The 110503-nt window shown below is 66.4% G+C and carries 112 protein-coding genes, 1 tRNA gene and 1 other RNA gene (2 of these 114 cut by a window edge); 63 read left to right on the top strand and 51 right to left on the bottom strand.

What is annotated here, in order from left to right; genetic code table 11:
* The 6 genes from IP91_RS06475 to IP91_RS06450 form a co-directional block, all read left to right on the top strand.
* A protein-coding gene (locus tag IP91_RS06475; protein WP_229473931.1) for a type IV pilin protein crosses the window boundary here: on the top strand, nt 1-173 show its final stretch. Its footprint begins 304 nt before the window's first position; the window shows 173 of its 477 coding nt (coding positions 305-477); its start codon lies off the left edge, out of view; it ends in the stop codon at nt 171-173.
* Entirely contained in the window at nt 86-715 is a 630-nt protein-coding gene (locus IP91_RS06470) for a GspH/FimT family protein (RefSeq protein ID WP_145647888.1), read from the top strand. The genes IP91_RS06475 and IP91_RS06470 overlap by 88 nt, the downstream gene beginning before the upstream one ends.
* 99 nt (nt 716-814) lie before the next feature.
* A complete protein-coding gene (gene ribD, locus IP91_RS06465; RefSeq protein WP_199754522.1) occupies nt 815-1894 on the top strand; it encodes a bifunctional diaminohydroxyphosphoribosylaminopyrimidine deaminase/5-amino-6-(5-phosphoribosylamino)uracil reductase RibD in 1080 nt (359 codons plus the stop codon).
* 14 nt (nt 1895-1908) lie between these two features.
* Nucleotides 1909-2538, top strand: coding sequence for a riboflavin synthase (locus tag IP91_RS06460; RefSeq protein ID WP_145647887.1), 630 nt, complete (start codon nt 1909-1911; stop codon nt 2536-2538).
* 2 nt (nt 2539-2540) lie between these two features.
* Nucleotides 2541-2864: a hypothetical protein gene (locus IP91_RS06455; protein WP_145647886.1), complete on the top strand. Its 324-nt coding sequence runs from the start codon at nt 2541-2543 to the stop codon at nt 2862-2864.
* 47 nt (nt 2865-2911) lie between these two features.
* The gene (locus tag IP91_RS06450; RefSeq protein ID WP_145647885.1) at nt 2912-3898 is read left to right on the top strand and encodes a hypothetical protein; all 987 of its coding nucleotides are present in this window, start codon (nt 2912-2914) and stop codon (nt 3896-3898) included.
* Here IP91_RS06450 and IP91_RS06445 read toward each other — a convergent pair.
* The 3 genes from IP91_RS06445 to IP91_RS06435 all read right to left on the bottom strand — a co-directional run bounded on the left by IP91_RS06445 (nt 3861) and on the right by IP91_RS06435 (nt 7135).
* The gene (locus IP91_RS06445) at nt 3861-5651 is read right to left on the bottom strand and encodes a DUF885 domain-containing protein (protein WP_145647884.1); all 1791 of its coding nucleotides are present in this window, start codon (nt 5649-5651) and stop codon (nt 3861-3863) included. The genes IP91_RS06450 and IP91_RS06445 overlap by 38 nt on opposite strands.
* Nucleotides 5652-5746: 95 nt before the next feature.
* On the bottom strand, nt 5747-6169 hold the full coding sequence (locus IP91_RS06440; RefSeq protein WP_145647883.1) for an OsmC family protein: 423 nt from the start codon (nt 6167-6169) through the stop codon (nt 5747-5749).
* 96 nt (nt 6170-6265) lie between these two features.
* On the bottom strand, nt 6266-7135 hold the full coding sequence (locus IP91_RS06435) for an SMP-30/gluconolactonase/LRE family protein (protein ID WP_145647882.1): 870 nt from the start codon (nt 7133-7135) through the stop codon (nt 6266-6268).
* Nucleotides 7136-7371: 236 nt separating this feature from the next.
* Here IP91_RS06435 and IP91_RS06430 point away from each other — a divergent pair, with 236 nt between their 5' ends.
* Complete coding sequence (locus IP91_RS06430) at nt 7372-7917, top strand: DUF4256 domain-containing protein (protein WP_145647881.1); 546 nt, start codon at nt 7372-7374, stop codon at nt 7915-7917.
* A 35-nt stretch (nt 7918-7952) separates the two neighbouring features.
* Here the strand turns inward: IP91_RS06430 and IP91_RS06425 are convergent, their stop codons facing one another.
* Nucleotides 7953-8411, bottom strand: coding sequence for a hypothetical protein (locus IP91_RS06425; protein WP_145647880.1), 459 nt, complete (start codon nt 8409-8411; stop codon nt 7953-7955).
* Between the two features lie 309 nt (nt 8412-8720).
* Between IP91_RS06425 and IP91_RS25975 the strand changes: the two genes are divergently transcribed.
* Both IP91_RS25975 and IP91_RS06415 read left to right on the top strand, forming a co-directional pair.
* Entirely contained in the window at nt 8721-9239 is a 519-nt protein-coding gene (locus tag IP91_RS25975) for a GNAT family N-acetyltransferase (protein ID WP_158643099.1), read from the top strand.
* A gap of 236 nt (nt 9240-9475) precedes the next feature.
* On the top strand, nt 9476-9865 hold the full coding sequence (locus tag IP91_RS06415) for a hypothetical protein (RefSeq protein WP_145647878.1): 390 nt from the start codon (nt 9476-9478) through the stop codon (nt 9863-9865).
* A gap of 525 nt (nt 9866-10390) precedes the next feature.
* Here IP91_RS06415 and IP91_RS06405 read toward each other — a convergent pair.
* Together IP91_RS06405 and IP91_RS06400 are read right to left on the bottom strand one after the other, a co-directional pair.
* Nucleotides 10391-11527 carry a PQQ-dependent sugar dehydrogenase gene (locus tag IP91_RS06405; protein WP_145647876.1) on the bottom strand — a complete coding sequence of 379 codons (1137 nt, stop codon included), beginning with the start codon at nt 11525-11527 and terminating at the stop codon, nt 10391-10393.
* 288 nt (nt 11528-11815) lie between these two features.
* Entirely contained in the window at nt 11816-15283 is a 3468-nt protein-coding gene (locus IP91_RS06400; RefSeq protein WP_158643098.1) for an EAL domain-containing protein, read from the bottom strand.
* A gap of 259 nt (nt 15284-15542) precedes the next feature.
* Between IP91_RS06400 and ribBA the strand changes: the two genes are divergently transcribed.
* Genes ribBA through nusB form a run of 3 tightly spaced genes read left to right on the top strand, consistent with a single transcriptional unit; the run spans nt 15543 to nt 17706 of the window.
* Complete coding sequence (gene ribBA, locus IP91_RS06395) at nt 15543-16652, top strand: bifunctional 3,4-dihydroxy-2-butanone-4-phosphate synthase/GTP cyclohydrolase II (protein WP_145647874.1); 1110 nt, start codon at nt 15543-15545, stop codon at nt 16650-16652.
* A 42-nt stretch (nt 16653-16694) separates the two neighbouring features.
* Complete coding sequence (ribH, locus tag IP91_RS06390; RefSeq protein ID WP_145647873.1) at nt 16695-17183, top strand: 6,7-dimethyl-8-ribityllumazine synthase; 489 nt, start codon at nt 16695-16697, stop codon at nt 17181-17183.
* Between the two features lie 52 nt (nt 17184-17235).
* Nucleotides 17236-17706, top strand: a complete 471-nt coding sequence (gene nusB, locus IP91_RS06385) for a transcription antitermination factor NusB (protein ID WP_145647872.1) — start codon at nt 17236-17238, stop codon at nt 17704-17706.
* A 461-nt stretch (nt 17707-18167) separates the two neighbouring features.
* Here nusB and IP91_RS06380 read toward each other — a convergent pair whose 3' ends face one another.
* The gene (locus tag IP91_RS06380; protein ID WP_145647871.1) at nt 18168-19085 is read right to left on the bottom strand and encodes a transglycosylase SLT domain-containing protein; all 918 of its coding nucleotides are present in this window, start codon (nt 19083-19085) and stop codon (nt 18168-18170) included.
* 495 nt (nt 19086-19580) lie between these two features.
* Between IP91_RS06380 and ubiD the strand changes: the two genes are divergently transcribed.
* Nucleotides 19581-21065, top strand: coding sequence for a 4-hydroxy-3-polyprenylbenzoate decarboxylase (gene ubiD / locus IP91_RS06375; protein ID WP_145647870.1), 1485 nt, complete (start codon nt 19581-19583; stop codon nt 21063-21065).
* Between the two features lie 57 nt (nt 21066-21122).
* An RNA gene (ffs, locus tag IP91_RS06370) (signal recognition particle sRNA small type) lies at nt 21123-21221 on the top strand.
* Between the two features lie 280 nt (nt 21222-21501).
* Here the strand turns inward: ffs and IP91_RS06365 are convergent.
* Nucleotides 21502-22182: a hypothetical protein gene (locus tag IP91_RS06365; protein WP_145647869.1), complete on the bottom strand. Its 681-nt coding sequence runs from the start codon at nt 22180-22182 to the stop codon at nt 21502-21504.
* A 108-nt stretch (nt 22183-22290) separates the two neighbouring features.
* Between IP91_RS06365 and IP91_RS06360 the strand changes: the two genes are divergently transcribed.
* From IP91_RS06360 to recR, 4 genes are all read left to right on the top strand, one after another.
* Complete coding sequence (locus IP91_RS06360) at nt 22291-24567, top strand: DNA polymerase III subunit gamma/tau (RefSeq protein WP_145647868.1); 2277 nt, start codon at nt 22291-22293, stop codon at nt 24565-24567.
* A 64-nt stretch (nt 24568-24631) separates the two neighbouring features.
* Nucleotides 24632-24958 (top strand): YbaB/EbfC family nucleoid-associated protein, encoded by a 327-nt coding sequence (locus IP91_RS06355; protein WP_145647867.1) that lies wholly within the window; start codon nt 24632-24634, stop codon nt 24956-24958.
* A 22-nt stretch (nt 24959-24980) separates the two neighbouring features.
* Entirely contained in the window at nt 24981-25280 is a 300-nt protein-coding gene (locus IP91_RS06350) for a YciI family protein (RefSeq protein ID WP_145647866.1), read from the top strand.
* A gap of 18 nt (nt 25281-25298) precedes the next feature.
* Nucleotides 25299-25889: a recombination mediator RecR gene (gene recR / locus IP91_RS06345; RefSeq protein ID WP_145647865.1), complete on the top strand. Its 591-nt coding sequence runs from the start codon at nt 25299-25301 to the stop codon at nt 25887-25889.
* 42 nt (nt 25890-25931) lie between these two features.
* Here recR and IP91_RS06340 read toward each other — a convergent pair whose 3' ends face one another.
* The 4 genes from IP91_RS06340 to IP91_RS06325 all read right to left on the bottom strand — a co-directional run bounded on the left by IP91_RS06340 (nt 25932) and on the right by IP91_RS06325 (nt 33591).
* The gene (locus IP91_RS06340; RefSeq protein ID WP_145647864.1) at nt 25932-28073 is read right to left on the bottom strand and encodes a putative bifunctional diguanylate cyclase/phosphodiesterase; all 2142 of its coding nucleotides are present in this window, start codon (nt 28071-28073) and stop codon (nt 25932-25934) included.
* A 2-nt stretch (nt 28074-28075) separates the two neighbouring features.
* Nucleotides 28076-31078: a response regulator gene (locus IP91_RS06335; RefSeq protein ID WP_145647863.1), complete on the bottom strand. Its 3003-nt coding sequence runs from the start codon at nt 31076-31078 to the stop codon at nt 28076-28078.
* 243 nt (nt 31079-31321) lie between these two features.
* Nucleotides 31322-31522, bottom strand: a complete 201-nt coding sequence (locus IP91_RS06330; RefSeq protein ID WP_145647862.1) for a YbdD/YjiX family protein — start codon at nt 31520-31522, stop codon at nt 31322-31324.
* A gap of 11 nt (nt 31523-31533) precedes the next feature.
* Nucleotides 31534-33591: a carbon starvation CstA family protein gene (locus IP91_RS06325; protein ID WP_145647861.1), complete on the bottom strand. Its 2058-nt coding sequence runs from the start codon at nt 33589-33591 to the stop codon at nt 31534-31536.
* A gap of 181 nt (nt 33592-33772) precedes the next feature.
* Here IP91_RS06325 and IP91_RS06320 point away from each other — a divergent pair, with 181 nt between their 5' ends.
* The 6 genes from IP91_RS06320 (at nt 33773) to IP91_RS06295 (ending at nt 40745) form a co-directional block, all read left to right on the top strand.
* Nucleotides 33773-35140 (top strand): cache domain-containing protein, encoded by a 1368-nt coding sequence (locus IP91_RS06320; RefSeq protein WP_145647860.1) that lies wholly within the window; start codon nt 33773-33775, stop codon nt 35138-35140.
* Between the two features lies 1 nt (nt 35141).
* Nucleotides 35142-35777 carry a response regulator gene (locus IP91_RS06315; protein ID WP_229473928.1) on the top strand — a complete coding sequence of 212 codons (636 nt, stop codon included), beginning with the start codon at nt 35142-35144 and terminating at the stop codon, nt 35775-35777.
* Between the two features lie 228 nt (nt 35778-36005).
* On the top strand, nt 36006-37175 hold the full coding sequence (locus tag IP91_RS06310) for an HDOD domain-containing protein (RefSeq protein ID WP_145647858.1): 1170 nt from the start codon (nt 36006-36008) through the stop codon (nt 37173-37175).
* Nucleotides 37175-39214, top strand: coding sequence for a putative bifunctional diguanylate cyclase/phosphodiesterase (locus IP91_RS06305; protein WP_145647857.1), 2040 nt, complete (start codon nt 37175-37177; stop codon nt 39212-39214). Before IP91_RS06310 ends, IP91_RS06305 begins: the two co-directional genes overlap by 1 nt.
* A gap of 126 nt (nt 39215-39340) precedes the next feature.
* Nucleotides 39341-39430: transfer RNA gene (locus IP91_RS06300), tRNA-Ser, on the top strand.
* A 391-nt stretch (nt 39431-39821) separates the two neighbouring features.
* Complete coding sequence (locus tag IP91_RS06295) at nt 39822-40745, top strand: PEP-CTERM sorting domain-containing protein (protein WP_145647856.1); 924 nt, start codon at nt 39822-39824, stop codon at nt 40743-40745.
* Here IP91_RS06295 and IP91_RS06290 read toward each other — a convergent pair.
* The 4 genes from IP91_RS06290 to IP91_RS06275 all read right to left on the bottom strand — a co-directional run bounded on the left by IP91_RS06290 (nt 40742) and on the right by IP91_RS06275 (nt 44316).
* The gene (locus tag IP91_RS06290; protein WP_145647855.1) at nt 40742-41665 is read right to left on the bottom strand and encodes a hypothetical protein; all 924 of its coding nucleotides are present in this window, start codon (nt 41663-41665) and stop codon (nt 40742-40744) included. The two genes, IP91_RS06295 and IP91_RS06290, sit on opposite strands and share 4 nt — an antisense overlap.
* A gap of 336 nt (nt 41666-42001) precedes the next feature.
* The gene (locus IP91_RS26185) at nt 42002-42394 is read right to left on the bottom strand and encodes a hypothetical protein (protein ID WP_199754499.1); all 393 of its coding nucleotides are present in this window, start codon (nt 42392-42394) and stop codon (nt 42002-42004) included.
* A gap of 17 nt (nt 42395-42411) precedes the next feature.
* Entirely contained in the window at nt 42412-42819 is a 408-nt protein-coding gene (locus tag IP91_RS06280) for an EF-hand domain-containing protein (protein WP_145647854.1), read from the bottom strand.
* Between the two features lie 132 nt (nt 42820-42951).
* Entirely contained in the window at nt 42952-44316 is a 1365-nt protein-coding gene (locus IP91_RS06275; protein WP_145647853.1) for an MgtC/SapB family protein, read from the bottom strand.
* Nucleotides 44317-44465: 149 nt separating this feature from the next.
* On the opposite strand from IP91_RS06275, the gene IP91_RS06270 reads away from it, so the two are divergent.
* Nucleotides 44466-45146 carry a hypothetical protein gene (locus tag IP91_RS06270; protein WP_145647852.1) on the top strand — a complete coding sequence of 227 codons (681 nt, stop codon included), beginning with the start codon at nt 44466-44468 and terminating at the stop codon, nt 45144-45146.
* A gap of 235 nt (nt 45147-45381) precedes the next feature.
* On the opposite strand, the gene IP91_RS06265 is transcribed toward IP91_RS06270, so the two are convergent.
* Complete coding sequence (locus IP91_RS06265) at nt 45382-46446, bottom strand: cation diffusion facilitator family transporter (protein WP_145647851.1); 1065 nt, start codon at nt 46444-46446, stop codon at nt 45382-45384.
* Nucleotides 46447-46639: 193 nt separating this feature from the next.
* Here IP91_RS06265 and IP91_RS06260 point away from each other — a divergent pair, with 193 nt between their 5' ends.
* Complete coding sequence (locus IP91_RS06260; RefSeq protein ID WP_145647850.1) at nt 46640-47284, top strand: hypothetical protein; 645 nt, start codon at nt 46640-46642, stop codon at nt 47282-47284.
* A 316-nt stretch (nt 47285-47600) separates the two neighbouring features.
* On the opposite strand, the gene IP91_RS06255 is transcribed toward IP91_RS06260, so the two are convergent.
* The gene (locus IP91_RS06255) at nt 47601-47846 is read right to left on the bottom strand and encodes a hypothetical protein (RefSeq protein ID WP_145647849.1); all 246 of its coding nucleotides are present in this window, start codon (nt 47844-47846) and stop codon (nt 47601-47603) included.
* 154 nt (nt 47847-48000) lie between these two features.
* On the opposite strand from IP91_RS06255, the gene IP91_RS06250 reads away from it, so the two are divergent.
* From IP91_RS06250 to IP91_RS06240, 3 genes are read left to right on the top strand one after another with little or no spacing between them, the layout of a single operon-like run.
* On the top strand, nt 48001-48717 hold the full coding sequence (locus tag IP91_RS06250; RefSeq protein WP_145647848.1) for a phosphatase PAP2 family protein: 717 nt from the start codon (nt 48001-48003) through the stop codon (nt 48715-48717).
* Nucleotides 48717-49616, top strand: a complete 900-nt coding sequence (locus IP91_RS06245) for a diacylglycerol/lipid kinase family protein (protein ID WP_145647847.1) — start codon at nt 48717-48719, stop codon at nt 49614-49616. The genes IP91_RS06250 and IP91_RS06245 overlap by 1 nt, the downstream gene beginning before the upstream one ends.
* Nucleotides 49616-50491, top strand: a complete 876-nt coding sequence (locus IP91_RS06240) for a metallophosphoesterase family protein (protein ID WP_145647846.1) — start codon at nt 49616-49618, stop codon at nt 50489-50491. The genes IP91_RS06245 and IP91_RS06240 overlap by 1 nt, the downstream gene beginning before the upstream one ends.
* A gap of 214 nt (nt 50492-50705) precedes the next feature.
* Here the strand turns inward: IP91_RS06240 and cls are convergent, their stop codons facing one another.
* Together cls and IP91_RS06230 are read right to left on the bottom strand one after the other, a co-directional pair.
* Nucleotides 50706-52100 carry a cardiolipin synthase gene (cls, locus tag IP91_RS06235; RefSeq protein WP_145647845.1) on the bottom strand — a complete coding sequence of 465 codons (1395 nt, stop codon included), beginning with the start codon at nt 52098-52100 and terminating at the stop codon, nt 50706-50708.
* Nucleotides 52097-54118 (bottom strand): site-specific recombinase, encoded by a 2022-nt coding sequence (locus IP91_RS06230; protein WP_145647844.1) that lies wholly within the window; start codon nt 54116-54118, stop codon nt 52097-52099. The genes cls and IP91_RS06230 overlap by 4 nt, the downstream gene beginning before the upstream one ends.
* 337 nt (nt 54119-54455) lie before the next feature.
* On the opposite strand from IP91_RS06230, the gene IP91_RS06225 reads away from it, so the two are divergent.
* Nucleotides 54456-55553 carry a porin gene (locus IP91_RS06225; RefSeq protein ID WP_145647843.1) on the top strand — a complete coding sequence of 366 codons (1098 nt, stop codon included), beginning with the start codon at nt 54456-54458 and terminating at the stop codon, nt 55551-55553.
* 163 nt (nt 55554-55716) lie between these two features.
* Here the strand turns inward: IP91_RS06225 and IP91_RS06220 are convergent, their stop codons facing one another.
* The 5 genes from IP91_RS06220 to IP91_RS06200 form a co-directional block, all read right to left on the bottom strand.
* Entirely contained in the window at nt 55717-56280 is a 564-nt protein-coding gene (locus IP91_RS06220) for a DUF3617 domain-containing protein (RefSeq protein WP_145647842.1), read from the bottom strand.
* Between the two features lie 9 nt (nt 56281-56289).
* Nucleotides 56290-56976, bottom strand: coding sequence for a YiaD family glycine zipper/OmpA-like lipoprotein (locus IP91_RS06215; RefSeq protein ID WP_145647841.1), 687 nt, complete (start codon nt 56974-56976; stop codon nt 56290-56292).
* 118 nt (nt 56977-57094) lie between these two features.
* On the bottom strand, nt 57095-57241 hold the full coding sequence (locus tag IP91_RS06210; protein ID WP_107141518.1) for a lmo0937 family membrane protein: 147 nt from the start codon (nt 57239-57241) through the stop codon (nt 57095-57097).
* Nucleotides 57242-57377: 136 nt separating this feature from the next.
* Nucleotides 57378-57584, bottom strand: coding sequence for a hypothetical protein (locus IP91_RS06205; RefSeq protein WP_145647840.1), 207 nt, complete (start codon nt 57582-57584; stop codon nt 57378-57380).
* Nucleotides 57585-57740: 156 nt separating this feature from the next.
* Nucleotides 57741-58526, bottom strand: a complete 786-nt coding sequence (locus IP91_RS06200) for a glycine zipper 2TM domain-containing protein (RefSeq protein WP_229473925.1) — start codon at nt 58524-58526, stop codon at nt 57741-57743.
* 147 nt (nt 58527-58673) lie between these two features.
* Here IP91_RS06200 and IP91_RS06195 point away from each other — a divergent pair, with 147 nt between their 5' ends.
* Complete coding sequence (locus tag IP91_RS06195; RefSeq protein ID WP_145647839.1) at nt 58674-59420, top strand: Crp/Fnr family transcriptional regulator; 747 nt, start codon at nt 58674-58676, stop codon at nt 59418-59420.
* 102 nt (nt 59421-59522) lie between these two features.
* Here IP91_RS06195 and IP91_RS06190 read toward each other — a convergent pair whose 3' ends face one another.
* Both IP91_RS06190 and IP91_RS25965 read right to left on the bottom strand, forming a co-directional pair.
* Nucleotides 59523-59744, bottom strand: coding sequence for a YMGG-like glycine zipper-containing protein (locus IP91_RS06190; RefSeq protein ID WP_145647838.1), 222 nt, complete (start codon nt 59742-59744; stop codon nt 59523-59525).
* Nucleotides 59745-59811: 67 nt separating this feature from the next.
* Entirely contained in the window at nt 59812-60123 is a 312-nt protein-coding gene (locus IP91_RS25965; protein WP_158643096.1) for a BON domain-containing protein, read from the bottom strand.
* A 370-nt stretch (nt 60124-60493) separates the two neighbouring features.
* Between IP91_RS25965 and IP91_RS06180 the strand changes: the two genes are divergently transcribed.
* The 7 genes from IP91_RS06180 to IP91_RS06150 all read left to right on the top strand — a co-directional run bounded on the left by IP91_RS06180 (nt 60494) and on the right by IP91_RS06150 (nt 65060).
* Nucleotides 60494-60871: a DUF4398 domain-containing protein gene (locus IP91_RS06180; RefSeq protein WP_145647836.1), complete on the top strand. Its 378-nt coding sequence runs from the start codon at nt 60494-60496 to the stop codon at nt 60869-60871.
* A 12-nt stretch (nt 60872-60883) separates the two neighbouring features.
* Nucleotides 60884-61774: an OmpA family protein gene (locus tag IP91_RS06175; protein ID WP_145647835.1), complete on the top strand. Its 891-nt coding sequence runs from the start codon at nt 60884-60886 to the stop codon at nt 61772-61774.
* A gap of 36 nt (nt 61775-61810) precedes the next feature.
* Entirely contained in the window at nt 61811-62347 is a 537-nt protein-coding gene (locus IP91_RS06170; RefSeq protein ID WP_145647834.1) for a ferritin-like domain-containing protein, read from the top strand.
* 79 nt (nt 62348-62426) lie between these two features.
* Nucleotides 62427-62729: an ElaB/YgaM/YqjD family protein gene (locus IP91_RS06165; RefSeq protein WP_145647833.1), complete on the top strand. Its 303-nt coding sequence runs from the start codon at nt 62427-62429 to the stop codon at nt 62727-62729.
* A 21-nt stretch (nt 62730-62750) separates the two neighbouring features.
* Complete coding sequence (locus tag IP91_RS06160; protein ID WP_145647832.1) at nt 62751-63131, top strand: phage holin family protein; 381 nt, start codon at nt 62751-62753, stop codon at nt 63129-63131.
* A gap of 10 nt (nt 63132-63141) precedes the next feature.
* Nucleotides 63142-63570 carry a hypothetical protein gene (locus IP91_RS06155; protein WP_145647831.1) on the top strand — a complete coding sequence of 143 codons (429 nt, stop codon included), beginning with the start codon at nt 63142-63144 and terminating at the stop codon, nt 63568-63570.
* Between the two features lie 311 nt (nt 63571-63881).
* Nucleotides 63882-65060, top strand: a complete 1179-nt coding sequence (locus IP91_RS06150) for a patatin-like phospholipase family protein (protein ID WP_229473914.1) — start codon at nt 63882-63884, stop codon at nt 65058-65060.
* 24 nt (nt 65061-65084) lie between these two features.
* On the opposite strand, the gene IP91_RS06145 is transcribed toward IP91_RS06150, so the two are convergent.
* The 3 genes from IP91_RS06145 to IP91_RS06135 form a co-directional block, all read right to left on the bottom strand.
* Nucleotides 65085-65441, bottom strand: a complete 357-nt coding sequence (locus IP91_RS06145; protein WP_145647830.1) for a hypothetical protein — start codon at nt 65439-65441, stop codon at nt 65085-65087.
* Between the two features lie 48 nt (nt 65442-65489).
* A complete protein-coding gene (locus IP91_RS06140; protein ID WP_145647829.1) occupies nt 65490-65642 on the bottom strand; it encodes a DUF3309 domain-containing protein in 153 nt (50 codons plus the stop codon).
* An 87-nt stretch (nt 65643-65729) separates the two neighbouring features.
* The gene (locus IP91_RS06135) at nt 65730-66173 is read right to left on the bottom strand and encodes an outer membrane lipoprotein (protein WP_145647828.1); all 444 of its coding nucleotides are present in this window, start codon (nt 66171-66173) and stop codon (nt 65730-65732) included.
* Nucleotides 66174-66398: 225 nt separating this feature from the next.
* Between IP91_RS06135 and IP91_RS06130 the strand changes: the two genes are divergently transcribed.
* The 3 genes from IP91_RS06130 to IP91_RS06120 all read left to right on the top strand — a co-directional run bounded on the left by IP91_RS06130 (nt 66399) and on the right by IP91_RS06120 (nt 68617).
* Nucleotides 66399-66941, top strand: coding sequence for a hypothetical protein (locus IP91_RS06130; protein ID WP_229473912.1), 543 nt, complete (start codon nt 66399-66401; stop codon nt 66939-66941).
* Nucleotides 66942-67008: 67 nt separating this feature from the next.
* Nucleotides 67009-67323, top strand: a complete 315-nt coding sequence (locus IP91_RS06125; RefSeq protein WP_145647827.1) for a BON domain-containing protein — start codon at nt 67009-67011, stop codon at nt 67321-67323.
* A 52-nt stretch (nt 67324-67375) separates the two neighbouring features.
* Nucleotides 67376-68617, top strand: coding sequence for an AI-2E family transporter (locus tag IP91_RS06120; protein WP_145647826.1), 1242 nt, complete (start codon nt 67376-67378; stop codon nt 68615-68617).
* Nucleotides 68618-69040: 423 nt separating this feature from the next.
* Here the strand turns inward: IP91_RS06120 and IP91_RS06115 are convergent, their stop codons facing one another.
* From IP91_RS06115 to IP91_RS25960, 3 genes are all read right to left on the bottom strand, one after another.
* A complete protein-coding gene (locus tag IP91_RS06115; protein ID WP_145647825.1) occupies nt 69041-69946 on the bottom strand; it encodes a YihY/virulence factor BrkB family protein in 906 nt (301 codons plus the stop codon).
* 87 nt (nt 69947-70033) lie between these two features.
* Nucleotides 70034-71074, bottom strand: a complete 1041-nt coding sequence (locus IP91_RS06110) for an OmpA family protein (RefSeq protein ID WP_145647824.1) — start codon at nt 71072-71074, stop codon at nt 70034-70036.
* A 371-nt stretch (nt 71075-71445) separates the two neighbouring features.
* On the bottom strand, nt 71446-71796 hold the full coding sequence (locus IP91_RS25960) for a collagen-like protein (RefSeq protein WP_158643095.1): 351 nt from the start codon (nt 71794-71796) through the stop codon (nt 71446-71448).
* A 364-nt stretch (nt 71797-72160) separates the two neighbouring features.
* On the opposite strand from IP91_RS25960, the gene IP91_RS06100 reads away from it, so the two are divergent.
* From IP91_RS06100 to IP91_RS06080, 5 genes are all read left to right on the top strand, one after another.
* Nucleotides 72161-72736 (top strand): winged helix-turn-helix domain-containing protein, encoded by a 576-nt coding sequence (locus tag IP91_RS06100; protein ID WP_145648050.1) that lies wholly within the window; start codon nt 72161-72163, stop codon nt 72734-72736.
* A 183-nt stretch (nt 72737-72919) separates the two neighbouring features.
* Nucleotides 72920-73849: a M90 family metallopeptidase gene (locus IP91_RS06095; RefSeq protein ID WP_145647822.1), complete on the top strand. Its 930-nt coding sequence runs from the start codon at nt 72920-72922 to the stop codon at nt 73847-73849.
* Nucleotides 73849-75150 (top strand): ATP-binding protein, encoded by a 1302-nt coding sequence (locus tag IP91_RS06090; protein ID WP_145647821.1) that lies wholly within the window; start codon nt 73849-73851, stop codon nt 75148-75150. The genes IP91_RS06095 and IP91_RS06090 overlap by 1 nt, the downstream gene beginning before the upstream one ends.
* A 101-nt stretch (nt 75151-75251) precedes the next feature.
* Entirely contained in the window at nt 75252-75803 is a 552-nt protein-coding gene (locus IP91_RS06085; RefSeq protein WP_145647820.1) for a glycine zipper domain-containing protein, read from the top strand.
* A 54-nt stretch (nt 75804-75857) separates the two neighbouring features.
* Nucleotides 75858-76211, top strand: coding sequence for a hypothetical protein (locus IP91_RS06080; protein WP_145647819.1), 354 nt, complete (start codon nt 75858-75860; stop codon nt 76209-76211).
* Between the two features lie 190 nt (nt 76212-76401).
* On the opposite strand, the gene IP91_RS06075 is transcribed toward IP91_RS06080, so the two are convergent.
* From IP91_RS06075 to IP91_RS06045, 7 genes are all read right to left on the bottom strand, one after another.
* Nucleotides 76402-77316, bottom strand: coding sequence for a universal stress protein (locus tag IP91_RS06075; RefSeq protein ID WP_145647818.1), 915 nt, complete (start codon nt 77314-77316; stop codon nt 76402-76404).
* 80 nt (nt 77317-77396) lie between these two features.
* The gene (locus tag IP91_RS06070; protein WP_145647817.1) at nt 77397-77768 is read right to left on the bottom strand and encodes a TraR/DksA family transcriptional regulator; all 372 of its coding nucleotides are present in this window, start codon (nt 77766-77768) and stop codon (nt 77397-77399) included.
* A gap of 57 nt (nt 77769-77825) precedes the next feature.
* A complete protein-coding gene (locus tag IP91_RS06065; protein WP_145647816.1) occupies nt 77826-78269 on the bottom strand; it encodes a hypothetical protein in 444 nt (147 codons plus the stop codon).
* Complete coding sequence (locus IP91_RS06060; protein ID WP_199754498.1) at nt 78266-79147, bottom strand: hypothetical protein; 882 nt, start codon at nt 79145-79147, stop codon at nt 78266-78268. Before IP91_RS06060 ends, IP91_RS06065 begins: the two co-directional genes overlap by 4 nt.
* A gap of 94 nt (nt 79148-79241) precedes the next feature.
* Entirely contained in the window at nt 79242-80021 is a 780-nt protein-coding gene (otnI, locus tag IP91_RS06055; RefSeq protein ID WP_145647815.1) for a 2-oxo-tetronate isomerase, read from the bottom strand.
* Between the two features lie 119 nt (nt 80022-80140).
* The gene (locus tag IP91_RS06050) at nt 80141-81589 is read right to left on the bottom strand and encodes a DEAD/DEAH box helicase (protein ID WP_145647814.1); all 1449 of its coding nucleotides are present in this window, start codon (nt 81587-81589) and stop codon (nt 80141-80143) included.
* Between the two features lie 180 nt (nt 81590-81769).
* A complete protein-coding gene (locus tag IP91_RS06045) occupies nt 81770-82552 on the bottom strand; it encodes an inositol monophosphatase family protein (RefSeq protein WP_145648049.1) in 783 nt (260 codons plus the stop codon).
* 154 nt (nt 82553-82706) lie between these two features.
* On the opposite strand from IP91_RS06045, the gene IP91_RS06040 reads away from it, so the two are divergent.
* The 7 genes from IP91_RS06040 (at nt 82707) to IP91_RS06010 (ending at nt 90487) form a co-directional block, all read left to right on the top strand.
* Nucleotides 82707-83471 (top strand): RNA methyltransferase, encoded by a 765-nt coding sequence (locus IP91_RS06040; RefSeq protein ID WP_145647813.1) that lies wholly within the window; start codon nt 82707-82709, stop codon nt 83469-83471.
* A gap of 13 nt (nt 83472-83484) precedes the next feature.
* Complete coding sequence (locus IP91_RS06035) at nt 83485-84417, top strand: esterase/lipase family protein (protein ID WP_145647812.1); 933 nt, start codon at nt 83485-83487, stop codon at nt 84415-84417.
* Nucleotides 84418-84606: 189 nt separating this feature from the next.
* Entirely contained in the window at nt 84607-88221 is a 3615-nt protein-coding gene (locus tag IP91_RS06030) for an EAL domain-containing protein (protein WP_145647811.1), read from the top strand.
* A gap of 10 nt (nt 88222-88231) precedes the next feature.
* Nucleotides 88232-88570 carry a hypothetical protein gene (locus tag IP91_RS06025; RefSeq protein WP_145647810.1) on the top strand — a complete coding sequence of 113 codons (339 nt, stop codon included), beginning with the start codon at nt 88232-88234 and terminating at the stop codon, nt 88568-88570.
* 84 nt (nt 88571-88654) lie between these two features.
* The gene (locus tag IP91_RS06020; protein WP_145647809.1) at nt 88655-89323 is read left to right on the top strand and encodes a TetR/AcrR family transcriptional regulator; all 669 of its coding nucleotides are present in this window, start codon (nt 88655-88657) and stop codon (nt 89321-89323) included.
* A 65-nt stretch (nt 89324-89388) separates the two neighbouring features.
* Nucleotides 89389-89934 carry an LOG family protein gene (locus tag IP91_RS06015; protein WP_145647808.1) on the top strand — a complete coding sequence of 182 codons (546 nt, stop codon included), beginning with the start codon at nt 89389-89391 and terminating at the stop codon, nt 89932-89934.
* Nucleotides 89935-89959: 25 nt separating this feature from the next.
* A complete protein-coding gene (locus tag IP91_RS06010; RefSeq protein ID WP_145647807.1) occupies nt 89960-90487 on the top strand; it encodes a GNAT family N-acetyltransferase in 528 nt (175 codons plus the stop codon).
* Between the two features lie 7 nt (nt 90488-90494).
* Here IP91_RS06010 and IP91_RS06005 read toward each other — a convergent pair whose 3' ends face one another.
* On the bottom strand, nt 90495-91004 hold the full coding sequence (locus IP91_RS06005) for a YgjP-like metallopeptidase domain-containing protein (protein ID WP_145647806.1): 510 nt from the start codon (nt 91002-91004) through the stop codon (nt 90495-90497).
* A gap of 46 nt (nt 91005-91050) precedes the next feature.
* Here IP91_RS06005 and IP91_RS06000 point away from each other — a divergent pair, with 46 nt between their 5' ends.
* From IP91_RS06000 to IP91_RS05985, 4 genes are all read left to right on the top strand, one after another.
* A complete protein-coding gene (locus tag IP91_RS06000; protein ID WP_145647805.1) occupies nt 91051-91914 on the top strand; it encodes an endonuclease in 864 nt (287 codons plus the stop codon).
* Nucleotides 91915-92177: 263 nt separating this feature from the next.
* On the top strand, nt 92178-92849 hold the full coding sequence (modB, locus tag IP91_RS05995) for a molybdate ABC transporter permease subunit (protein WP_145647804.1): 672 nt from the start codon (nt 92178-92180) through the stop codon (nt 92847-92849).
* Nucleotides 92846-93514 carry an ATP-binding cassette domain-containing protein gene (locus tag IP91_RS05990; protein ID WP_145647803.1) on the top strand — a complete coding sequence of 223 codons (669 nt, stop codon included), beginning with the start codon at nt 92846-92848 and terminating at the stop codon, nt 93512-93514. The genes modB and IP91_RS05990 overlap by 4 nt, the downstream gene beginning before the upstream one ends.
* Nucleotides 93515-93525: 11 nt before the next feature.
* The gene (locus IP91_RS05985) at nt 93526-94341 is read left to right on the top strand and encodes a TOBE domain-containing protein (protein ID WP_145647802.1); all 816 of its coding nucleotides are present in this window, start codon (nt 93526-93528) and stop codon (nt 94339-94341) included.
* Between the two features lie 16 nt (nt 94342-94357).
* Here IP91_RS05985 and IP91_RS05980 read toward each other — a convergent pair whose 3' ends face one another.
* The 3 genes from IP91_RS05980 to IP91_RS05970 form a co-directional block, all read right to left on the bottom strand.
* Nucleotides 94358-94861 (bottom strand): Dps family protein, encoded by a 504-nt coding sequence (locus tag IP91_RS05980; protein ID WP_145647801.1) that lies wholly within the window; start codon nt 94859-94861, stop codon nt 94358-94360.
* 686 nt (nt 94862-95547) lie between these two features.
* Nucleotides 95548-95925, bottom strand: a complete 378-nt coding sequence (locus IP91_RS26180; protein ID WP_199754497.1) for a KGG domain-containing protein — start codon at nt 95923-95925, stop codon at nt 95548-95550.
* A 117-nt stretch (nt 95926-96042) separates the two neighbouring features.
* A complete protein-coding gene (locus IP91_RS05970; RefSeq protein ID WP_158643094.1) occupies nt 96043-96654 on the bottom strand; it encodes a hemerythrin domain-containing protein in 612 nt (203 codons plus the stop codon).
* A 171-nt stretch (nt 96655-96825) separates the two neighbouring features.
* On the opposite strand from IP91_RS05970, the gene purU reads away from it, so the two are divergent.
* Both purU and IP91_RS05960 read left to right on the top strand, forming a co-directional pair.
* Nucleotides 96826-97695 (top strand): formyltetrahydrofolate deformylase, encoded by an 870-nt coding sequence (gene purU / locus IP91_RS05965; RefSeq protein ID WP_145647799.1) that lies wholly within the window; start codon nt 96826-96828, stop codon nt 97693-97695.
* A 14-nt stretch (nt 97696-97709) separates the two neighbouring features.
* A complete protein-coding gene (locus tag IP91_RS05960) occupies nt 97710-98252 on the top strand; it encodes a YaeQ family protein (protein ID WP_145647798.1) in 543 nt (180 codons plus the stop codon).
* Nucleotides 98253-98388: 136 nt separating this feature from the next.
* Here IP91_RS05960 and IP91_RS05955 read toward each other — a convergent pair whose 3' ends face one another.
* Nucleotides 98389-99519 carry a serine hydrolase domain-containing protein gene (locus IP91_RS05955; RefSeq protein ID WP_145647797.1) on the bottom strand — a complete coding sequence of 377 codons (1131 nt, stop codon included), beginning with the start codon at nt 99517-99519 and terminating at the stop codon, nt 98389-98391.
* Nucleotides 99520-99643: 124 nt separating this feature from the next.
* Here IP91_RS05955 and IP91_RS05950 point away from each other — a divergent pair, with 124 nt between their 5' ends.
* Genes IP91_RS05950 through IP91_RS05940 form a run of 3 tightly spaced genes read left to right on the top strand, consistent with a single transcriptional unit; the run spans nt 99644 to nt 102871 of the window.
* Nucleotides 99644-100108, top strand: a complete 465-nt coding sequence (locus tag IP91_RS05950; protein ID WP_145647796.1) for a DUF2946 domain-containing protein — start codon at nt 99644-99646, stop codon at nt 100106-100108.
* Between the two features lie 41 nt (nt 100109-100149).
* Complete coding sequence (locus tag IP91_RS05945; RefSeq protein ID WP_145647795.1) at nt 100150-100611, top strand: copper chaperone PCu(A)C; 462 nt, start codon at nt 100150-100152, stop codon at nt 100609-100611.
* Between the two features lie 4 nt (nt 100612-100615).
* Entirely contained in the window at nt 100616-102871 is a 2256-nt protein-coding gene (locus IP91_RS05940) for a TonB-dependent receptor (protein ID WP_199754496.1), read from the top strand.
* 68 nt (nt 102872-102939) lie between these two features.
* Here the strand turns inward: IP91_RS05940 and IP91_RS05935 are convergent, their stop codons facing one another.
* The 5 genes from IP91_RS05935 to IP91_RS05915 form a co-directional block, all read right to left on the bottom strand.
* Nucleotides 102940-103686: a head GIN domain-containing protein gene (locus tag IP91_RS05935; protein ID WP_145647794.1), complete on the bottom strand. Its 747-nt coding sequence runs from the start codon at nt 103684-103686 to the stop codon at nt 102940-102942.
* Between the two features lie 165 nt (nt 103687-103851).
* Entirely contained in the window at nt 103852-105147 is a 1296-nt protein-coding gene (locus IP91_RS05930; RefSeq protein ID WP_145647793.1) for a cytochrome c, read from the bottom strand.
* On the bottom strand, nt 105144-105917 hold the full coding sequence (locus tag IP91_RS05925) for a c-type cytochrome (protein WP_145647792.1): 774 nt from the start codon (nt 105915-105917) through the stop codon (nt 105144-105146). Before IP91_RS05925 ends, IP91_RS05930 begins: the two co-directional genes overlap by 4 nt.
* Nucleotides 105918-105996: 79 nt before the next feature.
* On the bottom strand, nt 105997-106659 hold the full coding sequence (locus tag IP91_RS05920; RefSeq protein ID WP_145647791.1) for a 3'-5' exonuclease: 663 nt from the start codon (nt 106657-106659) through the stop codon (nt 105997-105999).
* Nucleotides 106659-107213: a ProQ/FINO family protein gene (locus IP91_RS05915; RefSeq protein ID WP_145647790.1), complete on the bottom strand. Its 555-nt coding sequence runs from the start codon at nt 107211-107213 to the stop codon at nt 106659-106661. The genes IP91_RS05920 and IP91_RS05915 overlap by 1 nt, the downstream gene beginning before the upstream one ends.
* Nucleotides 107214-107672: 459 nt before the next feature.
* On the opposite strand from IP91_RS05915, the gene rpoD reads away from it, so the two are divergent.
* On the top strand, nt 107673-110138 hold the full coding sequence (rpoD, locus tag IP91_RS05910) for an RNA polymerase sigma factor RpoD (RefSeq protein WP_145647789.1): 2466 nt from the start codon (nt 107673-107675) through the stop codon (nt 110136-110138).
* Nucleotides 110139-110204: 66 nt separating this feature from the next.
* Here the strand turns inward: rpoD and IP91_RS05905 are convergent, their stop codons facing one another.
* Nucleotides 110205-110503 carry the 3' portion of a hypothetical protein gene (locus tag IP91_RS05905; protein WP_145647788.1) on the bottom strand. 697 nt of this gene lie beyond the right edge of the window, so the window shows 299 of its 996 coding nt (coding positions 698-996); its start codon lies beyond the right edge, outside the window; it ends in the stop codon at nt 110205-110207.

Here is a 110503-nt window from a genome sequence, read left to right as displayed (position 1 = left end):
GCGAAGGCGACACCATCGACAACTGCATCGAGCTGACAGCCACGCCCGGCACATCGCGCGTGGACAGCCGCTTCCGGGACGATACATGCCAACGTCTGACTCTCACCAGCCGCGGCGAACGGCGCGCCAGCGCAACCCAGGATACTGCCGCCACGGTGCGCTGCTGGCGCTGAAACGGCCGCACGCCTTCACACTGGTGGAGATGCTGGTCGGCGTGGCCCTCGCCGCCATCCTGCTGGGCCTCGCCGTCCCGGATTTTCGCGCCACGCTCGAGCGCCATGCGGTGCGCGCCGCGGCGGCGGATTTGCTGGCGGCCCTGCACCTGGCACGCTCGCAGGCCATCGGCCGGGGCGAGATCGTGGCCGTGGCACCGCTCGATGCGGCCGGTGCGGACTGGCGCCAAGGCTGGCTCGTGTTTGCCGACCGCGATGGCGACGGCCGGCCCGGCGCGGCCGACGAAGTGCTGTTCCGGCGTGCCGCCCCGGCTGCCGGCATGCGCATCTGGTCCGGGCTGACCCTCGCTGCGCCGCCGTTCTATGTCGCCTATAATAGTGCCGGCCGTACCTGCCGTACGGACAATGCGCTGGCCGCCAACTGGGGCACGCTGTCGCTGCAGTCCGGCAGCGCGCGGCGCAACATCAAGATCAACATGCTGGGCCGCGCACGGCTGTGCGACCCGGCAACGGAGTCCGGCTGCACGGCGGCGGGCGAATAGGGCTGCTACGGTATGGAACTGGACAATGACGCGGCGCGCGACGGCCTGCACGATCCCGTGCGCGACGCCGACCTGCGGATCGACGACGACGTGGCCGGCATGCGCCTGGCGCTGCAGTGGGCTGCGCGCGGCCTGTACACCACGTCGCCCAATCCGCATATCGGCTGCGTCATCGTGCGCGATGGCGTCGTCATCGGCGCCGGCGTCACCCAGCCGGCGGGCCAGGACCATGCGGAAATCCAGGCCCTGAAGGATGCGGCGCGCCGCGGCATCGACGTGCGCGGCGCCACCGCCTATGTCACCCTCGAGCCGTGCAGCCACTACGGCCGCACGCCGCCGTGCTGCGATGCGCTGGTGCGCGCCGGCCTGGGGCGCGTGGTCGCGGCGATGGAAGACCCGAACCCGCTGGTGGCTGGCCAGGGCCTGGCACGGCTGGCGGCGGCCGGCATCGAAGCATCGTCCGGCGTGCTGGCGGACGAGGCGTATGAACTGAACATCGGCTTCTTCTCGCGCATGACGCGCCAGCTGCCGTGGGTGCGCATGAAGACGGCGGCCAGCCTGGATGGCATGACGGCGCTGCACAACGGCCGCAGCCAGTGGATCACCGGCGCGCCGGCGCGCGCCGACGGCCATGCCTGGCGCGCGCGGGCCTGCGCGATCCTGACCGGCATCGGCACCGTCAAGGCGGACGATCCGCAACTGAACGTGCGTGCCGTCGCCACGCCGCGCCAGCCGCGCCGCATCGTCGTCGACAGCCGGCTCGAGATCGACCCGCGCGCGAAGGTGCTGCAGGGCGGCGGCACGTGGATCGTGGCCGCCATCGACGATCATGAGAAGGAAGCGCCGCTGCGCGATGCCGGTGCCGAGATCATCGTGCTGCCGAACGCGCACGGCAAGGTGGACCTGGCGGAGCTGATGCGCGAGCTGGGGCGTCGCCAGATCAACGAGCTGCATGTCGAGGCGGGCACCAAGCTCAATGGCTCGCTGGTGCGCGAACGCTGCGTCGACGAGCTGCTGGCCTACCTGGCGCCCACGCTGCTGGGCGATGCGCAGGGCATGTTCGGCCTGCCGGCGCTAACGGACCTGAACGACCAATACCGGTTGCGCTTCCACGATGTGAGCCGGGTCGGCGACGACCTGCGCATCCTGGCGCGCTTCAATCCACCCTCCACCATTTGACGAGAATACTACCCATGTTCACAGGAATCGTTGCCGCTGTCGGCCAGATCAACACCGTGACCCCGCTGCCCGGCGGCCATGACGCCGGCGTGCGCCTCGTCATCGGCGCCGGCGGCCTGCCGCTGGCCGATGTGGGCCTGGGCGATTCCATCGCCATCAACGGCGCCTGCATGACGGTCGTCGAAAAGACGGCGGACAGCTTCACGGTCGACGTCTCGCGCGAAAGCCTGAACTGCACGGCGGGCCTGGACCAGCCGGGCGAAGTGAACCTGGAAAAGGCGCTGACGCTGGCCGAGCGCCTGGGCGGCCACCTCGTCTCCGGCCACGTCGATGGTCTCGGTACCGTGCGCAAGTTCGAACCGGTCGGCGAGTCGTATGAGCTGGTGATCGAAGCGCCGGCCGGGCTGGCAAAATACCTGGCGTTCAAGGGCTCCATCGTCGTCAACGGCGTGTCGCTGACGGTCAACCGCGTGGAAGACGTGGCCGATGGCTGCCGGTTCTCCATCAACCTGATCCCGCACACGATCGAGGTCACCACGCTGAAGCACCTCACGGTCGGCGGCAAGGTCAACCTGGAGATCGACCTGATCGCCCGCTATGTCGAGCGCATGCTGTCGGTCGAACAGAGCGGCCGGCAGGGTTGAGCGTGCCGGGCGCGCCGGCGCGCAAACCCAATATCGCGGCCGCCGTCAGCGTGGCCATCGCCGCCATCACGTATTTCGTGGCGTCGCTGGCCTGGACCGGCACGTTCTCGCACGGCCGGTGCGGCGACTTCGGCATGCAGTGCATCGGCCTGAGCTTCATCCTGCTCGGCAGCGGCTGCGTGGCCGGTTTCATCTCGGCCCTGTTCGGCTTCCGGCACGCCGGCGCATGGCGGCGCGTGATCGTGTGGATCGGCGTGCTGGCCAATGGCATTCCGCTGCTGCTGGTGCTGTACGGCCTGGCGATGGTGCTGCTGATGCGGCATTGAATACGGGACAAGCCCCTTTTTTCGCCCCGCTGCGGCATCATGGAGCCATGCAAACAAACGCCCGTTCCCTGATGTCCCGATGGCTGGCCGTGTTCCTGATGGGGGCGGGTGCGGCTTGTGCCCAGCCGGCCTTCGAACCGGCCGGCCCGCAAGCCATGCCGGGCAAGGAAGTCTGCGCCGGCAATCCCAAAGCCGCCTCGGGCAGCGACACGGCGGCGCTGGCGGCCCTGATCGCCGCGCCGGAATTCGCGTCGGTACGGCCGCTGTTCGGGGCCGCGCAGCCGCAGGTGATGTGGTGGGTGCGCAAGGCCCGCTCGCTGGACCTGCAGGCGCTGCTGACGGCCTTCCACGAAGCGAACCACATGCTGGACTTTGCGCTCTCCGCCTGCCATGGCAACCGCGCGGTGTTCCACTATCGCGGCGAAGTGATCGTCACGGACTACGTGCGCGGCCAGGCGCCTGCCTTCGCTATCGCGGCGAAAGAGATTCCCGATGAACTGAAGGCGCAGCCGAACGGCCGCTACGCCGTCTACTTCGGCAACCGCAACGTGTACCGGGGCGACTTCTACCCGCTGATCGATGAGCTGAACGCGCACGTGGCAGGCGCGGAATTCGAGGTGGCGGTGGCGGGCACGCCGCTGTACCGCGACATGGCGGCGCGGGCCCGTTCCATCAACGGCAATATCGGCGGCATGGCCGACTTCATGCTGTACACCGTCGCGTACCTGAAGGCGCTGCGTGCACAGGATCCGGCCGCATGGCGCAAGCTGGTGGCGCGCAAGGCGATGATGGCGCACGTGCAGCGGCTGTGGACGGCCGCCGAGAACGTGCTGGCGCTGGCCGCGCCGCTGGCGCCGGAGCAGGGCGGCCTGTACCAGTATCCGACGGCGGCGCTGGACGCCGTGTATGCGCCGGCGCTGCTGGCCGAGCTGGACGCGGCGGGCCTGCGCCATGGCAGCCCGCCCCGTCCGGCCGCGGCGTCATCGGGTGGCGGTTTCACGACGCCGGCTGCGTCGTTTTCCGTGCCGCGATGAAGTCCTTCTCCACCGCCTGGCGCAGCAGGTCGGGCGGCAGGATGCCCTGAGCGACGACGAAATCGTTGAACGCCTTCAGGTCGAAGCGCTCGCCCAGTTCCACCTCGGCCAGCGCGCGCAGCACGCGCAGCTTCACGTAGCCGTAGTAGTACGACGTGGCCTGGCCCGGCGAGCGGTACGAATAGCGGTCCACTTCCGATTGCGCGAACGGTTCGGACAGGCCCACTTCCTTCATCAGGAAGGCCTTGGCCTGTTCCGGCGTCATGCGGCCCAGGTTGATCGACGGGTCGAGCATCGCGCGGGCCATGCGCAGCAGGCGCATCTGCAGCGACACGAGCTGGCCTTCGGCCGGCATGTAGGGCAGCAGCACGGCCTCCGAATACAGGCCCCAGCCTTCCACGTTGGTGCTGTTGAACGCGAACGTGGCGCGGGCGATCGACATGCCCTGTTCCACCATCGACGCGAACTGCAGCTCATGGCCGGGCCGCGCTTCGTGCGCCGCCAGGGTCCACGTCATGGCCTCGTAGTCGAAGTCGTCCATCTTCGCGGCGGACTTGGCGTTCGGGTTCGACAGCGGGATCACGAACTCGCCATATTCGCCCGTATTGCCGATCAGGCGCGGCGGGTTCATGAACGGCACCGGCGTGCGGGCTGCTTCGGCGGTGGTCGCAGTGCGGATGCTGGCATCGCGCGCCGGCAGCGTGACGAGGTTGCGGTCGCGGATGATCTTCTCGATCTCCTTCAGGCGCGCGCGGTAATACGGCAGCAGCTGGTCGGCAGGGATCGACGTCTTCTTCAGCTCGCGCATCACGTCGCGGTAGTCGCTCGACGGGAACTTGCGCTGGGCGGCCAGGGTGTTGGCGACCACCTGCATCTGGTCGCGCGTTTCCTGGAAGTCGAAGCTGGCGCGCTCGATCATCTGCTCGGGCGAGATGTCGACGCCCACGTTCAGCAGGCGGTTCGCGTACACCGCTTCCGGCAGGCGCACTTCCTTGCGGGCGCGCGGCAGGATCTGGGCGCGCACCCAGTCATCGTAGGCCTTCACTTGCGACTTCAGCGTCGCCAGGTCCGCTTCCCAGCCCGTCAGTTTTGCCTTCGTGAACAGCTCGGCAATGCCGTCCAGGTAGGTGGCGTTGTTCTTCAGGCCTTCCTCGACCTCGCCCACGTAGGGGCCGACCAGGCCCTTCACCGCGAAGCGCTCCTCGGTGCGGGCGCGCGCCAGCGTGGCGATCGGCGTGTAGCCGCTTTCCGCGCCGATGTAGCGCTTCAGGCGCAGCAGCGCGGCGCGCTGGCGTGCCGGCTTGTTGCGGGCATCGAGCAGCGCATCCAGGCCGCCGTAGGTCAGCTCGCCCACGTTCACGTAGTTCAGCAGGTGGCGCCGTTCCAGCTTCAGCGAGTCGATGCGCTTGACGCGCGAGTCGATCAGGATGTCCAGGTCCTGCCCGACCTTCGGGTCCTTCTCGGCCTTGCGCTGGGCACGCAGGGCGGCCAGGCGCTGCTCGGTGTCCGCCAGTTCGCGCTCGTAGGCACGCGGCTTGAGGTCGGTCACCATCGTATCGAACTCTTCGCTGCCCAGCGACGAGGCTTCCTCCGGGCTGTAGCGGCCGGCATCCTTCAGGACGGGTTGCGAGTAGGCGTCGCTGCGGGCCACCCACGCGGGTGCGGCAGAAACGGGATGGACGGCGACGAGATTGGCGGAGACGAGGAGGGCGGTGACGGCGAGGAGGCGCAGGGCGGGGCCGGCTCTAGACATGGAGGCTTCCTTTTGGTTCGATACCCGGATGGGCGAGGAAGCGATTGTATGCCGAAGCCGGCCGGGCGGGAATGCGGCGAATTCGCCCGCGGCCGTTACAACAGCGTGGCGGTCAGCGAAATGTCGGCCTTCAGCAGTTTCGACACGGGGCAGCCGGCCTTCGCCTTGGCGGCCAGTTCCTGGAACTTCGCATCGTCGGCGCCGGGGATCTTCGCCTGCAGCGTCAAGTGCACGGCCGTGATGGCATAGCCGTCCTCCTGCTTTTCCAGTGTGACTTCCGCCTTGGTGTCCATCTTCTCGGCGGTCAGGCCCGCTTCGCCGAGGATCAGCGACAGCGCCATCGTGAAGCAGCCCGCATGCGCGGCGCCGATCAGTTCTTCCGGGTTGGTGCCCGGCTTGCCTTCGAAGCGGCTGGCGAAGCCGTACGGGTATGCCTGCAATGCGCCGCTGGCGCTGCTGATGGCGCCCTTGCCATCCTTGATGCCGCCGGACCAGACGGCCGAGCCATGCGTCTTCATCGTTGTTCTCCTTGCTGGGTTGACGGGTGTAGCCCGCCTATCTTAAGCGCTTCGGCGCTTCGGTGACGCCCTCTTATGGCAGAGGGGCCGGCCTGCTCATCCGTAGCGCTGCACGGGCACGCCCGGCACATCGACCTGCACCGCGAACAGCGCTCCGGCCAGTGGATCGGCGGCGCGCTGCGCTGCGTCCAGGCTTTGCCAGGCGCTGGTGATGTACAGCGTCCTGAGGTCCGCGCCGCCGAAAGCGACCGACGAAGGCTGCGTCACCGGCATCGCGATGGTGGCCAGCAGCTCGCCGGCCGGGCTGTAGCGGCACACGCGGCTGCCGCCCCACTGGGCGATCCACACGCAGTCCTCGCTGTCGACGGTCATGCCGTCCGGCGCGCCTTCCTCGGCCGTGAACTGGCGCCACACGCGCGGCGTGCCGAGGCTGCCGTCGTCCGCTACCGAGTGGGTGTAAGTGCGGGCGAGCAGGCTGTCGTTGTGGTACATGGTGCGGCCATCCAGGCTGAAGGCCGGGCCGTTGCAGATGTGGTGTTCATCGGCTGCCACATGCAGGCTGCCGTCCGCATCGAGGCGGAACAGCGTGCCGTCCGGGCGGTGCACATCGTGCGCGTTCATCGAACCGATCCACAGGCGGCCCTGCGCATCGGCCTTGGCGTCGTTCAGGCGGATGCCATCCGCGGCGCCCGGCAACTGGTGCAGGTACTCGATGCGCACGTCCGGTGCCAGCCACAGGCGCACGATGCCGTCACGCAGGCCGGCCATGAAGCCGTCGCCATCGCGGCGGGGGACCAGCCAGCAGATGAAGTCCGGCAGCTGCCAGGCATGCCGGGTGCCGCCGGCATCGAGCGCATGCAGCGTCCTGCCGGTGAGGTTCACGAAATACAGGCGGTTCTGTTCGGGGATCCAGACCGGGCCTTCGCCCAGTTCGGCGGCCAGGGGCCACAGGCATGCGGGAGTCATGGGTGCTTGAAATGTGCGGGAGTAAAAGGTGCGCACACCTTACGCGAATTTGTTTTTGGCCGGTAGCGCTTGGGCGCATGCGATCGGAAATGTGATCGGTGGCGAGGGATTGGTTATCGCCGGAGCACACCGTGGCCAGCGCGGTGCTCGATACGAATCGCCACGGTGTGACAATGCACGCATTTTCCACATCGCCCCGTGCGCTAAGCTGGCGGTTCCCTGAAGGAGCCTGTGACATGAAAGCAGCAGAGTGCGACGTCCTCATCGATATGCTCGAGAAGCGCTTCACGAGGCACCTACAACGGCATCCCGGCGTCGACTGGCAGGCCGTCCAGCAGCGGCTGCTGGCCGACCCGAAGAAACTGGCAGTGCTGCATGCGATGGAACGGTCCGGCGGCGAACCCGATGTCGTCGGCGGACCCGATGGCAGCGGCGCATATCTCTTCTGCGATTGCGCGGCGGAGAGTCCGCCAGGGCGGCGCAGCCTGTGCTACGACGCGGCGGCGCTGGCCTCCCGCAAGCTCAACAAGCCGCAGGACGATGCCATGACCATGGCGGCGGCGATGGGCATCGGCATGCTCACCGAGGCGCAATACCGCGCGCTCCAGGAAGTGGGGGAGTTCGACCTGAAGACGTCGAGCTGGATCGCCACGCCGCCCGGCATCAGGAAACTGGGCGGCGCGCTGTTCTGCGACCGGCGCTATGGCCAGGTGTTCGTGTATCACAACGGCGCCGAGTCGTACTATGCGGCGCGGGGATTCCGGGGAGCGGTCAGCGTCTGATGCCGGCGGCTGAGCGTCCAGCCCGATACGCCGAATCAGTCGCCCTGCCGCTCCAGCCGCTCGGCGACCAGCGCCGTGAAGACGGCCTGCAGCACGTGCACGGCCCAGCGCTCGCCGGCCTTGCGCGGCCCTGCCTCCACTTCGCCCTCCGTGATGCCAAGCAGCGGCGCGATGCCGGCGATATTGACGGCGTACAGCGCGGTCCCGTACAGCGTGCCCAGTGCCACGGGGGACAGGCCGGGTGCCAGCTCGCGGATCGCCGGCAGTGCCGCCCCGAAGGCTGCCGACGCGCCCAGGTGGTTGACGAATTCCACGACGCTGGTGCCGGTATCGCCGATGACGTCGCGCGACCCGGTCGTGCGGTCGATCCAGTCGACCGCGTCGCGGTCCAGCGTCTTGGTCAGGAGGCCGGTCTTGCGGCCCGCGACCATGAATGCGGTCGTGACGACGCCTGCGACCAGTCCTCCCAGTATGGCGGCTTTGTGCTTTTGCATGAGGTTCCTATCGTAAAAGTGATGACGGATGGGCCGCCCTGGAGCGCGTGCCCGGTTGTGTCTTCAATGTACGCGGGAACCTGGATCGGATCGGTACGATGCTGCACGTACAGCGCCGCGCGGAGTCGAGATCGAACGTCATGCCGGGATGGCAGGCAAGGCATGGAAAATGGCAGTTTCGGGCGACGATGGCCGGTCGTGACAGTCTGTGGATTTGCGGCCGGCCACCCTGTTATGCTTGATCAAGCGGATGAGTTCGGCCGAAAGCGGACAGTGAACTCGATTCGAACATATAAGGATGCGCTTCTCATGAACCACGCTTTCACGATTTCGGTGCCTTGCCTTGCCACGGAGCGGCTTACGCTTCGGGAATATCGTGCCGAAGACTTCGACCTGTTCGCGGAGCATTTGTCGAATGCTGATAGCGCGGCGCATCTGGGTTCGGCGGACCGTCAAACCGCCTGGCGCATCTTCAGTTCACAGGCTGGATTATGGCTCCTGAACGGCGCTGGCTGGTGGTCGATCGAGGACCGGCAGACAGGGCAGCTGGTCGGCAGCGTGGGAGCTTTCTTCCGCCATGAGTCCACCGTAATGGAGCTGGGCTGGAACACTTATCAGCCATTCTGGGGGAGAGGCATTGCGAACGAAGCGGCTGCGGCGGTCCTGGCTTATGCATTCGAGGTGCGACGCGAGCCGAAGGTACGCGCGCTCATCGCTTCCGGCAATAAGTCGTCTCGTCGTGTTGCTGAACGGCTGGGAATGACGTATGAGATGGAAACTGCGCTGAACGGCAAGACGATCAATAGCTATTGCCGCGAGCATACGTGAGTCGAGTTGGAGCGAAGCTAAATTCGTGCGTGACATGCCCGGTATGGAGTTTTCAAGGTCTGCCTGGGGCGAAAGCAGTCGGCGGTGATAGTCCGTGATTTCGATTTCGGCAACCTGCTATGCTGACGCGCACGGCCGAGGCCGGCCATAAGCAGTCGTTGCCGATGCCGACTCCCCCGGCCGTGTCTGCATAACTCTTGTACCAGGCACACCAAGCTTTCTAAGAGACGACGTACATGCCAATTAAAGCGAGGCCATTCGGGTGCCAAGAGCAATTTGACTGGGGCGCAGACATCCACTCTGTTTCCTACGACGGCCGCTTGTCGATACGCGTCCTTCGAAACCGCAACAGGGATGACGGCATCGAAGTCACGTTTTCCCAGATTGATGGCTTCAGGCTTCTGGACGAAGTCCCGCTGGCGGAGTACTGGATCGCAGAGGACTTTCCTTCAGGTTATCCCGTTCTTGAGGTCTTCGATGGTGGCTGGGCGAAGGAAGAAACTGCGCGCCTGGGCTATACCGAGCAGCAACGTGAGTGGATGATCGTGACCGCTGGTGCGTGCGTCAGCGTTTTTTCGAAGCATGAGCCAGAGATTCATGACGCAGTCTGGCCCGCCAAGGTTTAGGCATTGAAACGCGGGGGGCAAAGACTGCTTTGGGTCGACAGCAGCCGGTCATCACGGGCTGCAATCGGCCAGGAGCAGACATCCAGGTGGTCTCAACCTCATTTACCTTTCCATGAACCTTTGTGATCTTGAAGAATCCGAAGTCCTGTCGATCACTCTTGATCAACAACATCTCTACTTCGAGATGGTGGTCCGTGCAGAGGATGGAGCCAGGTACAAGCTTTCGGCGTGGAACACGGCCGGCGCTTCTCTAGATTTCACGTTCGGCGCGCTTAATTTGCTAGGGCCGCGTACGGACTCAAGCAACCGTCACACCTTTGGCGAGCTTGAAGGCGCCTCTATGGTGGGAAGCGTGTTGACTCTCGAAGGTGATTTTGGGGACCTAGTTATTCGCAACGCTACGACGTCGATTGAACAGTTGAGATAGGCATCGGCGAATGGCCGCAATGGGTCGAATCCGGCCTGACAGCGACTGGCCGATTTCGACCTAAAGCGGCAATGCCCGCGCCGCGCAGTTCCGCTGGCCTACCTCTTCGGTGTCAGCTTCAGGAGCCGGCCGCTCGCACCGTCCTCCAGCAGCCATAGCGCGCCGTCCGGCCCGGTGCGAACAGCGCGGATGCGTTCGCCCATGTCCCAATGGTCCACCTTGCTGGCGTTCTCGCCGTCGAGGGCGATGCGGTCCAGCGACTTGCCCGAGAGACCGGTGATGAAGAGGGAATTTTTCCACTTCGGGAACAGGTCGGCATCGTAGTAGGCGAGGCCGCCTGGTGAAATGGCCGGATTCCAGGACACTTTCGGGGCTTCGAAGCCGTCGCCAGGCGCGTGGTCGGGGATATCCCGGCCGTCATAGTGGTTGCCATTCGATGCTTTCGGCCAGCCATAGTTGAGGCCTGGTTTGATCAGGTTGATCTCGTCGCCATGGCGCGGTCCCATTTCCATTTCCCACAACCGCCCCTGCCTGTCGAAGGCCGTGCCCAGCAGGTTGCGGTGGCCATACGACCAGACGGATGCATGAAAGCCCCTGGCCGCGAGCGGGTTGCCGGCAGCCGGCGTGCCGTCGAGGTTCAGGCGCAGCACCTTGCCGAGCGTCGACCTGGGGTCTTGCGCCGGATCGAAAAGCTGGCGGTCGCCACTGGTGAAGAAGAGATACTTGCCATCCGGCGACAAGGCAATACGGCCCGAATAGTGCCCGCCAGTCGACGCATCCTGGCCGCGGAAAATGACCTTTGGATTCTTGAGCGTGCCGCCGGCCTGATCCAGGGTCGCCGTGGCGAGCACGACCCGGCTGTCGGCACCGGGACCCGCCTCCGAGTAGCTGAAGTAGATCAGCTTGCTGGACGCGAAATCGGCAGCGGGCACGATGTCCATGAGCGCGCCCTGGCCTTTGCTGCTGACGGCGGGTGCGCCGGACACGGTGCGCCTGGTACCGGTGGCGGGATCGAACAGGATCATCGTCCCCTCTTTCTGCGTCACCAGCATGCTGCCGTCGGGCAGGAATGCCATGGCCCAGGGGCTCCTGAATGTGCCGACCGGCCTGACCTGGAAAGGCAGGCCGCCGGTCGCGGTTGCACTGGCCTGCGCGTTCGCGGCCACCGGGGTAGCGGCGAACGCGATCAGGGTGAGCGAGAAGGTGGTGGCAAGGCCGAGCATGCTCAAATTCATGTTGTCCAGATCTCCATTCGGGGATTGATATCCGGTTGTTGGGGCGAAAGGTATGCCAATGGGCGCCGGGGCAGGCATGCGGATGCCTTCAGCACGGACGCTTCGACGGCACCGAACCTTCGAATTGGCAGCGCGCCCGGCATGTACGCGACGACCGTGTGCGCAGCCGTCACTCCAGCGCCGCGGAGTTTGCGTCGGCGCTGTCGATCAGGCTTCCACCATGGCTGAGTCCATCGCGATCATGCCCGATGTTTGCTCACCATGCGCGCGCGCTTCGTGCGCGTCGCGTCATACCACCCGTCGCGGCGCGGCGTGATGGCAGGCCTGCGCGAAGGCGGCGCGCACGACCTGGCGCAGTTCCTCGTCGTCCCATGGCTTGCTGAGGAACTGGTAGATGGCGCCGCGGTTGATGGCGTCCTTGATCGACGCGTGGTCCGCGTAGCCGGAGAGGATGATGCGCACCGTGTCCGGATACAGTTCCCTGGCGCGCGCCAGGAAGTCGGTGCCGCTCATTTCCGGCATGCGCTGGTCCGAGACGACCACCTGCACATCGTGCAGGGCCAGCAGCTCCAGCGCTTCCGCGGCGCTGTGCGCCAGCAGCACCTGGTAGCTCTCGCGGCGGAAGGCCCGCTCCAGCGCGCGCAGCACGCCCGGTTCGTCGTCGACGAGCAGCAGGGTCGGCGTGGCCGCCGGCGCTGGCGTGATGTGGGCCAGCGCGCGGTGCTCGCGCAGCATGGTCCCCAGTTCGTCCGCCGGGATCGGGCGGCTGAACAGGTAGCCCTGGATCTTGTCGCAGCCCATGTCGCGCAGGAACGCCAGCTGGCCTTCCGTCTCCACGCCCTCGGCCACCACCACCAGGTTCAGGCCATGCGCCAGCGCCGTGGTGGCGCGCGCGATCGCGGCGCTGCGCGGCTCGGTGGTGATGTTGCGCACGAACGTCTGGTCGATCTTCAGTTTGTCGAGCCGGAAGCGCGACAGGTAGCCCAGCGACGAATAGCCGGTGCCGAAATCGTCCAGCGACACGGAGACGCCCATCGCTGCCAGCTCGTTCAGCTGCATCTGCACGTGTTCGCTGTCGTGCATCATCACCGTTTCCGTCAGCTCCACTTCCAGCCAGCGCGGCGATAGGCCGCTGGCATTGAGGGCATTGCGCACGACGGCCGGGAGGTTCCCCACGGCGAACTGGCGGGCCGAGACGTTCACCGCCACCGTCAGCGGCGGCAGGCCGGCCGTCTGCCAGGCCCTGTTCTGCCGGCACGCTTCCTCGATCACCCAGTTGCCGATCGGGAGGATCAGGCCGCTGTCCTCGGCCAGCGGGATGAAGTCGCCCGGTGGCACATTGCCCAGTTCAGCGCTGTTCCAGCGCAGCAGCGCCTCCACGCCGGAGATGCGGCCGTCCGTCAGCGAGACCTGCGGCTGGTAGAACAGCTGCAGCTCGCGGCGCTCCAGCGCATGGCGCAGGTGGATCTCCAGCGACATCCAGCGCAGCGCATGCGCGTTCATCTCGCCCGTGTAGAAGTGGAAGTTGTTGCGGCCATCGTCCTTCACGTGCGACAGCGCCACGTCGGCCCCGGTCAGCAGCGCACCCGGGGTGGCGCCGTCACGCGGGTAGATGCTGATGCCCACCGAGGCCGTCACGTACAGGTCCTGGCCGGCCAGGTGCACGGGCTGCGCCACCTGGTCCATCAGCTTGCGCACGGTGACGATGATGTCGTCGACCGTCTGGCAGCGCGTCAGCACCACGGCGAATTCGTCCGCGCCCAGGTGCGCCAGCGTGTCGCCCGGCGGCACGATGCGCGACACGCGGGCCGCCAGTTCGCGCAGCAGTTCGTCGCCGGTGGCGTGGCCCAGCGCGTCGTTGATGCGCTGCAGGCGGTCGATGTCGAACAGCAGCAGTGCCACCTGGCTGCCGGTGTGCTGGGCGGAGGTCAGGGCCAGCTGCAGGCGGTCGTTCAGCAGGTTCCGGTTCGGCAGCAGGGTCAGCGGATCGTGGTTGCTCAGGAAGTCCACCTGCGTATGGGCTTCCTTCAATGCGCTGATGTCGCTGGAGACGGAGACATAGGCCACCACCTGTTCGCGCTGGTCCTTCACCACGTTGATGCGGATCCGCTCCGGATACACCTGGCCGTTCCTGCGGCGGTTCCAGATCTCGCCGGCCCACTGGCCCGTGGTGTCCAGGCTGTGCCAGATGGCGCGGTAGAACGCGCTGTCGTGGCGGCCGGAACGCAGCAGGCGCGGGTTCTGGCCCACCACCTCGCGCTCGCTGTAGCCCGTTACCTGCTCGAACGCGGGATTGACGGCGATGATATTGGCCTGCGCATCGGTCATGGTGATGCTGTCCTGCGTGCTGTCGAACACCTGGGCCGAGAGGCGCAGCCGTTCTTCCAGCGCGCGCCGCGCCGTGGTGTCGCGCAGGATGGTGGTGAAGATCGTCTCGCCCTCCACGGTGACGGCGGACAGCGCCATCTCGGCCGTGAACTGCTCGCCGTTCTTGCGCTTCAGGGTCAGTTCGACGATGCGGTTGCTGTAGTAGCGTTCCCGGTTGCTGCGAAAGCGCGCCACCCGTTCGCGGTGCTCGGCCAGCGACACATCGGCGATCAGGCGCACGATCGGCTGGCCCGCCATCTCCTGCTCGGTGTAGCCGAACATCGTCTCGGCCGCGCGGTTGAAGTGCAGCACGTATTCCTGGTCGGAGCCGATGATCGCGTCCGGCGCGGATTGCGTCATGGCGCGGTAGCGTGCCTCGCTGGCGCGCAGTGCGGTGTCGGCGCTGCGGCGGGCCGAGATCTCCATCTGCAGCTGGGCGGCGTGGCGCTGCACGACCTCGTACAGGTTCATGTTTTCGTACGCCACCGCCAGCTGGGCGGACAGCATGCGCAGGAACTGCTCGTCCGTGCCGTCGAAGCACGACGCGCCGCGGCGGTTGGCCACGTACACCCAGCCATACAGGTGGAACTGGTCGCGCACGGCGATGGCCATCAGGTTGTCCACCTGCGGATGGCCGCCGGGGAGGGCCGGCACGTCGCCGTCGGCGCGGCAGCTGCGCAGCACGTCGCGGCGGTTCATCATCACGGCCGGGAAGGCGGCGCGGTCGGTCAGGACGGGCTGCAGCAGGCCGGCATCGATGCCGGTCGCCTGCACGTGCTGCACGCTCTGTTCATGCGCATCCAGAAGGCAGAGGACGACGATATCGGCATGCAGGATCGCGCCGGCCACCGCGCAGAAGCCGGTGGCCATGGCGCCGGCATCGCGTTCGCCGTTCAGCTGCAGCGACAGTTCGTGCAGCGCCGCCATGCGGTCGGCCAGCGTTTCCGGCGGCTGTGCGGACGGTGCGGGCGGCGGTGGCGCCACGGCATCCGCGACGCCCGCCGGCAGCGCGTAGCCTTCCTCCGCCGCCAGTTCGGCGTTCACGGCATCCATGATCGCTTCCGGTTCGGCGGGCTTGGCCAGCACGGTGCGCACGCCGCAGGCGGCGGCCATCGCGCGCATTTCCGGCAGCGAGTAGGTGGCGGAGAAGAAGATGACCGGGGTGCCGGCCAGTGCGGGAATGTCGCGCAGGCGCTGCACGAATTCGTAGCCGTCCATCGTGGGCATCAGGATGTCGGTGATCACCAGGTCCGGCCGGTGCCGCTCGCACAGCTCGAGGGCCTGCGCACCGTCGGCGGCCTCGAACAACGTGTGCGGCGTGAAGCCGAGCAGCGTCATCAGGTAGTCGCGGTTGGTCGGGCGGTCGTCGACGATCAGGATGGTGGCCATGGGTCCTTTTGGAGTGGGCCATTGGTCGATGGATGCTACTCCGGCACCTGCACACCGGGCGCACGGCTGTGGCTTCCCTACGTGCCGATCATATGCCACCACTGCAGGGGCCGCCATTTGTTTCTTGGTTTCCAAAAAGGCATGACGGCTTGTTCCGCCGTTGCCACGTGTTTGCGGTGGCAAAGGGCCGGATAGTCGGGTGAAAGCCCGCCAAATCCATTAAAATAGCGGGTTAGGAAACACGCAAAGGATTCTGTACATGACTATCTCCAGCACCGAAGAAATCGTCGCCGAGCTGCGCGCCGGCCGCATGGTGATCCTGGTCGACGAGGAAGACCGCGAAAACGAGGGCGACCTGGTGCTGGCGGCGGACTTCGTCACGCCCGAAGCGATCAACTTCATGATCCGCCACGCGCGCGGACTGGTCTGCCTCACACTGGCCGAGGAAATCGTCGACCGCCTGGAACTGCCGCTGATGGCCACCCGCAACGGCACTTCGTTCGGCACCAACTTCACGGTGTCGATCGAGGCCGCCGAAGGCGTCACCACCGGCATCTCGGCCGCCGACCGTGCCCGCACCATCCAGGTGGCCGTGGCCAAGGGCGCCAAAGCCGAAGACCTGGTGCAGCCGGGCCACATCTTCCCGCTGCGCGCCGTGAAGGGCGGGGTGCTGATGCGCGCCGGCCACACGGAAGCTGGCTGCGACCTCACCGCGATGGCAGGCCTGACGCCGGCTTCCGTGATCTGCGAGATCGTCAAGGACGACGGCACGATGGCGCGCCTGCCGGACCTGCTGGAATTCGGCAAGGAGCACGGCATCAAGATCGGCACGATCGCCGACCTGATCCATTACCGCAGTGCCAAGGAATGCATGGTCGAGCGCGTGGCCGAGCGCACGCTGCGCACGGCGCATGGCGACTTCCGCATGATCGCCTTCCGCGACACGCCGAGCGGTGCGGCCCACCTGGCGCTGGTGCATGGCGACATCCAGGCCGACCGCGAGGCGCTGGTGCGCGTGCACCAGCCGGTGTCGATCCTGGACGTGCTGGAAACGGAAGCCACCACGCACTCGTGGAACGTGTCGGCGTCGCTGAAGGCCATCAAGGCGTCCGAGCAGGGCGTGATGGTGCTGCTGAACTGTGGCGAAACGGCCGACGAGCTGTTCGGCCAGCTGGCCGCGCTGGACCAGGATGCCAAGCCGCGCGGCCGCGCCGCCAGCATGGACCTGCGCACCTACGGCATCGGCGCCCAGATCCTGCGCGCCGTGGGCGTGCAGCGCATGAAGCTGCTCGCCAGCCCGCGCAAGATGCCGTCGATGGTCGGCTTCGACCTGGAAGTGACCGGCTACGTGGCCAGGCCCGAAGCCTGAGTGCCAGCACCATCCACCATCTACTATATATAAGAGGCTGATATGACCGTAGGAACCTACGAAACCAACCTGAACGGCGAAGGCCTGCGCATCGGCATCGTCCAGGCGCGCTTCAACGAAGACGTATGCCATGGCCTGCTGTCGTCCTGCCTGGCCGAACTGAAGCAGCTGGGCGTGGCCGACGAGGACGTGCTGCACGTGACCGTCCCCGGCGCGCTGGAAATCCCGCTGGTGCTGCAGAAGATGGCAGAATCCGGCCAGTTCGATGCGCTGGTGGCGCTGGGCGCCGTGATCCGTGGCGAAACCTACCACTTCGAGCTGGTGTCGAACGAATCGGGCGCCGGCATCACGCGCATCGGCCTGGACCACAGCATTCCCATCGCCAACGCCGTGCTGACCACCGAGAACGACGAGCAGGCCGAAGTGCGCATGGCCAGCAAGGGCGCCGATGCAGCCCGCGTGGCCGTCGAGATGGCCAACCTGGCGATCGCGCTGGACGAGCTGTACCAGGATGCCGGCGACGACGAGTAAATCGTCGGCCCGCTAGCCGTCCGCCCGTAACGAGAAATACTGAAAGAACAATATGAACGAAAAAGCCCCCCACGCCAATCCGAGCAAGAGCCGCACGCCGCGTCACCGCGCGCGCGAGTTCGCGCTGCAGGGTCTGTACCAGTGGCTGCTGAACAATGAGCCGGCAAAAACCATCGTCAACAACATCCGCGGTGCGCACGGTTTCGACAAGGCCGATGGCGACTACTTCGCGGCCTTGCTGTACGGTGCGATCGAGCAGTCCGTCGAGCTGCGCGAAGGCTTCGGCCCGCTGGTGGACCGCGGCATCGGCGAGCTGTCGCCGGTGGAGCACGCCGTGCTGCTGCTGGGCGCCTACGAGCTGAAGAACCAGCCGGACATTCCTTACCGCGTCGTCATCAACGAGGCGGTCGAGCTGACCAAGTCGTTTGGCGGCATCGACGGCCACAAGTATGTCAACGGCGTGCTCGACAAGCTCGCGCCGCGGCTGCGCGCCGATGAAGTAGCGGCTGACAAGAAGCGCTGACCTGCCTGCGCTGCCGTATCAAGCCACCTTCGGGTGGCTTTTTTGTTGCCCGCGGTGTGTCGGGGTCTGACCGGTGAGCGGCCATGCTGCAGGTCGCACAAAGCGGCGTGCCGGGTCCGGCACCGGTGATGCGGCCATGGTGGAGGTCGCACATGGCGGCGGCTTACCGGGGTCTGGCACCGCCGGTGATATGGCCGGAAGCACTGGCGGCGCCGGCAGCGGTGCCTGACCCCGGCCTTTTGCCGGCATGGTGTCAAAGCTGCCTCGGCTTTTTGCCGGCATGGTGTAAAGGCTGGCCTCGGCTTTTGTCGGCATTGCCCGGAAAATCCGGAACCTCTCAGGGACCGCAGGAATCGTCGACGTTGGATCGCATGCCCCGGGACAGCAGTGCCCGACCCGATACGCAACCGCCCAAAAAAAAAAGCCACCGTCAGGTGGCTTGATGCGCAGAGCAGGGCGGGTCACAGGCCGGCCAGCTCGGGCTCCGGTTTCGGCGGTTCGACTTCCACCGGCTTGGCGCTGGCCGTCACGGTGGCCGGCGCGGCGATCGATGGCGGCGTGAACGTCGGCACCTTCTTGCCGGCGGAGACCTGCTTCAGGCGGCGCCATTCGGCCAGTACGCGGGAGCCGTAGCCGTCGTCCGTTTCGAAGGCTGCGGCGCCCACGTAGGTTTTCAAGCCCGCTTCGACGGAACCGCCACGCGTCACGTAATCCTTCAGGATCAGCGAGCCGACGCGGATGTTGGCCACCGGGTTCAGCGCCGCCTGCACGCCGCCCATTTCCTGGAACTTGTCGTGGTGGACCTTCGACATCACCTGCATCAGGCCCTGGGCGCCCATCGGGCTTTCCGCGAACGGGTTCAGTCCCGATTCGATGGCCATCACGGCCAGGATCAGCAGCGGGTCGATCTTGATCTCGCGTGCCGTCATGTAGGCCGTGGAGACCAGCATGTTGGTGGCGTCATTGGCCACGCGGTAGCGCTTGGCCAGCCAGGAGGTGACCCATTGCTGCTGCTTGCGGGTGCCGACCAGGGCTTTTTCTTCGTCCGCATTCAGCGTCTTTGCATCGGTCGCGACCACGGCCGGTGCGGGGGCATCCATCAGTTCGTGCATGCGGGGCGCCGCGGCTTGCGGCGCGGCGGCCAGCGGCGCCGTGATGGTGGCCGTGTCGTCGCCCAGCGATTTGCTGAGCATGCGTGCCAGGTCCGGACGGGCGTACAGGACGACGAGGGTGACGATGGCCGTGATGCCGAAGATCGTGAACGCGTGCTGCGCCGTGGTAAACAGGCTGCGCACGGTGATGCGCTGCGCGCCGAAGCGTGCAACCGGCCCGCAGGCCGTACGGGCGGCCAGAGCCAGCCCAGTGAAACGATTATCCATAGAACTCCCTGCAATGTCGGAAAAAAGCATGCCCCCGCCGCGCGCTATGGGCGCGACACCGTTGCTGTGCAATTGCCGTGCATCAGATTTGTTATCGTCCTGCGCCGCCGGGAAGCGCGCATCAGGACGCCTAATTGCTTGCTAGAGCTGATCCAAGTGAACGGATAACCGAACTGACTCGTGAAACCAGTCGCAAAACAACTTCGTTCGGGGAGGTTAAGGCAGACGCCTTGGGAAACACTCCTTAAAATGTCCGTGGAGCCCCGACTCCGTGAATGAAAGAGAGACAATGATAGTTGGCATAATGGCCATGTCCTCTTCAAGTAGGTCGAATTGTAGAAGCCGTTTTATATCCAGTCAATACTAACACACGCGTTCTATATAACTTCTGGATCTAGCTTTGTGCGACGTGTATTGGCAAAAACCCATAGAATCAAGCACTTGCCCGGCTGAGTTCACGCCGGTCGTCGCGAACGAAAAAAACGTAAAAATTGTATGAAATATTCAGATCTGAGAGATTTTATTGCTCAATTGCAAAAAATGGGCGAATTGAAGCCCATTTCCTTGCAAATTTCACCACATTTGGAGATGACGGAGGTCTGTGACCGTACTTTGCGGGCGGGCGGACCCGCACTCCTGTTCCAGAATCCCACCGGTTTCGACATGCCCGTGCTGGGCAATCTGTTCGGCACGACGCGCCGCGTGGCGCTCGGCATGGGCGCCAACGACGTGAGCGAACTGCGCCGCATCGGCCACGTGCTGGCGCGCCTCAAGGAGCCGGAGCCGCCGAAGGGTTTCAAGGACATCATGGATATGGGCTCGCTGGTGAAAGCCGTGTGGGACATGGCGCCGAAGGAGCTGCGCGGCGCACCGTGCCAGGAGATCGTCTGGGAAGGCAACGACGTCGACCTGGGCCGCCTGCCGATCCAGCACTGCTGGCCGGGCGACGTGGCACCGCTGATCACCTGGGGGCTCGTCATCACGAAGGGCCCGAACAAGAAGCGCCAGAACCTGGGCATCTACCGGCAGCAGGTCCTGGGCCGCAATAAAGTCATCATGCGCTGGCTGGCGCACCGGGGCGGGGCACTGGACTTCCGCGAGCACTGCATCCGCCATCCCGGCCAGCCGTATCCGGTGGCGGTGGCGCTGGGCGCGGACCCGGCCACGATCCTGGGCGCCGTGACGCCGGTGCCGGACACGCTGTCCGAATACCAGTTCGCCGGCCTGCTGCGCGGCAGCCGCACGGAACTCGTCAAGGCGATCGGCAGCGAGCTGCGCGTGCCGGCTTCCGCGGAGATCGTGCTGGAAGGGCATATCTACCCGGACGAAAACCATCCATCGGGTTACGAACACGCGCTGGAAGGGCCGTATGGCGACCACACCGGTTACTACAATGAGCAGGACTGGTTCCCGGTGTTCACGATCGACCGCATCACGATGCGCCGCGACCCGATCTACCACTCCACCTATACGGGCAAACCGCCCGACGAGCCGGCCGTGCTGGGCCTGGCGCTGAACGAGGTGTTCGTGCCGCTGCTGCAGAAGCAGTTCACCGAGATCACGGACTTCTACCTGCCGCCGGAAGGGTGCAGCTACCGGATGGCCGTCGTGCAGATCCGCAAGCAGTACGCCGGCCACGCCAAGCGCGTGATGTTCGGCGTATGGAGCTTCCTGCGGCAGTTCATGTATACGAAGTTCATCGTGGTGGTCGACGAGGATGTCGATATCCGCGACTGGAAAGAGGTGATCTGGGCGATCACGACGCGTGTCGACCCCACGCGCGACACGACCCTGGTCGACAACACGCCGATCGACTACCTGGACTTCGCCTCGCCCGTGAGCGGCCTGGGCAGCAAGATGGGCATCGACGCCACCAACAAGTGGCCGGGGGAGACAAACCGCGAGTGGGGCACGACGATCCAGATGACGCCGGACGTGAAGCGCAAGGTGGACGATATCTGGCAGCAGCTGGGCCTGTAATCCGGCGCGTCCGGACGGAATTTCCCCTAATCCGCGGGACCGGTTATAATGATGTCTGGCGGGCCCCTGCGCATTGCGGCATGGCTAACCTGGTCAGGTCGGGAACGAAGCAGCCACAGCTGTTCACCGCAAGTGCCGCAGATCAGGCTCGCCTCCTTATCTCAAAAGAAGCTGCTCCGGCAGCTTTTTTTACGTCCCGATATTGCCTTGCTGCGCCCCTTACTGCTCAGTTCGTGTCCACCATGGGGTCTGACCCCGACATGGACACGAGCTCGGCAATAGGCGATGTACTGTTACTACACTCTGCGCGCCCAATTTGCTGCACCTGCCTCTCTGCTGCGTTGCAGGAACGTCAGGCACTGAATCTTTTGCAGGGCAGATGCACAGAGCAGCCCGCGTCCATGTCGTTGGACTCGGGCTCGGGCTCGGCTGTAGGTCAGTCGCTTTCCAGCTCGGCGGCGAGGGGGCGGGTGGAGACGGTCGTCAGCGGGTTCTCGGCCAGCAGGGCGGCATCCGGCAGCAGGCGGATCTGGTACTTGACGTCGGTGGCGTGCTGGCGCGTGCCGGTGGACGACTGGATCGTCAGCCGCGCCGGCTGGTCGAACTTCAGCAGGACGCTGCGGGCAGTGGGTGCGAACATGCCGAACGGGCCGGAGATCTTGTCCATCACCGCATTGGCCTGGGCGACGCTGCCCATCAGCTGCGCATACGGCCAGCTCGTGCCGGGCGGGACGACCGCGTTCATCGCCGGCGTCACGGCCAGGTCGACGGTGGTGGGCAGGTTGGCCACGATGGACACGTCGTCCGTCAGCCAGTCCGGGTTCGGCACCAGGCGCAGGTTGCCGTCGGCACTCAGGGGCAGCGGGGTGCGGGTGCCGTCGCGCAGCGCCGTCAGCGTGACGGTGCGGGGATCGACGGGGCCGGAGGGCTGCAGCTGGATGAACATGTCCAGCTTGTCCCGTTCGGCGGCGGGCAGCGCGTAGAAGCGGCCCAGGCGGGTGGTGTCGACCAGCTTCTTGTAGGGCATCCACTCGCGTTCGGCGGTGGGCTGGGCGCCCGCCGCGCCATGCAGGGCGAGGAGCAGGAAGGGCAGGAGCAGCGGCGGGACGGTCTTCATGGTCATTGCCAAACAGGAAAAAAGCAGTGTAAGCGAAGTGGCCGCGCGCGGCTACCGTCCGGCGCTAATGTTGACCTCAGCGTGGCCCGTGTGCGGTAAAATCCCGGCATGTCCTATCAAGTCCTCGCCCGCAAATACCGTCCCCGGAACTTTGAAACGCTCGTCGGCCAGGAGCACGTCGTGCGTGCCCTGACGCATGCGCTCGATACCGGCCGGCTGCACCACGCCTATCTGTTTACCGGCACGCGCGGGGTGGGCAAGACCACGCTGTCGCGCATCCTGGCCAAGTCCCTCAATTGTACGGGCCCGGACGGCAACGGCGGCATCACCGCCACGCCCTGCGGTGTGTGCGAGGCGTGCCGGGCGATCGACGGCGGCCGCTTCGTCGACTATATAGAGATGGATGCGGCCTCCAACCGCGGCGTCGATGAAATGGCGCAGCTGCTCGAACAGGCTGTCTACGCGCCGTCCAATGCACGCTTCAAGGTCTACATGATCGACGAGGTGCACATGCTCACCAACCACGCCTTCAACTCGATGCTGAAGACGCTGGAAGAGCCGCCCGAGCACGTGAAGTTCATCCTGGCGACGACCGATCCGCAAAAAATCCCCGTCACGGTGCTGTCGCGCTGCCTGCAGTTCAACCTGAAGCAGATGCCGCCCGGGCACATCGTCGGCCACCTGGAAAACATCCTGGGCCAGGAAGAGGTCACGTTCGAGCAGCCCGCCTTGCGCCTGCTGGCCCAGGGCGCGCACGGCTCGATGCGCGATGCCCTGTCGCTGACGGACCAGGCAATCGCCTACGCGGCCGGCGCCGTCACGCTCGACGCGGTGCAGGGCATGCTGGGCGCGCTGGACCAGTCCTACCTGATCCGCCTGCTCGATGCGCTGGGGGACGACGATGGCGCGGGCCTGATGGCCGTCGCCGATGAAATGGCCAGCCGCAGCCTGTCCTACAACGGCGCGCTGCAGGACCTGGGCACGCTGCTGCACCGGATCGCGCTGGCCCAGTCGGTGCCGGCCGCCGTGCCGGAGGACCTGCCGGAATACGCCGACATCCTGCGCCTGGCGCAGGTGTTCGATGCCGAGGAAGTGCAGCTGTATTACCAGATCGCCGTCCACGGCCGCAACGAACTGGGCCTGGCGCCGGACGAATACGCCGGCTTCTCGATGACGCTGCTGCGCATGCTGGCCTTTCGGCCCGGCGTCGGCGGCGCCGCGGGATCGTCTTCCGGTTCACCGGCCGGCGCGCAGTTAGGCGGACGGCCTGCGGCACCGGGGCGTCCGGCTCCGGCAGCTGTGGCACCGGCGGCACGTCCGGCCACGGCGGCCAGCGCCAGCCATGCCGCCGTCGCACCGCCTCCGGCTGTCGCGGCCGGGGCCGCGCAGCGCGCCGCCGCATCTGGTCCCGTCTCTGCTCCCGTATCTGCCCCCGCATCTGCCACGGCACAACAGGCTCCCGCGCCGGTCTTCAGGCCGCCGGCACCCGCACCAGCACCAGCGCCCCAGGCAGCGGCCCGCCCTGCCGGCCCCGTGAGCACGGCGCGCGCCGCGATCGATGCCGCCCTGCTGGCCGTGCGCACCGCCTCGGCAGCCCGCACCGGCGCCCGTCCGCCGATGCAGCTGTCGCAGCCGCCGGCCGCGCAGGCCGCCGCACAGCCGGCGGCGCCGGTGGCGCAGGCCCGGCCCGCGCCATGGGAAGACGCCGCAGGGCAGGGCGAAGCCACCGTGCTGGAAGCGCCGCCCGCCGCCGTGCAGGCCCGCCAGGCACCGCCGCCGCAGCAGGAAGACGACCTGCCGCCGTGGGTCACCGAATTCTCCGACGACAGCGCGGTTTCCGCAGCCGCACCGGCGCCTTCGCAACAGCGCGCCGAAGCCGCGGCGCCGGCGCAGCAGGCGGCTCCATCTCCCACGCCGCCCGCCGCCCGCCAGCCACAGGCTGCGCAGGCACCGTACGCCTACGCCATCACGCCCGTTGCCGAGCTGGGCTGGGATGGCAACTGGCCGCTGCTGGCGGCGCACCTGCCGCTGCGTGGCGTGGCGCAGCAGCTGGCCACGCAGGCCGAACTGATCGCCGTCCGCATCGACGGCAATGCAGCCGTGTTCCACCTGCGCTGCCCGATCGACACGTGGCGCACGCCGCCCAACGTGGAAAAACTGACGGCCGCGCTGGCCGAGCGCTTCGACCGCACGGTACGCGTGGAAACGGAACTGGGCCCGGTGTGGTATACAACTGCCGCGGAGCAGCAGGTGCATCGCGAGAAGTGCCAGCGCCAGGCCGAGGACACCGTGCACGGCGATCCGTTCGTGCAGGCGCTGGTGCGCGAGTTCGGCGCCTTCGTGGTGCCCGGCTCGATCGTGGCACCGATGACGCCGGCGCACTGAGCGCGGCGCTGCCGTTGCCGATCGCTTTCCCCTATTCGAATTGCCAACTTGAGGAGTCACCATCATGATGAAGAACCAGCTCGCCGGCCTGATGAAACAGGCACAAGCCATGCAGGACAATATGAAGAAGGCCCAGGAATCGCTGGCCTCGATCGAAGTCGAAGGCCAGTCCGGCGCCGGCCTCGTGAAGGTCGTCATGACCTGCAAGAACGACGTGAAGCGCGTGTCGATTGACCCGTCGCTGCTGGCCGACGACAAGGACATGCTGGAAGACCTGGTCGCCGCCGCGTTCAACGACGCCGTGCGCAAGGCCGAAGCCACCGCCGCCGAGAAGATGAGCGGTCTCACCGCCGGCATGAACCTGCCGGGCGGCCTGAAGATGCCGTTCTGATTTCCGGACCACGGACCGCGCCATGTTCATCGTCACGCTCACTTACCTGAAGCCGAACGAGGAGATCGACCAGCTCCTCGCCGCCCACCGTGCCTTCCTGCGCGAGCAGTATGACAACGGCCTGTTCGTGATGTCCGGCCGCCTGGTGCCCCGCACCGGCGGCATCATCATCGCCCATGCCGACAGCCGCGCGGACGTGGAGGCCGTCATCGAACTCGATCCGTTCAAGCAGGCCGGTGCGGCCAGCTACGCGATCACCGAGTTCGTCCCGACCATGGCGGCAGACGGCCTGGAGACGTACCTCCCGGCGCAGCAGGGCTGAAGGATGGCGGCTTAAGCGATGGCGAAGCAGCTGGAGTTCCTCACCGAGGCCCTGCGCCGGCTGCCGGGCGTCGGCCCGAAGTCCGCGCAGCGCATGGCCTTCCACCTGCTGCAGCATGACCGGGAAGGCGCCGCGATGCTGTCGCGCGCGCTGTACCAGGCAGTGGAATCGGTCCATCACTGCGCCCTCTGCAACACCTTCACCGAAGCGGAAGTGTGCGAGATGTGCTCGGACGACGCCCGCGACCGCGCGCTGCTGTGCGTCGTCGAAACGCCGGCCGACCAGGTGATGATCGAGCAGACGCTCACCTACAAGGGCCTGTACTTCGTGCTGATGGGCCGCCTGTCGCCGCTCGACGGCATCGGCCCGAAGGACATCCACCTGGAAAAGCTACTGGGCCGCGCCGCCGATGGCGTCGTCACGGAAGTCGTGCTGGCCACGAATTTCACCAACGAGGGCGAAGCAACGGCGCACTACATCAGCGAGATGCTGAAGGCGCGCGGCCTGCAGGTCAGCCGCCTCGCGCGCGGCGTGCCGGTGGGCGGCGAGCTGGAATACGTCGACGCCGGCACCATCGCCCGCGCGATGCTCGACCGGCGCAGTACGTAAGCAGAGAAACATAAACCGGGGGACAGGTGCCTGTCCCCGAAGTCAGCGCACCAGCGGCGCTGAATCAGCCAGCATCGCCGTGATGGCCTCCTCGGTCGTCGGCCGCCCCAGCAGGTAGCCCTGCGCCATGTCGCACCCGTACTGCTCCAGCAGCGTCAGCTGCTCGTCGGTCTCCACGCCTTCCGCCACCACCGCCAGTTTCAAGCCATGCGCCATGGCGATGATGGCGCGCGTGATCGCGGCGTTCTCGGAATCCTGCGGCAGGCCGCTGATGAAGCTCTTGTCGATCTTTAAAGCACGCACATCGAAGCGCTTCAGGTAGTTCATTGACGAGTAGCCCGTGCCGAAATCGTCGATCGACAGGTAGACGCCGATCGCGCGCAGCTGCTCCAGCGTGGCCAGCGTGGCGCGCGCATCGTCCATCAGCGTGCCTTCGGTCAGTTCCAGTTCCAGCAGCCGCGGTTCCAGGCCCGTGTCGTGCAGCGCGGAGAGCACCGTCTGCGCCAGGTTCTCGTCCTTGAACTGGCGCGCCGACAGGTTCACCGCCACCCGCACCGCGCGGCCGCTCTGCCGGTGCCATGCGCGCGCCTGCGAACAGGCGGTGCGCAGCACCCAGGCGCCGATCGGCACGATCAATCCCGTCTCCTCGGCCAGCGGAATGAAGTCGTTGGGCGGGATGATGCCGTGCTCCGGATGCCGCCAGCGCACCAGCGCCTCCACGCCCACCAGCCGCGCGCTGCGCACGTCCACCTGCGGCTGGTACTGCAGATACAGCTCGTTGTTCTGCAGGGCGCGGCGCAGGCCCACTTCCAGCTTCACGTGGCTCATGATCTGCGTCGTCAGCGCGGAGCTGTACAGCTGGGCGTTGTTCTTGCCGCAGTTCTTGGCGTGGTACATCGCCGTGTCGGCGTACTTGAGCAGCGACGTCGAATCATCGCCATCCTCCGGATACAGCGAGATGCCGATGCTGGCCGTGACGAAGATCTCGTGCCCGTCCAGGTGGAACGGCCGCCGCATCGAATCTTTCACGCGGTGCGCCACGTTCAGCGCATCTTCCACGCGGTCCAGGTCGGGGATCAGGATTGTGAACTCGTCGCCACCGAGGCGCGCCAGGTTGTTGCCGCGCCGTTCCACGCCATGCGACACCACGTCCCCGGGGCGCACCGTGTCGTGCAGCCGCTCCGACACGACCTTGAGCAGCAGGTCGCCCACGTCGTGGCCCAGCGTGTCGTTGATGCGCTTGAACGAATCCAGGTCCATGAACAGGATGGCGAACTTGCGGCCGTGCTGGCGCGAGCGTACCAGTTCGCGCTCCAGCATTTCCAGGAACGCCTGCCGGTTCGGGATGCCCGTCAGGCTGTCGCAGTAGGCCAGCCGCCGGATCTGTTCCTCCGTGCGTTTGCGTTCGCTGATGTCGCGCACCAGCCCCAGCACCTCGCCGGCGCCCGTGCTGACCAGGCGCGCCTCGAAATGGTGGGTGACGTCGTCGCGCGCCAGTTCGTACTCGACGGAGCGGATCGAGCCCGTCTCCAGCACGCTGTGCAGCTGCTGCAGCAGGCGTTCGGCGATCGGCGGCGGCAGCACTTCGCGCACGTGCCGGCCCACGCAGTGGTCCACCGTGAAGGCGGCGCCCGGATCGTGGCCCTGCTCGTAGTCGAGATAGACGCCTTCGTGGCTCATGCGGAAGAAGGTGTCCGGGATCGCCGCCAGCACGGCGCGGTTGTGCGCATCCGCGATGCGCAGCCGGGCGATCGCGTCGCTGGCGCGCAGCACGTATAGCACGCGGTGGCCGAGGATCGGCCAGTTGATCGGCTTGGACACGAAGTCGGTGGCGCCGGCCTCGTAGGCTTGCGTGACGGCTTCCAGGTCGTCGCCGCCGGTGACCATGATGACCGGCGTGGCGTGCACCCGTTCGTGGCGGCGCTGGCGGTCCCGCGCGCGCTCCTGCTCGCGGGCGCGCAGCGCGCGGCAGACGGCGAAACCGTCCATGTGCGGCATTTCCACGTCCAGCAGCACCAGGTCCGGCGCGATGCGGTCGAAGGCCGCCACGGCCTGCTCGCCGTCGGCCGCTTCCACCGCGTCCAGCCCGACCTGGGCCAGCATTTCCAGCATCAGCAGGCGCATGACGGGATCGTCGTCCGCCACCAGCACGGTACCGCGTTGAGGGGAGGGGAGCGCTGCCATGACTAGGTCTCCTTGACGGACAGGGCGGACAGCGTGCCCTTCACCGCATGGAACTCGCGCTCCATCGTGGTGAGCAGCACGGCGGCACCGCCGGTGGTATCGTTGCGGCCCAGCTGCTCCATGTCCCTGCACAGCCGGGCCAGCGTCTGCGCACCGACATTGGCGCTGGACGACTTCAGGCTGTGCGCAGCCTTGCGGATGGTGACGGTATTGCTGGCGGCGATCGCATCGCGCAGCGAGTTCAGGTGGTTCGGCGTGTCGTCCACGAAGGCACTGATCACGCGCTGCAGCAGGGCCTCGCCCCTGTCGGCACTGAGCGCGCGGATCGCCTCGAGGGCGGCGCGGTTGACCGTGCCATCCGTGTCCCCGGCCTCGGGGGCAGCGGCCGGCTCGGGAGCGGTGGCAAGCGCAGGCGCAGCAGCAGTAGCACTAGCAGTAGCAGTAGCAGCAGTAGCAGTACCGGGCCGCGGCGCCGGCCTGCGCGCCGGCGCATCGCCATGGTGCACGGTGGCCGCGCGCGGCAGCGCGATCCAGCGCCCCAGCGTCTCGGACAGCGACTGCTGCGTGAACGGCTTCGACAGGTAGTCGTCCATGCCGGCTGCCAGGCAGGTTTCGCGGTCGCCCTGCAGCGCATTGGCCGTGATGGCGATGATGGGCAGCTGGCGCGCGCGGCCCTGCTGCTGCTCGTGGCGGCGGATCTCGGCAGTGGCTGCCATGCCGTCCATCACCGGCATCTGGCAGTCCATCAGCACCACGTCGAAATCGGACGCCATCGCCGCCGCCAGCGCCTCTTCGCCATTGCAGGCGCGCGCCACGTCCAGGCCCAGGCTCTCCAGCATGGCCGACGCCACTTCCACGTTGACGGGATTGTCCTCGGCCAGCAGCACCTTGTGCACCTTGTGGCGCTTGCGTGCGGCAGCGCGCGGCGCCGTCACGAGCGATGCCTGCGACGACTGGTACGAGGGCGGCGTGCGCGCGGCCTGCGGCGGCGGCACGTGTGTGTAATGAGGGGAATGCGCCGCCGGGCGGGACGACGATGCGGTCCGCACGCCCTCGCTGGCGCGCAGCTGGGTGACGATGCACTCGTACACATCGCTCTCGCGCGCCGGCTTGATCAGCTGGAAGGCCACGCCCGCCTCGCGCCGCTGCACGGTGTCGGCCGCATTGCGCTCGGTGGACAGCAGCAGCAGCCGCACGGCCGCCAGCGCCGGGTCGCTCTTGATCTCGGCGGCCAGGGCCAGGCCGCTGATCTGCGGCAGCTCCATGTCCAGCAGCGCCACGTCGTACGGCTGGCCGCACGCGATCGCCGCCCGCAGCAGCCGCAGGCCTTCGTCCGCCGTGGCGGCGCTGTCGCATTTCAGGTGCCAGCGGCCCAGCAGCGCCGCCAGCGTGGCGCAGCTGTCCGCGTGGGGATCGACGATCAGCGCGCGCAGTCCCTTCGTGGTCTTCTGGTTGAACGAGGCCTCGTCGGCATCCACGCGCCGCTTGTCGAAGCGCACCGTGAACCAGAAGATGGAGCCATGCGTGAGTGCATTGTCCACGCCGATCGTGCCGCCCATCAGTTCCACCAGCTGCTTCGAGATGGCCAGGCCCAGCCCCGTGCCGCCGTGCTTGCGGGTGGTGGAGCCGTCGGCCTGCGAGAACGAGTCGAAGATGCGGGCCCTGGCATCGCGCGACACGCCCACGCCGGTATCGTGCACTTCCATGCGCAGGCCGACCGACTGGGCATCTTCGTCCACCACCGTCACCCTGACCATGATGCGGCCCGTGTCGGTGAACTTGATGGCATTGCCCATCAGGTTGACGATCACCTGGCGCAGCCGGTTCGGATCGCCGACGACCGCCACCGGGATATCGTGGGCAATGGCGAACTCCAGCTCCAGCCCCTTGGCATGGGCCTGCGGCGAGAACACGTAGTCGATGTCGTCGAGCAGTTCGCGGAAATTGAAGTGGATGTATTCGACCGTCAGCTTGCCCGCCTCGACCTTCGAGAAATCGAGGATGTCGTTGATGATCACCAGCAGGTGCTCGCCGGAGCGCTTGACCATCGTGGTGTAGTGGCGCTGCTGCTCGGTGAGGTCGGTGGCCAGCAGCAGCTCCGTCATGCCGAGGACACCGTTCATCGGTGTGCGGATCTCGTGGCTCATGTTGGCCAGAAAAGCGCTCTTGGCCTGGCTGGCCGATTCGGCCGCGTTCTTGGCCTTCTCCAGCTGCTCGGTGCGCACGCCCACCTGGCGTTCCAGCTGGTCGCGCGACTGCGCCAGCTTGGTGTCGCGGCTCTCGATCTGCGCCAGCATGTCGTTGAAGCTGTCGATCAGCGTGCCCAGTTCGTCGCTGCGCTGGTGCTGCACCTGGGCGTAGGTCTGGCTGGTCGACACGCGCTGCGCCGCGGCGATCAGCTCCTCGATGGGATGGGCGATGCTGCCCTTGAAGCGGCCCGCCAGCACCAGCGCGACGATGAACGACACGCCGGTGGCCGCCGTGGTGATGCCCAGGCTTTTCAGGATGCCCAGCCACATCGGCCCCAGGCTGGCCTCGATCAGCACGGCGCCGACCAGGTGGTTCGCCGCGCGCACCGGGCGCAGCACGCGCATCGAGCGGGCAAACGTGGGGACCGGTGGCGGACCGGCATCCGCCCGGGCCGCGGCCAGGTCTTTCAGCTGTTCGGGCGTGAGGGCCGGCACGGGATCGGGGCCGCCGGCGGGGAAGGTGGCGAACGGCTTGCCGTTGCGGTCGTACAGGGCGGCCTGCGTGATGTCGTCCTGTACAGCGAGGGCGGCCAGCGCCTGCTCGGCCGTCACGCGGTCGACGAACAGCAGCGGTGCCACGCTGTTGACGCCGATGACGTCCGCCAGCGACGTGACCTGCCGGGACTGGTTGTCCGTGTGGGCCAGGAGGGAGGTCAGGGCGATCGCGGCAAACACCAGCAGCAGGGCGCTGCCGGTGGACAGCACGGAGATGATGGTCAGTTTCCTGCTGAGGCCCGACCGTTCGAAATTAAACATGTCCGCCGCCGGTAGATGAGTCATTCATGCGTCGCGCATGATTCCATCCGGCAAACTTTAGCCGTTCAAAAATCCGACGGTTTGATTTTTATCTACTTTCCTGTTGTAAAGTTAAGCCGAAAAATCAACGTGGTGCGGCGCGCTACAGCGTGCAGGACGCAAGCGGCACGACCCTCCCGTCCAAGACAAAACGGCCCGGACGCTTCCACGTCCGGGCCGTTTCATGCGTGGCGGCGAGGGCCCTCAGCAGCACCCGCCGCGCTTGCCGGCGCCGCCGTAGCGGGCTTCCTGGCGCTCCTTGAAGAACTCCTCGTAGCTCATCACCGGCTGGTCCGGATGCGTGGCCTGGCAGTGCGACACATAGGTGTCGTACTCCGGCAGGCCGCACATCAGGCGCATGCTCTGGCCGAGATAGCGCCCGGCCTTGACGATTTCGTCGAACATGACGCGGATCCCTACTGCGCCGGCATCAGCTGGGCGGGCGTTTCCTTGTGCGTGGGCGCGGCGGCCGCGTGGGCCCGCAGCGCGGCCCGCACGCCGTACACCAGCACGGCCAGCACCACGACCATGAAGAATGCCGCCAGGCCCGCATCCAGGTAGTCGTTGAAGATCACCTGCTGCATCTGCTCGACCGACTTGGCCGGCGCCAGTACATCGCCCTTGGCCAGCGCCGTCGAATACTTGTCGGCATGCGCCAGGAAGCCCACTTTCGGGTTCGCGTCGAACACCTTCAGCCAGCCCGCGTACAGGGTGCACATCAGCAGCCAGATGGTCGGCACGATCGTCACCCAGGCGAAGCGGCCGCGCTTCATCTTGAACAGCACCACGGTCGCGAGGATCAGCGCGATCCCGGCCAGCATCTGGTTGGCGATGCCGAACAGCGGCCACAGCGTGTTGATGCCGCCCAGCGGGTCGACCACGCCCTGGTACAGGAAGTAGCCCCAGGCGGCCACGCACAGGCCGGTGGCCAGCAGGCTGGCGAACACGTTCTCCGTCTGCTTCAGGGCCGGCGCGAAGGTGCCCAGCAGGTCCTGCAGCATGAAGCGGCCGGCGCGCGTGCCGGCATCCACGGCAGTCAGGATGAACAGCGCCTCGAACAGGATGGCGAAGTGGTACCAGAACGCCATCATGGCCTTGCCGCCGATGGCGTTGGACAGGATGTGCGCCATGCCGACGGCCAGCGTCGGTGCGCCGCCGGCGCGCGAGATGATGGTGTGCTCGCCCACGTCCTTGGCGGTCTGGGTCAGCATCTCCGGCGTGACGTAGAAGCCCCACTGCGAGATCGCGGCGGCGGCCGATTCGGCGGTGGTGCCGATCAGCGCGGCCGGGCTGTTCATGGCGAAGTAGATGCCCGGCTCGATGGTCGACGCGGCCACCAGCGCCATGATCGCCACGAACGATTCCATCAGCATGGCGCCGTAGCCGATGAAGCGCGCATGGGTTTCGCTCTCGATCATCTTCGGCGTGGTGCCGGAGGCGATCAGCGCATGGAAGCCGGAGACGGCGCCGCAGGCGATGGTGATGAACAGGAACGGGAACAGGTTGCCGGACCAGACCGGGCCCGAACCGTCGATGAACTTGGTCAGTGCCGGCATCTGCAGCATCGGTGCCACGAACACGATGCCCAGCGCGAGGGCGACGATGGTGCCGATCTTCAGGAAGGTCGACAGGTAGTCGCGCGGTGCCAGCAGCAGCCACACGGGCAGCACGGAGGCGATGAAGCCGTAGCCGACCAGCATCCAGGTCAGCTCGGTGCCGGTGAACATGAACAGCGGCGCCAGCGCCTCGTGTTCCTGCACGTACTGGCCGCCGAAGATGGCCAGCATCAGCAGCACGAAGCCGATGATGGAGACTTCGCCGATGCGGCCCACGCGGATGAAGCGCGAGTACACGCCCATGAACAGCGCGATGGGAATCGTGGCCATCACGGTGAACGAACCCCACGGCGAACCGGTGAGCGCCTTCACGACGATCAACGCCAGCACGGCCAGGATGATCACCATGATCATGAAGGTGCCCAGCAGCGCGATATTGCCGGGCACCGTGCCCAGTTCGGAGCGGATCAGGTCACCCAGCGAGCGGCCGTCGCGGCGCATCGAGATGAACAGCACGAAGAAATCCTGCACGGCGCCGGCAAACACCACGCCGGCCAGGATCCACAGCATGCCGGGCAGGTAGCCCATCTGCGCGGCCAGCACGGGGCCGACCAGCGGGCCGGCACCGGCGATCGCGGCGAAGTGGTGCCCGAACAGCACGTTCTTGTTGGTGGGGACGTAATCGAGGCCGTCGTTGTGGCGGTAGGCCGGCGTCATGCGGCGCGCGTCCAGCCCCATCACCTTCTCGGCGATATACAGGCTGTAGAAACGGTAGGCGATCAGGTACACGCAGACCGCGGCGATGACGATCCAGATGGCACTGATCGGTTCGCCACGCTTCAGCGCGATGACGCCCAATGCGCCGGCGCCGAGCAGCGCAAGCGCCGCCCAGCCGAGTTTCTTCAAAACGGGGTTCATGTTTCCTCCAATGTGGGTGCCGCGTCGTGCAATGAAGACGGGATCGATGTCTTATTTTCATTCCGCGCAGCTTATGCCAAGTATTCATGAGTTGTATATCTCCCGCAAGCGCAATTCTACGCAGGACCGTTGCGTAGTACTACGTAGTAGTGACTGGCGGCGGGGGACGTACAATCGCGCCATGAAACTGCGCCAGAAAGTCTTCTTCCTCGCGATCACGCCGCTGATCCTCGCCCTGTGCGCCATTGCGCTGGCGGTGTGGCAGCAGTCCGCGGCGCTGGCGCGGCAGCAGAAGGCGTCCATCGAGGGGGCCTACCTGGCCAGCAAGGAGGCGGAGCTGAAGCACTACGTGGCGCTGGCCTCGCAGTCGGTGTCGCACCTGTACGAATCCGGCCGCACCGATCCCGCCACGCTCGACGAGGCCAAGCGCATCCTGCAGTCGCTCAGCTTCGGCGACGATGGCTACTTCTTCGTCTACGACATGCAGGGCGTGAACCTGATGCACCCGCGCCAGCCGGAACTGGTGGGCCACAACCTGTACGACCTGCGCGACAGCGGCGGCCGGCCCACCATCCAGAACCTGCTGGCGCGCGCCAGCGAGGGCGGCGGCCTGGAACGCTACCGCTGGATCAAGCCCTCCACGCACCGGCAGGTGGCCAAGCTGGGCTACGTGATCCCGCTGGAGCGGTGGGGCTGGATGATGGGCACCGGGATCTACCTCGACGACGTGGAAGGCGCGCTGGCCGAGATCGACGCGCGCCAGCGCGAGAACATCCGCAGCACGATGCTGTGGATCGCCGCCATCGCCGTCCTGGGCGCGCTGGGCATCGCCGTTTCCGGGCTGGCGCTGAACGTTTCCGAATCGCGCGTGGCGGACGCCAAGCTGAAGGTGCTGGCGCAGCGCGTGGTCGAGTCGCAGGAAGAGGAGCGGGCGCGCCTGTCGCGCGACCTGCATGACGGGATCAGCCAGTGGCTCGTGTCGATCAAGCTGCAGATCGAGGCGGGCATCGAACGGCTGCGTGGCCAGCCGGCCGGCGACGACGACAAGGCACTGGCCGTGTTCGAGCACACGGCCGGGCAGCTGAACAAGGTGCTGGGCGAAGTGCGCCGCATCTCGCACAACCTGCGGCCCGCGGCGCTGGACGATATCGGCCTGGCCGCCGCACTGGCCCACCTGGCGCAGGAATTCGAGCAGCATGGCGGCACGCCGGTGCGCTTCACGGCCAGCGGCTGCACCGACCGCCTGCCGGAGACGGCCAACACGGTGCTGTTCCGCATCGCCCAGGAAGCGCTGACCAATATCGGCCGGCATGCCCGGGCGCGCGGCGTGACCATGGCGCTGGCCGAAACGGCGCAGGGCGTGACGCTGACCGTGAGCGACGACGGCGTGGGCTTCGACGCGGCCGGCATCTCGCAGCACCCGCAGCGCGGCATCGGCCTGCGCAACATGATGGAGCGGATGGAGGCGATCGGCGGGCGCTTCGAACTCGTGTCCTCGCCATCGGGCACCGTCGTGCGCGCGCATGTCAACCAGACGGCACGGAGCTGAGATGACGGTGAGGATCCTGCTGGTGGACGATCATCCCCTGGTTCGCGATGGCCTGCGCGCGCGCCTGGAAGCGGTGCCGGCATTCGCGGTGGTGGCGGAAGCGGGCAGCGCGGCCGAGGCGCTCGAGGCGGCCCGCGCGCAGGCGCCGGACCTCGTCCTCATGGACATCAACATGCGCGGCGGGAACGGCATCGAGGCGACGGCCGCCTTCCACGCGCAGTTCCCCGCCATCGCGGTGCTGATCCTGTCGATGCACGACAAGCAGGAATACGTGGCCCAGGCGATCGGCGCGGGCGCGCGCGGCTATGTGCTGAAGGATGCGCCGGGCAAGGACATCGTGGTGGCCATCGAGACCGTGATGTCCGGCGGGATCTACTACAGCGCCGCGCTGGCGCGGCAGCTGGTGCAGCAGTCGGTCCCGGCGCCGGCCGGCACCACGCAGGAAGAGCTGACGGCGCGCGAAAAGGAAGTGCTCGACCACATCGCCAACGGCGAATCGAACAAGCAGATCGCCCGCGCGCTGGACCTGTCGGTGCGCACGGTGGAAACCCACCGCCTCAACATCAAGCGCAAACTGCGCATCGAGGGGCAGGCGGAGCTGATCAAGTTCGCCGTCCAGCAGGCGCGCGGCGCCTAGCGGGACGGCCGCAGGCATATCCGGCGGCCGCGTGCAAGCGCACGGCTGACTGTTGTTTTGAGTGAACAACTTATGTTCGTGCAGGCACGCCCTGCAGGGCGCGAGTCATGTTCGCAGGGCAATTTCTGATATAGTCCACCGACGTTTTTTGCAAAATTGAAATTTTTCCAATGCAATCCGGCCGGGTCAGCTGGCCGGTTGCACAGTAACTGCCGCACCGAGAAGCCGATGTCCGAAACGCTGCCTGCCGATGAGTCGACCACGTTCCCGCTGGCGGGGCTGGAGGCTGTCACGAACGCCCTGCACGACTGGGTGGCCGTGGCCTTCCACGCCCATCCGGCGCAGGATGCTCACGCGGCCCTGCTGGCGCTGTTCGCCCATCCCGGCACGCTGGACGCGCTGGCCCCCCTCGACTGCATCCTGCCGCTGCATGAACCGCTGCGTTTCGTACCCGCCCAGCACGCCGTGCTGCCGGCGCGCCGCGTGATGTTCCGCGTGCCCGCCGCCGCGCTGGACGATGCCGCCGTCCGCAAGCACTGCGCCGCGCTGGCGGAGGAGGGCTACCGCCTGTTCGTCGACGGCGAGGCCGGCGTGCACGCCACCGAAGCGGGCATGCGCGCCGTGACCTGCGCCGTCGGCGTGCCGTCCGCGCTGTCCCTGCTTGGCCTGCCGGGACCGCACTGGGCGCGCCAGGTGGACGATGCGGCGCGCCTGATCCTGTGCCGCGCCGCCGGCATGCAGTGGTTCAGCGGGAAACACGCGCGCCAGCCGGGGGCGGACAATGGCGACAGCACGTCGCGCCGGCGCCTGCTGTCGCTGCTGGGCCTCCTGGCGCGCGATGCCGATTCGCGCGAGCTCGAACAGATCCTGAAGCAGGATCCGGCCCTGGCCTACCACCTGCTCAAGCTGGTGAACTCGGCGCAGTTCGGCTACGCGAACCCGATCCACAACTTCGGGCAGGCCATCAACATGCTGGGCCGCCGCCAGCTGCAGCGCTGGCTGCAGCTGCTGCTGTACGCGCGCTCGCAGCAGGATGGTCCCGGCAATCCGCTGCTGCCACTGGCCGCGATCCGCGCCGCGCAGATGGAAGCGCTGTGCGCGCTGCAGGGCGGCGACCGCGACCGGCAGGACATGGCCTTCGTCGTCGGCGTGTTCGCGCTGCTCGACGAACTGCTCGGCATGCCGATGGCGGAAGTGGTCGCGGCGCTGAACCTGGATCCGGAAGTGGCCGGCGCACTGCTCGACCGCAGCGGCCCGTTCGGCGCGCTGCTGGCAGTGGTGGAGGCGAACATCCCCGACGCGGGGCGCATCGCCGCGCTGGGCCTGACCAACGAGCAGTACTGGGACACGCGCCTGCAGGGCTGGCGCTGGGCGATCCAGGTCAACCGGAACCTATGATGCTGGACCTCTCCGCCGCCGCGTATTCCGTTGCCGATGTCATCGGCTGCAGCGCAGCGCTGTCCGATGCGGTGCTGCGCCTGCGCGGCCCGGCACAGGTGGCGGAGCTGGGCCGCATCGCCGCCGCGCTGACGCGCAGCCCGTGGGGCCGCTATGTGCCGGCCGACGTGGTGGCGGCGGATCCCGCGCCGCCCCACGCGCTGGTGCAGGAGATCGCCTTCGACGAGCACCGCTTCGGCCGCTTCGAGGTGGCCGGCCGGCCGTCCTACAGCACCGTCGAGCGGCAGCACCTGGCCAGCCTGGCGCGGCTGGCGGCCAGCGTGCTGCAGGTGCACTCGGTGGCCCAGCGCACCACGCACGCCTACGTGCAGATGGAAGCGCAGATGCAGCACCAGGCGCAGATGCTGGACCAGATCCACGAATCGGTGCTGACGATGGACCAGCATGGCTTCATCACCAGCTGGAACAAGGGCGCCGAGCGCCTGTTCGGCTACGCGGCGGTGGAAGCCATCGGCCGCAACATCCTGTTCCTGTACGAAGACGACGACTCGGGCTTCCATGACGATTTCATGGAAGGGGGCGGGCGCCTGATGGAAGTGCGGCGCAAGAAGAAGTCCGGCGAAGTGTTCTGGGCCAGCCTGAGCCTCTCGCCGCTCTGCGACATGAATGGCCGCGCCACGGGCCTGATCGCCTACCTCACCGACATCACGGAGCGCAAGGAGGCCGAGGAACGCATCCACCACCTGGCCTATTACGACGCGCTGACCAACCTGCCGAACCGCACGCTGCTGACCAAGCTGGTGGACCAGGCGCTGTCCGTCTCGCAGCGCAGCCGGCTGCAGGGCTGCGTGCTGTTCATCGACCTGAACCGCTTCAAGGTCATCAACGACACGCTGGGCCGCCCGGCCGGCGACCAGCTGCTGCGCGAAGTGGCCCGGCGCTTCCGCGACGTGCTGCGCGAGCAGGATGTGGTGGCGCGCCTGGGCGGCGACGAATTCGCCGTCGGCCTGTTCGAGCTGACGCAGCACTACGAAGCGAGCATGGTCGCGCAGAAGCTGCTGGCCGCGCTGGACGAACCGTTCCTCATCGACGGCAACGACCTGCGCGTGGGCGCCGCCATCGGCGTGAGCGTCTATCCGCAGGATGGCGCCGATGCCGAAACGCTGCTGCGCCGCGCCGACATCGCGATGTACCGCGCCAAGCAGGGCGTGGAGGCCGACGGGGTCGAGTTCTACAGCGAGGACATGAACCAGGGCATGCAGGAACGCATGCGCATCGAATCGGGCCTGCGCCAGGCGCTCGGCAACGGCCAGCTGACGCTGCACTACCAGCCGAAGTTCGCCATCGCCGACGGCCGGCTGATCGGCGCCGAGGCGCTGGTGCGCTGGACGCATCCGCAGCGCGGCCTGATCCCGCCCGCCGAATTCATTCCGCTGGCCGAAGCGACGGGCCTCGTGGTGCAGCTGGGCGAATGGGTACTGGAAGCGGCGTGCGCGCAGGCGCAGGCGTGGAAGCTGGCCGGCGTGCAGCCGATCCGCGTGGCGGTAAACGTGTCGGCGCGCGAGTTCACGCCCGCGCTGCCCGCCCGCGTGGCGGACACGCTGCAGCGCTACGGCCTGGAGCCGGCCTGGCTGGAACTGGAGATCACCGAGAGCACGCTGATGCACAATATCGACCGCGTGATCGGCATCATGGACCGCATCACGGCGCAGGGCGTGACGCTGTCGCTGGACGATTTCGGCACCGGCTACTCCAGCCTGTCCTACCTGAAGCGCTTCCCGATCGACACGCTGAAGATCGACCGCTCGTTCACCACCGGCATCCCGAACGATGCCAACGACTGTGCGATCGCCAGCACCATCATCAGCATCGCCCAGCAGCTCAAGCACAAGGTAATCGCGGAAGGCGTGGAGACGCCCGAGCAGCTGGGCTTCCTGCAGCGCTCCGGCTGCGACGAGGTGCAGGGCTACCTGTTCTCGAAGCCGCTGCCGGCCGAGGAGTTCGAGCGGGCGCTGCGCGAACGGAGCTGGGCGCAGTAGTCTGCGCCCGCCGCGTGGCAGTGCGTTCCGGGCGGCACATCAGCCTGGCGGCGTGCCGCTCTGGCGGCGAGCAATGATTTCTGTATAATGCGGGCACCCGAAGGCATCGCCCTTCGCGCACAGACAGGAAGCGTGGCCGAGTGGTTGAAGGCAGCAGTCTTGAAAACTGCCGACGGGTTAAACCGTTCGTGAGTTCGAATCTCACCGCTTCCGCCAAGCATGCTTAAAAAGAGCCCCAGGCATTCCGGGGCTTTTTTTCGTCCCTGGCGACGGCGTATCTTCCCTGGCAGGCATTGCCATAACCCCTGAAACCCATCGAATTGCTGAGTTCCTTTCTAAAAAGAATAAGGACGAGGTATTGTCATCGGCGAATAATGGTTTCTCGCGATTGATGGTATTTATTGATCATCTGAAATTCCAATTTCTTCCTGCGTCATGAATGCCTGATTTCCCGGATATATTATCGAAGGGGGCGTCGTGCCGCCGTGCCGACTTTATTTCCGTTCTTCCCCCGAGCCGTCCACAATGCTTGACCAGGTTTCAAGCCCGGCCTACACTCGGGACAGTTTCAACCTGAATGCCGCCAGTTCTGTCTTTTCAATAAACCATGGTGGCTGTCTCCGGAAACGGCATTGCGCTATTGGGAGTGCCGGATATTGAAACTGTTGCTGCAGGCATTAATGTCGTAGAACCGCCATCACAGTTTTTGCCCGGCGCTCCATGGGCTGCCATGATTTACTGTACGGATTCGAATATTAATGTCTCGGCAGTTGGGTTTGCGTGGCAAAACGCGAGCGAGGCAGGGTTCAGTATCGGCGGCTCGTTGGAAGATGGTGGAAGCACGCATATGTATCGAGGCTGGCGCCGGTGCCGGATCGGCCGCCCGACCTCGCATCCGTCATCCAACCAGAGGCCATCCATGAAATTGACATCTTCACTTGCAGCAGCCCTGTTCACCCTTTTTGCATTCTCCACCGCGCACGCAGCGACCATCGATTTTGAAGGCATGGCGGGCGGCACGGTCCTTCCTTCCGGCTTCTCGATTGGCGACGCGACATTCCTGTCACCTGCTGAACTGCTGGTCACGGACATTGGCACGGGCAATGCTCTATGCGGCGCAGCCGATGGCAGCTGCATGGGCGCGATGGCACTGTCGTTTGAAACGGGTGCCAGAATGCTGCGCTTCACCTTCTCCGGTGACGTGGATTCCACGACCCAGTACATCTTCGACATCAACGCCACCGTTGTTTTCCAGGGGGAGGTGGTCGAGCTTCACCAGACCGGTATCGCGTTTGCCAATGGCATTCCGCTGGACGAGCAGCTCGTGCAATTCGAGAATCCGAACGTCACGATCATGTCCATCGGGATTCATTCGCTCGACGATACCGCCTTTGTCATCGACAACATAAGCTATCTGCCCGGTGTGACGGCACCGGTTCCGGAACCGTCGTCGTGGGCAATGCTCATGGCCGGCCTGGGCGTGAGCGGCATGGTCCTGCGCCGGCGCTCGCGCAGGGCGGCGGCGGTCTAGCTGGCGCGTCCCGGCTGGTGATGGCGGCAGATGCTGGCCAGCACGGGACGGTGTCTCGACCAGGCGAGGACCGTCAATCCCCCCAGCAGCATCAGCCAGGTCTGCGCTTCGGGCACGAGCGTCACGGGATAATCCACCAGCAGGGAGGCATCGTTGAACTGCATCGTCAGTGTATTGGACGAGTCCACGATGCCACCGCAGCAGACATTGGCATCGACGTAGGCGCCGACATAGAAGGCCTGGCCGGGCTTGAGCAGGTAGGACAGCGTGACGGTGATGGCGCCGCTGTCACGCAGGAATTCATCGTGGTGGGCGAAGACCTCCGGGGTGTGGGCGCACCCGGGGTTCGGACTGGCCATCATGCCGGTGATGGGGCAGGTGCCGCCGCCCGGCCTGGCCGGATCATAGTCGAACGTATAGCCGTCTGTGTCGAACAGGCTGACCGCCAGCAGCGAGTGGTTGTCGGCATGGTTGCCGGCGGCACCGGAAAAGACGGCGTCCAGTCGCGCCGTCACAGTCAGGGTGAAGGGCGTGGCGCCCGTGTAGCGATACCCTTGCACGGCCCACACGTTCGCATCCGCCATGCTCGTGCCGCCGGAGGGATTCACATAGTCCGCAGCGCTGGACGCATACGCCTTGAGTTCCGGCAGGTAGGAGGCTGCATCGGCAGTCGCGAGGGACCAGGCCTGTCCCCGCGCATCGGCCGCACTGGAGCTGGCGCCCGTGGGCCAGCGCGTCGACGTGCCGTTCGGCGTGATGGCACCCGGATACAAGGCGCATTTGCCGGTATCGGCGCGGTAGCGGCAGTCGTAGGTGCTGGAAAAGGCATCCGCCGCGAAGCTCGATTGCACGGGTGCCCCGTTCACCGTGCCACTGAGGATGCCGCAGATTGCCGGGAGGGAGATGAACAGGCTGCGCATGGATGGCTCCTCGAAGACAAGATACCGGGCTGGCGTGCAAGTCCGATGGTAGTCCTGTTGCTGCGCAATCCGATCGTGCAATGCTAAAAATGCCATGAAGCCGCAACAGATCGCCAGCAAGGGATGGCGTGGCAGGCAGCCAGGCAGTCACAGGCTGTGACGAAACCGCCGCCGAAGGCTGCGAAGAAGACTGCAAAGCAGACTGCGAAGAAGACTGCAAAGCAGACTGCGAAGAAGCTTGCAAAGAAGGTTGCAAAGAAGGCGCTAGCGGGAGGCTGGTGGGCACGGCCGTGCGGACGCCGGGAAGGGGAGCAGCCCGGCCTTCCATGGCCGGGATCACGTCAGGTCGTCGTCCTTGTCGGTGGCACGCCGATGCTCGGGCTCGTCGATGATGCGGCGAATCACGCGGGGCGGTACGCCATCGCGGGCCATGACCAGCGCGGCCTGGCGGCGGTTGATGTTGGGCATGAGTTCGACGGTTGCGTCGACGGCTTCGGTCAGGGGCTGGTTCGGTTGGGAGCGGCGGTCTTTTTCCATGGGCATGCTTCCGGGGCGTTCCGCAAGCTTACACGATGGCATCAGGACATGACAGCCGAGCGTGATCCCGCGCCGCTTCAGTGCCGGCGCCGCCGGGACACCCATCACGCCACCGGCAATCCGGCCAGCATCAGCAACCATGTGGCAGGCTCCGGCGCCGGCGAGATCGTGAACGTGGTCTGCGGCGTCCACAGGTAGGACCATTCCTCCTAAGCGGCAGGCGTGTAGCGGTAGCCGTATTCGCCGTCGCCGGCGATGTAGTAATGCCCGCCGCCCACCCATCCCTCGGGGTCGCTGCCATATTCGCCCGCCGAGAAATGCAGTGCGCCGGTGAGCGCATAGGAAAATGCATCGGCGCCGCAGTGGTAGTACTCGTTGCTGTCGGCTTCGCAGGCGACGTAGTCGTGGCCGTGCAGGACCAGAGAGGAGATCTCGCTGCGCGTGAGGACACCGTCGCGATCGTGGTCCGTGCCCGTGAAGGCACCATCCAGCCGGCGGTCGGCAGTGAAGGTGTCGGTGACCGTATCGTGAAAGCCCTGGTAGGTGAAGTGCCAGGTTTCCGCGTGCGCGACGGCGGCGCATGCCAGCAGGGTGGCACAGGCAAGTAATCTGACCATGGCGGCCTCGGGGGAGAGATGGAGAGATCCATCCTAGCAGCGTGAAAGTCTGCAGAGTTCGCCAAAAGGCGCATTCCGTGAGCCATCGCAACACATCAGTGTGGTACCGACGCGTCACGGCAAGGCGGGAGATCAGGATGCCGGGCCGGGGCGGATCTGCGTTAGCTCCGGGAAATAGCCATTGACCATGGCGGCCAGCGGCTCGCCGAGCAGCAGGCCAACCAGGCCGCCCGCCGCGATCACGCCCATCGCCACGGCGATCGCCAGCACGAAGCGCCGGTTCGGCACCCGCAGCACGAAGGGCAGGTTGATGGCCACGCTGGCCAGCGAGGCGATGACGGCGCCGGTGGCGGCGGCGTCCAGCGACAGCTTGCCATCGGCGGCCAGGCTGGCGGCGGCGGCCACCGCGCTGGCGCTCGACACCGTGCCGCCAATCAGGCTCACCACGTAGAAGCCCACGTTGCCGAAGTACTTCTGCGTCAGCACGCCCACGATGTGCAGCAGCAGGAAGATCAGCCCGTACTTCAGGGCGCTCCACAGCGAGAACGGCAGCACGATCTGGTTGTCCTGCGTGGCTGGCACGTCGGCGGTGACCGGCACCGGCTTGCCGCGCCGGGTGGAGATGAAGAATGCGCTGGCGGCCAGCATCGCGGCAAAGGCGCCGGTACCGGCCACGGCGACCGCCGGGGCCAGCAGGGCCAGGATCACCGCGTTGCGTACCACCATGGCCGCCGTTGCCAGCAGGATGCCGCGGTAGGCGGCCGCTGCCACGGCACCGGCCGCATTGCCGCTGACACGCGAGGCCAGTTCGTTGACGGTGACGCTGCTGTTGACGAGACCGCCAAGGAAGCCGGCGATCGCCACGCCGCGGGTGCCGTAGGTTTTCCACAGCACGTAGTTGACGAAGCCGATGCCCGCGATCAGGATCACCGTCGCCCAGGCGGCACGCGGCTGGATCAGGCCCATCGGCCCCAGGCTGCCCGTCGGCAGCGCCGGATAGATGACGATGGCGAGAATGGCCAGCAGCAGGGCGGAACGCAGTTCGCCTTCCGTCAGGCCCACCGAGAAGCCCTGCAGGATGTCCTTCCATGCCAGCAGCGCGGTGGAGCAGATCATGATCGCGGCGGGTGTCAGCGTATGGCCCTTGCCGCACAGGATGCCGGCGATGCAGGTGACGAGCATGGCCGCGGAGGTCGTCAGCTCGGTGCCCGCGTGGGTGCGCAGGTCCTGGATGTTCAGGAAGATCGTCAGCAGGCCCGTCAGGCCCAGGATGATGTAGGCGTAGGTGTCGCCGAGGGAAGCAGCCACGGCGCCCAGCAGCGCGATGAAGCCGAACGTGCGCAGGCCCGCTTCCTTCTTGCGGCGTTCCCGTTCGAGCCCGATCAGCAGGCCGAGGGCGAGCGCCAGCGCAAAGCGCGTCAGCATTTCCAGGTAGGGCCAGTCCGAGACGGCATGGACGGCGCCGGTCGCGGCCGGCACGGTCGATAACAAGCTCATGAGCCGACTGTACGCCCGTTCGGGTGGCCCTGCCCACACTTTCTGACCTGTCGGCAAAACAATTTTGTGGCGCGGCAATGCCGTGCTGCGAAAAAATCGTTTCGTCTAAGATAGCCAATCAGACAACCAGCGCAGCTCAAGGAGGCATCATGCAAAACGACGACAACAACCGTCCGGGCCAGCCGCCCATCCATACCCAGCTGCCGGATTCGATCCCGCCGGAAGACGCGAAGAAAATCGTCGGCGACGCCGTGCCCCACAGTGCGGACTACAATGACCCGCCACCGCAAGGCGCCAGCAAGTCGATGGGCAGCGGCCTGGACGACTCCGTCGGCGGCCCGGGCCTGGGCCAGCCACCCGTCGCGCAAGGCTCGGCCAACAACACGCGGGAAGAGGACAGCCGCGCGGACGACCAGCACATGGGCAATGGCGGCAACCGCCAGAGCGCACAGCCGGCGGGCCAGCAGCAGCAAGGCCAGCCGCAGCAGAGTCAGTCGCAGCAGAGTCAGTCGGGGCAAGCTCCGTCGCGGAAAGGCCAGCAACAGCAGCAGCGCCAGCCCGACGGCCAGCAGGGCAATCAGCAGGGCACGCAGTCCGATGCCGGCAATGCGCAAGGCGACACGGGCGCACGCTCGGAAGGCCTGCTGCCGGACGAAGGCGAGACCGATGGCCGCTACGATGTGGCCGAGGAAGTCAGCCTCGACCAGCAGTCGGACCAGGCGCGCAGTGTCGGCAGCCTGGAAGAGACCGCCAAGGGACCCCATGGCGACAAGCTGGCCGAAGCCGTGGCCGGTTCGCTGGGCAAGGACACGGGCGGCCAGAAACCGTAACGCAAGGCGTTCGGCACAGGCAGGCGGTCACTGGTGGCCGTCCGTTTTTTTATGCGCTGTCACCGCAAGCCGTGGAACGGCCGGCGGCCGCCGCGATGGCGCGCCCGACTCCGCCGGCTGCGGTGACAGCGCTTTTTGGTGCTGTCACCGGAAGCTGTGGAATGGCCAGCGGCTGTCACGGCAGCGCGCCCCGGATTCCACCGGCTGCGGCGACAGCGCCTTGTCACGCCTGCCGTCAGCGCAGCGCCGACCGCAGCGCCTCCGACTCGAAGTACAGGTGCTTGATGTCCGGATGGCTGGCCGCGATCGCGTTCTCCAGCCGGGCAATGGCCTGCTCCACCTCGGGCATGCGCAGCTCGCGGCGGAAGCGCACCGAGGCCGCCAGCAGCACGTCGCCCGGTCCCAGCTGCATGGTGCGCAGCTTGCCGATCGATTCGAGCGCCGGCTCCTGTTCGAACAGCGTGTGCAGCTGCGCGAGCTGCTCGCGGTTCACGCCTTCGCCCACCAGCAGTTCGCCCGTTTCGCGCGCCAGCGTGACGGCGGCGCCCACCAGCAGCAGGCCGATCACGATGGAGGCGGCCGGATCGAAGTAGGGGTTGTCGAACCAGTGGCCCAGCGCGATGCCCGCTGCCGCGACGACGATGCCGAGCAGCGCCGCCGTGTCCTCGATGAAGACGGTGAAGACGGAGGCATCCTTGCTGGCCCGGAAGGCCTGCCACAGGCTGCTGCCCGGCGCCCGCGTCGTGTTCAGGGACTTGCGGGAGACGTTCCAGCTGTAGCCCTCGAACAGGGCCGCCGCGGCCAGCACCACGTAGTTCCAGGTGGGATCCTCCAGTGGCGGCGGCGCCTGCAGCGCTTCGATGCCGTGGTAGATCGACAGGCCGCCGCCTAGCGAGAACACCGACAGCGCCACGATCAGCGCCCAGAAATACACCGACTTGCCATAGCCGAAGGGATGGCGCCGGTCCGGCGCGCGGGTGCTCATGCGTTCGCCGATCAGCAGCAGCAGTTCGTTGCCCGTGTCGACGGCGGAGTGGATGCCTTCGGCCAGCATCGCCGCGCTGCCCGTCACCGCGGCCACGACGAACTTCGAGATGGCGATGCCCAGGTTGGCGGCAATGGCCGCGTAGATCACTTTGCGCGAGTCGGACGGCGCAGCGTCGTCCGCAGCCGGCGTGGTGCCCGCCGCTGCCGGGCTCGATGGCGCCTGCCGGGCCGCCGGCAAATCAGCCGGTCCGTTTGCGTGTTCCGGCAGCGCGCGGGGTTGCTGCCCGGCTCCCGCCTGTTGTTCCTGCGCCATAGCGGCCTTTCACTGTCGTCAAGGGAAGCAGTGTAGCGGCAGGGGCGGCCAGTACGCGATACCGCAGGAGAGGGACTTTTGCAGCGACGTTTGGGTTGCATCAAGCACCCCCTTGCGCCTGCGGCAATGTACGCTGCCTATACTCCAAGTTCTTTTCCGGCGCATCGTGCGCCCTGGACACCATGGAGGCACCATGCAACAGGATCCGCTGTTGACCAATATCGGCGGCATGCTGCGCAGGTTCAAGCGTGCCGAGAACTGGCTGCGCAAGGCCGGCCTGCCGGTCTTCCTGGCGCGCGTACCGGTCTGGGTGCTGTGCCTGCAATACTGCATGATGATGGAGCGGAAGACGATGCGCATCGGCCGCATCGCCCAGCGCATCTCGCGCTGGCTGGAAACCATTACGGAACTGTCGCTCAACGAGAGCGCCCGCATCGAGCTGATCGACATGGACCAGGGCATGCGCAACGACATCGAATCGACGAAACGCACGCTGATCGTGCTGCGCAACCTGTGCGTGGACATCGGCGCGCTGTTCCGAACGATCGGTTTCCACTCAAACATGCTGGGCCGCACGCAGGAAGGTTTCCTGGCCGTCGTCGATGATGCCTGCAACACGGCCACCACGCTGCAGCGTGCGCTGGAGATGCATGACACGCGGGCGCTCATGCTGCTGCGCGAAATGGAGGAGGGCGGGCGCGCCCCTGTACCTTCAAGAGAAGATGGAGAACCGACGGCGCCAGCGGCAACGCCATCAGTATCTGCAGGGGCCGCTCCGGCCTGCGTCTCCGGCGGCGCGGCGCTCGCCAAACCGGCCATCGCCCCCGTCAAGGCCTGATGGCCGGGTGCCAGGCAATTCGCTGCAATGCCAGGCTTTGCTGCGATCAGTGTCACGCGGACGACCGGAAACTCCGCATCCGTCCATTTGCAGCGGCAGGGCACGCCTGCCGCCAAACTCTCTTCTTCACGCCAGGACATGACCACCGGCCTTCGCCGGTTGCGGTGTGCCGCTTTCCCGATGACAGCGGGTGAAGAGGGGGCCGCCATCATCGGATTTGCTGCAACCGCAGGTCACATCCGCCGTGATCTTCGAGCAATGTCGCGCCTGCGGGAACCGCCCCGTGCCGGCCACTGTGCGACACTGCACAGATGAATCAGTGTGCTTTCGACAAGATCAACAACCAGCGGCCGAACAGCAGCACTTCGATATGGCCGGGCTGTACGCCGGTATCGCATTCGATGACCGGGTTCACGGCGTAATAGCGCTTGCGGAAGTCACGGCAGACCAGCATCTCGCGCTTGCCGAAACGGACCAGGAACGAAGTGGGTGCGTATTCGAGGCCGAAGCGGGATTCAAAGCGCGGCTCGAAACGTGGGCCGAGGTTGTTGGTGGTTGCCATGACTATTCCTTTTCTGATGAGCGATCGCCGTGCGATCCAAGGACTACGTTGTGTTGTGACCGTGAACGAGAGCTTAGCATAACTACTGTACAAAAACACAGGGCTGTATGAAAAAACAGGAATTGTTGGTAACTGTTGCGTTTACATCAAGCCGATGAGCCGGATTGCCTATGCCAAGCTGACGCGGTTCCTGCGTGCGCGGCTGACCCCCGGTGGCGAACTGGGCTTGCACCTGACGGCGGGCGTGATCCTGTTGGTGATCGCCGTGGCCGTGTTCCGCGACATCGCGGAGGCTGTAACGGACAACGACGACATCGCGCTCCTCGACCAGCACATCGCCCAGTGGTTCAACACGCATGCGTTCGAGCCGCTGACGACCATCCTGTTCGGCTTCACGCACCTGCACGGCATCGTGGGCATGTCGATCGCTGCCTGCCTGCTGGGCGTGTGGTTCTGGTACAGGCACAAGCCTTACTGGCTGCTGGCGCTGGCCACGGCCGTGCCGGGCGGCATGGTGCTGAACGTGCTGCTCAAGCACATCTACGAACGCACCCGGCCGTCGTTCGACGAGCCGCTGCTGACGCTGGCCACGTACAGCTTCCCCAGCGGCCACACGTCCGGCGCCACGCTGTTCTACGGCGTGCTGGCGAGCTACCTGGTCACCACGTCGCCGAGCTGGCGGGTACGCGGCGCGGCCATGGCCGGCGCCACCCTGATGGTGCTGCTGGTGGCCTTCAGCCGGGTCTACCTGGGCGCGCACTTCCTGTCGGACGTGCTGGCGGCCATGGCGGGTGCGGCCGGCTGGCTGGCAGTCTGCATCACCTCGGTCTCCACGCTGCGGCGGCGCCGTGCCGCCAGGAAGGACGAGTGATGGCGGCCGTGACCGTGATCGTCAATGCCGGTGCCGGCCTGGGTTACAACCAGGACCTGAAGGCCACGCTGCGCGAGAAATTCGCTGCCAATGGCATGGAGGCCCGCATCACGCTGGCCGCGAGCGGCGAGGAGATGATCGCGACGGCGCGGGCGGCCGTCGCGGCGGGCGAGCGCCTGGTGGTGGCCGGCGGAGGCGACGGCACGATGAATGCCGTCGCCTCCGTGCTGGTCGACAGCGGCACGGCCTTCGGCGTGCTGCCGATGGGCACGCTGAACCATTTCGCGAAAGACCTGGGCATCCCGCTGCTGCTCGACGACGCCATTGCCAACATCGCGCATGGCGTGCCGCAGGCGGTAGACGTGGCGGACGTCAATGGCCGCGTGTTCCTGAACAATTCCAGCCTCGGCCTGTATCCGGACATCGTGCGCGACCGCATCAAGCAGCAGCGCCGGCTGGGCCGCGGCAAATGGCTGGCGTTCGTGTGGGCCAGCCTGGCCGCGCTGCGCCGCTTTCCCTTCCTGAGCCTGCGCCTGCACGTGAATGGCGACGCCCATCCGCGCCGCACGCCGTTCGTCTTCATCGGCAACAACGAATACACGATGGAAGGCCTGAACATCGGCGAACGCAGCCGCCTCGATGGCGGCAAGCTGAGCCTGTATGTGGCGCAACGTCCCACGCGGCTCGGCCTGGTGCGCCTGGCCGCCCACGCCCTGTTCGGCAAGCTGAAGCAGGCGCGCGATTTCGACGTGCTGCTGGCCGACAGCCTGGCGATCGATACCCGCCGCAAGCTCATGCGCGTCGCCACCGATGGCGAAGTGACGCTGATGGCGCCCCCACTCAACTACCGTTCGCGCCCCGGTGCGCTGACGGTCATCGTGCCCCGCAAGGAGAAATAATGCGTACCCTGATCCACCTGTCGGACATCCATTTCGGCCGCGTCGACGAACGGCTGCTGGCCCCGCTGCGCACCACCATCGAGGCGATGCAGCCCGATGTGGTGGTGGTGTCCGGCGACTTCACGCAGCGCGCCCGCACCCACGAGTTCCAGGCCGCGCGCGCCTGGCTCGACACCTTGCCGAAGCCGCAGATCGTGGTGCCCGGCAACCACGACATCCCGCTGTACAACGTGGCCGCGCGCTTCCTCACGCCGCTGACGAAGTACCGGCGCTACATCACGCCCGACCTGGCGCCGGAATATGTCGATGACGAGATCGCCGTGATGGGCCTGAACACGGCCCGCTCGCTGACGATCAAGGACGGCCGCGTCAACCGCGAGCAGCTGCAGCGGCTGGAAGAACGCCTGGCGAAGGTGGATCCGAAGCTGACACGCATCGTCGTCACGCACCACCCGTTCGACCTGCCGGAAGGCTTCAAGGAAGACGACCTGGTCGACCGCGCGCCGATGGCGATGGAAGCGTTCTCGAAATGCGGCGTGGACGTGCTGCTGGCCGGCCACCTGCACGCCAGCCATTCCGGCAACAGCGCGCGCCGCTACAAGATCGCCGGCTATGCGGCGCTCGTCGTCCAGGCGGGCACCGCCACGTCCACGCGGGGCCGGGGCGAGACGAATTCGTTCAACGTGCTGCGTATCGCGCCCGACGAAATCCAGGTCGACCGCTACAGCTGGCGCGATGAAACCACCTCCTTCGAAGTGGCCACGATCGAGATCTTCCGCCACGACGGCGACACCTGGCAGCCGATCGGCACCGCCGAAGGCATCGACGAAGCCATCACCAGCGACGAAACGGTCGCCCCGCAGATCACCGGCTGACTACGGCCCAGCTCGTGTCCACCGTGGGGTCAGACCCCGACTTGGACACGGACTCAGCTGTTCAACTGCCGCCATCATCGAACGAATCTGCCGCCGTTGAAATTTTTACGGATCGTTCCGGACGCGGCCATAGGCCCGGCAGCCGCTTTCAATTGTCCAGCTCGTGTCCGTGTCGGGGTCTGACCCCAAGGTGGACACGGGCTGGGCAGTGAGCCTACAGCCAGTAGTCCCACCACTTCGAGGCCCACTCCTTCATGCGCGTGAGGGCCGGGCGGTTGCGCCAGGCCTGCAGCGTGACTTCGTTGGAGTTGCGCAGGTCTTCGCGGAAGGCGTTTTCCATCTCGGTGCCGAACGGTGCGCCCAGGATGATCACGTTGACTTCGCTGTTGTGCTGGAAGCTGCGGCGGTCCATATTGGCCGAGCCGACCGTCGACCACACGCCGTCGATCACCACCGTCTTGGCATGCAGCACGGCCAGCTTCAGCTCGTGGATCTTGACGCCGTTTTCCAGCAGCTTGTCGTAGACGGCGCGGCCCGCGTTGAACACCAGGCCGCTGTCGGACACGCTCGGCAGCACCAGCCGCACGTCGACGCCGCGCTTGGCCGCGTCGATCAGCGCATCGACGGTCTGGTCGTCCGGCACGAAGTAGGCGCAGGTGATGTGGATGGATTTCTTGGCTTCCTGGATCGCCAGCAGCATCGCCTTGTAGATCTCGTAGCGGCCGCCCGGCTCGCTGCCCAGCACGCGCATCAGCTTGTCGCCGGCGATGACCGGGGTGGGGAAGTAGTCGGCCTCGCGCAGGTCGTCCGCATCCTGGGTGGTCCAGTGACGGATGAACAGCCACTGCATCGCCTGCACGGCCGGGCCCTCGATGCGCACATGGGTGTCGCGCCAGCCCACGTCCTTCTTGTTCTTCGGCTTCGATTTGGAACGGAACGGCGAGCTCTTCGAATAATTGCCGCTGATGTTGATGCCGCCCGTGAAGCCGATCTTGCCGTCGACGATCAGCATCTTGCGGTGGTCGCGGTTGTTCACCTTCCAGCCGTTGTCGCGCACCTTGGCGGGATTGACGGGGTTGAACGCCACCATGTGGATGCCGGCCGCCTTCATGCGGTCGAAGAACGCCTGCGGCACCATCAAGGTGCCCACGCTGTCGTAGATGATGTTGACCGTCACGCCGGCCTTCTGCTTCTCGATCAGCAGGTCGGCGAACTTGTCGCCCAGCTCGTCCTCGTCGAAGATGTAGGTCTCGAAGTTGATGTTGTTCTTGGCGCCGGCGATCGCCTTCATCATCTCGGCCATCGTGACCGGACCGTCGAACAGCAGCTTGACCTGGTTGCCGGCAATCAGCGGCACGCCGGTCGCCGTTTCTTCCAGCGCGGCCTGGGCCTTCAGGTCCAGCGTGTTCTTGCTCCAGCGCTTGGCCAGCAGCGCATTGGCGCGGCTCTCCGACAGCGTGCCGTTGGCGGACTTGACGGCGGGCGCCGAGGTGGCCTGGATCTTGGTCTTGTCCGGATCGACGGTGGGCAGCGAGGCGCACGCGGCGAGGCACCATCCGGCCAGGATCACGGCGAGCCAGCGGTTGGGCCAGTGATTTGGACGTTTCATTTATTGCTCTCCTTGGTACCGATGAAGAAATCGACCGGCGACCGGTACAGGCGCCGGAACAGCGCGCGCAGCAGCAGGAAGCCGTGTTCGAAGGGAATGCGGCGCGCCCGCAGCGCCACCCAGAGTGCCAGTCCGAAGCTGACCAGCAGATTGACGATGCCGATCGACAGGAAGCCGGCGATCGAGGTCACGGCCAGCTGCCAGCTGATGTTGTGGTCCAGCGCGACGAGCGCCGTGCCGAAGTTGGCGGCCGAGAACGTGACGTGGCGGATGTCGAGCGGCAGGCCAGCCAGGATGCCCAGCGTGCCGATCGTGCCCAGCATGATGCCGAACAGGAAATTGCCCATGATGCTGCCCAGGTTGCGCTCCAGGTACAGGCCGAGGCGGTCGGTGCGGGCCCGGCCCAGCACGCGCACCAGGCCGCGCAGCTGCGACACCCGGCGGCCCCAGCGCGTGTACAGCGCCTGGTTGTCGTAGTAGCCCGAAATCAGGCCGGACAGGAACAGGCACACGCCGGCGATCGCCGCGTAGAACAACGCCGGTGTATGGATCGGATCGATGTCGCTCAGCAGGTGCATGGCCTTGCCGGGCGTGACGAGATGGTGGCCGGTGGCCTGCCGCCAGCCCCACGCGATCAGCCATGCGGCCGGCAGCGCCGTGGCGATATTGCCCAGCACCGCCACCACTTGCGTGCGAAATACCTTGTTGATCAGTTCGGCAAGGCTGTCCAGGTCGATATGGCGGCCATCGATGCTTTGCAGGCTGGCGGCGATGCGCGAGGCCGTCATGGCCGGCTGCTTGGTCGCCACGGTGAAGTGCAGCACGTGGATCAGCACGAAGCCCAGCGCGTAGTTCATCGAGAACAGGAAGGCCTCGACGAGCGGTGCCGCGCGCAGCGTGCCGAACAGGATCTTGCACAGCGCCATGAAGCCGACGACGACGCCGGCGCCGGCGGACGACAGGAACATCCCCAGCAGCTGGCCGCGATTCTCGGCGATGTAGTGCTCGCCCGTGCGGCTGGCGTTTTCCGTGACGTTGCGTGCCAGCAGGTGGATATTGTCGCGGAACAGGTCGCGCACCGTGTACTTGTTGTTGTGCGCCTCGATCAGTTCCATGGCCAGCGCCAGGCCAGCGGCGCGCTGCTGCACGTGCCGCTGGCGGGGCTGCGCATGCGCGGCATCGAGTGCCACGTCCGGCGCGCCGGGCAGCTCGCCAGAGATATCGATCAGGAACAGCAGCTTGCGCATGCGGTCGATGCTTTGCGTGAGCGTCACCAGCAGGTAGGTGAGGGCGATCGAGGTGCCCTGCGACAGCGCCTTGCGGCGGATTTTCGCCACCACCGCATCGCACTGGTCCAGCATCACCAGCAGGTGCTTCGCATCGTCCAGCGCCACCGGCTCGCCGGCCAGGCGCCGCGCGTAGCCATCGAGGTAGTGGACCACCTCGCGGTTCTGCACAAGGAACGGCGATTCGAATTCCTCCATCTCGGTATGGAAATTGGTGAGCTTCGGCTCCAGGCCGATGGCGGCCACGCGGTAGGACAGCGTGCGGATCGCCTCCAGCATGCCGGGTAGCAGCACGGCGCGGTCGCGGCGCGTGAACAGCGTGTCGAACAGATCGAGCCAGTCGGCTGCCGGCACCGCGCTGACCCACTGGTAATCGGTCTGCTTGTACAGCAGCTGGTCGAGCAGGTCGGACAGGTAGTCGTCGCCCAGTGCCGGCGGCAGCACGCGGTACGCGATGCGGCGCTTCAGTTCGGTAAAGAAACCGTCGTTCGACAGCACGCCCACTTCGCTGTACAGGCTCGCATGGCGGCGCGTTTGCAGCAGGCGCAGCGTGTAGGCGCGCAGCTGCTGCGCGTGTGCCGGATTGCCGCGCAGGAGCTGCGTGAGGGTGCGCACGGCGGCGGTGGCGCGCGCGTGATCGCCGGGACGGCGCGGCCGCAGCCGGTCGACGAGGGCCACCATCGTGGCGGCCTCCGTCGTGTGTTCATTGATGCTGTCGAGTATTGCGAGCATGCTGCCTTTGCTTCCGGGACTTTTGCGAGGTTCCCATTCTAAGGCTGAGCCGTCTACCGATATGTTCGGCAGCGTACGATGGGTCCGGCGCGCACGGCGTTGCCACGCAAAAACAACGGTCGATACCGGCAGTAGGCCCGTCCGGGGCTTGACGTATACCGTCTCTCAACCGCAAGGGTTGATTTTTTGTGTGGCCGCGCACAGAGCGACGCAACCTTGCACGGGTAATCTGTCTCCAAGCTTTGGGAAAAGCACGAAACGGGGCAGGGCCGAGCCTATCGGTGGTAACGACGCAGGTTGCATGACCTGGGTCGTAACGATTTCCTAGAGAAGCATCATGAAGACCCGTCTTTTCAAATCACCGTTGCTCGCACTGGCCTGCCTGGCACCAGTTGCCGCCTTCGCACAGGATGCCTCCGCAGTCCGCATCTACGGCGTGCTCGATGCCGGCGCCGTTTCCGAACACAATTGCGCGGACGATGCCTGCCCCAGCACCAAGCTCTCGCCCGGCGTATCCACCGGCTCCGTCGTTGGCGTAAAGGGCAGCGAGGACCTGGGCCACGACACGCGCGCCGTCTTCACGCTGGAGGCGGGCGTGCGCAACGACACGGGCCAGTCCGACCAGGGCGGCCGCCTGTTCGGCAGCCAGGCCTACGTGGGCCTGGCCAACCGCTGGGGCGCGCTGACGGTCGGCCGCCAGTACGACATCGGCTACGAAACGCTCACGGAAGTGGCGGACCCGTTCCACGGCGGCACGGCCGGCACGGCCACCAACCTGATGGGCAACGGCAGCAAGCGCTCCGACAACGCCATCAAATACCGTTCGGGCTCCGACAAGGGCGTGGTGGCCAGCGCCATGTACAGCTTCGGCGAATCCGCGTTCAGCACGTCGCGCAACCGCGCCTACGGCGCCATGATCGGCTACGAAGGCGGCCTGTTCTCGCTGCGCGCCGCCTACCAGCGCAAGAACAACTTCCTGCAGGGCCAGGGCAGCACGGCACCGGTCGACCTGTCGGCCCGCAACTCGCTGGTGGCCGCCAACCTGCACATCGCCAAGTCGGCCACCATCTACGCGGGCTATGCGGTGAACCGCGGCGTTGGCAGCTCGCCCTGGGACCAGGACAATCCGTATGGCGCGCTGGTGCTGGTGTCGCCTTCGAATCGTACGAACGATGCGCTGGCCGGCGTGTCGTATGCGCAGGGCGCGGCCACCTACATGGTGTCGGTGATCCACAAGGACGACCGCACCATGGCCAATATGGATGCCGACCAGGTGGCCGTGGGCATGACGTATGCCATGTCGCGCCGCACGGCGTTCTATGCGGCCTACTCGCGCATCAAGGACAGCAACAACGCCCCTTATACCGTGGGCAATTTCAGCGAGCAGGGCAAGGGCCGCAGCGCCTTCAATCTGGGAATGCGGCACGCGTTCTGATTTTTTTGAAGGCAGGGGGGCAGGCCCGCGGTGCAGCTGCCGGAAAGAAGAACGATAGCGGTGCTGCGGGCCAGACCCCGGCAGCGCGGTCGAGCTGAGACGGCAGGGGCAAGAAAAAAGCGCCACGCTTTGCAGCGTGGCGCTTTTTTCGTTGGAGCCGTGATTATTGAACCGGGGGCGTACTGCCGCAGTCGGCAGCCAGCCAGCGGCCCTGGCTTTCCACCGTCATGTTCTGCGCCTGGCCCGCCGCGCTGCTGTCGACATTCATGCGCATCGAGTAGCCGCTGTCGCCCTGGAAGATCACCTGGCCGTTGCCGGAGGACTTCGGCTTGCTGCACTTGAAGGCGATGTTCATGCCGTTCGGGACCGGTGACTGCGTGGTCTCGCACTGGCCCGGCTGGCCCGCCGGCAGGCGCGGGTTGGCGGCCTGCTCCTTCGTGAGGCAGAAGTTGACCTTCACGCCACCGCCTTCGGCCAGCTGCATCTTCACGCCGTGCTGGGCCAGCATCTGCTCCATGCCGCGGCGCTGTTCCGGCGTCAGGTTGGCCATCTGCTGCTGCGCCATCGACAGCGCCTGCATGGCTTCCGGGCTGGCGGAGGCGACCTTGCTGGTCATCTCCCACAGTCCCGGCTTCAGCGACGCGGCATGCGCCATGGCGCCCGCGCCCGCCAGGGCGGCGAAGCACAGCGTACGGAGGAAACGTGCGGCAGGGCGGGGCGTGTGCATGGCGGCTCCTTAAGCGCGTGGCGCCGGTTCGGCCACGTAGATTTCCACGCGGCGGTTGCGGGCGCGGCCCGAGTTGTCGTCGTTCGACGCGACCGGTTCGCGGGCGCCACGGCCCTCGACCACGACGCGCGTCGGCGACACGCCGCGTGCGGCCAGGTAGTCGCGTGCATGCGAGGCGCGGTCCACCGACAGCGGCTGGTTGATCGCATCGGTGCCGGTGCTGTCCGTGTGGCCGATGATCGTCACGGTGGCCGTCGGATTTTCGTTCAGCGTGGTGGCGAAGCGGTCCAGGATGGGACGGAAGTTGTCCTTGATGTCGGCACGGCCCGTGTCGAACGAGATGTCGCTCGGGATTTCCATCTTGAGGCGGTTGTCCGCCGTCTGCGAGACCTGCACGCCGGTGCCGCGCGTGGCCTGTTCCATCGCCTGTTTCTGGCTTTCCATGCGCTTCGACCAGATATTGCCGACCACGGCACCGGCTGCCGCGCCCAGCACGGCACCGCCGGCCGTGCGGCCGCCGCCGCCATGGCCCGTGGCCGCGCCCAGGATGGCACCGATACCGGCACCCACGCCGGCACCGGTGGCGGTGCCGCGCTGTTCGGCATTCATGTCGGCGCAGCCGGTCGCGCCCAGCGTCATGGCTACGGCCACCGTGCCGGCGAGGGTTTTGCGCGCGAAGTTGTTCAGGATGTTCATGTTGGCTCCTTTGTCGTTATGGGTCCGGCCCGGGATCGGCCGCAAGCCGATTCTAGTCCCTGAAATAGCAAAACGGCGCTGCACATTCATGCAGCGCCGTCTCGCTTGCAGCACGATGCTAGACGCCGCGTCCGCTGATGAGGCGCAGCAGGATCATGATGACTGCAACGACCAGCAGGATATGGATGAAGCCGCCGATGGTGTACGAGGTCACCAGACCCAGCAGCCACAGGATAATCAGAACTACAGCGATGGTATAAAGCATGATCTTGTCCTCTCGTCTCAGGTTATATGTCAGCTTGCGCCGTCATGAGTTTCATTGTGCCGTCGTGCCGTGTTGCCTTCTGTTCGGTGACGTACAAAGTTGCTAGTTATTTCATTCTTTTCTTCAATTACAACGCTTACTCTTCGATCGCGCCGAGCCGCGGCACCCAGCCGAGCATGCCCAGCAGACCCGTCACGCCGACCAGCCCCGCTGCCAGGCCGGCCGTCAGCAGCAGCATCACCGTCACCGGCGACGCGCTGTCGCCGGCTTCCAGTTCCGCGTAGCCGAACCGCGCCAGCAACAAGCCGGCGGCGATGATCCAGCCCCAAGTCATCCTGTTCATGTGCATCTCCCGTAGTGCCCCTTGCGGGGCGTAACACCATTCTCTGTTGCGTTAGCTCAACAGTTCTGTTCGCTCGCACACACAGCAATAAAAAGCCCCGCTCGCTGGCGGGGCTTGTGACAAGGCTGCAACGTGCAGCCGGTGTTACCGGGGCACTTAGCGGCTCTGCAGGCGGTCGTTGACGACCTTCACCTGGTCGCCGGCGCGCCACACGGCGGAATCCGTATTGAACTTGCGGATCTCGCCGTCGTGCATGCGCACGGTGACGTCGTAGGCGCGGGTGGCTCGCACATTGCCTTCGACCTGGTTGCCCACCACGGCGCCGCCCACGGCACCGGCGATGGTGGCCAGGTCACGGCCGTGGCCGCCACCCACCTGGCGGCCCAGCAGGCCACCGACGACGGCGCCGCCGGCGGCACCCAGGCCGCTGCCCGATGCGCGCGTCTTCACTTCATCGACGGATTCGACGATGCCGCAGTTGTTGCAGACGGCAGCGGCGGCACGCTTGCGTTCGGCAGCACGATCGCGTTCGCGTTCCCGTTCGCGCTCGCGGGCCAGCGATTCGTCGCGGCCGCGGGTGGCCACGCGTTCGTCATTGGCCGGTACCACGGGCGCGGCGATCACGCCGGAGCTGCCGCCATTGCCGCCGACCGAGCTGCCGGAGGCGACCAGGCCCTTGGCCGGCTCGCCGTTGATGGTGCCCGCGCCGGCCGCGTACTGGCTTGACTGGGTGGCCGAGGTCGGTGGCGCGACGGCTGCCGTGGCGGCCTGTTCGGTCGGCGGCGACAGCGTGTTCTCCGGACGGCCGGCATTGTCCTTCGACGGCAGCCAGCCCATCAGCGATGCGATGCCGACGCCGCAGAACAGGATGAGTACCACCGCCGCGATGATGAACAGCGAGTGGACGGATTTCTTTTTTTCGGTGATGCCGGATTTGTTCATGATGATCCTCTTCTTGATATGTGACGTAATGAAACGATTGTCACGCCTCACCGCCGGTCCTACCGTGCGTCACCGTACATACACCGCTGTAAGTAATCGTTAACCTCGTTAGCAAATGTGCACATGCCAACCTATCAGGCGAAATTTATGAATCTGAACTTTGACACCGCGCACAGCCATCCCACCCCGTCACCCCAGGTCAGCAACCGTTTGCTGGCCAGCCTGCCGGAAGAGGACCTTGCGCATATCGAGTCCCTTTGCGAAACCGTCGAGGCGGAAGCGGGCGACGTGCTGTTCGAGCCGGGTCACGCGATCACGGCCATCTACTTTCCGATCGACGCGCTGGTGTCCCTGCTGGCCGTCGCCGAAGGGCGCATGACGCTCGAAGTGGGCTCCGTGGGCCGCGAAGGCATGATCGGCGCCTCCGTGGCCCTCGGCCACCGCCAGGCGCAGGTGCGCGCCGTGGTGCAGCGCGCCGGCCGCTTCCTGCGCCTGAGCGCCGAGAACTTCCGCGCCGAATTCGTGCGCATGGAATCGCTGCAGCACCTGCTGCACCGCTACACGGACACCTTGCTGGCACAGGCCATCCAGATCGCCGTCTGCAGCCGCTTCCATGTGCTGGAGGCGCGGCTGGCCCGCTCGCTCCTGATCACGCGCGACCGGCTCCAGTCGGAGAAGTTCCATCTGACGCACGAGTTCCTGGCGCATGCGCTGGGCGTGCGGCGCGTCGGCGTCACGAAGGCGGCCAGCGCCCTGCAGAACCAGAAACTCATTACCTACAGCCGCGGCAATATCGAGATCCTCGATTCGTCCGGACTGGAAGCGGTGTCGTGCCGCTGCTACGAGCTGGTGAAGGACGACGGCGCGATCGGCATGGGCACCGTGTTCATCTGACGATGCTGCCGGCCGCTTGAGACGTGCCGGCATTTTCCCGCGATCTCTGTACCAACGAAAAACGGAGCCGCAGCTCCGTTTTTCGTTGGTACTTCCCGCTGCTTAGCGCGATGGCTTGTCCACCTGGTTGCCGATCACGCCGCCGACGGCTGCGCCGCCCACGGTGCCCAGCGCGGAACCGCCGGACAGCACGGAGCCGGCCACGGCGCCCACGCCGGCGCCTACGGCGGTATTACGGTCCTGCGAGGACATATTGGCGCAGGCGGACAGACCCAGGACTGCACCGACGATGGTGGCGCGCATGGCGATTTGCTTGATGTTCATGGTGTTCTCCTTGATGGTTGCTGAGGGCTTGAATAAAGAAACAGGGCAGCGCGGCCTGATCGACCGTTTACTTCACCTTCATGTCGTTGCGCACGACCTTCACGCCGGCGATGCTGCGCGCTGCTGCCACGGCCTTTTCGGCTTCGGCAGGGCTGGCGGCAAAGCCGGACAGGCGTACTTCGCCGTCGTAGGCTTCGACCATGATGTCCGCCGTGTTGAGGCCAGGCTGGTTGGCCAGACCGCTGCGCACATTGGTGGTCAGCACGCTGTCGCTCGTGTCGACGGTGGCGGGCGTGGACACGTCGGTGGACGCACACGCCACCAGCATCGCCAGCACCAGGCCGGACAGCACGGTGGTCGGGGAAGTCAGGTTGTTCATGGCTCGCTCCTTTGTCGGAAATGCTGCGGAAGGACTGGTGCGCACTGCCGCTCTCATTGTCGGGTCCGTGTCGTGGATCGCTCGATCCATGGGCCAGGACCGTGACGGGAGCCCGGCAGTAGCGCGCCGTTGAAACAAGCATATGAAATGGCAGGCAGGCGCACTGTTCGCGAACGCACCCAGTAACGCTTTGTTACTTTTTGATATCGCATCGCTGTGCGCGGCGAGGCGTTCCATCTAAGTGTGTCGAACCGCCCGGCAGCTCTGCTGTCGAGTCTATTCGGACCATATGTGCGGCACCGTACCGAAGGGATGTTGTTGCTTCGGCTATAAAGTCAACATGTTCACGTCCATCAGAGGAGAAAAAGAAATGAGCCCTCGTACCACCCTGCCGATGTTGCTGGCAACCGCCGCCCTGCTGAGCGCCTGCGCCAGCCAGAAGACGCCTGCCACGGCCGATGTCGCCGTGTCCCGCGCCGCCGTTGAAAACGCCGCCCAGGCCGGCGCTGCCGAACTGGCACCTGCCGAGCTGACCGCTGCCCGCGAAAAAATGCAGCGCGCCAGCAAGGCCCTGGCCGACAAGGACTACAAGCTGGCTTCCGACCTGGCCCTGCAGGCCCAGGCCGATGCCAAGCTGGCCCAGACCAAGGCCACGTCCGAAAAAGCCACCACGGCTGCGAATGCCGTGCAGGACGACGTCCGTGTGCTGCGCGAAGAGCTGGACCGCGCCAACAATGCCAACAAATAAACAGGAGAGAACATGAAAAAACCATTCATCCCCGTCCTGCTGTCGCTGGCCATTGCCCTGTCCGCCTGCAGCTCCACGCCGACCACGACCAGCACGCTGGAACAGGCGCGCAACGATTTCACCGCTGCGCAGAACAGCACCACCGTCTCGCAGTACGCACCGCGCGAACTGAAGGCAGCGACCGAAGCGCTGGATGCGGCCAATGCCGCCGCGGCCGACCGCCAGCCGCTGGAGAAGATCGACCAGCTGGCCTACCTGGCCAAGCAGAAGATCGCCACCGCCCAGGAAGTGGCCCGCGCCAAGCAGGCCGAAGTGGACCTGAAGTCCGCCGCCCAGCAGCGCGACCAGGTGCGCCTGGAAGCCCGTACCGCCGAAGCGGAGCAGGCCAAGCGCTCCGCCGAGCAGGCGCAGGCCGAAGCGGAAGCGGCACGTGCCCGCGCCGAACGGGCACATGCCGCCACCCAGAACGCCCAGGCACAGGCCCAGGCGCTGGCGGCCCAGCTCGCCGAGCTGCAGGCCAAGCAGACCGAACGCGGCACCATCATCACGCTGGGCGACGTGCTGTTCAATACCGACCAGGCCGTGCTGACGTCGCAGGGCCAGGCCTCCGTGCAGAAGCTGGCCACCGTGCTGACGCAGAATCCGGACCGCACCGTGCTGATCGAAGGCTTTACCGACAGCACCGGTTCCACCGCCCACAACCTGGAACTGTCGCAGCGCCGTGCCGAAGCCGTGCGCAGCGCGCTGTCCCAGATGGGCATTGCCCGCGACCGCGTCGAAACGCGCGGCTACGGCGAAGCGTATCCCGTCGCAGGCAACGAATCGGCCGGCGACCGCCAGCTGAACCGCCGCGTGGAAATCGTGCTGTCCGAACCGGGCAAGCCGATCCAGGCGCGCCGTTGATTTGAACCTGTTGTTTAAAAGTTGAGGAATTTACCCATGTCCGACAATAACCAACCCCAGGCTTCCGGCATCGATACGGCAGCCATCCGGGCCGCCGCACAGAACCTGTCGGATGGTCCCGTCACCGCAGGCTACAAGGGCGACCGCGAAGCCGTGCTGAAAATGCTGAACGATGCGCTGGCAACCGAGCTGGTCTGCATCAACCGCTACAAGCGCCACTACTACACCGTCAGCGGCAAGAACAATGCCGCCGTCAAGGCCGAGTTCCTGGAGCACGCGGGCGAAGAGGAAAAGCATGCCGACTGGCTGGCCGAGCGCATCGTCCAGCTGAACGGCACGCCGGATTACAACCCGGCCACCTTGCACGAACGCAGCCATGCCGAGTACGACGACTCGCTGGAAGTGCAGTCGATGGTGCGCGCCGACCTGATCGCCGAACGCGTGGCGATCGAAGCCTACCGCCAGATGATCGAGCGCATCGGCGACACGGATCCGGTCACCACCCAGCTGCTGATCAAGATCATGGCCGAGGAAGAAGAACACGCCGACGACATGCGCGATTTGCTGGAATGACCACGCCGCTGTAAAGTCGTGCTGCAATAAATGAAACGAAATACCCGAACCTTATTACTGTGAAAAAGGAGCTTTAATCATGCTGGAAAATAACATCAGTACCGTCAACAACGACGTGAAAACCCTCGTCAAGGACGCTCAAGCCCTGTTCACGGCCGCTACCGCCCTGACCGGCGAAAAGGCGGAAGAACTGCGCGGCCGCGGCATGCGCGCGCTGGACAGCGCCCTGGCCAAGGCACAGGACGTGCAAGCCAAGGCCGTCGAGTCGAGCAAGCAGGTCGCTGCCACGACCGACGTCTACGTCAAGGAAAACCCATGGCGCTCGATTGCCGTGGCAGCCGGTGTCGGCCTGCTGGTGGGCGTCATCATCGGTCGTAAATAACCGCCGATGGCTGGAGACGACATGGAGCGCTCCGATGCACAGCAACCCGGCCTGATCGGTTCCCTGGCCGGGGTTGCCAAGAACAGCCTGCGACTCGTGCTGACGCGGGTCGAGCTGGCCGCTGCGGAGCTGTCGGAAGTCCGTGACCACCTGGTCCACCTGCTGGTGCTGTTCGCACTGGCAGTGCTGGCCGCGTGGTTCGCGATCGCCTTCGGCACCGCGACGCTGGTCTTCCTCGTCTGGGAAGAACTGGGCTGGAAGATTCTGCTGATCCTCGCGGTGGTCTTCGTGGTGGTTGCCGTCGCGCTGGTGATGACGATCCTGAAGCAGATCAGGCGCGGCCTGCTGGCATTGCCGGCAACGATGGCCGAACTGAAAGCCGACCGCGACATGTTGCTGTGAAAGGGATGCGATGAGCGACAAGGAAGAACGCAAGGCCACGCTGAAGGCCACCAAGGCCCGGCTGATCAAGGAAGGCGAGCTGTATCGCTACAGCGTGCAGCACGCCAAGCACCAGGTGGCGCAGAACCTGCACCCCGACGTGCTGCTGCATGGCGCGGTCGACATGGCCGTCGGCGCGGTGCAGACCCGCGTGGCCGGCCTGCTCGGCAGCTTCACGGGCGGTGGCAGTGGCGGTGGCGGCAGTGCTGCCGCCGGCGCCGGTGCCAGCATCGGCATCGGTACGCTGCTGGCCAACTACAAGCGGCTGATGCCGATCGCGCTGTCGATCGGCTCGTACATCTCGCGCCGCCACCTGGTCAAGCCGGCCATCGGCGTGGGCGTGATCGCCGCCGCCGTGGGCGCGTGGGTCTACAAGCGCAAGCAAAGCGGCAGCCTGTAAGGCGCCATCAGCATCATCGAAACGCCGCTTCATGCGGCGTTTTTTTTTGCGCTGTCACCGGCACCTGTCGAATGACGATGTACGGCTGGCTGGCTGGCGAGCGAAGAACCGGTGTCCGACACCATTCCCGACGAGGGTCGGAATTGAAATCGAATAGCGTGGCGGGAATGGCGTCAGGCACCTGCTGCCACACCTGCTGCTGACACCGCTTTTCTTTGCTGGCAGCAGCAGCCCGCCTTGCGAGCTACAATGGCCGTTCCCTGTCCAGAGGAGGCACCTTGGCCGACGCTACGATCCCAACCGTTCCGCCCGTGAATCCGCTGAACCCGCACGGCCTGCGCATCGTCCTCGTGCTGCAGGGCGGCGGGGCGCTGGGGGCCTACCAGGCCGGCGTCTACCAGGCGCTGCACGAACATGGCCTGGCGCCGGACTGGGTGGTGGGCACGTCGATCGGCGCCATCAATGGCGCGCTCCTGGCCGGCAACCGGCACGCAGACCGGCTGCAGCGGCTGAAAGCGTTCTGGGACCGCGTGGCGCACCACGATGTATTCGATCCGAACCGGCTGAGTGACGACCAGCGCCGCCAGAACATCCGCGTGTCGACCATGGCCACGCTGTTCGGCGGCGTGCCCGGCTTCTTCCGCCCGCGGCCGTTCAATGCCTTCGCGGCGGGCCTGCCGGTACCGCCCGAACAGGCCAGTTTCTATGACACGGCCGATCTGGCCGCCACGCTCGATGAGCTCGTCGATTTCGATTACCTGAACAGCCCCGAAGGCATGCGGCTGACGGTGAACGCGCTGCGCGTGCGCTGCGGCAGCCTGGTGAGCTTCGACAGCCGCGACGGCAATGTCTGCGCCGACCACGTGCGGGCCAGCGGCGCGCTGCCGCCCGGCCTGGCGCCGGTGCGCATCGATGGCGACCTGTACTGGGATGGCGGCCTGTATTCGAACACGCCGCTGGAAACCGTGCTGGACGACGGCAGCCAGGCCGACACGCTGTGCTTCATGGTCGACCTGTGGAGCGCCGAAGGGCCGGAGCCGGGTACGCTGGAGGAGGTGGCGACGCGGCAGAAGGATGTCACGTTCGCCTCGCGCTCGCGGCGCCACCTGGTGGACTACGAGAGCACGCGGCGCATGCAGCTGAAGCTGCGCGAGCTGTACGCGGCATTGCCGGACCACGAGAAAAGCGCGCAGGGTGCCCGCGAACTCGATGCGCTCGGCTGCGGCAGCACGCTGCACGTGGTGCGCCTGCCGTACTCGGGCCACGACTGGCACATGCCGATGAAGGATATCAATTTCTCGAAAGGGTCGATCACCTGGCGCTGGGACCAGGGCCACGCCGATGCGCTGCGCGCCATCGGCGTGGCCGGCTGGCTGCGCCACGTGGCGGATGACACGCCGCTGGTGGTGCACGACCTGCCGCCACGGGCGGGCGAGCCGTCGAACCCGCTGGCCGCCTGCGACCTGCCGCCGTCTGCCGCGGTGGGATGAGGCAGCCGGCGGCAAGCGGGGCGCTTACTGGACCGGCACGACGGTCTCGCGCACGCCGCCCATCGTGTTCGACTGTGCGACGAGTTCCTTGACGTTCGCCAGGTCGCGCGCATAGGTGGCGCGGGCTTCCTTGACGCAGCCGGCACGCTCGCCGGCGGACATCTTCCTGCAATCATTGAGCGCCTCGTTCAGCGCGGCGCCGATCTCCTTGCGCTTGATGGCCATCTGCGCTTGTGCGCCGCCATCTTCCTTCAGCCAGCGTGCCGGTTCGCCGCGCGCCAGTTCGCCCTGCTGGTGCTGTACCACGGCCGGCGGCGTGCTCTGCGCCGCGGCAACGCCGCACAGGCCAACCAGCGCGGCGCCCAGGATGAGTCGTTTCATGTTGGCTCCTTTCAAAGAAAAGGGACGCCGTGGCGTCCCGTCGGTGGCTTACAGCCGGCCCGTCAACAGCATGATCAGCAGTACGACGACGATCAGGCCGGCGACGCCGCTGGGTGCATAGCCCCAGCTGCGGCTGTGCGGCCAGGTCGGCAGCGCGCCGATCAGAACGAGGACGAGGATGATCAAGAGAATGGTGCCCATGTTAGCTCCTTGTAGTGGTTTGATTGGAATTGTGGGAGCCCGCCGGCGAGCCCGTTGTTACGAGTGAATCGTTCAGTAGCGTATCGGTCAGTAGCGGTACACGCGGCCGTCGACCATGCGCACGCGGCTGCCGGGGCGCAGGTCGTACGCGCTGTCCTGGTTGATCGTGCGGTAGTCGCCGTTGTCGAGGCGCACGCTGATCTGGTAGACGTCATGCGGTGCATTGCGGTTCGATTCGACCTGGTTGCCCACGACGGCGCCACCGATGGCACCGGCGGCAGTGGCCACGGCGCGGCCGCTGCCCGAGCCGATCTGGTTGCCGACCAGCGCGCCGACCAGGCCGCCCGCGACGGCGCCGGCACCGCTGGTGGCGGGATCGACCCGCACCACCTGGATGTTTTCAATGGTGCCGTACGTCGCTGCGTCGGCCTGGGTGGAATAGTTGGTTGCAACGGGCGTGTTGCTGGCGCAGCCTGCGGTAAGAAGCGAGACGGCGACCAGCGCGGCGCCAAGGGCGTGGTTCGTTTTCATGTGAGTCCTCCTGAAGAATGTGAGTTCAGAATAGGTCCGCACGAAAGGGGGGTCTGTGCGATGCCGAACACTGTCCGGTCGGGTTCGTCAAGGCCATGTTGCATTAAATCCGTTGCTGTAAATCTCTGTTGCAAATGTGTCAGTGTATGTTCGCCAGCGTACAGAATGAATGCCGCGTTTCGCTGACACTCTCATCATCGAACAACAGCACGGAGTCCTCGGCACATGAAGGCGAAGATCGGAGCGCTGCTGCTGTGCGCCGCCACTGCCTGCAGCGTGGGATATGCGGCGACACCGGAAGCGAAAACGCTTTACAAGAATACGAAGTCGGCCGCGGCCGCCAGCTACAAGGCGGCGCTTGAAAAATGCGACAGCGTGGTCGGTAATCCGAAGGACGTGTGCGTTGCACAAGCCAAGGCGGCCCGCGTGCGGGCCGAGGCGGATGCGACGGCGCAGTACCGCAATACGCTGCGGGCCTACACGAAGGCGCGCATCGACATCGCGAACGCGGATTTCGCGCTGGACCGCACGCGCTGCGGCGCCTTTACGGGCAACGAGCACGATGTGTGCGTGGAGCGCGCCAAGGCCACCCGCACCGCGGCCCTGGCCGATGCGAAGGCCGACAAGAAAGTCATCGAGGCGCGCAGCGATGCGCGAGAAGATAAACGAATCGCCGAGTACAAGGTGGCCGCGGAAAAATGCGACGCCCTGGCCGGCACAGCCAGAGACCAGTGTGTCGCGGCTGCGAAATCCCAGTACGGCTATTAGTGTTAATGGCCGATGGACCCCCAGCTCGTTCCCGGGCAATTTTGACCAACGAAGAAGGAGAATCACCATGAAAATCGCTCAGAAAATCGCCACCGTCGTGTTCACCGCCGCCACCGTGTTCTCCGTGGTCGGCTGCGCAGGCAGCTCCACGAAAGAAGGCACCGGCGAATACGTCGATGACGCAGTCCTGACCACCAAGGTCAAGGCTTCGATCTTCAACGAACCAACCCTGAAGACCACCGAAATCAACGTTGAAACGTTCAAGGGCACCGTGCAGCTGTCCGGTTTCGTGGCCCAGCCTGGCGACATCACCAAAGCCGGTGAAATCGCCCGCGGCGTGAAGGGTGTGAAGTCCGTGAAGAACGACATCCGCGTCAAGTAATCGGGACGCGGCCGGGGCCGCCCATCGGGCGGTACCCGGCCGTGCTGCGTGCATGGACCATCCACGTACCCTCCCTACGGCCGCGGCCCTGCCGGCCGCGCCCAGGCATGACCCCGGGGCCGACACGCCGTCCGCCCTGCACGCCGAACCGCCACGCGCGGACGGCCTCGAACACGCCAGCAAGCTGCAGTTGCCCGTGCATGTGAATGCGCGCGGTCTCGCACTGGGCATCATCGCTACCGTTGCTTTCCTGTTTGCCCTGCAATGGGCGCGCAATTTCCTCGTCCCCCTGCTGCTGGGGATCTTTCTCGCCTATACACTCAACCCCCTGGTCAACTGGCTCGAACGCCTGCGCATCAAGCGCGCGATCGGTGCCACGCTCGTCACGGCCGCGATCCTGGGCGGCTCGGCCGTCATGATCGACAAGGTGCATGGCGAGTTCCAGAACATCGTCGCGGAACTGCCGACGATCACGCACAAGCTATCCCGCCTGGTCGCTTCCACGACGGGCTCCAGCACGAGCGCCATTTCGCGCATCCAGGCCGTGGCCACCGAGATCGAGCAGGCCACCGCGGGCAGCAGCGCGCGCCGCGCCGCCAAGCGCCAGCAGGAAGCCGCCGCCGCCACGGCCACCACCGGCACGCCGATCCGCGTGATGGACTGGGTGTGGGTGAGCGCGCGTGGCCTGATGGGCTTCCTCAGCCAGGGCACCATGGTGATCTTCCTGGTGTTCTTCCTGCTGCTCTCCGGCGACACGTTCAAGCGCAAGCTGGTGAAGCTCACCGGGCCGTCGCTGACCAAGAAGAAAATCACCGTGCACATCCTGGAGGACATCAATACGTCGATCCAGGCCTACATGTTCATGCTGCTGGTGACGAACGTGCTGCTGGGACTGCTGATGTGGATCGCGCTGCGCGCCATCGGGCTGGAGAACGCCGGCGCCTGGGCCATCGTCGCCGGGCTGCTGCACATCATGCCGTACTTCGGCCCGCTGCTGATCACCAGCGCCACCGGCCTCGTCGCCTTCCTGCAGTTCGAATCGCTGCAGATGGTGCTGCTGGTCGCCGCGGCCTCGCTGGGCATCGCCACGCTGGTCGGCACCTTCGTCACCACCTGGATGACGGGCCGCATCGCCCGCATGAACGCTTCCGCCGTCTTCGTCAGCCTGCTGTTCTGGGGCTGGCTGTGGGGCGTGTGGGGACTGCTGCTTGGCGTGCCCGTGATCGTGATCGTCAAGGTCGTCGCCGAGCGCGTCGAGGGCATGGAAGTCGTCGCCGAGCTGCTGGGAGAGTAGGGGTTGTGCCGCTGTGCCGCGGACCTGCATGGCCCGCGGCTGCTCCGCACGAGGTCCGGCACCGCCAGCGATATGCTGCATCGGCGGCATACGCTGCGGTGCCTGGCACCAGCCGTTGCGCCACTCGCCAGCGGCGCCCCATCCACGTCACAGACGATGAGCCCGTGTCCACCTCGGGCTCAGGAGGAGTGTGGCCTTGCAAGGCCACACCGTTGCGCGGGCGCGGAGCAGACTCCGTGAAACCCCCGCTCCACCCCCAAAAGCGGACACGGGCTCGGCATTAAAACCCCGATGCAGATGAGGCCTGGTCCAGATTGGGAGAGCGGTATGGCCTCCCAAGGCCACACCGCAGCGCGGGCGCGGAGCAGACTCCGTGAAATCCCCGCTCCACTCCCGAAACGGACACTGACTCTGCCGTAACGCTTACTTCATCTTCAGATTGCCGTGCTCGTCGCGCGGATGGTGCTTCAGGCTGCCGATCTGCAGCGCGTACTGCCGCGCGAATTCCGCGCCGAGGAAGAAGATCTGCGCCGAGTAGTACACCCATACCAGCAGGGCGATGGTGGACCCGGCGGCCCCGAAGCTGCTGGCCACGCCACTGTTGCCGATATAGGCGCCAATGCCGAACTTGCCGATCATGAACAGTACGGCCGTGCCGATGGCGCCGATGACGACGTCGCGCCACGCCAGCCGGATGCGCGGCAGCATCTTGTAGATCACGCCGAACATGACGGCGATGACCACGAAGCTGATCGCATGGTTCAGCACCGTGACGACGAAGGTCCCGCCCGGCAGCAGGTTGTTCCAGAAGCGCTGGAAAATCTCGAGGGCCGCGCTGACCACCAGCGACGTCATCAGCAGGAAGCCCAGCGCCAGCACCATGCCGAACGACAGCAGGCGGGTGCGGATCGTGTCCCAGATCGTGTTGCCCGTGATGGGCGGCAACTGCCAGATCTCGTCCAGGCTGGCCTTCAGTTCCGCGAACACGCTGGTGGCGCCGAACAGCAGCAGGGCGCCGGCGATGATCGTGGCGATCTTGCCTTCTTCCTCGTTGTGCGCGCCGGCCAGGATCAGCTGGATCGCTTCGGCGCCCTGGGCGCCCACCATGCCGCGCAGCTGCGTGAACAGTTCGCCCTGGGCGGCTTCCTTGCCATAGAAAATCCCGGCGATGGCGATGACCAGCACCAGGATCGGTGCCAGCGAAAACAGCGTGTAGTACGCCAGGGCCGCACCCTTGCTGCTGCCGCGGTGGTCGAACCATTCCATCACCGCGCAGTACATCAGGTTCGGCACCTTCTTCGCGATGTGCTGAAACTTTCTGAAATTCATTAATTTACTCCCCCTATGCAAAAAGGGGCCGAGGCCCCTTTTTGGTCCACCCGGGAAAAGCAGCAGGCTGCTTTTCCGTGAGCGGTATTAGTTCACGCGGCGTTCGATCGTGATCTGCTCGACTTCCACGCGGCGGTTCGGTTCCAGGCACTTGATCAGGTCGGCGCGCTTCTTGTCGTTGCACTCGACGATCGGATCGGCTTCGCCCTTGCCCTGCGTCGTCAGACGGTCGGCGGCAACGCCTTTCGAAACCAGGTATTCCTTGGCGGCGGCAGCACGACGCTCCGACAGCTTCTGGTTGTACTGGTCCGAACCGATGCGGTCGGTGTAGCCGGTGATCGTGATGCCGGTCAGGCTCTGGTTCTCGTTCAGCACGCGTGCCACGTCATCCAGCTTCGGCTGCGAACCCTGCAGCTTGGCGCTGTTGAATTCGAACAGTTCCGTTGCCGACATCGTCACTTTTTCGAAACGTGCTGGCGGTGGTGGTGGTGGCGGAGCGACCGGTGCTGGCGGCTCGACCGGAGCGGCGACTGGTGCCGGTGCCGGTGGGGCAGCTGGCGTCGGGGTTGGGCCGAACGCGTAGTTGAAGCCGATGTTCAGGACGGCATTCTTCGAACGGTCGTGGTTGAAGTCGTCGTCGCCGATGAAGCCATACACTTCACGCAGATCGGCCTGGAAGGACCAGCGATCGTTGATGACGGACTGGAAGCCCAGGCCGGCCGTGATGTACGGCGAGGTGCGGTGCGGTTCGGCCAGGCTGCGGAAACGGTTTTCCTTGTCGCGCTCGGCACCCAGGCCGACCAGCACGAACGGACGGAACGTCTTGCGCGAGAACAGGTACAGGAAGTCCACGCCCAGCGTTTCCTGCTGGTAGCGAATGCTGTTTTCTTTCGAACGGGCATACGTGTAGCCCATCTGGATATCCCAGTTGTCGTTCAGCGGCTTGCCGAACTTCACGCCACCGCCGTAGCCGGTCTTGTCGGTCGCCCAGTCGGAACCTGGCTTCATGACCGTACCGACGCCCTGGATGTACCAGTTCGGGTTGATCACGGTCTCTTGTGCCGAGGCGGTGATCGAGGCGCACAGCAGAGCTGCGGCAATTGCGATGTTCTTGGATTTGTTATTCACAGAATGACTCCTGATGCGTTGAATGTAGAAAAAAATGCTGCACAGCAATATTGAGAGAAGTGGCTCCGGTATGAGCAGGGCTCATGGTTGTCGCTCTTCTTTCAATTGCAGCCTTTGCATTGCTGTTGAATCAAGTTTATGGTGCAGAGCGCCTTATCTTCGGTGCGCTACCGCACAATAACTTTGCGCTAGATCAAATGTGTTGTGAAGTTACCACAGGAACAAAAAACTTGTAGCAAAAGTCCAACGTTAACTTCGTCACAAAAAAACGGCGTGCTGGATGGGCACGCCAGGATTCATGCGCCTCTCCACCGTTCCCGTGTTTTATAAAGCGGCATATGCCCGGAACGGTGGAGAAACGTCTTGTTACATTATTTCTGCGTCGGGGTGCTGCCGTTCGAGCCGGTCGCCGGCGTATTGGCGCCATCGGCCGCAACACCGGTGGTACCCGTGGCGTCGGCTGCACCGGTAGTGCCGGCGGTGCCCGTGGCACCGGAGGTTGCACCGGAAGCACCCGTCACGCCGCCCGGCGTAGTGGCCGTATCACCCGGGGTGGTCGTGCCAGCGGCCGGGGTCGGCGTGGCTGCCGGTGCAACCGGCTCGGCCGGGGCGGTGACGGCCGGGGTGGTCGTTTCGGCCGGGGTTGGCGTGGTGGTTTCGGACTTGCTGCAAGCAGACAGGGCGACAGCAGTCACGGCGGCCAGCAGAATGGAATATTTCATGGTGTGTCCTCGGTTAGGTGGGGATATCGGAAATGTATCTCGATGAGCCTGGCGCCAGTGTGGCGCAGGGAGGGGGTGCGTTCTGTACGGCACCGCACGAACCACCCGTCATGGCATTTTTTGCTATATTGCTTGTCGAACCTCCTACAAGGCCTGCCCGGATATTAATTCGCGGGTCGCTTTTTCCATTAAAGCGATTTGTGTTCGTTGCCGCACAGACTTGCACGACTGATAACGGCACTCTGGACCCCAATGAATGAATTAACAGGCGCAGTGTCACGGCAATGCGCATCCGGTTACCGTTATAAGGAGTGTTCAAATGCATGCCATCCGCGAATCCCACGACCTGCCGAACAGCGAAGTGATGTCGTCCCAGCCTGCTGCCGCGAAACCACGCCTGGCGCTGGTGGAACGCCCGGGTCCGGGAACCGAGCGCAAGGCATTGTCGCTGGCGCCGATCGAGCGCGTGCGGTCGACCTCCGCCACGCTGCGCCGCATCGAAAACATGCAGAAGCTGATCGGCGAGCTGCAGCAGCATGAAATGCTGGCCGATGAAATCGCCTGGTTCCTGAAATTCTCGCCGTCCGGCGCCCGCAAATACATCCGCGACCTGCGCGAAGCCGGCGTGATCGAACTGGCCCGCTATATCGAAGGCACCGCCACCTACCTGGGTAAAGCCGTCTACCGCCTGACGCCGGATGCCGAGCGCGTGCAGGCCTTCCTGGCCGCCATCGCCCAGCCGAAGCGCGAAGGCACGCCACCGCGCAAGGAACGCCCGAGCCTGCGCGAGCAGAGCATGGCCGGCAGCGGCCGCCACTTCCATATCCTGGCGGACGACACGCATTACGCCATCCGCGTGAACCGCGGCCCGGTGACCCGCGATCCGCTGGTGGCTGCCCTGTTCGGCGCGCCACAGTCTCTGCAGAAGGCCAATCCGTAACCGGCAGGCCGTCGCGGTACCCGAAAAAAGCCGGCATGCCGGCTTTTTTCCGTTCTAATATGGGAGTGCCGGCTTGGGTTCCGCGTTCGACTGCCGGCATGCCATCGACGGCGTGCCCTGGCTTGTTGAATTAGCGGCAACGCTCCCCATCTGTGGCGGACGTGTTCTGTTATGGACGGCAAAATGGAAGCAGCAGTCGCAGCCCTTACTCCCCTGGCCCCGCTGGCAGCCCTCTGGCTTGTTGTCGGTGCCGCCATTGCCATTCCCATCTGGTATCCGCGCTGGACGCTGCGCCGCGCACTGTCGCGCGGCCTGCCGCCTTCGGCAATCGTCACGCTGCGCCACTATGTGCCGGTCTACGACCGCCTCGAAGCAGCGCAGAAGGCGCAGCTGCAGCGCCTCGTCATCGAATTTCTGCATCGCAAGAAGTTCGTGGGCTGCGCCGGGCTCGACGTAACGGACGAGATGCGCGTGGCCATCGCCGGCCAGGCCTGCCTGCTGCTGCTGAACCGCTCCGCCAGAGTCTATCCGTCGCTGCGCACCATCCTGCTGTACCCCGGCGCCTTCGCTGCCGCCCGCAAGGATGTCGGGCCGGGCGGCGTGATCACGGACTTCCGCCAGACGATGCTGGGCGAATCGTGGGAAGACGGCCGCGTGGTGCTGTCCTGGGACGATGCCGCGCGCGGCGGCCTCACATGGGACGGCCACAACGTGGTGCTGCACGAATTCGCGCACCAGCTCGACAGCGAATCGGGCCACACCAATGGCGCGCCCTACCTGGGCAGTCAGGAAAGCTACCGCAACTGGTCCACCGTGCTGTCGCGGGACTATGCCCACCTGCGCCGCGCGGCCTGGATGGGCAGCCAGGACAGCGTGCTCGATCATTACGGCGCCACCAGCCCGGCCGAATTCTTTGCCGTTGCCACCGAAACCTTCTACGGCAAGCCGTGGCAGCTGGCCGAACGCCACCCGGCCCTGTTCGGCGAGCTGGCGAAGTATTACCGGGTCGACCCGCGCGGCTGGATCGACGAACCCGAACGCGAACCGGCGCCCCTGGCGGAACCCGTCGTTGCGGCACCCGGCACCCGGTCCTTTGCCTGGGCCCAGTGGTAATGGCATTCGGGGAGTTCGAGGAATTCGACGCGGTTCCCGTTCCCCGCCCCGGTGCGGCGCCGGACCGCCTGCAGTATTTGCTCGACAACACGCCGGCGCTGATCTACTGCACCGTGCCGAGCGGCGACTTCAAGATGACCTTCGTCAGCAACAACGCCTTCAATGTGCTGGGCTACCGGCCGGACGACATGCTGGCCGATCCCAACTTCTGGTTCGATCACATCCATCCGGATGACGTGCCGCGTGTCGTCGCCAGCCTGGCCAAGGTGTTCACCGAAGGCCGACAGGTGTACGAATACCGCTTCCGCGCGGCCAGCGGCGATTACCTGTGGATGCACGATTCGCTGCGCCTGGTGCGCGACGATGCCGGCCGGCCGCTGGAAGTGATCGGCGCGCTGACGGACATCACCGACCGCAAGCGCATGGAAGAAACGCTGCAGGCCAGGGGCGCCGAGCAGCAGCGGCTGATCGGCAAGCTGCGCACGGCGCACGAACAGCTGCTGCAGGCCGAGAAGATGGCCTCGATCGGCCAGCTGGCGGCCGGCATCGCCCATGAGATCAACAACCCGATCGGCTTCGTCAATTCGAACATGGGGTCGCTGCAGGCCTACGTGGACACGCTGCTGCGCGTGATCGACAGCTATGACGGCACCATCGCCGACCACCCGGCGCTGCAGGCGCGCATGACGCCGGTGCGTGCCGCGGCCGACCTGGAGTTCGTGCGCGGCGACGTGACGGCGCTGGTACGCGAATCGATCGACGGGCTGCGCCGCGTGAAGGAAATCGTCCAGTCGCTGAAGGAATTCTCGCACGTGGGCGAAACCGAGTGGCAGCTGGCCGACCTGCACCGTGGCCTGGACAGCACGCTGAACATCGTCGCCAATGAACTGAAGTACAAGGTCACCGTCATCAAGGAATACGGTCATCTGCCGCTGGTCGAATGCCGCGCGTCGCAGCTGAACCAGGTGTTCATGAACCTGCTCATCAATGCCGGCCAGGCCATTGCCGGGCGGGGCACGATCCGCATCCGCACCGGCGCGCAGGAAGGCTGGGTGTGGGTGGAGATCGCCGACAACGGCGCCGGCATCGCGCCGGAACACCTGACGCGCATCTTCGAGCCGTTCTTCACCACCAAGCCGGTCGGCAGCGGCACCGGGCTGGGCCTGTCCCTGTCGTACGGCATCGTGCACCGCCACGGCGGCCGCATCGAGGTGCGCTCGGATCCCGGCCGCGGCACCGCGTTCACCGTCTGGCTGCCGCTGCATCCACCGCCAGTGAAGGAGGACGACGAGGTGGCGTGAGGTGGCACCAGGAGGCATGCGCATGGCAATGTGCGGCAGCGAACGGAAGGCATGACCCGGCCGGGGCAAGCTGGCGGCATCCTACGAGCAGGAGAATACCCATGACCACCATCATTGCCGGCCACTTCCAGCTGCAGCAGGAGATCGATGGCGCACGCCAGGCCCTGCTCGACGCCGGATTCCCCAACGAGCGCATCAGCGCTTTCTTCGTCAACCAGCCGGGCCAGCACGATGCCCATGAGCTGGGCGGCGACCGACTGCTGTCGCCCGGCGCCAAGGACACCCCGGAGGGGCTCGCGAAAGGCGTGGCCACCGGCGGGGCGGTGGGCGCCGCGATCGGTGCGGCCACTGCGCCATTGACGGGGCCCGCCGGGCCGATCGTCGGCGGCCTGGTCGGCGCCCACGTCGGCTCGCTGTACAGCTTTTCGGAAATGAAGGACAAGGGCGAGCCGGAGCAGGGCGGCGAGAACGTCATCCCGCCGCGCAAGAGCGGCATGATGATCGCCGTGGCGCTGCCCGATGGCGACGAGGCGCGCGCGGTCGAGCTGCTGCGCGGCCTGGGCGCCCACCACATCGAACGTGCCGAGGGCACCATCACGGCGGGCGACTGGACCGATTTCGATCCGCTGTCGCTGCCGCAACTGGTGGCCTGACGGGCGTTGCAGGACAGCCGGCATCCCGCCGGCGTGGCGGTACGGGAGAGTGGCATGACGCATGCATGGGTGGTACTGACGGGCCGCGATGGCCGCGACGTGCAGGGACCGACCGAGGCGCAGCTGGCCGCGGTGCTGTCCGAACTGTACGAGGACGACGTGGCGGACGCGCCGGACGGTTCCCCGCCGTCCGCCGTGCTGCGCTTCGGCTATGACGATGGCCTGATGTACGAGATGGAAGTGGGCCGCGGCGGCGCCGTGCGCTTCGAGGAATGGTCGGACCGCGACTGCGAGCTGGCGCTGGCCGACCCGCGCCGCATGTCCTGCGACAAGGAAGCGGCGCTGCAGCTGTGGAAATGGCTGGCAGGGCGGCAGGTGGCGCGGATCCGCGAGCAAGCGTGGCAGTGAGGACGTGTAGTGAAGACGTGCAGTGCGTCTCGCTTAAAGCCGCGCAGTGAAGCCGCGCAGTGAAGCCGGGCAGTGCAGCCGGGCAGTGAATGCAGGCAGTAAGGCCGGGGCATAAAGCGGGCGGTGCAGGCTTTGCCGTATCGGCAGGGCAGGGGAGCCCCCCAGTCAAGCTGCAGCGTCCGCGCGGAGCTCAGTGCGCCATGAACACCGGCACGAGCATCGATTCGAGCACCGTGCGGGTCACCCCGCCCAGCAGCGTTTCGCGCAGGCGCGAGTGGCCATAGGCGCCCAGCACCAGCAGGTCGCAGCCGTGTTCGCCGGCCACCATCAGCAGCGTTTCGCCCACGTCCCCCGGCCGTTTCAGCAGGCCCGTGCGGGGCGTCTGCGCCAGCACCACCCGGGCGGCGATGCCATGCCGCGCCAGCCACGCCACCACGTCGTCGCCGGGCCGTTCGCCGAACAGGGCGGGCCGCAGGTCGGCATCCACGATGGCCACCGTGATCCGGTCCGCGCCGGCCAGCAGCGGCAGCGCCTCGCGCACCGCGCGCGACGATTCCTTGCTGGCGCTCCAGGCGATCAGTGCATGGCGGCCCGGCGCCGGTGCCCCCGGACTGGCCACGCCTGCCGTGTCCACGGCGATCGCGCCGCGCAGCCGCGCCGTGTGCGGCACCACCAGCACGGGGCAGCCGGATTCGGTCAGCAGTTCGGCCGGAAAGGCGGCGGGCGGCGCACCGCCACCGTCGTGGCCGGGCAGCGCCTGGCCCACGATCGCCAGGTCCGCATGGCGCGCCACCAGCGCCAGGCCGGCGCCCGGTTCGTCGTCCAGCACGCGCTCCTCGAAGGAATGCACGCCCAGCGCCTGCAACTGCGGCGCGAAGTTGGCGAGTGCCCGGCGCGCCCGTTCGCGCAGCACTTCCAGGTGCACGGCGAAGTTGGGATCGTGGTCGTCCACCATCTCGTTCTGGTACAGGAAGCGGGAGACACCGGTGAATGCCACGCCGATCACGTGCGCGCCATGCTGCAGCGCCAGCTCGGCAGCGAGCAGCACGCGCGCGCCGTTGTGCGGTGTTTCGTCGAGGTGGACAAGGATTGTCTTGTAGGCCATGAAAGCATTATAGGTCGCCGAAACGCCGGTGCCGTGCACGGGTTGACGCTGCGGCTGTCGATGAGCGCCAGCGACGGGGCTCAGCGCCGGGCGCCCTCCATGCGCGTCTGGCAGGCGATGCACAGGCGCGCTTCCGGCCGCGCTTCGAGGCGCGAAAAGCCGATCGGCTCGCCGCAGTTCTCGCAGGCGCCGTAGTCGCCGCTGTCGAAGCGGGCCAGCGCATGGCGCACCGCCGACAGCTGCGCCTGGCGATGGCCTTCCGCCTCCGCTTCCAGCTGGTTCAGCGTGCGGTTGCTGGCGCTGTCGGCCGGCGAGGTTTCCACTTCCTCCACGGCCGGCGTACGGCCGGACTCGCCGTTGCCGCGGTCCGCAAGCCCGCGCAGCAGCGTGGCCTCGCGCTGCTGCAGCGCCGCCTGCAGCGCCGCGAGCTGGTCCTGCGTCAGGGAGTTCATGGCGCCATTGTATGCCGCGTGCCGGGCGGCCGCGCGACGTTTGCGCGGCCCGGTCCTTCAGCCTTCCTTCGATGCGCGCAGCGAGGCCAGGTGCGCCTTCAGGTCCTTCAGCGCGGCCGGCAGCCGTTCCGGGTGCTGCGCCGCGACCGCGGCGGCGGCCGTCAGCAAGGTCGCGGCGATGCCGGCCACGTCCTTCACCCGGTCGATATGGCGGATGCGGTCGCGCGCCAGCGCCGTCAGGTCGAGCAGCTCGCGGGCGGGAAGTGCCACGCTGCCGGCGGCATAGCGGACCGCTTCCGTGTACAGCTTGTTGGCATGCTGGCGCAGCGCCACTTCCTGGTCGAACAGGGCCTGTGCCTCGGCGTGGGTGATGGCGGCGTCCCGGCCATCGGCGTTCTGGCCGATCGCGCGCATGATGCGCTTGTGCAGCGCGTCGGCGCTGTCGGAGAGGCTGTCGGCCAGCGCCTCGATGTCGGCCGGCTGGAGGGCGGTGCGGTTCATGGCTGGGCTCCTTGCACGAGGGCGGCGGCGGCAATGGTGGTGGGGGCGAGGGAACTGGTCGCGGCACGTACCGGCGCAGTCGGCGCACCGAGCCCCCGGTACAGTGTTTCATGCCATGCGGCCAGGTCGCGCACCTGGTTGGCTGCCAGCGTGTGGCGCAGCCCCAGCAGCCGGTACTCGTTGGCCTTGTCCTGGCGGTGCGCCTTGGCCAGCGCGGCCAGCAGGCGCTCCGGCGGCCGCTCGGAAAACGGGATTTCCACGTCCAGCATGCCCAGCACGATGCCCTGCTCGTTGTCGTGCTGCCTGTCGTAGTAGCGCAACACCGTGTGCATCGCATCGAGCGCGTCATGCAGCGGTTCGTAGCCGTCGCGCAGCAACTGCTGCACGGCCTGGTCCTGCTCCCGGTTGGTGGCGGCCCGCGCGATGACGCGCGCCAGGTTGGCCACGGCGTTCACGTGCCGGTCCGTCAGACCCGTGTCCGGCCAGGCCTTGATGCCGGCCGAGAAATCCTTGATCTGGTCGCCGTAATTGAACTGGTCGCCATCGGCCAGCGCGCCCAGTGCCCGCAGGTAGGCAACAACGGCCTGGTGGATCGCCACGAGATCGGGATAGGCGGCGCGGCGTTCGGCGTCCAGCGCTTTTTCACGCCCCGCGGCGGCCGCTGTCAGGTAGGGAAGTTCGCGCTGGTAGGTGTCGCGGTAACGCTGGCTCAGTTCGGTATAGCCGGACAGCTTCGGCGCCGTGGCGGCAAACGCGCGCACATCCTTCAGGCGCTGGCTGGAAGCGCAGCCGCCCAGCAGGCCGGACAGCAAGAGGAGGGACAGGAGCCAGGCAAGCTGCTGGCAGGCAAAGGATGAGCGGGGAGCGGCAGGGCGCATGGCGTTCCTTGTTGGTCAACGGAACGAATATCTTGCGCCAACAAAAACGCTGCCGTTTGCGGCAGCGCAATGTCTTTTCTATGGATGGGGCCGTTCAGGCAGCCAGCGCAGTGCGCCACTCCAGGCCGGCGACGGTACCGGACAGGGGAATGTATTCGCAGCCCACCCAGCCATCATATTGCAGCTCGTCGAGCAGGCGGAACACGCCGGCGTAGTCGATGTCGCCGGTACCGGGCTCATGGCGGCCCGGCGCATCGGCCATCTGCACGTGGCGGATCTGCGGTGCGGCGCGGCGCAGCGTGGCGACGACATCTTCCCCCATGCGGTGCATGTGGTACACGTCGTACTGCAGGGACAGGTTGGGGTTGGCCACGGCGGCAAGCACATCCAGCGCCTGCTCGGTGCGCGACAGGAAGTAGCCGGGCACGTCCTCGGTATTGAGCGGTTCGATGAGAACGCGGATGCCGCGCGGCGCGCACAGCCGGGCCGCATAGTCGACATTGAAGAGATAGGTTTCGCGGGCACGGCGCAGGTCCATGCCGGGCGGGACCACGCCGGCCAGGCAGTGCAGCAGCGTCACGCCGAGGCGGGTGGCGTAGTCGACCGCCAGCTGTACGCTGGCGCGGAATTCCTGGTCGCGCCGCGGGTCGCACGCCAGGCCACGCTCCCCCGTAGCCCAGTCGCCGCCGGGCATGTTCATCAGCACGAGTTGCAGGTTGTGCTCGTCGAGCCGGGCGCGGATCTCGTCCGCCGGGTGTGCATAGGGAAACTGGCATTCGACGGCATCGAAGCCGGCGGCACGGGCCGCGGCAAACCGGTCCAGGAAGGGGACTTCCGTGAACATGAGGGTCAGGTTGGCGGCAAACTTGGGCATGGTGGGGCTATCGGACAGAAAGCGTGGATGATAGCAAAAGCGGGCAATATTGGCAGTTTTGCATGGTCGTGCTGCGGTGCGGCACGACCATGCCCGCTTCCAGGCGGGGAAAGAGCCTGTTAGCGGCCGCGGCCGCCACCGCCGGTCCGGGCCTGCGGGCCCGCGCCGGAGCGGGACGGATTGCGCGGGCCGCCATCACGGGCCGGGCCGCTGCGCGACGGAGCCGCGGCGCTGCGGTTGCCGCCGTTGCCGTTGCCGGCGGCACGCGGTGCTGCAGCCGCGCCACGGCTGCCACCATTGCCACCGCCATTGCCGCCATTACCATTGCGGGCACCGCCACCGTTGCCGCCCTGGCGCGGGTTGCGATGGTGGCCGGCGCCGCTGCGCAGCTGGATCGGCTGGGCACGCGCGGTCGGATCCGGTTCGAAGCCGGCGATCACTTCACGCGGCAGCGTCTGCTTGATGAGCTTTTCGATATCCTTGAGCATGTCGTGTTCGTCCACGCACACCAGCGACACGGCTTCGCCCGTCGCGCCGGCGCGGCCGGTACGGCCGATGCGGTGCACATAGTCTTCCGGCACGTTCGGCAGGTCGTAGTTCACCACGTGCGGCAGCTGGTCGATGTCGATGCCGCGCGCGGCGATATCGGTGGCGACCAGCACCTGCAGCGTGCCGTCCTTGAACTCGGCCAGCGCGCGGGTGCGGGCCGACTGGCTCTTGTTGCCGTGGATGGCCATGCCCTTGATGCCGTCGGCCGCCAGCTGTTCCACCAGCTTGTTGGCGCCGTGCTTGGTGCGCGTGAACACCAGCACCTGCGTCCACTTGTGGGTGCGGATCAGGTAGGACAGCATCGGGTGCTTCTTGTCGCGGTCCACCGGGTGGATCTTCTGCGAAATCACTTCCACCGTCGAATTGCGGCGTGCCACTTCGATCGTGGCCGGCTTGTCCAGCAGGTTGTCGGCCAGGGCCTTGATCTCGTCCGAGAAGGTGGCCGAGAACAGCAGGTTCTGGCGCTTCGGCGGCAGGGCAGCCAGCACTTTCTTGATGTCGCGGATGAAGCCCATGTCCAGCATGCGGTCGGCTTCGTCCAGGATCAGGATCTCGACCTGGGCCAGGTTGACGGTGCCCTGCTGCATGTGGTCCAGCAGGCGGCCCGGGGTGGCGACGAGGATGTCGACGCCTTGCTTGAGTAGCTTGATCTGTGGATTGATCGACACGCCGCCGAAGATCACGGCCGAGTTCAGCTTCGTGTACTTGCCATAGACGCGCACGCTTTCCTCGACCTGGGCGGCCAGCTCGCGCGTCGGCGTCAGGATCAGGGCGCGAATGGCGCGGGGCGAGGTGTTGTTGGCCAGCTTCAGGCCGGCCGCGTCGGTCGACAGGCGGTGCAGGATCGGCAGCGTGAAGCCGGCCGTCTTGCCGGTGCCGGTCTGGGCGCCGGCCAGCAGGTCGCCGCCATTCAGGACAGCCGGAACGGCCTGGGTCTGGATCGGGGTCGGCGTGGTGTAGCCGGTTTCAGTGACGGCGCGGACGATCGCATCGGACAGTCCAAGGGAAGAAAATGACATAGTTGCTCTATAGATGACAGCCCCGCGCCAGTCACAGGCAGGAATGGGTAGTGAGGCCGGACTGGTCGGCAATTTCTCTGGAGCAGTATAACAGCCGAAACCTGATTACTTTCGCTGTGGAAATAAAAAAAGGGGCAAAATGCCCCTTTATTTGTAACAATTACGCACGAAACATTGCCGTTACGCAAATTCCGCCAGCAGGCCCACCAGTTGGCCATAGACGCGCGGTCCGGCGGCGATGATGTTACCGCTGGTCATGTAGGCCGATTCGCCATTGAATTCGCCGGCGATGCCGCCCGCTTCCGTCACCAGCAGCGAGCCTGCCGCGATATCCCACGGCTTCAGGTTCTTCTCGTAGTAGCCGTCCAGGCGGCCGCAGGCCACGTAGGCCAGGTCCAGCGCGGCCGATCCGGCGCGGCGCACGCCGTGGCTGCGCTCGGCGGTGATGGCGTACATCTTGAGGTATTCGTCGAGCGCCTTGGCGCTGCCGTTCTTGTAGCCCGTGCCCAGCAGGGCGCCGGCGATGCGGTCCAGCTTGCGCACGCGGATGCGCTTCTCGTTCAGGTAGGCGCCGGCGCCTTTTTCGGCCGTGAACAGGTCATTGGCGACCGGGTCGTAGACGACGCCCAGCGTGATCACGCCGCGCTGCTGCAGCGCGATGGAAACGGCGTACTGGGGGAAGCCATGCATGAAGTTGGTGGTGCCGTCGAGCGGATCGATGATCCACACGAATTCGCTCTCGTCGTTCACATTGCCGGTAGTGCCCGATTCCTCGCCCAGGAAGGCGTGCGACGGGTAGGCTTTCTGCAGCACTTCGATGATCGCCTGTTCGGCGGCCTGGTCCACATCGGTGACGAAATCGTTGTGTTGTTTCTCGGTGACGGCGACCCGGTCCAGGTCGAACGAGGCACGGTTGATGACGGCGGCGGCGCGGCGGGCCGCTTTCACGGCCGTATTGAGCATTGGATGCATGGCAATTCCGTAATAATGGACAGGCCACCCTCGCAGGCGCAGGCATGGGCTCGCGGCGGGCAGTGCTGTGTGAACAAAGGTGACAAAGAGCGGTCGCGGCGCGGCGTTGTAGAATCTGCCGTTACGCGAAAAACGGCTATTCTAAATGATGCAGCAGGAAATCACATCTTCTCTGTTCACGCGCCTGCGCGTGATCTTGGTGGAAACCAGCCGGCCCGGCAACGTGGGCTCGGTCGCGCGCGCCATGAAAACCATGGGCTTCGGCGAGCTGGTGCTCGTCAATCCGCGGGTCGAGGGCGCGCTGCACCACGAGGAAGCGGTGGCCTTTGCCAGCGGCGCCCAGGATATCCTGGCTGGCGCCCGCATCGTCGCCACGATGGCCGAGGCGCTGGACGGCATCAACTACGCGGCGGCCGTGTCGGCGCGCCTGCGCGAATTCTCGCCGCCGGTGCAGATGCCGCGCGAACTGGCCACGCACCTGGCCGCCGCCGCCGACCTGCGCGCCGCGCTCATCTTCGGCAACGAGCGCTTCGGCCTGCCGAACGAGATCGTCGAGCGCTGCAACGTACTGGCCAACATTCCCGCCAATCCGGAGTATTCCTCGCTTAACCTGGCCCAGGCGGCCCAGGTACTGCTGTACGAATGCCGGATGGCCGGGCTGGCCGGGCAGAGTGCCGCCGCGAGCGGTATCGGCTTCCACGGCGATGCGGCCAGCCAGGCGCAGATCGAGGGCATGTACACGCACCTGGAAGAGGCGCTGGTGTCGATCGGCTTCCTCGATGCGCACAATCCGCGCAAGCTGATGCCGCGCCTGAAGCGCCTGTTCGCCCGCACCGGCCTGGAGACGGAAGAGGTGAACATCCTGCGCGGCATCGCCCGCCAGATCATGGCGCGCGGCCGCGATCACTGAAAGCGCAGGCGCCATGGTCGTCGCCATCCTGCTGTCCGTCATGCTGGTGCAGATCGCCGCCGCCCTGGCGATCTGGTACGCCGCCACCGGCTGGATGCCGGCCGACCTGGCGCTGCTGGGCGCCGTGCTGGCGGTGGCGCTGGTGCGCATGGCGATCAATGCCAACAACTTCCGCATGGCGCGCCGCGCCGGCAGCGTGGTGCCGCCGGAACACCGGCTCGATCCCCTCGGCCGGCTGCGCCTGTTCGCCGGCGAATACCGCGCGTCGATGCTGTCCACCTCCTGGCACATGCTGCGGCATCGCCCGGCGCCATGTTTCGCGGGCACTTCGGCAGCCTTGCCCGTGCTGCTGGTGCACGGCTACGGCTGCAATGGCGGCTACTGGGCGCCGCTGCGCGCGCTGCTGCGCCGCGAAGGCATCCGCCACGATGCGGTGGACCTGGTGCCCGTCACCGCATCCATCGAGGACTACGTGCCGCAGCTGGAAGCGGCCGTGCAGCGCCTGCTGGCAGCGACCGGTGCACCGCGCATCGTGCTGGTCTGCCACTCCATGGGCGGCCTGGTGGCGCGCGCCTGGCTGCGCCGCCATCCCGACGGCGCCGTGGCGCGCATCGTCACGATCGCCACGCCCCATCACGGTACCGCGCTGGCCCACCTCGGTCCCGGCGAGAACGCCCGGCAGATGCGCATCGGCGCCGACTGGCTGAAAAGGCTGGCGCATGACGACTTCGGGCGGCGCGCCTTGTTCACTTCCATCTGGTCCTGGCACGACAACATCGTCGCCCCGCAGGACTCCTGCCGGCTGCCCGGCGCGAAGGACATCGCGTTCGGCGGCATCGGCCATGTGGCCCTCGGCAGCGACCCGCGGGTGCTGCGGGCGGTGCTGTCCGAAGTGCATGCGGCAGCCGCTTTGACGCCATTGCCAACGCCCGGTACAATTAATTGACTAGAAGAAACATTCAGTATCCTTAAAATAATGACCGCCGGTCGCTGCGCCCTGCCTGCGCTCTGGTGTGCCGTGCATCGCTCGCGGTCGGAATCGGAGATACTGGATCAAAGGAGGGCCCTCGGGTCCGCTACTGAACACGGGGCCGTGCGCGGGTCCGGGTTAAAACCACCATCGGGAGGGGAGAACGTGTCGGCTCGCATTCTCATCATCGAAGACAATCCGACCAATATGGAGCTGATGGTCTATCTGCTCCGTGCGTTCGGTTATACGCCGCTCAGTGCCAGCGACGGCGAGGAGGGCGTGGCGGCAGCGCGGCGCGACAGGCCGGACCTGATCATCTGCGACGTGCACCTGCCCAAGCTCGATGGCTACGGCGTGGTGACGGCGCTGAAGGCCGATCCGGAGACCAGCCACATTCCCGCGCTGGCCGTGACGGCGCTGGCCATGGTGGGCGACCGCGAACGCCTGCTGGCGGCCGGCTTCGACGGCTACATCGGCAAGCCGATCGAGCCGGACAGCTTCGTGACCCAGATCGAGTCTTTTTTGCCGGGGGAGATGTCGCCCCCAAAGAATGACGACATCGCCACCATCCTGATCGTCGACGATCATGTGCTGAACCGCCAGTTCCTGATGACGCTGCTGGGCTACTCCGGCCACCATTTGATCGAGGCGGCCAGCGGCATCGAGGCGCTCCAGCTGATGGAACGGGACCGGCCGGACCTGATCATCTCCGACATCCTGATGCCCAATATGGACGGCTACGAATTCGTGGCCCGCGTGCGCGAGAATCCCGCCACGACGAACGTCCCGATCATCTTCTACACCGCCACCTACCGCGAACGGGAAGCCGTCGCCGTGGCGCAGGCCTGCGGCGTGCGCTGGGTGCTGCCGAAGCCTTCCGACCCCGATGTGATCATGGCCACCGTGCACGAGGCGCTGGGCATGGACGAAGGCGCCAGCCTGCCCGCGTTTGCCGAGCCGCTGCCGAACGACAGCCAGCTCGATGGCATCGGCCACCAGATGGCCAGCTACCTCGATGAAGTGGAGTCCAGCACCCAGGGCATCACCGAGATGGCCAACCTGGACGTGGCGGACGGCGAAACGGAACGCCTGCATTCGATGACGCAGCGCCTGTCCAACAGCCTCACCAGCCTGCAGGCCGTGAGCCTGCGCCTGACCGCGCTGATCGAGCTGGGCATCGACCTGGGCGCCGAACGCGAGCCGCAGGCGCTGGTCGATATCGGCTGCCGCGTGGCGCAGAACATCTGCGTGGCGAAATATGCGTGCATCGGCGTGCTGGAAGAGGAAAGCGGCGCAGTCGGCTGGTTCAGCCAGTGCGGCGCCGCCGAACCGGCCGGCGTGGTGTGCAGTGCACCCGAAGGCGGCGTGCTGCGCGAGATGATGGACTCCGGCCGCGCCGTGCGCCGCGGCAGCCTGCCCGGCGATCCGCGGCACCTCGGGCTGCCGGAACAGCATCCGCCCGTGCACTCCTTCCTCGGCGTGCCGATCGCCTCGGCCGAGCGCGTGCACGGCTGGCTGTACCTGGCCGACAAGCTGGGCGACGACGGCTTCTCGGAAGTCGACGAGCGCATCGCCGTCACCGTGGCCGCGCAGATCGCGGTGGCCTACGAGAACCTGCAGCTGTACGACGAGATCCGCCGCAACCACGCGCAGCTGCAGCAGGACATGGATGCCCGCATCCGCCTCACGGAAGACCTGCGCCGGTTCCGCCTGGCGATGGATGCCACGGCGGACGGCATCTTCCTGGTCGACCGCGCCAATATGTGTTTCGTCGACGTGAATGCCACCGCCTGCCGCATGCTGGGCTTCGAGCGCGAGGACTTCCTGCTGGTGGGCCAGGACAGCCCCGGCTCCGCGCCCGTGCAGCTGGCGGAACTGTACGACAAGCTGCTGGCCGGCGACCAGGGCGGCGCGATGGCCGAGCTGCTGCTGCACCGGCGTGACGGCTCGCTGCTGTCGGTCGAGGTGCAGCGCCGCACGCTGCGCTCGGGCCAGAACTGGATCCTGGTGGCCGTGGCGCGCGATATCACGGAGCGCAAGGAAGCGGAACGCCGGCTGCTCAAGCTGGCCCACTTCGACACGCTCACGGGCCTGCCGAACCGCAGCCAGCTGTACGAATCGCTGACCCATTCGCTGGCGCAGGCCGCCGAGCACCGCTGGGCGCTGGCCGTGCTGTTCCTCGACATGGACCGCTTCAAGAACATCAACGACACGCTGGGCCACACGATCGGCGACGAGCTGCTGCGCCAGTTCTCCAGCCGCCTGGTGGACTGCCTGCGCGTGCGCGACACCATCGGCCGCTTCGGCGGCGACGAGTTCGCGGCGATCCTGATGCTGCCGGACGGTCCGCAAAGCGCGCTGCCGGTGGTGGACAAGATCCGCGAGGCGATGCGCCAGCCGTTCGACCTGAAGGGCCACGAAGTCACCGTCACCTGCAGCATCGGCATCTCGGTGTTCCCGGACGATGGCATGGATGCCGACACGCTGATCAAGTATGCCGACACGGCGATGTACCGCGCCAAGGAAGCGGGCCGCGATGCGTTCCGCTTCTTCACGGCCGAGATGAACGCCCAGTCGCTGGCCCGCCTGGACCTGGAGAACGCGCTGCGCCGCGCCATCGACAACCAGGAATTCGTGCTGCACTTCCAGCCCAAGATCGACATCGGCACGGGCCGCATCAGCGGCGCCGAGGCGCTGATCCGCTGGAACAGACCCGGCCACGGCATGGTGTCGCCGGGTCTGTTCATCCCGCTGCTGGAGGAGACGGGCCTGATCGTGCGCGTGGGCGCCTGGGTGATCCACGATACCTGCCGGCAGATCGCGCAGTGGAAGGCCTCCGGCGCCGGCTCGGTGCAGATCTCGGTGAACGTCTCCGGCATCCAGTTCTTCGTCGGCGGCCTGCAGGAAGAGGTGCTGCGCGCGCTGCGCGAGCACGATATTCCACCCGAGCTGCTGGAACTGGAGCTGACGGAAAGCTCGCTGATGAGCAACGCCGAGGAAACCATCCAGGTGCTGCAGCACCTGAAGGAACTGGGCATCAAGATCTCGATCGACGATTTCGGCACGGGCTACTCGTCGCTGGCCTACCTGAAGCGCTTCCCGATCGACAAGCTGAAGATCGACATCGCCTTCGTGCGCGAAGTGACGTCCAATCCGGACGACGCGGCCATCGTCCTGGCCATCATCAACATGGCGCACAGCATGAAGCTGACCGTCATCGCGGAAGGCGTGGAGAAGGATGCGCAACTGGCCTACCTGCGCCGCCACGACTGCGACGAAATGCAGGGATATTATTTCTCCCGCCCGATCCCGGCGGAAGACTTCGAGAAGATGCTGCGCGAAGGACACTACCTGAAGGCGCCGGCGGACGATCCCCGTGCGCTGCAGCAGCCGACGCTCCTCATCGTCGACGACGACGCGTTCATGCTGGACGTGCTCTCGGACTTCCTGGCGCAGGACGGCTACCGCATCCTCACCGCGCAGACCGCGGCCGAGGGCTTCGACATCCTGGCGCGCCACAGCGTGCAGGTGATCCTGTGCGACCAGTGCATGCCGTCGATGAACGGCACCGAGTTCATGGAACGGGTGAAGAACCTGGCGCCGGACACGTTCCGCATCATGCTGTCGGCCTATGCGGACATGACGCCGATCCTGGCCGCCATCAACCAGGGCGCGATCGACCGTTTCTACACCAAGCCATGGAAGGGGGCGGTGCTGCGCGAGAACATCCGCGAAGGCTTCCGGCTGCACAACCAGGCGAAACGGGCGCAGGCGGCCTGACGGAGAAACGATGGTCAAGAAGCGCATCCAGCAGATCTGGCAGGCCGGCCTCGAGGACTTCGCGGCGCGCCGCGCCAAGGTGCAGTCCGGCCGCGGTGCCCGCGCGGCGCGGGCCGGCATCGTGGCCGACCTGGGGCGGGAGAGCGCCGTGAAACCGTCGCCGCGGCAGCAGGCCCTGGGCCGCGAGGCCGACGAGGGCGTGCGCCGCGCGGTGCTCGAGGCCATCGCGCCGCTGCATCGGGAACTCGCCGCGGTGAAGGAAGAGGTGGCCGATCTGCGGGCCCGGCTCGAGGTGGCCAACGCGGCGGCCGGCGAGCGCAAGGCGAAAGCGGCCGGCAAGAAGCACTGACGCAGGGGGGCCGGGCCGTGGCCCGTTCTGCCGCATTGCGCCAACAGTGCTATCCTTGCGGCGGTACAACAGCACCCGCCCACCATGCTACAGAAACCCCCACGCCGCACGCGCGAACGCATCCTCGAACTGTCGCTGCGACTGTTCAACGAGTTCGGCGAGCCGAACATCACGACCACCGTGATCGCCGAAGAGATGAGCATCTCGCCGGGGAACCTGTACTACCACTTCCGCAACAAGGACGATATCGTCAACTCGATCTTCGTCCAGTTCGAGCAGGAGATCGAGCGCATCCTGCACGTACCGGCCGGGCGCCGTTCCAATATCGAGGACGTGTGGCAGTACCTGCACCTGATGTTCGAGCTGATCTGGCGCTACCGCTTCTTCTACCGCGACCTGAACGACCTGCTGTCGCGCAACCGCAAGCTGGAAGTGCACTTCAAGCAGATCCTGGCCCACAAGATCAAGGTGGCCAAGCAGCTGTGCGACGACCTGCGCAGCGAGGGTTCACTGGAAGCGAACGACCTGAAGATCGATGCGATGGCGACCAACATGGTGGTGGTGGCGACGTACTGGCTGTCCTACGAATACGTGCGCAACCCGCGCAAGTACACGGAGCAGCAGTCGATGGCCGAGGCGCTGGCGCGCGGCTGCTACCAGGTGCTGATCCAGGTCGAGCCCTACCTGCGCGGCGACACGCTGGCGCGCTTCCAGAAGCTCTCGGAAGAGTATCTGGCCAAGCTGACGCATTGAGCGCACCGCATGGCATTGCCCCGTCGCCGTCACCGCATTCCCATCACCGTATCAAGAGTCTCTCCATGAAATCTGTCTGTGTGTATTGCGGCGCCAATGCCGGCGCCAACCCCCTGTATGCCGAAGGCGCGCGCATGCTGGCCGCCGCGCTGGTCGACGCCAACCTGGCGCTGGTCTACGGCGGCGGCAACGTGGGCCTGATGGGCATCATCGCCGACGAAGTGCTGCGCCTGGGCGGCGAGGTGACGGGCGTGATCCCGAGCGCCCTGGTCGAGCGCGAAGTGGGCCACGCCGGCCTGACGCGCCAGTTCATCGTCAAGGACATGCACGAGCGCAAGGCGATGATGGCCCAGCTGTCGGATGGCTTCATCGCCATGCCCGGCGGCCTGGGCACGCTGGAAGAGCTGTTCGAGATGCTGACGTGGTCCCAGCTGGGCATCCACGACAAGCCGGTGGCGCTGTACAACATGAACGGCTTCTATGACCGGCTGGTGGACTTCATCGCGCATGCCAGGGACGAGGGCTTCATCCATGCCCGCAATGCCGAGCGCATGCTGGTGGCCGAGGAGGCGACCGCCGTGGTGGCGCTGCTGAAGGGCCAGGCACGCTGACGGTTCACCCCTTTCAGGAGCTCGCATGGCGCTTGAACCCGTTCGGATCCGTCCCGCCACGCGTGCCGATGCCGCGAATATCGGACAGATCCACGTGCTGGGCTGGCAGGTGGGCTACCGCGGCATCATTCCGGCCGACTTCCTGGCCGGGATCGATGTGGCGAAACGGCAGGCTTACTGGGATGGCGTCATCGCCGCCGGCGAGTTGAACGTCATCGTTGCCGAGCGCGGCGGCCAGGTGATCGGCTGGGCCGCATTCGGTCCGGACCGGGACGCTGCCGCAGACCGGGTGCTGGAACTGCAGGCGATCTACGTGCATCCCGATGCCTGGCGCACTGGCGCCGGCACGTCGTTGATCGCAGCCGCCACCGCGCATGCCGTCGGCCATGCGTATGTCGCGATGAGCCTGTGGGTGCTGGCCGAGAACCGCGCCGGCATGCAGTTCTACCGGGGACTGGATTTCGTCGAGCATGCACGCAAGAGCACTGCCCGCGGCGGCAGGGAGCTGGTGGAGCTGCAGCTGCTGCGGGCCTTGCCCGGCGCTGCGGACTGAAGGCGCGTCACCACAGCTTCGTGCCCGAGTGCTCCAGCTGGGTGAGGTAGAGGCGCACGTCGAACTCGTACTGGTGGTACTGCGGTTCCATGTAAGTGCACAGTTTATAGAACGCCTTGTCGTGCTGCTTTTCCTTCACGTGCGCCAGCTCGTGCACGGCGATCATGCGCAGGAACTCGATGGGGCAGTCGCGGAACATGGTCGCCACGCGGATCTCGTGCTTCGTCTTCAGCTTGCTGCCCTGGACGCGCGAAATGGAAGTGTGGAGCCCCAGCGCGTGGTTGATCACGTGGATCTTGCTGTCGAACGTGACCTTGTCGATCGGCGCCGCGTTGCGCAGGAATTCGTCGCGCAGGTCCTGCACGTAGTCGTACAGCGCCCGGTCGTTGCGCACGCCGTGGGCATTCGGATAACGTTTCTTGAGGATGTCGCCCAGGCGGTCCTGGGCCAGCAGCGCCTGCACCTGGTGACGGGTGTCTTCCGGGTAGGCGCCAAGGTATTTCAGTGGGGAGGTCATGGCGGCGAGACTGTACCACAGGCTTTCGATTCAGTATGATGCCGGCATGCGCACCCATGTCAATTCCGTGGGACTGCTGATCCGCGCCGACACCGCCTCCGACTTCAGCTATCCGTCCCATATCCCCCGCAGCTGCATCGACGTCCTGCCGCCGCATCCCGGCATCTACATTTTCAGGGACGAGGAAGCGCGGCCGATCTACATCGGCAAGAGCGTCAATATCCGGCACCGCGTGCTGTCGCACCTGCGCACGCCGGAAGAAGCGCAGATGCTGGGCCGCGCCCGCCACATCGATTTCGAACGCACCGGCGGCGAGCTGGGCGCGCTGCTGCGCGAGGCGATGCTGATCCGCGAGCACCAGCCCCTGTTCAACGTGAAGCTGCGGCGCCAGCGCGAAATGTGCTCCATCGCGCTGCGCGAGCACCGGCCGGAGATCGTCTTCGCGAAGGAGCTCGACTTCGGCCGCACCGAGGGCCTGTTCGGCCTGTTCGGCACGCCCAGGGCAGCCCAAGAAGCGCTGCGCACCATCGCCCAGGCCGCGAAGCTGTGCTCCGTGATGACGGGGCTGGAGAAGGGCAGTCCGGGCCGCCCGTGCTTCGCGCGCCAGATCGCCCGCTGCAGCGGCGCCTGCACGGGCGAGGAAAGCGCCGCCGACCATGCCAGCCGCATGCTCGATGCGCTGGCGCACCTGCGCGTGAAGCCCTGGCCGTATGCGGGGCCCATCGCGATCGTCGAGGAATCGGCCGGGCTGCGGCAGAAGCAGTACATCGACAACTGGAGCTACCTCGGCGCCGGCATCGGCCGCACCCGTCCCCCGAAGGCCCGCCGCGCCGCCGCGTTCGACATCCACGTCTACCAGATCCTCGCCCGGCCGCTGCTGGCCGGCGGACTCGACGTGGAGATCCTCTAGCGCTTACAGATGAGTCTGTGTCCCCCTTGGTGCCTGACCCCGGGGTGTGACACGAGCTCGGCGGTGGGATTCTCCAGCTGTTACGGATGAGTTTGTGTCCCACTCTGGTGCCTGACCCCACGGTGTGACACGAGCGCGGCTGTAGTGGATAGGGCTGCGCTGTATATTCCTGTATATTGCGTTTTTATCGTGGGGATACCGATGCGTAAGATTGGGATGGATGCCGCGGTGGCGGTGCGCCGCGCGGCGTCCGGCGGGCGCTGATGGGGGCGGCGTGGATTGCGCTCGGCCTGTCGTTGAAGGTGGCGCTGTGGGCGACCTGCATCGACCTGGTGCTGGGCGTGGCGGTCGGCTGGCTGCTGGCGCGCGTGCGCTTTCCGGGGCGCGACGTGCTCGATGCGCTGCTGACCCTGCCGATGGTGCTGCCGCCCACGGTGCTGGGCTACTACCTGCTGGTGGTCATCGGCCGCAACGGCCCGCTGGGCCGCTGGCTGGACGCGGTCTTCGGCATCAATCTCATCTTCACCTGGCAGGCCGCCGTGATCGCCGCGGCAGTCGTCGCGTTCCCGCTGGTGCTCAAGGGCGCCCGCACGGCCTTCGAGACGGTCGATCCGCAGCTGGAGCAGGCCGCGCGCGTGCTGGGCGTGCGGCCGTTTGGCGTGTTCCTGCGCGTGACCCTGCCGCTGGCCTGGCGCGGCGTACTGGCCGGCACGCTGCTGGCGTTCGCGCGGTCGCTGGGCGAATTCGGCGCCACGCTGATGGTGGCCGGCAGCATTCCCGGCAAGACGCAGACGCTGTCGATCGCCGTTTACGAGGCCGTGCAGGCGGGGCAGGACGATACCGCCAACCTGCTGGTGCTGGTTACCTCCATCACCTGCGTGACGGTATTGCTGCTGGCCGGACGCCTGGCACCGGCGCGGAGGGCGCTGCCATGATCCGCATCGACATCGACACCACCTTGCGCTCCGGCGCGCGCGCGTTCCGCCTGGGCGTGCGCTTCGCGTCCGACAGCCAGCGGGTCGTCATCTACGGCGCTTCCGGTGCCGGCAAGAGCCAGATGCTCAAGGCGATCGCCGGCCTGGCGCGGCCCGATGCGGGCGTGATCGAACTGGGCGGCCGGGTGCTGTTCGACAGCACGCGCGGCATCGATGTGCCGGCGCGGCGCCGCAACGTGGGCTACCTGTTCCAGGATTACGCGCTGTTCCCGCACCTGAACGTGCGCCAGAACATCGCGTTCGGCCAGCAGCGCGGACTGTTCAATCCGCCGCGCCGTGTCGACGGCCCGGCGCTGGCGTACTGGCTGCGGGCCTTCGAGCTGGAAGCGGTGGCGCACCAGACGCCCGACCAGCTGTCCGGCGGCCAGCGGCAGCGCGTGGCACTGGCCCGCGCGCTGATCGCCGAGCCGGCCGCCCTGCTGCTGGACGAGCCGTTCTCCGCCCTCGATCCCGCGCTGCGCGGGCGCATGCGCGCCGAACTCGATGCGCTGCAGCGCCGCCTCGATATCCCGATGCTGATCATCACGCACGACCCCGCGGACGCCGCCACGTTCGGCGGCCACGTACTGACGATGGCCGATGGCGCCATCCTGGAGGGCGCATGAAGGAGGAGAGCATGAGCGAAGAGAACGCCAGCGAACTGCAGCTGCACGGCACGCTGTGGCTGACGGCGCAGGGCGGCCAGCACCTGGGCGGCCCGGACCGCATTGCGCTGCTGGCCGCCATCGCCACGCACGGCTCCATCACCCAGGCGGCCAAGGCGGTGAAGATGAGCTACAAGGCGGCATGGGATGCCGTGGAGACGATGAACAACCTCGCCGGCGAGCCGCTGGTGGCGCGCCTGGCGGGCGGCAAGGGCGGCGGCGGCACGCGGCTGACGGAACGGGGCGCGGCACTGGTCGAGCAGTTCCGCCGCCTGGAAGAAGCGCACCGGCGCTTCGTCGAACAACTGGGCCGGCAGCCGGGACTGGCTGACGACCTGCATCTGCTGCAGGCATTGAACATGAAAACCAGCGCACGCAATCAGTTTCTGGGGAAGGTCGAGAGCGTCATCCATGGCGCCGTCAACGACGAGGTGGTGCTGGGCATCGTTGGCGGCCAGCGCATCGTGGCCATCATCACGCACGACAGCACGGTCAGCCTGGGCCTGGCGCCGGGCGTGGCGGCGTTCGCGCTGGTGAAGGCCTCGTCGGTGATCGTGGCAACGGAAACGGCCGGCGCGAAGCTCTCCGCGCGCAATCAGCTCGCGGGGGTGATCGATCGCGTGACGCCGGGGGCGGTGAATGCCGAGGTGACGATCGCGCTGCCTGGTGGCGGCACGATCGCGGCGACCGTCACGAAGGACAGTGCCGCAGGGATGGGGCTGGTTGCGGGCATGCCGGCGACCGCGCTGTTCAAGGCATCCAGCGTGATCGTCGGCCGGCCCGGCTAGGGATCAGCGTGCAGCGTTAGACGGTGCGGGTCGACTCGAACAGGAACCAGATGCGCTGTTCCGCTTCGTCGATCCAGTTTTCCAGCACGCTCGCGGTGGCGATATCGTTGTCCTTGTCGCAGACCTCGTGCACCTCGCGCATGGCTTTCACCAGCTGCTGGTTGTCGGCGCGCAGCTCGTCCAGCATGGCGGTGGCTTCGACGAACGGCGCGTCGTTGTCCTGGATGCGCTGCAGCTGCGAGATGTGCTTGACGGAGCGGATCGTGGTGCCGCCCAGCTTGCGCACGCGCTCGGCGATCGGGTCCAGCATTTCGTAGATCGCGGTGGCTTGTTCGTCCAGCAGCAGGTGGTAGGAACGGAAGTGCGGACCGCTCACGTGCCAGTGGAAGTTCTTGCATTTGATATACAGCGCGAACGTATCGGCGAGCAGGGCATTCAGGCCTTCGGCCACGTCCTTGCGGGCCTTGTTGCCCAGGTCGGTTGGGGTTTTCAGTGCATCCTGTTGTGCTTGGTCATTCATGACGGCCTCTCGAGAAATTGGAAATTGATTGTAACGCAGACAATACCGCCGCGTGTGAACCGTGCGCCCGGCGCCTCGTTCCGAGCGTGCGCCGCTGCGCATAAGCGATGAGAAAGCTGGACAGGCCGGAGCGGCTGGCACTTCGCCAGGAGACGCCAGCCGCGCCGCGCGCACGGCAAGCGGGCGAATCATAAGGCAGGGGGATGACCAAGGGTACGGGCCAGAAGTAACAGGCGGAAGGAGTGGATCAGTCGATGCAGGCCAGTAGGCGCAGGCTGGAGGGAGCTAGCCGGAAGGAATAGGCGAAAAGAGCTGGCCAAAAGGAGCAGGACGGAACGAGCAGCCAGAAGGCGCAGTACGGAAGGCGCAGCCAGAAGAGAAGGACCAGCCAGAATGCGCAGTACGGAAGGCGCAGCCAGAAGAGAAGGACCAGCCAGAAGGCGCAGTACGGATGGCGCAGTACGGAAGGCGCTGGTCTGCAGGAGCATTCCAGAGGGCAGGCCACAAGAACAGGCCACAAGAACAGGCCAGAAGAACAGGCCAGAAGAACGGGCGAGCCAGGCAGGGCGCCGGGCGCCGGTGCGCAGAATAACGAAGGCCCGGCGGGCCCGGGCGTACCGCAGCATGCCCGGGTTTTGCACGCTGCGGCCGCGCTACGGCCTGTGGCCCGCCGGAAGTGCTGGCGGTTAGCGTTTTTCTTCCTTGCCCCCCTGGCGGGCGAGGCGGTTGGCGGACTGGCGGCTTTCGCCGCCCTTGCGGCCGATTTCGGCCATGTGTTCCCGATCCCGGCTGACAGCCTCGCCGCCTTTCTGGCCGGCGCGGCGCGCTTCCTCGGAATCGAATTCGTGCGCGGTGCCTTTCTGGTGGGCTGCCTGGCCGCCTTTGCTGGCGATCATTCTCTGGGTGGCTTCGTCCATTGCGGCGAAACCCCGCTTGCTGGTGCTTTTCTGACTGCTGCCGTGGCCGTCCGCGCGCTGGCTGTTGCCCTTGCCGCCATCTGCCCGCCCTTGCGAACCCCCCTCGCTGCGCCCGTCAACGCGCGCATCGCCCTGATTTGTAGCCATGTGTCACCTCACTCTGGAATGTCGAGCCGGGCTTCGGGCCCGGGCCGCGAAGCGGCAAGGTCAGCCCGCTTCAACGGATTAGAGGAGGTGGCCGGTGCGTAAGTTCCGGCGAATCGATCAGGAATCGGCCTGGCCGACGGCGCTGTGTTCACCGCTCGCTTCACGCGTGCCGGTGCGCAGGGGGCTGGAGGCCATGTCCTGTTCCAGCTGCGCCTTGCGGTCGGCCAGCTGGTCGTACAGCGCCAGCAGGTTGCCGCCATCCTGGCGCACGGCCGGGAACAGTTCGCTTTCGTCGGCATGGATGCTGCGCTCGATGGCCGTGCGCAGCAGCGTCACATTGCTGTCCAGATCGGCATCGTCGCCGGCCAGGCCGTGCAGGCGTGCCGCCAGCTCGCTTGCTTCGGCTTGCCCCTGGATCGATGCGCGCACCAGGTGCGCCGCGCTGCCATGGTCCTTGATGGCGGGATAGAAGATTTCTTCCTTCAGCAGGGCGTGCACTTCCACCTCCAGCGCCAGTTGCTGCGCCAGGTCCGCCTTCAGGCCCGTGTCGCCCAGGCGCTGCACGCGGTCGTATTCGGTGAACAGCTGCTTGATCTTGCTGTGGTTGGCCGTCAGCAGTGCCACGGCATCCTTGTCCTGCGTGCTTTGCGCGTGTGGCATCTTCACCGCGGGATGGTCGTCCGCGCTGGGCAGGTTGATCGGTTCGGTCTTGCTGGTGTCGGTAGTCATCGATGGTTCTCCGGTTGGTTGAGGGCCGCACCGGCTGCCCGGCGTGGCCGCATGGGCTGGGGGCAGTATAGGACCGGCAACGGGGCGCAGGCGCCGCCTTGCCATATTGGAACGCTGTCCGGTTCGTGCGACAATAGCAGTCCGCCCGTGCCGCCTACCGACCAATCCGCCATGACGCATCCCGAATACATCCTCACGCTTTCCTGCCCCGACCAGCGCGGCATCGTGCACCGCGTGTCCGGCTTCCTCGCGGAGCACGGCTGCAACATCATCGATTCGGCGCAGTTCGGCGACCAGGAAACCCAGCGCTTCTTCATGCGCGTGCACTTCGCCGCGGAAGATGCGGCGGTGGCGGATGAAACGCTGCGCGCCGAATTCGGGCAGCTGGCTCATACCTTGGGCCTGGAATGGCACCTGCACGACGCGCATCGCAAGCCGCGCGTGCTGCTGATGGTCTCGAAAATCGGCCACTGCCTGAACGACCTGCTGTTCCGCTACAAGAGTGGCCTGCTGCCGGTGGAGATTCCCGCCATCGTGTCGAACCACATGGACTTCTACCAGCTGGCGGCCAGCTACAACATCCCGTTCCACCACCTGCCGCTGGCGGCCGGTGCGCCGGAGTCGGCCAAGCTGGCGCAGGAAGCCCGCATCGTGGACCTGATCGATTCGCACCAGATCGACCTGGTGGTTCTGGCGCGCTACATGCAGATCCTGTCGCCGGCGCTGTGCACGCAGCTGAAGGGCCGCGCCATCAATATCCACCATTCGTTCCTGCCCAGCTTCAAGGGCGCCAAGCCTTATGCGCAGGCACACCGCCGCGGCGTGAAGCTGATCGGCGCCACCGCGCACTTCGTCACGGGCGACCTGGACGAAGGCCCCATCATCGAGCAGGACGTCGAGCGGGTCGACCACGCGATGGACGGCGACACGCTGTCCGCGATCGGCCGCGATGTCGAATGCGTGGTGCTGGCGCGCGCCGTGAAATGGTTCGTCGAACACCGCATCCTGCAAAACGGTGACCGTACCGTGATCTTCAAGTAACCAGCAAAGTCTCAATGGCACTCAAGGCAACAATCTACAAGGCGGAACTGTCGATCGCCGACATGGACCGCAACTACTACGGCACCCATTTGCTGACGCTGGCGCGCCACCCGTCCGAAACGGACGAGCGCATGATGGTGCGGCTGCTGGCGTTCGCCATCCACGCCAACGAACAGCTCACGTTCACGAAGGGCATGTTCGACGTCGAGGAGCCGGACCTGTGGCAGAAGGACCTGACGGACGCCATCGAGCTGTGGATCGAGATCGGCCAGCCGGAAGAGCGCCGCATCCTGAAGGGCGCCGGCCGCGCCGAGCACGTGATCGTCTACTGCTACAGCAGCGCCAGTTCGATCTGGTGGAAGGGCATCGCCAACAAGATCGACCGCGCCAAGAACGTCAGCGTCATCAACCTGCCATCGGACACCACCGCCGCCCTGGCCAGCATGGCCACCCGCAACATGCAGCTGCAATGCACGATCCAGGACGGCCAGATCTGGCTGACCGACGGCAACGACACGGTGCAGGTCGAGCGCGAGACCTGGAAGTCCGAGCGCTAGTCCTACTGCCCAGCTCGTGTCAACTTCGGGGTCAGTCACGAAAGTTGACACGGCCTGGAGCGTAAGAAAGCGTCGCCGGGATTTTACGGCCGAGCTCGTGTCTCGTTTGGTGACTGACCCCGAAGTGGACACGGGCTCAGCCGTTGGTGGGGGCGAAGTCGCGGTAGACGGCGTTGCGGATGTCGCGCGGGAAGGTGCCGGACATGCCTTCGAAGGCGGTGTTGGTCAGCTGGACGACGGCGATGTCGCGCAGCGGGTCGTGGAACCAGTAATGCCCGTAGGCGCCGCCCCACTGCAGCGTGCCGGGGGACTGCGGCGAGTGCGCGGCTTTCGGATCGGCCAGCACGGCGCCCAGGTAGCCGAAGCCCCAGCCGGGTCCCTGCGTGGCCGCCTGCGGGCCGGTGCGGTCCACTTCGGCGGCGCGCAGGATGGCGCGGTTGGCGGTGCGCAGGCTCAGCAGGAAGCGCATGAATTCGTCCGCCGTGCCGGCCATGCCCGCCCCGCCGGAAGGAAACGAGGAGGCGTCGAAAATCCGGCCCGGCGCGAACGCGGCCGGATTGCCGATGAAGGGCACGACCTCCTCGTCGCCCATCCGCAGCGGCGCCGGTTTGGCATCGCGGTAGGGCACGGCCAGGCGTGACGCCTCCACCACGCCGAACGCCGTCTCGCGCAGGCGCAGCGGCCCCGTGATCTCCCTTTGCACGAGCTGCGCCAGCGGCATGCCGGACGCCTGCTGCAGCACGGCCCCCAGCACGTCCGTCGCCACCGAATAGCGCCAGCCCGTACCCGGCGCATAGGCCAGCGGTGCCGCGGCGATGCGTGCCAGGTTCTCTGCCATCGACAGGCCCGGCTGGTCCAGGCCGTCGGACACGCGCGCCAGCCGGTAAGGGCCGCCAGCCGGTTCCAGGAAGCCGTACGACAGCCCCGCCGTGTGCGTGAGCAGATGGTGCAGGGCGATGTCCGGTGCACTGCCATCGGCCAGCCGCGGGCGGAATTCCGGCAGCCATTCCGTCACCGGCGCGGCCAGGTCGATCGTTTCATCATCGGCCAGCTTCAGCGCGGTGGCGGCCACCATCGGCTTGGTCAGCGAGGCCAGACGGAACAGCGCATCCTCCCGCATCGGCAGGCCCGCTTCGCGGTCCGCATGGCCGGCGGCGCGCCGGTAGACGATCTCGCCATCGCGCGCCACCAATACCACGGCGCCCACGATGCGCTGGCGCGCGATGGCGCTGTCGATGACCTTGTCGAGATGCTGGCCTGCTTGCATGAACACTCCTGTGACTGTGGCAGCGCGCATGATAAACAAGATGAGGACGGCATGCGCACGGAATGCGGGACGGCACGCCGGCAGCGAACGCGCCCGCGCAGCCGTGCAGGCTATAATCGGCGGCATGAAAACCCCGGCGAAACGGCTGCTCACCGTCTGGCTCGCGTGCTGCGCGATCCTGCTGAACGCGCTCGTGCCGGCCGTATCGCATGCGTTTGCCGCCGCGAGCGGGCCGCAGCACACCTGGGAAATCTGCCTGAACGACGGCACCACGCTGTCCGGCACCGGCGAGCTCGATCACGCGCTGTTCCTGCAGCTGACGGACCGCTCCAGGCCTTTGCCCGGCGGTGTCGCCATCGGTGGCCACGACCAGGCCGGCGCCCATGCCAGTGACCATGCTGACAAGCTCATGGCCGACTGCGCCTACTGCCTGCCGCACGCCGGCTCGGTGGGCCTGCCGCCATCGGCTCCGCTGGTGCTGCCGTCCCTCACCGCCGGCACCGTCAAGCCCTATCTGTTCTACCACGCGCCCCGTCCGCTGCAGGCCTGGACGGCCGCCCAGCCGCGCGGCCCACCGCGAGACGCCTGATCCCCAACGACCTTTCGTTCAACCGATCCAGGAGTCTCACCATGAAACAGATGTTCACTGCCGCCACGCTGGCGGCTCTCGCGCTGGGCGCCGCCACGCCCGTACTTGCCCAGGTCACCGTCAGCGACGCGTGGGCACGCGGCACCGTCGCCGCCGCCAGATCGTCCGGCGCCTTCATGCGCATCGAATCGAAGCAGGATGCGCGCCTCGTCGAGATCCAGACCCCCGTCGCCACGGGCGAGCTGCACCAGATGGCCATGCAGGGTGACCGCATGACGATGGCCCGCGTCGACGGCATCGACCTCCCGGCCGGCAAGCCGGTCGACCTGGCGCCGGGCGGCTACCACGTGATGCTGATGGGCCTGAAACGCCAGCTGAAAGAGGGCGACACGGTGCCGCTGACGCTCGTCATCGAAAAGAACGGCAAGCGCGAGAACGTGGCCGTGCAGGCCACGGTCAAACCGCTGACGTATGTAGCACCGGCCTCGCCACCGCGGCACTGACGCCATGAAGCTCCCCCTCAAACGACCGCTGGCAGCGATGCTGGCGGCGCTGGGCCTGTGCGCCGATGCACAAGAGATGGCAGCCGTGGACGTGGTCACCATCAACGGCGGCCGGCCCACTTCGCTGCCCACGCAGATCCCGACCACGATCGAAGGCATTACCGCCGCGCAGATCGAGGAGCGCATCAACGCCTTCGACAGCGAGGACGCGCTGAAGTACTTCCCCAGCCTGAACGTGCGCAAGCGCTACGTCGGCGACTTCGACCACGCCGTGCTGGCCAGCCGCGCCTCCGGCACCGGTAACAGCGCCCGTTCGCTGGTGTATGCGGACGGCATCCAGCTCTCGAACCTGCTCGGCAACGGCGCCACCTATACGCCCCGCTGGGGCATGGTCACGCCGGAGGAAATCGAGCGGGTCGACGTGCTGTACGGGCCGTTCTCGGCGGCGTATCCCGGCAATTCGGTGGGCGCCGTCGTCGACTACCAGACCCGCATGCCCACGCAGCTGGAAGGGCATGTGCGTGTGGCCGGCTACGCCCAGCGGTTCAAGCAATACGGCACCCGCGACAATTACTACGGCAAGCAGGGCAGCGCTTCGCTGGGCGACCGGCACGGTGCCCTGTCGTGGTGGGTGGCCCTGTCGCGGCAGGACAGCGACGGCCAGCCGATCGCCTTCGCCAACAAGCTCGTCTCCAGCGGCGTTGCCGGGAACGCAGGCGTGCCGGTCACCGGTGCGATCGCCGACCGGAACCCGTCCGCGCGCGACTGGCTGATCCTGGGCTCCACCAGCCAGATCCACACGGTGCAGGACCATGCGAAGGTGAAGCTGGCGTATGACTTCTCGCCGGTGCTGCGGGCCAGCTACACGCTGGGCTGGTGGCAGAACGATGCCGACCGCAGTGTCGATTCCTACCTGCGCGATGGCGCCGGCAATGCCGTCACGCGCGGGGACATCAACGTGGCGGGGCGCCGCTATACCCTGCTGCCCTCCGACTTCGCGCCGCAGCGCAACGAGCTCGAACACGTGATGCACGGCCTGTCCCTCAAGCGCCATGCGAAGGACATGTTCGACTGGGAGCTCGCCGCCAGCAAATATGACTACCGCAAGGACCTGATGCGCGTGCCCACCGTGTTCCTGGCAGCGCAGGATGCGACCGGACAGGGCAACGTCACGGACATGGCCGGCAGCGGCTGGAACACGCTGGCGGTCAAGGGCATCTGGCGGCCAAACGGCGCGCACACGGTGGACCTTGGCGCGCAGCGCGACGCGGCCGAGCTGCGCACCCGCGTGTTCAGCGCAGCCGACTGGATCGATGGCAGCGATGGCCGGCATGTCTCCACCTTCAATGGCGACACCCGCCTGACCAGCCTGTACGCCCAGGACACCTGGCGCATCGACGAGCGCTGGAAGGCCACCGTGGGCGCACGCTGGGAACGCTGGCAGGCTTTCGGTGGCGAGATGTCGAACGCCACCAGCGGCCCGCAACGCTTCGGCGCGCGCCGCGAGCAGGGCTGGTCGCCGAAGGCCGCGCTGTCCTGGCGGGCGAACGATGCGTGGACCCTGAAAGCCTCGGCCGGCCGCGCCGTGCGCAATCCCACCGCCGCGGAACTGTTCCAGGGTTCCATCGTGGATGGTGCCATCGTCAACACGGATCCGAACCTGAAGGCGGAACGGTCATGGACGGAGGAGTTCACCGCCGAGCGCATCACGGCCAGGGGCAGCCTGCGCGCCACGCTGTTCCACGAGACCACCCGCGATGCGCTGTATTCGCAGCCGCTCACGCCCACCGTGTCCACCGTGCAGAACGTGGACCGCATCCGCACCACCGGCCTGGAACTGGCGCAGGCGGCGGAGGACGTGGTCGTGCGTGGCCTGAGCGTGAACTCCAGCCTGACCTATGCGGACTCGAGCATCACGGCCAACGACGCGTTCCCCGCCTCGGTGGGCAAGCGGCAGCCACGCGTGCCCCGCTGGCGTGCCAATGCGCTGGCCTCATGGCGCGCCACGGACCGGCTGAGCGCCAGCGCGGGCATCCGCTACAGCGGCACGCAGTACGGCACGCTCGACAACAGCGATCCGAACGGCTTTACCTACATGGGCGTGTCGCGCTTCCTGGTGGCCGACGTGCGGCTGCGCTACCGCTTCGACCGGCACTGGTCCGCGGCGCTGGGCGTGGACAATCTCGGCAACGAGAAGTACTGGGCCTTCCATCCGTACACGCAGCGCACGGCGGTGGCGGAGCTGAAGTTCGATCTGTGATGGCGGCGTCGTAAAACAAAGCCCGGCAAGCGCAACGCCTGCCGGGCTTTCTAACCTGTCGTGAGGATTCAGCGCGCGCCGCCGAGCCGCCGCACGCTGCCAGAGCCCATCACGGACTTCGTCACCTGCGCGTCGCCGTAGTAGCCCACGTCGCCGGAACCGGCGATGCTGACGGTGAGCGCCTGCTGTGCCGCCATTTCGATCTGGCCGGAGCCGGCGATGTTGGCGGTGGCCTGCTGCGCCTGCAGGCGGCTGGTATCGGCGTGGCCCGAACCGGCCACGGAGACCTTGGCGTGCTGCGTCCGGCCCGCCGCCTCGATATTGCCGCTGCCCGCCACGCTCGCATTGACGGTCTTGGCCTCGATGCGCGTGATGTCCATCGTGCCGGAGCCGGCGACTTCCAGCGTGAGATTGTCCGCGCGGATGCCTTTCGCGCTCATCGTGGCGGAGCCGGCGACTCCCAGGTTGTCGATCGCGCGCGCTTCGACGACGACCGTCAGCTTGCCGGTCCTGAGCCGCATGTTGCGCTTGACGGGGCGGATCGTCAGCACGCCGTTCTCGACGACCGTCTCGATCAGCGGCAGGACTTTCGCATCGCCTTCGATGCGCACGGATTCCGTGCCGCCCACGATCACCTCGACCTGGGCGGGGACCGTGACTTCCACGCCATGGAACTGGCCGGGCTGGCGCACCTGCGAAATCACCTGGCCGGACGGCCCCTCGTCGCGCGGGGCATCGCCTTGCGCTGCCCAGGCGCCGCACAGCAGGGTGGCCAGCACGGCGGCGCCGATGTAGTGGATGGATTTGATGGTCATTGCGGTCTCCTGTGGGGACGCCGGGGATGGCGTCGGTTCATGGTGGCATCGTACGGTCCAGCCGGCGGTGCTGCCGCTGCCTTGCGATGGATTGCAGGATCGGCGGCCTGGACGGGAGAAAACCGGTGCATTCGGACAGCGTGCCACAGTCCGGCCAGCATCCGGTCAGTCCAGCGGCACGGCCCGCAACCGGTTGACATCGGCGCCGCTGACCGGCGGCGCATCGTTGCCCCAGTCGCTGCGCAGGTAGGACACCACCTGGGCCACCTCCACATCGGCCAGCACATGCCCGAACGGCGGCATGCCATATGGGCGTGGATTGCCGCGCGTGCCGGGCGGGAAGCCGCCGTTGAGCACGAGGCGGATCGCGTTGGTCGCATCGGGCATCGTGAGTGCGCGGTTGCCGGCCAGCGGCGGGTAGTGCGGTGCCGCGCCCCGGCCGCTGGGGCCATGGCACGTGGCGCAGTGCTGCTCGTACAGCTTCGCGCCGGCGGCCAGGAAGGCAACCGCCTGCGGTGCGGGCGAGCGTTCCGGGCGTTCGGGGGCAGCGTTCGCAGCGGGCAGTGATTTCAGGTACACCGCCATCGCACGCACATCTTCGGCCGACAGGTACTGCAGGCTTTCGCGCACCACCTCCGCCATGGGCCCGGACACGGTGGCGCGGGGTGCGACACCCGTGTGCAGCAGCTGGGCGATCTCCTGCACGGGCCAGCTGCCCAGGCCCGCTTCGGCATCGCTGGCCAGCGATGGTGCGTACCAGCCGAGCATCGGCACCAGGCCGCCGGAGAGATCGCCGCCGTTCCTTCCCTTGCTGCCGCCCAGCGCATCGCGCGGGCTGTGGCATGCGCTGCAGTGGCCGAGCCCCTGCACCAGGTAGGCGCCGCGGTGCCATTCGGGTGACTGCGCCGGGTCGGCATGCGTCACGCCAGGCTTGAAATACAACGCGCGCCAGAAAGCCAGTGCGACCTGGCTGTCATACGGGAAGCGCAACCGGTGCGGCTCGTTCGGTCGGCGTACTGCGGGGATGGTGCGGAAGTAAGCGTACAAGGCCTCCGAGTCGTCACGCGTCACGGCCGTGTAGTTCGGATACGGGAAGGCGGGATACAGCAGCCGGCCATCGCGCGCGCGGCCGTTGTGGAGCGCGTTCCAGAAGTCGTCCGCGCTCCACGAACCGATGCCCGTCGCGGCATCCTGCGTGAGGTTGGGCGAGACGATCGCGCCGAACGGCGTTTCCAGCACCCGCCCGCCGGCATACTCGGCGCCGCCGCGCACCGTGTGGCACGCCATGCAGTCGCCGGCCCGGGCCAGGTAGGCGCCGCGGGCGATTTTCTCGGACGGGGGCAGCGCGGCAAACGAAGCGCTGGGCGGTAGGCCAGCATCGTGGCGCGGCCACAGCAGGGCGGCCGTCCCGACCAGCAGCAGTGCGACGACCGCGGCACCCCGGCGCACCCGGCGGCTCATCGGGCCCCGCCTTTCACTGCGCCGACAGTCGCTGCATCGACGGCTGCTGCATCGACGGCTCTAGCACTGCCATGCATGCCGCCATTATCGCGCACGCCGCCACACTTCAACGGCAGCGGCGCAGCAGGTGCGGTCGCCGGCCGCGCCGCATCGTCGACCCGCTGCGACGACAGCCAGCTGGAGACGGCCGCCACATCCGCCTCGGTGAGCCGCGAAGCCACCTCCGCCATGCAGTCCGGCGCCTGCGCGCGCCGCACCTTGTTCTTCCAGGCGCCGAACTGCGCGTTGATGTAGTCGCGCGGGAGTCCCAGCAGGCCGGGGATCGATGGCGCGACGCCCATCAGCGCCTGGCCATGGCAGCCGATGCAGGCGGGGATGCGGCGCGCTGAGTCGCCCTGCCGGACCAGCAGGCGGCCCCGTTCCAGCACGGCGGGCGTCGTGTCGGGCCGGATCGGCGCTGGATAGGCGGGGTGCTGGGCCGAGAAGAACTGGGCAATCTCGCGCAGATAGGGCGCCGGCAGCTGGCTCACCATGTAGGTCATCATGGGGAACTGGCGCCGGCCGTCGCGGAAGTTCAGCAACTGGTTGTACAGGTAGCCTTCCGGCTTGCCGGCGATGCGGGGGAAGTAGGCATCGTTGCGTTCCTTCGGCTGGTGGCAGGCCAGGCAGGGCGCCAGGCGCTGCTCGAGCGTGTCCGGCGGCGGGGCGGCCGTGGCGGCGGAGAGGGCCAGGCCAAGCGAGGCCGCGATGAGGTGTCTCGTGATGCGCATGCCGTTCTTCTCGAGTGGACGGGGCCGCTCAAGCATACCCCGGCCGCGCCGCGAAGAACAGCAGCGCGAGAAGGAACTGCTAGGCCGGGTCCCGCACGGTGGCGGGTTGACGCACGCGAGGAGGGCGTGGCGCCTTCGGCGGCGGCAGCACGTTGCCGAGCGCCTGCCAGTGGCGGTAGATGCGCAGCGCCACTTGGGCGTCGTCGGCCGCGTACAGCAGCTGCTTGTCCGCCAGGCGCGGCGCGGCCCAGTTGGTGGTGGAGATCTTCTTCGACTTCTGCAGCTTCTGGCCGAAGTACTTGGCTACCGCGCTCTTCGCGCCCAGGTCGTGCTTCTGGCCCGGCACGCGCAGCGCCACGGACAGGTCGGCGACCCGTGCCGGCTCGATGGCCAGCTTGGCGCGCACGCGCTTCATGTCGTCGGCCAGGCCGAAGCCCACCTTCAGCGTGGCCGTCGATTCGAGGATGGCTTTCAATGCCGGCAGCAGCGGCGCGGCGTCCGGACCGATGGGGAACAGCCAGGCCTCGTGCTCGTCGGCGAACTGCACCAGGTGCGGTCCGTCCGAGCTCTGGCCCTTGACGAAGGTGGGTTTGGATTCGGTGTCGAAACCGATGGCATCGTGCGCCAGCAGCGCGGCCTGGGCGGCCTGCGCCTGCTGCGCCGTGCGCACCAGGTGCACGGCGGCCAGCGTGATGCCCGGGTAGGGCGGCAGGTCCGCGTCGCGGTCCTCGGGAAACGCCATCAGCCTTTGCGCGAGAACTTCGCCGTGAGCTGTTCCAGTTTTTCCTGGCGGCGGCGGTCGGCTTCCTCGGCCGCGGCGGCATCGCGCTCGGCCTTCTTGCGGTCGGCTTCCTTGCGGAAGCGTTCCTGCAGCGTGTCCTTGGCGTGCTTGCGGTGCACGTCCGTCACTTCGGCGCCCTGCGAGCCGTCGAGGTTGAAGCGCACCGTGGCCTTTTCCATCGTGCGCAGGTAGCGCTGCGAACCCGTGTGGATGCCCAGCGCGGCGCGCATCAGCTTGCGGTCGATGCCCGGCATCTCGGCGAGGATCTGCTTGTCGATGCCGATCGACAGCGGCAGGCTGTCGCGGAAAGCCGGGAACTGCTGGCCCAGCTGCTTCAGCAGCGCGCGGGCACTCTGCGCAGGTGCGGCGCCAGGAGCGGCTGCGGCATGGTTGGATGCAGCAGTATCGTCGGCCGGCGCCGGTGCTGCCTCGGCAGGTTCGGCAGCAGCGGACTCGGTGGCAGGCTGGACGGGTTCTTCGGCAGCGGACGGCTCGTGGGTAAGGCTGGTGTTCATCGACTTCGGGGCGTGATTTACTGGTTAAGCAAGAGGCGCCAGCATACCATGCGGGGGCGCGCACGCGTTGCTATTTGCGTCACCATGTGGATTCGTGCACCGCCCTGATTGGCGCCCGCCGCATCCAGCGGGTGCGGTGCGGGCTGGAAGCGTGTATAATGATCGACGCACCAAAAGCAGGACGGTGCGGATTCAGTTAATAAAGGAGTTGTTCGCGGTTCCCTGCCAAGGGCTTCCGCATGCCGGGGAACCATCTCCACAGGGCCGAGCCCTCTCTTCTGTTCGCACTGAATACATCGGAACCACATCGGATTGACCACATCGGATCGGCCCGCAAAGCTTGGACGACGCGGGCTTTTTTCATTCCGGATGATCCCCATATACGCGCTGGTGGGGCCATGATGGCCGCGCCGGATTTTCCATTGCGCCGTGCCCTGCCAGGCACTAAAGAGATATTTGATGACGACGAAAACGCCGAAGACCCTAACGCTTACCGCCAAGAAGCCGCGCGCCGAAGCTGCGCCGCTGGCAGTGCCCAAGACCACCTTATCCTATGTGATCGACAATGCGCAAGAGGCTGCCGGCAAAGTGACCGTCGTGAAGAAGAAAACGTCGCGCCTGGCCGCCATGCCGGGCGACGCTGCCGAGCCGGAACTGAACGAGGGCATGGTGGCTGATACGGCCGAAGCGGTCGAAGCTGCCGAGCCGGCGCCGAAGAAGCCCGTCCGCAAGGCCATCGCCGGTGCGGAAGACGCCACGCCGAAAGCGCCGGTGGTCCGCGTGCGCAAGGCGAAGGGCGACGTCGCCGCGCCACCGGGTGCGCCGGCGGCCGTCAGCCAGGTGACCGATGCGGCCACGCTGGCCTCGATCGACACGTCCGGCTACCTGCTGCCTTCCGTGAAGGTGCCGGGCCGCCGCGGCCGCAAGCCGAGCGAATTCACGCCCGAGAACGATGAGGTGGCGGCACTGAACGCCGTCGAGCGCGCCGAACTGAAGGCCGCGTCGAAGGCGCGCGACCGCAAGGCCAAGGGCCTGGACGCCTTCGGTGGCGATGCCAGCCTGTCCACGGATGACCTGGAAAAGCGCCGCCTGCAGTTCAAGAACCTGATCAACATGGGCAAGGACCGCGGCTTCCTCACCTATGCCGAGATCAACGACCAGCTGCCCGAGAACATCGTCGATCCGGAAGCGATCGAGGGCATCATCGCCACGTTCAACGACATGGGCATCGCCGTCTACGAACGCGCGCCGGATGCCGAAGCGCTGCTGCTGTCCGATAACGTGCCGAACGCCACGTCCGACGACGAAGTGGAAGCGGCTGCCGCAACGGCCCTGTCCACGGTGGACTCCGACTTCGGCCGCACCACGGACCCGGTGCGCATGTACATGCGTGAAATGGGCGCCGTGGCACTGCTGACCCGCGAAGGCGAGATCGAGATCGCCAAGCGCATCGAGGAAGGCCTGCGCGACATGATCCAGGCGATCTCCGCCTGCCCGACCACGATCGCCGAGATCATCACGCTGGCCGACAAGATCGAAGCGGACGAGCTGAAGGTCGACGACGTGGTCGATGGCTTCGTCGATCCGGACGAATCGTCCGCGCCCGTGGCGCCGCCGGCTCCGGCCGCATCGCACGACGATGACGACGAAGAAGAGCTGGAAGAGGAAGACTCGGACGGCGACGCCAATGGCGGCGCGGCCGGCTTCTCCACCGAACAGCTGGTGCAGCTGAAGGTCGACGCGCTGGAGCGCTTCGCCGTGATCTCCACGCAGTTCGACAAGATGCGCAAGGCTGCCTACGGCTCGACCGCGTACCAGAAGGCGCAGGCCGTGATCTCCGGCGAACTGCTGGGCATCCGCTTCACGGCCAAGGTCGTGGAGAAGCTGTGCGACACGCTGCGCGGCCAGATGGAACAGGTGCGCAGCATCGAGCGCGCCGTGCTGGAACTGTGCGTGAACCGCTGCGGCATGCCGCGCGCCCACTTCATCAAGGTCTTCCCGGGCAACGAGACGAACCTGGACTGGGTGGACGACGAAGTCGATTCGCGCTATCCGTACAGCGCGGTGCTGGGCCGTAACGTCCCCGCCATCAAGGAACTGCAGAACAAGATGATCGACCTGCAGGAACGCGTGGCGCTGCCGCTGGCCGACCTGCGCAAGATCAACAAGCAGATGGCGGCCGGCGAGAAGCGCGCCCGCCACGCCAAGCGCGAAATGACGGTGGCCAACCTGCGCCTGGTGATCTCGATCGCGAAGAAGTACATCAACCGCGGCCTGCAGTTCCTGGACCTGATCCAGGAGGGGAACATCGGCCTGCTGAAGGCGGTGGACAAGTTCGAGTACCGCCGTGGCTACAAGTTCTCCACGTATGCCACGTGGTGGATCCGCCAGGCCATCACGCGTTCGATCGCCGACATGGCCCGCACGATCCGCGTGCCGGTGCACATGATCGAGACGATCAACAAGATGAACCGCATCAGCCGCCAGATCATGCAGGAGACGGGCAACGAGCCGGACATGGCCACGCTGGCGGCCAAGATGGAGATGCCGGAATCGAAGGTGCGCGAGATCATGAAGATCGCGAAAGAGCCGATTTCGATGGAAACGCCGATGGGCGAGGATGGCGATTCGCAGCTGGGCGACTTCATCGAGGACAACACCACGCTGGCCCCGCTGGACGCCGCGCTGCACGCCTCGATGCGCAACGTGATCAAGGAAGTGCTGGACTCCCTGACGCCGCGCGAAGCGAAGGTGCTGCGCATGCGTTACGGCGTGGAGATGTCGAACGACCACACGCTGGAAGAAGTGGGCAAGCAGTTCGACGTGACGCGCGAACGCATCCGCCAGATCGAAGCGAAAGCGATGAGCAAGCTGCGCCAGCCATCGCGTTCGGACAAGCTGAAGACGTTCCTGACGCAGAACTGATCGGGGTTGTTTTCAACGGAAGAGGGAAGCCTGCGGGCTTCCCTTTTTTATTGACCGGGCTTGCCGTTACTGCCTGCACATCGGACCACTGCATGGCACCGGCTTGTTCAGGTCCACGATCATGCTGTGCCCCGGTGTACCGGTCGGAGCCGGAACGCCCGGCGGCACCAGAAAGTAAGCCAGATGCGCGCCATACAGGCCCGCGGGGAATTCGAACGGCTTCAGCACCACGAAGCCACGACGCAGCGACAGCTCGGGGATCGCGACCGGCATCGAGCCGTTTGCGAGTGGCGGCACATCGCGTTTCGGATCGGCTGCCGCCAGGCGGCGGTAGTGTTCGCGCACCTGTTCGATGTCTGCGGCAG

This window comes from Pseudoduganella lurida (genome assembly GCF_007830455.1).
GTDB classification, from domain to species: Bacteria; Pseudomonadota; Gammaproteobacteria; order Burkholderiales; family Burkholderiaceae_D; genus Rugamonas; species Rugamonas lurida.
The sequence above is the reverse complement of the archived record's forward strand: the minus strand, read 5'-3'. Positions and strand labels throughout refer to the sequence as shown.

Coding starts and splice junctions, on each gene's coding strand:
- IP91_RS06470 (WP_145647888.1), top strand. CDS start 86: ATGCCAACGTCTGACTCTCACCAGCCGCGGCGAACGGCGCGCCAGCGC.
- ribD (WP_199754522.1), top strand. CDS start 815: ATGCGCCTGGCGCTGCAGTGGGCTGCGCGCGGCCTGTACACCACGTCG.
- IP91_RS06460 (WP_145647887.1), top strand. CDS start 1,909: ATGTTCACAGGAATCGTTGCCGCTGTCGGCCAGATCAACACCGTGACC.
- IP91_RS06450 (WP_145647885.1), top strand. CDS start 2,912: ATGCAAACAAACGCCCGTTCCCTGATGTCCCGATGGCTGGCCGTGTTC.
- IP91_RS06445 (WP_145647884.1), bottom strand. CDS start 5,651: ATGTCTAGAGCCGGCCCCGCCCTGCGCCTCCTCGCCGTCACCGCCCTC.
- IP91_RS06440 (WP_145647883.1), bottom strand. CDS start 6,169: ATGAAGACGCATGGCTCGGCCGTCTGGTCCGGCGGCATCAAGGATGGC.
- IP91_RS06435 (WP_145647882.1), bottom strand. CDS start 7,135: ATGACTCCCGCATGCCTGTGGCCCCTGGCCGCCGAACTGGGCGAAGGC.
- IP91_RS06430 (WP_145647881.1), top strand. CDS start 7,372: ATGAAAGCAGCAGAGTGCGACGTCCTCATCGATATGCTCGAGAAGCGC.
- IP91_RS06425 (WP_145647880.1), bottom strand. CDS start 8,411: ATGCAAAAGCACAAAGCCGCCATACTGGGAGGACTGGTCGCAGGCGTC.
- IP91_RS25975 (WP_158643099.1), top strand. CDS start 8,721: ATGAACCACGCTTTCACGATTTCGGTGCCTTGCCTTGCCACGGAGCGG.
- IP91_RS06415 (WP_145647878.1), top strand. CDS start 9,476: ATGCCAATTAAAGCGAGGCCATTCGGGTGCCAAGAGCAATTTGACTGG.
- IP91_RS06405 (WP_145647876.1), bottom strand. CDS start 11,527: ATGAATTTGAGCATGCTCGGCCTTGCCACCACCTTCTCGCTCACCCTG.
- IP91_RS06400 (WP_158643098.1), bottom strand. CDS start 15,283: ATGGCCACCATCCTGATCGTCGACGACCGCCCGACCAACCGCGACTAC.
- ribBA (WP_145647874.1), top strand. CDS start 15,543: ATGACTATCTCCAGCACCGAAGAAATCGTCGCCGAGCTGCGCGCCGGC.
- ribH (WP_145647873.1), top strand. CDS start 16,695: ATGACCGTAGGAACCTACGAAACCAACCTGAACGGCGAAGGCCTGCGC.
- nusB (WP_145647872.1), top strand. CDS start 17,236: ATGAACGAAAAAGCCCCCCACGCCAATCCGAGCAAGAGCCGCACGCCG.
- IP91_RS06380 (WP_145647871.1), bottom strand. CDS start 19,085: ATGGATAATCGTTTCACTGGGCTGGCTCTGGCCGCCCGTACGGCCTGC.
- ubiD (WP_145647870.1), top strand. CDS start 19,581: ATGAAATATTCAGATCTGAGAGATTTTATTGCTCAATTGCAAAAAATG.
- IP91_RS06365 (WP_145647869.1), bottom strand. CDS start 22,182: ATGAAGACCGTCCCGCCGCTGCTCCTGCCCTTCCTGCTCCTCGCCCTG.
- IP91_RS06360 (WP_145647868.1), top strand. CDS start 22,291: ATGTCCTATCAAGTCCTCGCCCGCAAATACCGTCCCCGGAACTTTGAA.
- IP91_RS06355 (WP_145647867.1), top strand. CDS start 24,632: ATGATGAAGAACCAGCTCGCCGGCCTGATGAAACAGGCACAAGCCATG.
- IP91_RS06350 (WP_145647866.1), top strand. CDS start 24,981: ATGTTCATCGTCACGCTCACTTACCTGAAGCCGAACGAGGAGATCGAC.
- recR (WP_145647865.1), top strand. CDS start 25,299: ATGGCGAAGCAGCTGGAGTTCCTCACCGAGGCCCTGCGCCGGCTGCCG.
- IP91_RS06340 (WP_145647864.1), bottom strand. CDS start 28,073: ATGGCAGCGCTCCCCTCCCCTCAACGCGGTACCGTGCTGGTGGCGGAC.
- IP91_RS06335 (WP_145647863.1), bottom strand. CDS start 31,078: ATGTTTAATTTCGAACGGTCGGGCCTCAGCAGGAAACTGACCATCATC.
- IP91_RS06330 (WP_145647862.1), bottom strand. CDS start 31,522: ATGTTCGACGAAATCGTCAAGGCCGGGCGCTATCTCGGCCAGAGCATG.
- IP91_RS06325 (WP_145647861.1), bottom strand. CDS start 33,591: ATGAACCCCGTTTTGAAGAAACTCGGCTGGGCGGCGCTTGCGCTGCTC.
- IP91_RS06320 (WP_145647860.1), top strand. CDS start 33,773: ATGAAACTGCGCCAGAAAGTCTTCTTCCTCGCGATCACGCCGCTGATC.
- IP91_RS06315 (WP_229473928.1), top strand. CDS start 35,142: ATGACGGTGAGGATCCTGCTGGTGGACGATCATCCCCTGGTTCGCGAT.
- IP91_RS06310 (WP_145647858.1), top strand. CDS start 36,006: ATGTCCGAAACGCTGCCTGCCGATGAGTCGACCACGTTCCCGCTGGCG.
- IP91_RS06305 (WP_145647857.1), top strand. CDS start 37,175: ATGCTGGACCTCTCCGCCGCCGCGTATTCCGTTGCCGATGTCATCGGC.
- IP91_RS06295 (WP_145647856.1), top strand. CDS start 39,822: ATGGTGGCTGTCTCCGGAAACGGCATTGCGCTATTGGGAGTGCCGGAT.
- IP91_RS06290 (WP_145647855.1), bottom strand. CDS start 41,665: ATGCGCAGCCTGTTCATCTCCCTCCCGGCAATCTGCGGCATCCTCAGT.
- IP91_RS06280 (WP_145647854.1), bottom strand. CDS start 42,819: ATGGTCAGATTACTTGCCTGTGCCACCCTGCTGGCATGCGCCGCCGTC.
- IP91_RS06275 (WP_145647853.1), bottom strand. CDS start 44,316: ATGAGCTTGTTATCGACCGTGCCGGCCGCGACCGGCGCCGTCCATGCC.
- IP91_RS06270 (WP_145647852.1), top strand. CDS start 44,466: ATGCAAAACGACGACAACAACCGTCCGGGCCAGCCGCCCATCCATACC.
- IP91_RS06265 (WP_145647851.1), bottom strand. CDS start 46,446: ATGGCGCAGGAACAACAGGCGGGAGCCGGGCAGCAACCCCGCGCGCTG.
- IP91_RS06260 (WP_145647850.1), top strand. CDS start 46,640: ATGCAACAGGATCCGCTGTTGACCAATATCGGCGGCATGCTGCGCAGG.
- IP91_RS06255 (WP_145647849.1), bottom strand. CDS start 47,846: ATGGCAACCACCAACAACCTCGGCCCACGTTTCGAGCCGCGCTTTGAA.
- IP91_RS06250 (WP_145647848.1), top strand. CDS start 48,001: ATGAGCCGGATTGCCTATGCCAAGCTGACGCGGTTCCTGCGTGCGCGG.
- IP91_RS06245 (WP_145647847.1), top strand. CDS start 48,717: ATGGCGGCCGTGACCGTGATCGTCAATGCCGGTGCCGGCCTGGGTTAC.
- IP91_RS06240 (WP_145647846.1), top strand. CDS start 49,616: ATGCGTACCCTGATCCACCTGTCGGACATCCATTTCGGCCGCGTCGAC.
- cls (WP_145647845.1), bottom strand. CDS start 52,100: ATGAAACGTCCAAATCACTGGCCCAACCGCTGGCTCGCCGTGATCCTG.
- IP91_RS06230 (WP_145647844.1), bottom strand. CDS start 54,118: ATGCTCGCAATACTCGACAGCATCAATGAACACACGACGGAGGCCGCC.
- IP91_RS06225 (WP_145647843.1), top strand. CDS start 54,456: ATGAAGACCCGTCTTTTCAAATCACCGTTGCTCGCACTGGCCTGCCTG.
- IP91_RS06220 (WP_145647842.1), bottom strand. CDS start 56,280: ATGCACACGCCCCGCCCTGCCGCACGTTTCCTCCGTACGCTGTGCTTC.
- IP91_RS06215 (WP_145647841.1), bottom strand. CDS start 56,976: ATGAACATCCTGAACAACTTCGCGCGCAAAACCCTCGCCGGCACGGTG.
- IP91_RS06210 (WP_107141518.1), bottom strand. CDS start 57,241: ATGCTTTATACCATCGCTGTAGTTCTGATTATCCTGTGGCTGCTGGGT.
- IP91_RS06205 (WP_145647840.1), bottom strand. CDS start 57,584: ATGAACAGGATGACTTGGGGCTGGATCATCGCCGCCGGCTTGTTGCTG.
- IP91_RS06200 (WP_229473925.1), bottom strand. CDS start 58,526: ATGAACAAATCCGGCATCACCGAAAAAAAGAAATCCGTCCACTCGCTG.
- IP91_RS06195 (WP_145647839.1), top strand. CDS start 58,674: ATGAATCTGAACTTTGACACCGCGCACAGCCATCCCACCCCGTCACCC.
- IP91_RS06190 (WP_145647838.1), bottom strand. CDS start 59,744: ATGAACATCAAGCAAATCGCCATGCGCGCCACCATCGTCGGTGCAGTC.
- IP91_RS25965 (WP_158643096.1), bottom strand. CDS start 60,123: ATGAACAACCTGACTTCCCCGACCACCGTGCTGTCCGGCCTGGTGCTG.
- IP91_RS06180 (WP_145647836.1), top strand. CDS start 60,494: ATGAGCCCTCGTACCACCCTGCCGATGTTGCTGGCAACCGCCGCCCTG.
- IP91_RS06175 (WP_145647835.1), top strand. CDS start 60,884: ATGAAAAAACCATTCATCCCCGTCCTGCTGTCGCTGGCCATTGCCCTG.
- IP91_RS06170 (WP_145647834.1), top strand. CDS start 61,811: ATGTCCGACAATAACCAACCCCAGGCTTCCGGCATCGATACGGCAGCC.
- IP91_RS06165 (WP_145647833.1), top strand. CDS start 62,427: ATGCTGGAAAATAACATCAGTACCGTCAACAACGACGTGAAAACCCTC.
- IP91_RS06160 (WP_145647832.1), top strand. CDS start 62,751: ATGGAGCGCTCCGATGCACAGCAACCCGGCCTGATCGGTTCCCTGGCC.
- IP91_RS06155 (WP_145647831.1), top strand. CDS start 63,142: ATGAGCGACAAGGAAGAACGCAAGGCCACGCTGAAGGCCACCAAGGCC.
- IP91_RS06145 (WP_145647830.1), bottom strand. CDS start 65,441: ATGAAACGACTCATCCTGGGCGCCGCGCTGGTTGGCCTGTGCGGCGTT.
- IP91_RS06140 (WP_145647829.1), bottom strand. CDS start 65,642: ATGGGCACCATTCTCTTGATCATCCTCGTCCTCGTTCTGATCGGCGCG.
- IP91_RS06135 (WP_145647828.1), bottom strand. CDS start 66,173: ATGAAAACGAACCACGCCCTTGGCGCCGCGCTGGTCGCCGTCTCGCTT.
- IP91_RS06130 (WP_229473912.1), top strand. CDS start 66,399: ATGAAGGCGAAGATCGGAGCGCTGCTGCTGTGCGCCGCCACTGCCTGC.
- IP91_RS06125 (WP_145647827.1), top strand. CDS start 67,009: ATGAAAATCGCTCAGAAAATCGCCACCGTCGTGTTCACCGCCGCCACC.
- IP91_RS06120 (WP_145647826.1), top strand. CDS start 67,376: ATGGACCATCCACGTACCCTCCCTACGGCCGCGGCCCTGCCGGCCGCG.
- IP91_RS06115 (WP_145647825.1), bottom strand. CDS start 69,946: ATGAATTTCAGAAAGTTTCAGCACATCGCGAAGAAGGTGCCGAACCTG.
- IP91_RS25960 (WP_158643095.1), bottom strand. CDS start 71,796: ATGAAATATTCCATTCTGCTGGCCGCCGTGACTGCTGTCGCCCTGTCT.
- IP91_RS06100 (WP_145648050.1), top strand. CDS start 72,161: ATGTCGTCCCAGCCTGCTGCCGCGAAACCACGCCTGGCGCTGGTGGAA.
- IP91_RS06095 (WP_145647822.1), top strand. CDS start 72,920: ATGGAAGCAGCAGTCGCAGCCCTTACTCCCCTGGCCCCGCTGGCAGCC.
- IP91_RS06090 (WP_145647821.1), top strand. CDS start 73,849: ATGGCATTCGGGGAGTTCGAGGAATTCGACGCGGTTCCCGTTCCCCGC.
- IP91_RS06085 (WP_145647820.1), top strand. CDS start 75,252: ATGACCACCATCATTGCCGGCCACTTCCAGCTGCAGCAGGAGATCGAT.
- IP91_RS06080 (WP_145647819.1), top strand. CDS start 75,858: ATGACGCATGCATGGGTGGTACTGACGGGCCGCGATGGCCGCGACGTG.
- IP91_RS06075 (WP_145647818.1), bottom strand. CDS start 77,316: ATGGCCTACAAGACAATCCTTGTCCACCTCGACGAAACACCGCACAAC.
- IP91_RS06070 (WP_145647817.1), bottom strand. CDS start 77,768: ATGAACTCCCTGACGCAGGACCAGCTCGCGGCGCTGCAGGCGGCGCTG.
- IP91_RS06065 (WP_145647816.1), bottom strand. CDS start 78,269: ATGAACCGCACCGCCCTCCAGCCGGCCGACATCGAGGCGCTGGCCGAC.
- IP91_RS06060 (WP_199754498.1), bottom strand. CDS start 79,147: ATGCGCCCTGCCGCTCCCCGCTCATCCTTTGCCTGCCAGCAGCTTGCC.
- otnI (WP_145647815.1), bottom strand. CDS start 80,021: ATGCCCAAGTTTGCCGCCAACCTGACCCTCATGTTCACGGAAGTCCCC.
- IP91_RS06050 (WP_145647814.1), bottom strand. CDS start 81,589: ATGTCATTTTCTTCCCTTGGACTGTCCGATGCGATCGTCCGCGCCGTC.
- IP91_RS06045 (WP_145648049.1), bottom strand. CDS start 82,552: ATGCTCAATACGGCCGTGAAAGCGGCCCGCCGCGCCGCCGCCGTCATC.
- IP91_RS06040 (WP_145647813.1), top strand. CDS start 82,707: ATGATGCAGCAGGAAATCACATCTTCTCTGTTCACGCGCCTGCGCGTG.
- IP91_RS06035 (WP_145647812.1), top strand. CDS start 83,485: ATGGTCGTCGCCATCCTGCTGTCCGTCATGCTGGTGCAGATCGCCGCC.
- IP91_RS06025 (WP_145647810.1), top strand. CDS start 88,232: ATGGTCAAGAAGCGCATCCAGCAGATCTGGCAGGCCGGCCTCGAGGAC.
- IP91_RS06020 (WP_145647809.1), top strand. CDS start 88,655: ATGCTACAGAAACCCCCACGCCGCACGCGCGAACGCATCCTCGAACTG.
- IP91_RS06015 (WP_145647808.1), top strand. CDS start 89,389: ATGAAATCTGTCTGTGTGTATTGCGGCGCCAATGCCGGCGCCAACCCC.
- IP91_RS06010 (WP_145647807.1), top strand. CDS start 89,960: ATGGCGCTTGAACCCGTTCGGATCCGTCCCGCCACGCGTGCCGATGCC.
- IP91_RS06005 (WP_145647806.1), bottom strand. CDS start 91,004: ATGACCTCCCCACTGAAATACCTTGGCGCCTACCCGGAAGACACCCGT.
- IP91_RS06000 (WP_145647805.1), top strand. CDS start 91,051: ATGCGCACCCATGTCAATTCCGTGGGACTGCTGATCCGCGCCGACACC.
- modB (WP_145647804.1), top strand. CDS start 92,178: ATGGGGGCGGCGTGGATTGCGCTCGGCCTGTCGTTGAAGGTGGCGCTG.
- IP91_RS05990 (WP_145647803.1), top strand. CDS start 92,846: ATGATCCGCATCGACATCGACACCACCTTGCGCTCCGGCGCGCGCGCG.
- IP91_RS05985 (WP_145647802.1), top strand. CDS start 93,526: ATGAGCGAAGAGAACGCCAGCGAACTGCAGCTGCACGGCACGCTGTGG.
- IP91_RS05980 (WP_145647801.1), bottom strand. CDS start 94,861: ATGAATGACCAAGCACAACAGGATGCACTGAAAACCCCAACCGACCTG.
- IP91_RS26180 (WP_199754497.1), bottom strand. CDS start 95,925: ATGGCTACAAATCAGGGCGATGCGCGCGTTGACGGGCGCAGCGAGGGG.
- IP91_RS05970 (WP_158643094.1), bottom strand. CDS start 96,654: ATGACTACCGACACCAGCAAGACCGAACCGATCAACCTGCCCAGCGCG.
- purU (WP_145647799.1), top strand. CDS start 96,826: ATGACGCATCCCGAATACATCCTCACGCTTTCCTGCCCCGACCAGCGC.
- IP91_RS05960 (WP_145647798.1), top strand. CDS start 97,710: ATGGCACTCAAGGCAACAATCTACAAGGCGGAACTGTCGATCGCCGAC.
- IP91_RS05955 (WP_145647797.1), bottom strand. CDS start 99,519: ATGCAAGCAGGCCAGCATCTCGACAAGGTCATCGACAGCGCCATCGCG.
- IP91_RS05950 (WP_145647796.1), top strand. CDS start 99,644: ATGAAAACCCCGGCGAAACGGCTGCTCACCGTCTGGCTCGCGTGCTGC.
- IP91_RS05945 (WP_145647795.1), top strand. CDS start 100,150: ATGAAACAGATGTTCACTGCCGCCACGCTGGCGGCTCTCGCGCTGGGC.
- IP91_RS05940 (WP_199754496.1), top strand. CDS start 100,616: ATGAAGCTCCCCCTCAAACGACCGCTGGCAGCGATGCTGGCGGCGCTG.
- IP91_RS05935 (WP_145647794.1), bottom strand. CDS start 103,686: ATGACCATCAAATCCATCCACTACATCGGCGCCGCCGTGCTGGCCACC.
- IP91_RS05930 (WP_145647793.1), bottom strand. CDS start 105,147: ATGAGCCGCCGGGTGCGCCGGGGTGCCGCGGTCGTCGCACTGCTGCTG.
- IP91_RS05925 (WP_145647792.1), bottom strand. CDS start 105,917: ATGCGCATCACGAGACACCTCATCGCGGCCTCGCTTGGCCTGGCCCTC.
- IP91_RS05920 (WP_145647791.1), bottom strand. CDS start 106,659: ATGGCGTTTCCCGAGGACCGCGACGCGGACCTGCCGCCCTACCCGGGC.
- IP91_RS05915 (WP_145647790.1), bottom strand. CDS start 107,213: ATGAACACCAGCCTTACCCACGAGCCGTCCGCTGCCGAAGAACCCGTC.
- rpoD (WP_145647789.1), top strand. CDS start 107,673: ATGACGACGAAAACGCCGAAGACCCTAACGCTTACCGCCAAGAAGCCG.